Source organism: Enterovirga rhinocerotis (assembly GCF_004363955.1).
Lineage (GTDB): Bacteria > Pseudomonadota > Alphaproteobacteria > Rhizobiales > Beijerinckiaceae > Enterovirga > Enterovirga rhinocerotis.
Genome location: NZ_SNZR01000015.1, coordinates 54,107 through 167,769, shown reverse-complemented (window position 1 = coordinate 167,769; position 113,663 = coordinate 54,107). Strand labels below are relative to the sequence as shown.

At 68.9% G+C, this 113,663-nt stretch carries 104 protein-coding genes, 1 tRNA gene and 2 pseudogenes (2 of these 107 running past the window's edge); 58 read left to right on the top strand and 49 right to left on the bottom strand.

Features of this window, described 5'->3' with window-relative positions; genetic code table 11:
- On the top strand, window positions 1-868 hold the 3' portion of the coding sequence (locus EV668_RS19735) for an S-methyl-5'-thioadenosine phosphorylase (RefSeq protein WP_133773338.1). Its footprint begins 14 nt before the window's first position; 868 of the gene's 882 nt are visible here — the last part of the coding sequence; its start codon lies off the left edge, out of view; the stop codon is at window positions 866-868.
- Between the two features lie 172 nt (window positions 869-1,040).
- Here the strand turns inward: EV668_RS19735 and EV668_RS19730 are convergent, their stop codons facing one another.
- The 6 genes from EV668_RS19730 to EV668_RS19705 all read right to left on the bottom strand — a co-directional run bounded on the left by EV668_RS19730 (window position 1,041) and on the right by EV668_RS19705 (window position 6,444).
- On the bottom strand, window positions 1,041-2,480 hold the full coding sequence (locus EV668_RS19730; RefSeq protein WP_245513332.1) for a DegQ family serine endoprotease: 1,440 nt from the start codon (window positions 2,478-2,480) through the stop codon (window positions 1,041-1,043).
- A 144-nt stretch (window positions 2,481-2,624) separates the two neighbouring features.
- Complete coding sequence (locus tag EV668_RS19725; RefSeq protein ID WP_133773334.1) at window positions 2,625-2,819, bottom strand: DUF2065 domain-containing protein; 195 nt, start codon at window positions 2,817-2,819, stop codon at window positions 2,625-2,627.
- Between the two features lie 5 nt (window positions 2,820-2,824).
- On the bottom strand, window positions 2,825-3,757 hold the full coding sequence (hflC, locus tag EV668_RS19720) for a protease modulator HflC (protein ID WP_133773332.1): 933 nt from the start codon (window positions 3,755-3,757) through the stop codon (window positions 2,825-2,827).
- The gene (gene hflK, locus EV668_RS19715) at window positions 3,754-4,965 is read right to left on the bottom strand and encodes an FtsH protease activity modulator HflK (RefSeq protein ID WP_133773330.1); all 1,212 of its coding nucleotides are present in this window, start codon (window positions 4,963-4,965) and stop codon (window positions 3,754-3,756) included. Before hflK ends, hflC begins: the two co-directional genes overlap by 4 nt.
- A gap of 118 nt (window positions 4,966-5,083) precedes the next feature.
- A complete protein-coding gene (locus EV668_RS19710) occupies window positions 5,084-5,650 on the bottom strand; it encodes a dihydrofolate reductase (RefSeq protein WP_133773327.1) in 567 nt (188 codons plus the stop codon).
- Entirely contained in the window at window positions 5,650-6,444 is a 795-nt protein-coding gene (locus EV668_RS19705) for a thymidylate synthase (RefSeq protein ID WP_133773325.1), read from the bottom strand. Before EV668_RS19705 ends, EV668_RS19710 begins: the two co-directional genes overlap by 1 nt.
- 174 nt (window positions 6,445-6,618) lie before the next feature.
- On the opposite strand from EV668_RS19705, the gene EV668_RS19700 reads away from it, so the two are divergent.
- Window positions 6,619-7,173 (top strand): SspB family protein, encoded by a 555-nt coding sequence (locus EV668_RS19700; RefSeq protein ID WP_133773323.1) that lies wholly within the window; start codon window positions 6,619-6,621, stop codon window positions 7,171-7,173.
- A 10-nt stretch (window positions 7,174-7,183) separates the two neighbouring features.
- Here EV668_RS19700 and EV668_RS19695 read toward each other — a convergent pair whose 3' ends face one another.
- Together EV668_RS19695 and EV668_RS19690 are read right to left on the bottom strand one after the other, a co-directional pair.
- Window positions 7,184-8,566 (bottom strand): cytochrome P450, encoded by a 1,383-nt coding sequence (locus EV668_RS19695; protein WP_133773321.1) that lies wholly within the window; start codon window positions 8,564-8,566, stop codon window positions 7,184-7,186.
- A 69-nt stretch (window positions 8,567-8,635) separates the two neighbouring features.
- Window positions 8,636-9,436: a hypothetical protein gene (locus EV668_RS19690; RefSeq protein ID WP_133773319.1), complete on the bottom strand. Its 801-nt coding sequence runs from the start codon at window positions 9,434-9,436 to the stop codon at window positions 8,636-8,638.
- A 155-nt stretch (window positions 9,437-9,591) separates the two neighbouring features.
- On the opposite strand from EV668_RS19690, the gene fumC reads away from it, so the two are divergent.
- The 5 genes from fumC to EV668_RS19665 are packed head-to-tail and all read left to right on the top strand — an operon-like array spanning window position 9,592 to window position 12,034.
- Window positions 9,592-10,983 (top strand): class II fumarate hydratase, encoded by a 1,392-nt coding sequence (fumC, locus tag EV668_RS19685; protein WP_133773316.1) that lies wholly within the window; start codon window positions 9,592-9,594, stop codon window positions 10,981-10,983.
- Between the two features lie 52 nt (window positions 10,984-11,035).
- Entirely contained in the window at window positions 11,036-11,278 is a 243-nt protein-coding gene (locus tag EV668_RS19680) for a type II toxin-antitoxin system CcdA family antitoxin (protein WP_133773314.1), read from the top strand.
- Entirely contained in the window at window positions 11,254-11,586 is a 333-nt protein-coding gene (locus EV668_RS19675; protein WP_166652560.1) for a CcdB family protein, read from the top strand. The genes EV668_RS19680 and EV668_RS19675 overlap by 25 nt, the downstream gene beginning before the upstream one ends.
- A gap of 2 nt (window positions 11,587-11,588) precedes the next feature.
- Window positions 11,589-11,783, top strand: coding sequence for a DUF4169 family protein (locus EV668_RS19670; RefSeq protein WP_133773310.1), 195 nt, complete (start codon window positions 11,589-11,591; stop codon window positions 11,781-11,783).
- On the top strand, window positions 11,783-12,034 hold the full coding sequence (locus EV668_RS19665; RefSeq protein WP_133773308.1) for a ribbon-helix-helix domain-containing protein: 252 nt from the start codon (window positions 11,783-11,785) through the stop codon (window positions 12,032-12,034). The genes EV668_RS19670 and EV668_RS19665 overlap by 1 nt, the downstream gene beginning before the upstream one ends.
- On the opposite strand, the gene EV668_RS19660 is transcribed toward EV668_RS19665, so the two are convergent.
- Complete coding sequence (locus tag EV668_RS19660) at window positions 12,031-15,555, bottom strand: AsmA family protein (RefSeq protein ID WP_133773305.1); 3,525 nt, start codon at window positions 15,553-15,555, stop codon at window positions 12,031-12,033. The genes EV668_RS19665 and EV668_RS19660 overlap by 4 nt on opposite strands.
- 33 nt (window positions 15,556-15,588) lie before the next feature.
- Entirely contained in the window at window positions 15,589-16,995 is a 1,407-nt protein-coding gene (locus tag EV668_RS19655) for an FAD-linked oxidase C-terminal domain-containing protein (RefSeq protein ID WP_133773303.1), read from the bottom strand.
- 371 nt (window positions 16,996-17,366) lie between these two features.
- On the opposite strand from EV668_RS19655, the gene EV668_RS19650 reads away from it, so the two are divergent.
- Both EV668_RS19650 and EV668_RS19645 read left to right on the top strand, forming a co-directional pair.
- Complete coding sequence (locus EV668_RS19650) at window positions 17,367-17,852, top strand: thioesterase family protein (protein WP_133773634.1); 486 nt, start codon at window positions 17,367-17,369, stop codon at window positions 17,850-17,852.
- 50 nt (window positions 17,853-17,902) lie between these two features.
- Window positions 17,903-19,795: a S9 family peptidase gene (locus tag EV668_RS19645; RefSeq protein ID WP_133773301.1), complete on the top strand. Its 1,893-nt coding sequence runs from the start codon at window positions 17,903-17,905 to the stop codon at window positions 19,793-19,795.
- A gap of 20 nt (window positions 19,796-19,815) precedes the next feature.
- On the opposite strand, the gene EV668_RS19640 is transcribed toward EV668_RS19645, so the two are convergent.
- A complete protein-coding gene (locus EV668_RS19640; RefSeq protein WP_133773299.1) occupies window positions 19,816-20,073 on the bottom strand; it encodes a hypothetical protein in 258 nt (85 codons plus the stop codon).
- 245 nt (window positions 20,074-20,318) lie between these two features.
- On the opposite strand from EV668_RS19640, the gene EV668_RS19635 reads away from it, so the two are divergent.
- The 4 genes from EV668_RS19635 (at window position 20,319) to EV668_RS24905 (ending at window position 24,811) form a co-directional block, all read left to right on the top strand.
- Window positions 20,319-21,848, top strand: coding sequence for a hypothetical protein (locus EV668_RS19635; protein WP_133773297.1), 1,530 nt, complete (start codon window positions 20,319-20,321; stop codon window positions 21,846-21,848).
- A gap of 85 nt (window positions 21,849-21,933) precedes the next feature.
- Complete coding sequence (locus tag EV668_RS19630) at window positions 21,934-24,384, top strand: ATP-dependent helicase (RefSeq protein ID WP_133773295.1); 2,451 nt, start codon at window positions 21,934-21,936, stop codon at window positions 24,382-24,384.
- 86 nt (window positions 24,385-24,470) lie between these two features.
- Window positions 24,471-24,647, top strand: coding sequence for a hypothetical protein (locus EV668_RS24910; protein ID WP_166652559.1), 177 nt, complete (start codon window positions 24,471-24,473; stop codon window positions 24,645-24,647).
- 17 nt (window positions 24,648-24,664) lie between these two features.
- Window positions 24,665-24,811, top strand: coding sequence for a hypothetical protein (locus EV668_RS24905; protein WP_166652558.1), 147 nt, complete (start codon window positions 24,665-24,667; stop codon window positions 24,809-24,811).
- A 126-nt stretch (window positions 24,812-24,937) separates the two neighbouring features.
- Here EV668_RS24905 and EV668_RS19625 read toward each other — a convergent pair whose 3' ends face one another.
- The 3 genes from EV668_RS19625 to EV668_RS19615 are packed head-to-tail and all read right to left on the bottom strand — an operon-like array spanning window position 24,938 to window position 28,880.
- A complete protein-coding gene (locus EV668_RS19625; protein ID WP_166652557.1) occupies window positions 24,938-25,894 on the bottom strand; it encodes a beta/alpha barrel domain-containing protein in 957 nt (318 codons plus the stop codon).
- A gap of 34 nt (window positions 25,895-25,928) precedes the next feature.
- Window positions 25,929-27,164: a CaiB/BaiF CoA transferase family protein gene (locus EV668_RS19620; protein ID WP_133773290.1), complete on the bottom strand. Its 1,236-nt coding sequence runs from the start codon at window positions 27,162-27,164 to the stop codon at window positions 25,929-25,931.
- Window positions 27,165-27,215: 51 nt separating this feature from the next.
- Window positions 27,216-28,880: an ABC transporter permease gene (locus EV668_RS19615; RefSeq protein ID WP_245513324.1), complete on the bottom strand. Its 1,665-nt coding sequence runs from the start codon at window positions 28,878-28,880 to the stop codon at window positions 27,216-27,218.
- A 275-nt stretch (window positions 28,881-29,155) separates the two neighbouring features.
- On the opposite strand from EV668_RS19615, the gene EV668_RS19610 reads away from it, so the two are divergent.
- The 3 genes from EV668_RS19610 to EV668_RS19600 are packed head-to-tail and all read left to right on the top strand — an operon-like array spanning window position 29,156 to window position 32,050.
- Window positions 29,156-30,160, top strand: coding sequence for an ABC transporter substrate-binding protein (locus EV668_RS19610; protein WP_133773288.1), 1,005 nt, complete (start codon window positions 29,156-29,158; stop codon window positions 30,158-30,160).
- A gap of 4 nt (window positions 30,161-30,164) precedes the next feature.
- Window positions 30,165-31,298 carry an ABC transporter ATP-binding protein gene (locus EV668_RS19605; RefSeq protein WP_133773286.1) on the top strand — a complete coding sequence of 378 codons (1,134 nt, stop codon included), beginning with the start codon at window positions 30,165-30,167 and terminating at the stop codon, window positions 31,296-31,298.
- A 14-nt stretch (window positions 31,299-31,312) separates the two neighbouring features.
- Window positions 31,313-32,050, top strand: coding sequence for a GntR family transcriptional regulator (locus EV668_RS19600; protein ID WP_133773284.1), 738 nt, complete (start codon window positions 31,313-31,315; stop codon window positions 32,048-32,050).
- Between the two features lie 28 nt (window positions 32,051-32,078).
- On the opposite strand, the gene EV668_RS19595 is transcribed toward EV668_RS19600, so the two are convergent.
- On the bottom strand, window positions 32,079-33,551 hold the full coding sequence (locus tag EV668_RS19595) for an outer membrane beta-barrel protein (protein ID WP_166652556.1): 1,473 nt from the start codon (window positions 33,549-33,551) through the stop codon (window positions 32,079-32,081).
- Window positions 33,552-33,791: 240 nt separating this feature from the next.
- On the opposite strand from EV668_RS19595, the gene EV668_RS19590 reads away from it, so the two are divergent.
- Window positions 33,792-34,796, top strand: coding sequence for a KpsF/GutQ family sugar-phosphate isomerase (locus EV668_RS19590; protein ID WP_133773280.1), 1,005 nt, complete (start codon window positions 33,792-33,794; stop codon window positions 34,794-34,796).
- 71 nt (window positions 34,797-34,867) lie between these two features.
- Complete coding sequence (locus tag EV668_RS19585; RefSeq protein ID WP_133773278.1) at window positions 34,868-35,884, top strand: DUF3616 domain-containing protein; 1,017 nt, start codon at window positions 34,868-34,870, stop codon at window positions 35,882-35,884.
- 67 nt (window positions 35,885-35,951) lie between these two features.
- Here EV668_RS19585 and EV668_RS19580 read toward each other — a convergent pair whose 3' ends face one another.
- Window positions 35,952-36,386, bottom strand: coding sequence for a GNAT family N-acetyltransferase (locus tag EV668_RS19580; protein WP_133773630.1), 435 nt, complete (start codon window positions 36,384-36,386; stop codon window positions 35,952-35,954).
- Window positions 36,387-36,595: 209 nt separating this feature from the next.
- Between EV668_RS19580 and EV668_RS25065 the strand changes: the two are divergent.
- Window positions 36,596-36,718, top strand: a pseudogene (locus EV668_RS25065) (IS5/IS1182 family transposase); the annotation flags it as partial.
- A gap of 16 nt (window positions 36,719-36,734) precedes the next feature.
- Here EV668_RS25065 and rsmD read toward each other — a convergent pair.
- Window positions 36,735-37,292 carry a 16S rRNA (guanine(966)-N(2))-methyltransferase RsmD gene (gene rsmD / locus EV668_RS19570; RefSeq protein ID WP_133773276.1) on the bottom strand — a complete coding sequence of 186 codons (558 nt, stop codon included), beginning with the start codon at window positions 37,290-37,292 and terminating at the stop codon, window positions 36,735-36,737.
- 9 nt (window positions 37,293-37,301) lie between these two features.
- Window positions 37,302-38,690: a pseudouridine synthase gene (locus EV668_RS19565; RefSeq protein WP_425359640.1), complete on the bottom strand. Its 1,389-nt coding sequence runs from the start codon at window positions 38,688-38,690 to the stop codon at window positions 37,302-37,304.
- 352 nt (window positions 38,691-39,042) lie between these two features.
- Between EV668_RS19565 and EV668_RS19560 the strand changes: the two genes are divergently transcribed.
- Together EV668_RS19560 and EV668_RS19555 are read left to right on the top strand one after the other, a co-directional pair.
- Complete coding sequence (locus tag EV668_RS19560; RefSeq protein WP_342636842.1) at window positions 39,043-39,471, top strand: nucleoside deaminase; 429 nt, start codon at window positions 39,043-39,045, stop codon at window positions 39,469-39,471.
- Window positions 39,472-39,474: 3 nt separating this feature from the next.
- Window positions 39,475-39,948 (top strand): GNAT family N-acetyltransferase, encoded by a 474-nt coding sequence (locus tag EV668_RS19555; protein ID WP_133773270.1) that lies wholly within the window; start codon window positions 39,475-39,477, stop codon window positions 39,946-39,948.
- Between the two features lie 37 nt (window positions 39,949-39,985).
- Here EV668_RS19555 and recF read toward each other — a convergent pair whose 3' ends face one another.
- Window positions 39,986-41,182 (bottom strand): DNA replication/repair protein RecF, encoded by a 1,197-nt coding sequence (gene recF / locus EV668_RS19550; RefSeq protein WP_133773268.1) that lies wholly within the window; start codon window positions 41,180-41,182, stop codon window positions 39,986-39,988.
- A gap of 32 nt (window positions 41,183-41,214) precedes the next feature.
- On the opposite strand from recF, the gene EV668_RS19545 reads away from it, so the two are divergent.
- Window positions 41,215-42,075, top strand: a complete 861-nt coding sequence (locus EV668_RS19545) for a 23S rRNA (adenine(2030)-N(6))-methyltransferase RlmJ (protein ID WP_133773266.1) — start codon at window positions 41,215-41,217, stop codon at window positions 42,073-42,075.
- Between the two features lie 105 nt (window positions 42,076-42,180).
- Here the strand turns inward: EV668_RS19545 and EV668_RS19540 are convergent, their stop codons facing one another.
- The 5 genes and pseudogenes from EV668_RS19540 to EV668_RS19525 all read right to left on the bottom strand — a co-directional run bounded on the left by EV668_RS19540 (window position 42,181) and on the right by EV668_RS19525 (window position 44,727).
- Window positions 42,181-42,651 (bottom strand): Ros/MucR family transcriptional regulator, encoded by a 471-nt coding sequence (locus EV668_RS19540; protein WP_133773264.1) that lies wholly within the window; start codon window positions 42,649-42,651, stop codon window positions 42,181-42,183.
- 432 nt (window positions 42,652-43,083) lie between these two features.
- Window positions 43,084-43,398: a hypothetical protein gene (locus tag EV668_RS25675; RefSeq protein WP_342636845.1), complete on the bottom strand. Its 315-nt coding sequence runs from the start codon at window positions 43,396-43,398 to the stop codon at window positions 43,084-43,086.
- Window positions 43,399-43,411: 13 nt separating this feature from the next.
- A pseudogene (locus EV668_RS25670) lies at window positions 43,412-43,828 on the bottom strand (urease accessory protein UreE); the annotation flags it as partial.
- A 514-nt stretch (window positions 43,829-44,342) separates the two neighbouring features.
- Entirely contained in the window at window positions 44,343-44,555 is a 213-nt protein-coding gene (locus tag EV668_RS19530) for a DUF4287 domain-containing protein (RefSeq protein WP_133773261.1), read from the bottom strand.
- A gap of 85 nt (window positions 44,556-44,640) precedes the next feature.
- Window positions 44,641-44,727: transfer RNA gene (locus tag EV668_RS19525), tRNA-Leu, on the bottom strand.
- Between the two features lie 173 nt (window positions 44,728-44,900).
- Between EV668_RS19525 and EV668_RS19520 the strand changes: the two genes are divergently transcribed.
- Window positions 44,901-45,905: a Bug family tripartite tricarboxylate transporter substrate binding protein gene (locus EV668_RS19520; RefSeq protein ID WP_166652555.1), complete on the top strand. Its 1,005-nt coding sequence runs from the start codon at window positions 44,901-44,903 to the stop codon at window positions 45,903-45,905.
- A 25-nt stretch (window positions 45,906-45,930) separates the two neighbouring features.
- Here EV668_RS19520 and EV668_RS19515 read toward each other — a convergent pair whose 3' ends face one another.
- From EV668_RS19515 to EV668_RS19495, 5 genes are all read right to left on the bottom strand, one after another.
- On the bottom strand, window positions 45,931-46,680 hold the full coding sequence (locus tag EV668_RS19515; RefSeq protein WP_166652554.1) for a GntR family transcriptional regulator: 750 nt from the start codon (window positions 46,678-46,680) through the stop codon (window positions 45,931-45,933).
- A 67-nt stretch (window positions 46,681-46,747) separates the two neighbouring features.
- On the bottom strand, window positions 46,748-47,545 hold the full coding sequence (locus tag EV668_RS19510) for an enoyl-CoA hydratase/isomerase family protein (protein ID WP_245513323.1): 798 nt from the start codon (window positions 47,543-47,545) through the stop codon (window positions 46,748-46,750).
- The gene (locus EV668_RS25405; protein ID WP_245513322.1) at window positions 47,542-48,966 is read right to left on the bottom strand and encodes an MmgE/PrpD family protein; all 1,425 of its coding nucleotides are present in this window, start codon (window positions 48,964-48,966) and stop codon (window positions 47,542-47,544) included. Before EV668_RS25405 ends, EV668_RS19510 begins: the two co-directional genes overlap by 4 nt.
- Before the next feature lie 22 nt (window positions 48,967-48,988).
- Window positions 48,989-50,182, bottom strand: coding sequence for a CaiB/BaiF CoA transferase family protein (locus tag EV668_RS19500; RefSeq protein ID WP_133773251.1), 1,194 nt, complete (start codon window positions 50,180-50,182; stop codon window positions 48,989-48,991).
- A gap of 15 nt (window positions 50,183-50,197) precedes the next feature.
- Window positions 50,198-51,403: an ABC transporter substrate-binding protein gene (locus EV668_RS19495; RefSeq protein WP_133773249.1), complete on the bottom strand. Its 1,206-nt coding sequence runs from the start codon at window positions 51,401-51,403 to the stop codon at window positions 50,198-50,200.
- 162 nt (window positions 51,404-51,565) lie between these two features.
- Between EV668_RS19495 and EV668_RS19490 the strand changes: the two genes are divergently transcribed.
- Window positions 51,566-52,615, top strand: coding sequence for a zinc-dependent alcohol dehydrogenase family protein (locus EV668_RS19490; protein ID WP_133773247.1), 1,050 nt, complete (start codon window positions 51,566-51,568; stop codon window positions 52,613-52,615).
- Window positions 52,616-52,632: 17 nt separating this feature from the next.
- On the opposite strand, the gene EV668_RS19485 is transcribed toward EV668_RS19490, so the two are convergent.
- Complete coding sequence (locus EV668_RS19485; protein WP_245513321.1) at window positions 52,633-53,796, bottom strand: MFS transporter; 1,164 nt, start codon at window positions 53,794-53,796, stop codon at window positions 52,633-52,635.
- 100 nt (window positions 53,797-53,896) lie between these two features.
- Here EV668_RS19485 and EV668_RS19480 point away from each other — a divergent pair, with 100 nt between their 5' ends.
- The 5 genes from EV668_RS19480 (at window position 53,897) to dnaA (ending at window position 61,255) form a co-directional block, all read left to right on the top strand.
- Window positions 53,897-54,793: a LysR family transcriptional regulator gene (locus EV668_RS19480; RefSeq protein ID WP_133773243.1), complete on the top strand. Its 897-nt coding sequence runs from the start codon at window positions 53,897-53,899 to the stop codon at window positions 54,791-54,793.
- Between the two features lie 107 nt (window positions 54,794-54,900).
- Window positions 54,901-55,872, top strand: a complete 972-nt coding sequence (locus EV668_RS19475; protein WP_133773241.1) for an NAD(P)H-dependent flavin oxidoreductase — start codon at window positions 54,901-54,903, stop codon at window positions 55,870-55,872.
- Between the two features lie 217 nt (window positions 55,873-56,089).
- On the top strand, window positions 56,090-58,573 hold the full coding sequence (locus tag EV668_RS19470) for a calcium-binding protein (RefSeq protein WP_133773239.1): 2,484 nt from the start codon (window positions 56,090-56,092) through the stop codon (window positions 58,571-58,573).
- A gap of 169 nt (window positions 58,574-58,742) precedes the next feature.
- Complete coding sequence (gene rpsT, locus EV668_RS19465; protein WP_133773237.1) at window positions 58,743-59,012, top strand: 30S ribosomal protein S20; 270 nt, start codon at window positions 58,743-58,745, stop codon at window positions 59,010-59,012.
- A gap of 809 nt (window positions 59,013-59,821) precedes the next feature.
- Window positions 59,822-61,255: a chromosomal replication initiator protein DnaA gene (gene dnaA, locus EV668_RS19460; RefSeq protein WP_133773628.1), complete on the top strand. Its 1,434-nt coding sequence runs from the start codon at window positions 59,822-59,824 to the stop codon at window positions 61,253-61,255.
- A 152-nt stretch (window positions 61,256-61,407) separates the two neighbouring features.
- Here the strand turns inward: dnaA and EV668_RS19455 are convergent, their stop codons facing one another.
- Window positions 61,408-62,754, bottom strand: a complete 1,347-nt coding sequence (locus EV668_RS19455; RefSeq protein ID WP_133773235.1) for a dicarboxylate/amino acid:cation symporter — start codon at window positions 62,752-62,754, stop codon at window positions 61,408-61,410.
- 235 nt (window positions 62,755-62,989) lie between these two features.
- On the opposite strand from EV668_RS19455, the gene EV668_RS19450 reads away from it, so the two are divergent.
- From EV668_RS19450 to EV668_RS19440, 3 genes are all read left to right on the top strand, one after another.
- The gene (locus tag EV668_RS19450) at window positions 62,990-63,775 is read left to right on the top strand and encodes a 3-hydroxybutyrate dehydrogenase (protein ID WP_133773233.1); all 786 of its coding nucleotides are present in this window, start codon (window positions 62,990-62,992) and stop codon (window positions 63,773-63,775) included.
- The gene (locus EV668_RS19445; protein WP_133773231.1) at window positions 63,772-64,845 is read left to right on the top strand and encodes a patatin-like phospholipase family protein; all 1,074 of its coding nucleotides are present in this window, start codon (window positions 63,772-63,774) and stop codon (window positions 64,843-64,845) included. Before EV668_RS19450 ends, EV668_RS19445 begins: the two co-directional genes overlap by 4 nt.
- Window positions 64,846-65,084: 239 nt before the next feature.
- Entirely contained in the window at window positions 65,085-65,435 is a 351-nt protein-coding gene (locus tag EV668_RS19440) for a response regulator (protein WP_166652553.1), read from the top strand.
- Window positions 65,436-65,473: 38 nt separating this feature from the next.
- On the opposite strand, the gene EV668_RS19435 is transcribed toward EV668_RS19440, so the two are convergent.
- Entirely contained in the window at window positions 65,474-66,262 is a 789-nt protein-coding gene (locus tag EV668_RS19435) for an IclR family transcriptional regulator (RefSeq protein ID WP_166652552.1), read from the bottom strand.
- 175 nt (window positions 66,263-66,437) lie between these two features.
- Between EV668_RS19435 and EV668_RS19430 the strand changes: the two genes are divergently transcribed.
- The 10 genes from EV668_RS19430 (at window position 66,438) to EV668_RS19385 (ending at window position 78,383) form a co-directional block, all read left to right on the top strand.
- On the top strand, window positions 66,438-67,583 hold the full coding sequence (locus EV668_RS19430) for an ABC transporter substrate-binding protein (protein WP_133773224.1): 1,146 nt from the start codon (window positions 66,438-66,440) through the stop codon (window positions 67,581-67,583).
- Window positions 67,584-67,634: 51 nt separating this feature from the next.
- On the top strand, window positions 67,635-68,510 hold the full coding sequence (locus tag EV668_RS19425) for a branched-chain amino acid ABC transporter permease (RefSeq protein ID WP_133773222.1): 876 nt from the start codon (window positions 67,635-67,637) through the stop codon (window positions 68,508-68,510).
- Complete coding sequence (locus EV668_RS19420) at window positions 68,510-69,487, top strand: branched-chain amino acid ABC transporter permease (RefSeq protein ID WP_133773220.1); 978 nt, start codon at window positions 68,510-68,512, stop codon at window positions 69,485-69,487. The genes EV668_RS19425 and EV668_RS19420 overlap by 1 nt, the downstream gene beginning before the upstream one ends.
- Window positions 69,484-70,221 carry an ABC transporter ATP-binding protein gene (locus EV668_RS19415; RefSeq protein ID WP_133773218.1) on the top strand — a complete coding sequence of 246 codons (738 nt, stop codon included), beginning with the start codon at window positions 69,484-69,486 and terminating at the stop codon, window positions 70,219-70,221. Before EV668_RS19420 ends, EV668_RS19415 begins: the two co-directional genes overlap by 4 nt.
- Window positions 70,208-70,915, top strand: a complete 708-nt coding sequence (locus EV668_RS19410; protein WP_133773216.1) for an ABC transporter ATP-binding protein — start codon at window positions 70,208-70,210, stop codon at window positions 70,913-70,915. Before EV668_RS19415 ends, EV668_RS19410 begins: the two co-directional genes overlap by 14 nt.
- A 15-nt stretch (window positions 70,916-70,930) precedes the next feature.
- A complete protein-coding gene (locus EV668_RS19405) occupies window positions 70,931-72,247 on the top strand; it encodes an aspartate aminotransferase family protein (protein WP_208111587.1) in 1,317 nt (438 codons plus the stop codon).
- 73 nt (window positions 72,248-72,320) lie between these two features.
- A complete protein-coding gene (locus EV668_RS19400) occupies window positions 72,321-73,976 on the top strand; it encodes a hydantoinase B/oxoprolinase family protein (RefSeq protein ID WP_133773212.1) in 1,656 nt (551 codons plus the stop codon).
- Window position 73,977: 1 nt separating this feature from the next.
- Complete coding sequence (locus EV668_RS19395) at window positions 73,978-76,050, top strand: hydantoinase/oxoprolinase family protein (RefSeq protein WP_133773209.1); 2,073 nt, start codon at window positions 73,978-73,980, stop codon at window positions 76,048-76,050.
- 19 nt (window positions 76,051-76,069) lie between these two features.
- On the top strand, window positions 76,070-77,416 hold the full coding sequence (locus EV668_RS19390) for an aspartate aminotransferase family protein (protein ID WP_133773207.1): 1,347 nt from the start codon (window positions 76,070-76,072) through the stop codon (window positions 77,414-77,416).
- Between the two features lie 226 nt (window positions 77,417-77,642).
- Window positions 77,643-78,383 carry a GntR family transcriptional regulator gene (locus EV668_RS19385; protein WP_133773204.1) on the top strand — a complete coding sequence of 247 codons (741 nt, stop codon included), beginning with the start codon at window positions 77,643-77,645 and terminating at the stop codon, window positions 78,381-78,383.
- A gap of 69 nt (window positions 78,384-78,452) precedes the next feature.
- Here the strand turns inward: EV668_RS19385 and EV668_RS19380 are convergent, their stop codons facing one another.
- The 4 genes from EV668_RS19380 to EV668_RS19365 form a co-directional block, all read right to left on the bottom strand.
- Entirely contained in the window at window positions 78,453-79,883 is a 1,431-nt protein-coding gene (locus EV668_RS19380) for an amidohydrolase family protein (protein WP_133773202.1), read from the bottom strand.
- Between the two features lie 199 nt (window positions 79,884-80,082).
- Window positions 80,083-81,105, bottom strand: a complete 1,023-nt coding sequence (locus tag EV668_RS19375) for an ABC transporter substrate-binding protein (RefSeq protein WP_133773200.1) — start codon at window positions 81,103-81,105, stop codon at window positions 80,083-80,085.
- Between the two features lie 163 nt (window positions 81,106-81,268).
- Entirely contained in the window at window positions 81,269-82,039 is a 771-nt protein-coding gene (locus EV668_RS19370; RefSeq protein WP_133773198.1) for an ABC transporter permease, read from the bottom strand.
- Window position 82,040: 1 nt separating this feature from the next.
- Complete coding sequence (locus tag EV668_RS19365; protein WP_245513320.1) at window positions 82,041-82,853, bottom strand: ABC transporter ATP-binding protein; 813 nt, start codon at window positions 82,851-82,853, stop codon at window positions 82,041-82,043.
- Window positions 82,854-83,164: 311 nt separating this feature from the next.
- On the opposite strand from EV668_RS19365, the gene EV668_RS19360 reads away from it, so the two are divergent.
- Together EV668_RS19360 and EV668_RS19355 are read left to right on the top strand one after the other, a co-directional pair.
- A complete protein-coding gene (locus tag EV668_RS19360) occupies window positions 83,165-83,587 on the top strand; it encodes a nuclear transport factor 2 family protein (RefSeq protein WP_133773194.1) in 423 nt (140 codons plus the stop codon).
- Window positions 83,584-84,810, top strand: a complete 1,227-nt coding sequence (locus tag EV668_RS19355; protein WP_133773626.1) for an amidohydrolase family protein — start codon at window positions 83,584-83,586, stop codon at window positions 84,808-84,810. Before EV668_RS19360 ends, EV668_RS19355 begins: the two co-directional genes overlap by 4 nt.
- Window positions 84,811-84,850: 40 nt before the next feature.
- Here EV668_RS19355 and EV668_RS19350 read toward each other — a convergent pair whose 3' ends face one another.
- The 7 genes from EV668_RS19350 to EV668_RS19320 all read right to left on the bottom strand — a co-directional run bounded on the left by EV668_RS19350 (window position 84,851) and on the right by EV668_RS19320 (window position 89,769).
- Window positions 84,851-86,086, bottom strand: coding sequence for an MFS transporter (locus EV668_RS19350; RefSeq protein ID WP_133773192.1), 1,236 nt, complete (start codon window positions 86,084-86,086; stop codon window positions 84,851-84,853).
- A 152-nt stretch (window positions 86,087-86,238) separates the two neighbouring features.
- Entirely contained in the window at window positions 86,239-87,132 is an 894-nt protein-coding gene (locus tag EV668_RS19345) for a DMT family transporter (protein ID WP_133773190.1), read from the bottom strand.
- 49 nt (window positions 87,133-87,181) lie between these two features.
- The gene (locus EV668_RS19340) at window positions 87,182-88,078 is read right to left on the bottom strand and encodes an ROK family protein (protein WP_133773188.1); all 897 of its coding nucleotides are present in this window, start codon (window positions 88,076-88,078) and stop codon (window positions 87,182-87,184) included.
- Window positions 88,078-88,665, bottom strand: a complete 588-nt coding sequence (locus tag EV668_RS19335; protein WP_133773186.1) for a tyrosine phosphatase family protein — start codon at window positions 88,663-88,665, stop codon at window positions 88,078-88,080. The genes EV668_RS19340 and EV668_RS19335 overlap by 1 nt, the downstream gene beginning before the upstream one ends.
- Window positions 88,666-88,675: 10 nt before the next feature.
- Window positions 88,676-88,981: a hypothetical protein gene (locus EV668_RS19330; protein WP_133773184.1), complete on the bottom strand. Its 306-nt coding sequence runs from the start codon at window positions 88,979-88,981 to the stop codon at window positions 88,676-88,678.
- Window positions 88,982-89,000: 19 nt separating this feature from the next.
- Entirely contained in the window at window positions 89,001-89,258 is a 258-nt protein-coding gene (locus EV668_RS19325; protein ID WP_133773183.1) for a hypothetical protein, read from the bottom strand.
- Window positions 89,259-89,334: 76 nt separating this feature from the next.
- Window positions 89,335-89,769 carry a DUF1489 family protein gene (locus EV668_RS19320; protein WP_133773180.1) on the bottom strand — a complete coding sequence of 145 codons (435 nt, stop codon included), beginning with the start codon at window positions 89,767-89,769 and terminating at the stop codon, window positions 89,335-89,337.
- A 186-nt stretch (window positions 89,770-89,955) separates the two neighbouring features.
- Between EV668_RS19320 and EV668_RS19315 the strand changes: the two genes are divergently transcribed.
- Window positions 89,956-91,671 carry a dihydroxy-acid dehydratase gene (locus EV668_RS19315; protein WP_133773178.1) on the top strand — a complete coding sequence of 572 codons (1,716 nt, stop codon included), beginning with the start codon at window positions 89,956-89,958 and terminating at the stop codon, window positions 91,669-91,671.
- A gap of 94 nt (window positions 91,672-91,765) precedes the next feature.
- Window positions 91,766-92,863: an isocitrate/isopropylmalate dehydrogenase family protein gene (locus tag EV668_RS19310; RefSeq protein WP_133773176.1), complete on the top strand. Its 1,098-nt coding sequence runs from the start codon at window positions 91,766-91,768 to the stop codon at window positions 92,861-92,863.
- Between the two features lie 21 nt (window positions 92,864-92,884).
- On the opposite strand, the gene EV668_RS19305 is transcribed toward EV668_RS19310, so the two are convergent.
- Complete coding sequence (locus tag EV668_RS19305) at window positions 92,885-93,691, bottom strand: crotonase/enoyl-CoA hydratase family protein (protein ID WP_133773173.1); 807 nt, start codon at window positions 93,689-93,691, stop codon at window positions 92,885-92,887.
- Window positions 93,692-93,871: 180 nt separating this feature from the next.
- Here EV668_RS19305 and EV668_RS19300 point away from each other — a divergent pair, with 180 nt between their 5' ends.
- From EV668_RS19300 to EV668_RS19285, 4 genes are all read left to right on the top strand, one after another.
- Window positions 93,872-94,600, top strand: coding sequence for an SDR family NAD(P)-dependent oxidoreductase (locus EV668_RS19300; RefSeq protein ID WP_166652551.1), 729 nt, complete (start codon window positions 93,872-93,874; stop codon window positions 94,598-94,600).
- On the top strand, window positions 94,593-95,087 hold the full coding sequence (locus EV668_RS19295; RefSeq protein WP_166652550.1) for a VOC family protein: 495 nt from the start codon (window positions 94,593-94,595) through the stop codon (window positions 95,085-95,087). The genes EV668_RS19300 and EV668_RS19295 overlap by 8 nt, the downstream gene beginning before the upstream one ends.
- Window positions 95,088-95,376: 289 nt before the next feature.
- A complete protein-coding gene (locus EV668_RS19290) occupies window positions 95,377-96,144 on the top strand; it encodes an SDR family NAD(P)-dependent oxidoreductase (protein ID WP_133773167.1) in 768 nt (255 codons plus the stop codon).
- Window positions 96,145-96,408: 264 nt separating this feature from the next.
- Window positions 96,409-97,257 (top strand): transglutaminase-like domain-containing protein, encoded by an 849-nt coding sequence (locus EV668_RS19285; protein WP_133773165.1) that lies wholly within the window; start codon window positions 96,409-96,411, stop codon window positions 97,255-97,257.
- Between the two features lie 16 nt (window positions 97,258-97,273).
- Here EV668_RS19285 and EV668_RS19280 read toward each other — a convergent pair whose 3' ends face one another.
- From EV668_RS19280 to aptA, 5 genes are all read right to left on the bottom strand, one after another.
- Window positions 97,274-97,939: an SCO family protein gene (locus EV668_RS19280; RefSeq protein WP_133773163.1), complete on the bottom strand. Its 666-nt coding sequence runs from the start codon at window positions 97,937-97,939 to the stop codon at window positions 97,274-97,276.
- Between the two features lie 112 nt (window positions 97,940-98,051).
- On the bottom strand, window positions 98,052-99,629 hold the full coding sequence (gene hisS, locus EV668_RS19275; protein ID WP_133773161.1) for a histidine--tRNA ligase: 1,578 nt from the start codon (window positions 99,627-99,629) through the stop codon (window positions 98,052-98,054).
- Window positions 99,630-99,775: 146 nt separating this feature from the next.
- Window positions 99,776-101,446 (bottom strand): formate--tetrahydrofolate ligase, encoded by a 1,671-nt coding sequence (locus EV668_RS19270; protein ID WP_133773159.1) that lies wholly within the window; start codon window positions 101,444-101,446, stop codon window positions 99,776-99,778.
- A 62-nt stretch (window positions 101,447-101,508) separates the two neighbouring features.
- Entirely contained in the window at window positions 101,509-102,609 is a 1,101-nt protein-coding gene (locus tag EV668_RS19265) for a S1C family serine protease (protein WP_133773158.1), read from the bottom strand.
- A gap of 36 nt (window positions 102,610-102,645) precedes the next feature.
- A complete protein-coding gene (gene aptA, locus EV668_RS19260) occupies window positions 102,646-103,998 on the bottom strand; it encodes an omega-aminotransferase AptA (protein WP_133773155.1) in 1,353 nt (450 codons plus the stop codon).
- Between the two features lie 151 nt (window positions 103,999-104,149).
- Between aptA and EV668_RS19255 the strand changes: the two genes are divergently transcribed.
- The 8 genes from EV668_RS19255 to EV668_RS19220 form a co-directional block, all read left to right on the top strand.
- Window positions 104,150-105,694: an EAL domain-containing protein gene (locus EV668_RS19255; RefSeq protein WP_166652549.1), complete on the top strand. Its 1,545-nt coding sequence runs from the start codon at window positions 104,150-104,152 to the stop codon at window positions 105,692-105,694.
- Between the two features lie 32 nt (window positions 105,695-105,726).
- Window positions 105,727-106,641, top strand: a complete 915-nt coding sequence (locus EV668_RS19250) for a TIGR01459 family HAD-type hydrolase (RefSeq protein ID WP_133773150.1) — start codon at window positions 105,727-105,729, stop codon at window positions 106,639-106,641.
- 5 nt (window positions 106,642-106,646) lie between these two features.
- Entirely contained in the window at window positions 106,647-107,612 is a 966-nt protein-coding gene (locus tag EV668_RS19245) for a bifunctional riboflavin kinase/FAD synthetase (RefSeq protein ID WP_245513319.1), read from the top strand.
- Window positions 107,613-107,795: 183 nt separating this feature from the next.
- Window positions 107,796-110,882 carry an isoleucine--tRNA ligase gene (gene ileS, locus EV668_RS19240; protein ID WP_133773148.1) on the top strand — a complete coding sequence of 1,029 codons (3,087 nt, stop codon included), beginning with the start codon at window positions 107,796-107,798 and terminating at the stop codon, window positions 110,880-110,882.
- Window positions 110,879-111,364 (top strand): signal peptidase II, encoded by a 486-nt coding sequence (lspA, locus tag EV668_RS19235; RefSeq protein WP_133773146.1) that lies wholly within the window; start codon window positions 110,879-110,881, stop codon window positions 111,362-111,364. Before ileS ends, lspA begins: the two co-directional genes overlap by 4 nt.
- A 73-nt stretch (window positions 111,365-111,437) precedes the next feature.
- Window positions 111,438-112,130 carry a hypothetical protein gene (locus tag EV668_RS19230; protein WP_133773144.1) on the top strand — a complete coding sequence of 231 codons (693 nt, stop codon included), beginning with the start codon at window positions 111,438-111,440 and terminating at the stop codon, window positions 112,128-112,130.
- A gap of 62 nt (window positions 112,131-112,192) precedes the next feature.
- Window positions 112,193-113,503: a M16 family metallopeptidase gene (locus EV668_RS19225; protein WP_245513318.1), complete on the top strand. Its 1,311-nt coding sequence runs from the start codon at window positions 112,193-112,195 to the stop codon at window positions 113,501-113,503.
- Window positions 113,504-113,517: 14 nt separating this feature from the next.
- A protein-coding gene (locus EV668_RS19220) for a M16 family metallopeptidase (protein ID WP_133773140.1) crosses the window boundary here: on the top strand, window positions 113,518-113,663 show its start. Its footprint extends 1,129 nt past the window's final position; the window shows 146 of its 1,275 coding nt (coding positions 1-146); its start codon is at window positions 113,518-113,520; the stop codon falls past the right edge of the window.

The window sequence follows — 113,663 nt, the reverse complement described above, 5'->3', positions numbered from 1 at the left end:
GGGCATCATCGGCGGATCGGGCGTCTACGACCTTCCCGGGCTCGAGGACCTGCGCGAGGAGCGGATCACATCTCCCTGGGGAGAGCCGTCGGATGCACTCCGATTCGGCCGGATCGGCCCGACCGAGGTCGTCTTCCTGCCCCGCCACGGCCGTGGCCACCGCCTGGCGCCGGGCGATATCGACTACCGGGCCAATATCGATGCGCTCAAACGCGCCGGCGTCACCGACCTCGTCTCGATCTCCGCCTGTGGCTCCTATCGGGAATCGCTCCCGCCCGGTCGCTTCGTCCTCGTCGACCAGTTCGTCGACCGCACGACGCGGCGCGAGAGCTCCTTCTTCGGCGCCGGCTGCGTCGCCCATGTCTCGATGGCCCATCCGGTGGGCCCGCGGCTTCAGGAGCGCATCGCGGCCGCCGCCCACGCCGAGGGGATCGAGGTCCATCGCGGCGGCACCTATGTCTGCATGGAGGGGCCGCAATTCTCCTCGCGGGCCGAGTCGCTCTCCTATCGGGCCGCCGGCTACGACGTCATCGGCATGACCAACATGCCGGAGGCCAAACTCGCCCGCGAGGCCGAGATCACCTACGCGACGATCGCGATGGTGACGGATTACGATTGCTGGCATCCGGACCACGAAGCGGTCGAGGTCTCGGACGTGATCGCCGTGGTGAAGGCCAATGCCGGCAAGGCCGCCCGCCTTGTGGCGCGGCTCGCACGGGATTTCCCGGCCGAGCACGAGCCCTGCCCCGTGAAATCGGACCGGGCGCTCGAGCACGCGATCATGACCTCGCCGGACGCCCGCGACCCCGCGATTCTCGCCAAGCTCGATGCGGTGGCGGGGCGAGTGCTCTCTCGGCACCGAGCGTAACGTCGAGAAGGCGCTGCCGGCAGGCAGGCCGCCCTCCATACCGGCTCACGCCTCAACGCGAGGGGCCGCCCCCACGGGGACGTGACGCTGCCAGGTTTCGCCCTGCCCGATCCTTGAACCGGCAGCGCCCGACCTCTCCCGCGAGGGGAGAGGTCACGCAGGTCTCGTCGACCTACTCGATCGTGACAGCGACGAAGCGGACCTCGCCCTGCGCGTTGGCGACGAGGAGAAGCGCGGATTTGCGCCCTTCCTTCTTCAGGGTCTCGACGCGCTTGGCCACATCCGCCGGCGAGGACACGGCCTCCTGGCCCACCTCGACGATCAGCTCGCCGGGCTGGATGCGCTTGTCGGCCGCGGACGAGTTCGGATCGACGCGGGTGATCACGACGCCCTTCTGGCCGTCCTTGATCCCGTAGCGGCGCCGCAGGTCCTCGGAGACGGCCGAGAGCTCGAGCCCGAGCGCACGCTGGGAGGCCGCTGGGGCATCGCCCGTGCGCGGTCCGGAGGGCGAGGCCGCAGCCGCCTTCTCGCCGTCCTCGAGCCGTCCGAGCGTGACCGACTTCGTCAGTTCCTCCTTCTTGCGGACGATCACGACGTCCACGGTCTTGCCGACGGGCGTCGTCGCCACGATGCGCGGCAGGTCGCGGGACTGCTTCACCTCCTGGCCGTCGAACTTGACGATGACGTCGCCGAGTTCGAGGCCCGCGGGCTTGGCCGGCCCCTTCTCGTCGATCCCCGCGATCAGGGCGCCGCGCGCGGTGCCGAGGCCGAGCGCCTCGGCCGTCGCGTCGTCGACATTCTGGATGCGGACGCCGAGCCAGCCGCGCCGGGTCTCGCCGAATTCCCGGAGCTGCTCGATGACCGGCTTCGCATTGGCGGACGGGACGGCGAAGCCGATGCCGACGGAGCCCCCTGTCGGCGAGAGGATGGCGGTGTTGATGCCGATCACCTCGCCGTTCATGTTGAAGAGCGGCCCGCCGGAATTGCCCTTGTTGATGGCGGCGTCGGTCTGGATGTAGTTGTCGTAGGGTCCGGACTCGATGTTCCGGCCGCGCGCCGAAACGATGCCGGCCGAGACCGAGCCGCCGAGGCCGAACGGGTTGCCGATCGCCATCACCCAGTCGCCGGGCCGCATGGTCTCCGAATCGCCGAAGGGCACGGCCTTCAGCGGCTTTTCAGGCTTCACGCGCAGGACCGCGATGTCGGTCTTGGCGTCGCGTCCGACGATCTCGGCCTTGAGCTTGGTGCCGTCCGAGAAGATGACCTGGATGTCGTTGGCCTCGCCGATGACGTGGTTGTTGGTGACGACGATGCCCGAGGCGTCGATCACGAAACCCGAACCCAGCGAGTTCGAACGGCGCGGCCGGGGCGCCTCGCCACGGCCGGGAGCCTGACCGCGTCGGCGGAAGAATTCCTCGAACAGATCCTCGAACGGCGTTCCGGGCTGCGGGCCGGTGCGCGGCCGGGCCGCCTCGTCCGAGCGCGTCGAGGCCGAGATGTTGACCACCGCCGGGGTCACGGAGGCGGCGAGATCGGCAAGGGATTCCGGCCCCTTCGCCGAGGCGACACCGGACCAGACCGTCCCGGCGGCCAGAACCGCGGCGGCCAGCATGCCGATGACCCCGCGGCGCCGCGTGGCGGCCGCGAGGCCCTGCCTCTCACCCATGTCGATATCCATCGCTCGTCCCCGTCGATCGCGCCCGGACCGCCGCCGGACGACGCAAACACTGCTCTTATGCTTCGCCCCGGAGGCGTATCAGGCCCACAGCCGGCGGACGGCCCAGATGATCCCGACGCCGACGAGTGCGCTGACGAGCCCGACGGTTCTCATCGATTCCCGTGGCGACTCGGCGGCCTCCAGGAGGGCTCGCTTCATCGCATCGGGGAAAGATGCAAACAGAAGACCTTCGATGGCAAGGGCGAGGCCGAGGGCTGCGACAAGGTCCCTCATCCGGCTCAGGGCCGGGACGAGGGTTCTGTCGGAGCAGCAGCGGCAGCGGGGGCTCGCGCCGCCGGAGCGACGCTCTGCGCGGTCGGGCCCTTGAAGTAACGCAGGACTTCCGAGGTCGGCGACAGGATCATCCGGGTATCGCCGGACTTCAGGGCGCTCTCGTAGGTCTGCATCCAGCGATAGAAGGAGAAGAAGTCCGGGTCGCGGCCGAAGGCCTCGGCCAGGATGCGGTTCTTCTCGGCCTCGCCGGTACCGCGCAGCTCGTCGGACTTCTGGTTCGCCTCGGCCACGATCACCGTGACGTCGCGATCGGCCCTCGCCCGGATCGACTGCCCGATCTGCGTGCCCTGGGCGCGAAGATCGGTCGCCTCGCGCTGACGCTCGGTCTGCATGCGCTGGAAGATCGCCTGGCTGTTCTGCTCGGGCAGATCCACGCGGCGCAGGCGGACGTCGACGATCTCGACGCCGAGGCCACGCGCGGCCTGGTTCACGCGGTCGCGGATGGTCCGCATCAGCGCTTCACGATCGGTCCTGACCACGTCGGTGAACGTCGCGTCGCCCAGGACGCCACGAACCGTCGAGGAGACGATCGCGCCGAGCCGGTTGTTGGCGCCCGCGATGGTGTTGACGGTCTGATAGAAGCGAAGCGGGTCGAGGATGCGGTAGCGTGCGAAGGAATCCACGACGAGCCGCTTCTGGTCCGACGCGATCACCTCCTGCGCCGGCAGGTTGAGGTCGAGAATACGCCGGTCGAGATAGACGACGTTCTCGAACAGGGGCAGCTTGAAATAGAGCCCCGGCTGGGTCGCGACGGTCCGGATGGCGCCGAAGCGGAGGACGAGCGCCTGCTGACGCTGGTCGACGATGAAGGTCGCCGAGAACAGCAGGAGGAAGACCGCGGCGAGCAGGACCAGAAGAGCGGTACGAAGAGCGGTCATCGGCCGGCTCCCTGAGCGGTCGCGGGCGGTGCGGGCGGTGTCCGGCGACCCAGCTCGCTCAAGGGCAGATAGGGCACGACCCCGCTCTGTCCCGGCTGCTGGTCGAGGATCAGCTTTTCGCTGCCGGTCAGGACCTTCTCCATCGTGTCGATGAACATGCGCTCGCGGATCACGGCCGGCGCCTTGGCATATTCGGCATAGACCTGGTCGAAGCGGGACGCGGCACCCTTCGCCTCGGCGATCGAACGCTCGCGATAGGCCTCGGCGCCCTGGATGATCTTCGCCGCCTCACCGCGCGCTTCGGGGACGACCCGGCTCGCATAGGTCTCGGCTTCGTTGCGGACGCGATCCTGGTCGGCACGGGCCGCCTGGACGTCACGGAACGCATCGATGACCTGCTGGGGCGGGTCGACGCGCTGCAGGTTGACGCGCAGAACCTCGATGCCGGCACCGTAATGGTTCAGCGTGTCCTGGGTCAGCTTGTGCACCTCGGCCTCGATCGCGGAGCGGTCGACGGTGAGGATCGTCTGGATGTTGCGGCGGCCGATCACCTCGCGCATCGCGCTCTCGGCGACGACGCGAACGGTGTCCTCGGGGTTCTGGAGGTTGAAGACGAAATCGGTGACCTTGTTGGGGTCGACCTGCCATTGCAGCGTGAAGTCGATGTCGACGATGTTCTCGTCGCCCGTGAGCATCAGGCTCTCGGAATCGACCGGACGCTGAGGCCGGCGCGTATCGACGTTGCGGACGCCGATCTCGATCGTGCGGTTCTGCGTCACGAGCGGCTTCTCGACCTGCCCGATCGGATAGGGCCAGTTCCAGCGCAGGCCGTTGGCCGCGCTCGAGGAGTACTTGCCGAAGATGAGGTTCAAGCCGACCTCGTTCGGCCGGACGGTGTACCATCCCGTCATCAGCCAGACGAAGATGCCGCCGAGCAGCAGCAGCGCGATCGCGCGGCCGCTCAGCTGGCCACCGCCTCCCGAGCCGCCGGGGAAGATGTCGCGCAGCCGGTCCTGGCCGCGCCGGAGCATATCCTCGAGATCGGGCGGCCTGTTGCCGCCACCACCACCGCCGCCGCCGCTACCGCCGCCGGAGCCACCGCCCCAGGGGCCGCCGCCACCGCCGCCGCCGCCAGACGACCCGCCGCCGCGCTGTCCCCAAGGACCGCCGCCGCCGTTGCCGCCACCGCTCTGATTACTCCAGGGCATCGTCCTCGCCAGTTTCCCTCAGCGGCCTCGTGGTCGCCCGCGGGAGCAGGCAAGGGCGCTTGTTGTCGTCCGCCGGAATGGTGTCAAGCTCGGGACATGGGCGGGGACAGGCGCCGCGTCAACCGGCCAAGCTGTCGCGATGCCCCGTTTCGCCCTCTCGCACCGGCCGGACGAGATCGATGAACGTGAAGGCGTGGTCGTCCTGCGGCCCTGCCGGATGCTCCTCCCGGAACACCTCCCGGAAGCCGCGTTCATCATAGGCGGGAAAATGCACGTCTCCCTCCGGCCGGGCATGAACACGGGTGAGCCGCAGGGCGTCGATCTCGGGCATGGCCAGACGATAGATCTCCGCCCCGCCGCCGACGATCGCCTCCGCGGCGCCAGTGCGGGCGGCAATCTCGGCCGCGCGCCGGCGCGCCTCGCCCCAGCCATGCACGACATCGACGCCCTCCGCCGCGAAGTCGCGCCGCTTGGTCATCACGATGATGTCGCGACCCGGCAGCGGCCGGCCGATCGAATCCCAGTTGCGGCGCCCGATGATCAGGGGCTTGCCCATCGTGATCGCCCGGAACCGGCGCAGATCGGTCCGCAATCGCCAGGGCAGATCGTTCTCGCGCCCGATGACGCCGTTCTCGGCGACCGCGACGACCGCGACGAGCGGAAGACCAGCCGCGCCTCCCGGCATCACACCGCCACCGGTGCCTTGATCCCCGGCGCCGGGTCGTAGCCCTCCACCAGGATGTCCTCGTAGCGGAAATCGAACACCGAGCGGACGTCCGGATTGAGGACCAGCGCCGGCAGAGGCCTCGGCTCGCGGGTCAGCTGGAGGCGGGCCTGGTCCAGATGGTTCGAATAGAGGTGGAGGTCGCCGAAGCTGTGCACGAAGTCGCCCGGCTCGAGGCCCGTCGCCTGGGCCATCATGACGGTCAGAAGAGCGTAGGACGCGATGTTGAAAGGCACGCCGAGGAAGGCATCGGCGGAGCGCTGATAGAGCTGGCAGGAGAGCCGGCCATCCGCGACGTAGAACTGGAACAGGCAATGGCAGGGCGCGAGCGCCATCCGGTCGAGATCGGCCGGGTTCCAGGCCGAGACGATGAGGCGGCGCGAATCGGGATTGCGCCGGATCTCGTCCTGCACCCACGCGATCTGGTCGATCACCCGTCCGTCACGCCCTTCCCAGGAGCGCCATTGCCGGCCGTAGACCGGGCCGAGATCGCCGCGCTCGTCGGCCCATTCGTCCCAGATCGTGACGCCATGGTCCTTCAGATAGGCGATGTTGGTGTCGCCCTTCAGGAACCAGAGGAGTTCGTGCACGACCGATTTCAGATGCACTCGCTTCGTCGTGACCAGCGGAAAGCCGCGGGAGAGATCGAACCGCATCTGGTGGCCGAAGACCGAGATCGTCCCCGTGCCGGTCCGATCCGATTTGGGCGTCCCCTCCTCGAGAATCCGACGCAGGAGGTCATGGTAGGCGCGCATGCCGCTCTCCGGCTCGTCTGCCGAGCGTAGGCCGTTCTCTACACGAGCAGCGCTCGCGACCGAAGCGGGGGACGGGGGTTTGTCCCCGCTTCCCTCGCCGCCCGGCTCTCCCTATAACTGGGCCGGACGGGCCTGTCGCTCTCGGCCTTCGTCTCACCGCGTTCCCGGAACCTCATGTCGACGGCCCATATCCGATACGATCTCCTCGTCCAGGACGCCCTCAAGGGCGTCGTGCGGCGCGTCCTGACCGATACCGTGCGGGACGGGCTTCCGGGCGACCATCATTTCTACATCTCGTTCCGGACGGACAAATCCGGCGTCCGCCTCTCCCAGCGCCTGCGCGAGCGCTATCCGCAGGACATGACGATCGTCCTGCAGCACCAGTTCACGGGGCTGAACGTCACCGACCAGGCCTTCGAGGTCGGGCTGTCCTTCTCCGGCATCCCCGAGCGGCTGCGCATCCCCTTCGACGCCCTCACCGGCTTCTTCGATCCGTCCGTCCAGTTCGGCCTGAAATTCGAGACCCAGGACGTCGCGCAGGACGGCGATGCGGACGAGCCGTCGCCGATCCCGACTCTCCCCGGTCCGGTGCCGAAGCTCGGCTCCCGCAAGACCTCCAAGTCCGAGGGCAAGGACGAAGCCGCCGCCGATGCGGACGAAGCGGCGCCTGCCGCCGAAGAGAGCGGCGCCGAAGTCGTGAGCCTCGACGCGTTCCGGAAGAAGAGCTGACCCTTCGGGATCAGCGCAGCCGCACGCGCATCGGCAGCCCATCGGACGGACGCAGCGTCACCCGGTGCACGGGCATGACGCGCGTGCCGGGTTCGAGATCGAGCCGCGCCGCGGCCGCGATCCGGGCGAGCACGATCACCTGCTCCTGAAGCGAGAAGGCCGCGCCGATGCAGACGCGGGGTCCCGCACCGAAGGGCAGATAGGCGAATCGGTCGATCCGGGTCCGCCGCTCCGGCATGAAGCGCTCGGGATCGAAGGCGTCGGGCTCGTCCCAGAGCGTGCGGTGCCGATGCAGCACCCAGGGCGCGATCATCACCAGCGAGCCCTTCGGGATGCGATAGCCCAGGACTCGATCCTCGGCGATGGCGGAACGGCTCATGAAGGGCACGGGCGGATAGAGCCGCATCGCCTCCTCCAGCACCGCCCGCGTGAAGGGCAGATCGTCCGGCGCGCAGGTCGGCCCGGCCGCGTCGATTTCGGCCTCCAGCCGATCCCGGACGAGCGGCGCCTGCGACAGCAGATAGAGCGCCCAGGACAACGCATTCGCGGTCGTCTCGTGCCCCGCCCCGATGAACGTCACGACATTCGCGGAGACCTCGAGATCCGAGAGCCGCTCGCCGGTCTCGGGATCCTCTGCCTCCAGGAGGAGCGTGAGGAGGTCGCGCGGCGCCGCCTCCCCGGCCGCGAGCAGGCGCTTGCGGGCATCGGTCAGTTCGCCGACGACCTCCTCGAAGAAGCGGAGGGCCGGCCGCGCCCGGATCCGGCCGATCCGGGGCACCCAGCCCGGGAGGCCGAAGACATCGAGCGGGTCGATCGGCCCGATCGCCTCGAAATAGCGTGTGATGGCACGCGACAGGGCGTCCGGATCGCGGGCGAGCCCATGGGTGAAGATCGTCCGTTCCAGCACGTCGAGCGTCACGCGCGTCATCTCGAGCACCGCGTCGACCGGGCGCCCGTCGCGCCGCGTCAGACGCCGCACGAGGCGGTCGGCGGCCTCGACCATCGGCGCCCGGAAGCTCGCCACCGTCTTCGGCGTGAAGAGCGGCGCCAAGGCCCGCCGCTGTCGCCGCCAGACGGGGCCCTCGGCCGTGAGCAGCCCCTCGCCGAGGCCGGGGGCGAGCACCCGGCGCTGGAGGTCGTCCTTCCGATAATTCGCGGAGTTGTCGACGAGGACGTGCCGGATGGCCTGCGGATCGCTCAGCACCGTCACGCGCCCGAGCACGCCCTCGCTCGCGATGACCGGCTCCTCGAAATGCGCCTGCGTCCACGTCGTCAGCGGATTGTCGCGAGCGCCCTTCAGGAAGGCGAAGATGTCCGGCGGGCGCCGGAGAGGCGTCGGCGCCGGAGGGCGAAAGCGATCCGGGCGAAAGCGGTCCTTCGGCTCTGCAAGCATGGTGATCTCCGCCACCCCGTAAGGTGGCGAAGAACCCTGCCGCCCGGAAGGGCCCGCGGCTCCGCCGCGCTATTGGGTCGCGGTGAGCCGCTCGCGGTTGATCACCTCGTCGGTCAGAAAGCCGACCACCGCCTCGTCGGCCTTCCCGTTTTTGGTCACGAGGGCATCCCGGCACCCGAGCCGACCCATCCGCATCTTCTGCGTCTGGATGGCGGTCCAGCCATCGCTGAGCGAAGTGGAGGGACCGACCAAGGCGTAGGAGGCCGGGAGCCAGCGGGCATATTCCGGATCGGCCAGCATAGTCTGCAACGTCGCCTCGGCCTGATCGATCGCGGCCCCCTTCTCCGCGAAGAACTGGCGGATCCGATCGGCGTGCAGCACGGCGAAGGGGCGATCGTCTTCGAAGAGCAGCGGAAGCCGGGACACGTTCTTATCCGCCATCTCGGTCAGGAGAGCCCTCAAAGTCGTTGCCTTGAGCGTGGCCTCGCTGCCCCTTTTGACCGTGGCCTTGGCAAGCGGAATCATGCTGGATTCGGCGCTTTTCAGGCTCAGGGGATCGACCGGCTCCTTCCTCAGAAGAGCCTGTGCCGATTGCGTCGCAACGATGAAGTTGTCGCGCGCGAAGTAAAAGGCGACGACCGTCCCGACCCAGGCCCCCACGAGAGGGAAAAATGACGATATGACCTTGTCGGCGATGCCGATGACCTTGTCTATGCGCGTATCGGCCGCCGTCAGCGAGAGCGTGACCGTGACGGTGAAAACGAATGCGCTCGCCAGCAGCAGCATGATCGCCACGATGCTGTAGCTGACCAAGATTTTCGAGAGATTGTTGCGCTCGGCGGCGAGCGCCGCTCTCTCCTCGATGCTCACTTCGGCCATCATGCCCCTCCGCATCATCCCCGGCACAATCAATAACACTCTTAGGTTGTGATAACAGTCATCACAACTCTAGACTTTGGACGCATATCGAGGTTGACGCCGTCGCTCCGTTCGGACACCTCCCCGGGCGGAAAACGGAGCCAGCGATGACAGCCACCCGCACCGAGAGCGATACCTTCGGGCCGATCGAGGTCCCCGCCGACCGGTTCTGGGGAGCGCAGACGCAGCGCTCGCTGCAGAACTTCAAGATCGGCGGCGAGCGGATGCCCGCCCCGCTCGTCCATGCGCTCGGCATGGTGAAACAGGCGGCAGCTTTGGTGAACAAGGACCTCGGCGAGGTCGACGGGACCGTCGCCGATGCCGTCGCGGCGGCCGCGGCGGGCGTCGTTGCCGGCAAGTACGACGACGAGTTCCCGCTGGTCGTCTGGCAGACGGGCTCGGGCACCCAGTCGAACATGAACGCCAACGAGGTCATCGCCAGCCTCGCGAACGAATCCCTCGGCGGCAAGCGCGGCGGCAAGTCTCCCGTCCACCCGAACGACCACGTCAATCGCGGGCAGTCGTCGAACGACGTCTTCCCGACCGCGATGCACATCGCGACGGCGCGCGAGATCAACGACCGGCTGCTGCCGGCCCTGCGCCACCTGCACAAGGCGCTCGACGCCAAGGCCAAGGAATTCGCCGACGTCATCAAGATCGGCCGCACGCACACGCAGGACGCGACGCCGGTCACGCTCGGGCAGGAATTCTCGGGCTACGCCATGCAGGTCCAGCTCGGCATCGGCCGGATCGAGGCGACGCTTCCCGGGATCTACGCCCTCGCCCAGGGCGGCACGGCGGTCGGCACGGGCCTCAACGCCCATCCCCGCTTCGCCGACGCCTTCGCGGCCAAGGTCGCCGAACTGACGAAGCTGCCCTTCGTGTCCGCCGAGAACAAGTTCGAGGCTCTCGCCTCGCACGACGCCATGGTCTTCACGCAAGGTGCGCTGACGACGATCGCGGCGAGCCTCTTCAAGATCGCCAACGACATCCGCTTCCTCGGATCCGGCCCGCGCTCGGGTCTCGGCGAGCTGTCGCTGCCGGAGAACGAGCCGGGCTCCTCGATCATGCCGGGCAAGGTGAACCCCACCCAGTGCGAGGCGCTCACCATGGTCTGCTGCCAGGTGACGGGCAACGGCACGACGGTCGCGATGGCCGGCAGCCAGGGCCATTTCGAGCTGAACGTCTTCAAGCCGGTGATCGGCTACGCCGTGCTGCAATCGATCCGGCTCATCGCCGACGCCTCCATCAGCTTCACCGACAATTGCGTCGTCGGCATCAAGGCGAATCGCGACAAGATCACCGAGCTTCTCGGCCGCTCGCTGATGCTCGTGACCGCCCTCGCTCCCTCGATCGGCTACGACAAGGCCGCCGCGATCGCGAAGGCCGCGCACAAGAACGGCACGACGCTGAAGGAAGAGGCCCTGAAATCGGGCCACGTCACGGCCGAGGAATTCGACCGCGTCGTCCGGGCCGAGGACATGCTGGCGCCGAGCTGAGATCGCTTCAAGCCACATTGCCGGTCGTGGGAGGCGGGGCTAATCTCCGCCCATGAACCTCCGGCGCCAGCCCGTCCAGCGCGAGGCCGTCGAGCTTCAGCTCGACGGCGCCCTGATGGCCGACGCGAAAGCGCTCGGCCTCGACGCGGCGGGCGTCATGGAGGACGCGCTCCGCGAGAGCGTCGCCGCCGAGAAGGCGCGGCGCTGGCGCGAGGAGAATGCCGAGGCGATCCGCCGCTCGAATGAACGCGTCGAGCGTGACGGGCTCTGGTGCGACGAGTACCGGCGTTTCTGATGCGCCAGTTTTCGGTGTGTCGGCTCAAGGGCCGCTCCGGAACACTCTCCGGCCGGCTTGTCGTCGTGCTGCAGCACGACCTCCTGTCCGATCTTCGAACGCGGATCGTGGCGCCGCTGCTTTCGCTGACCGAGGCAGACGCGATCGGGCGGATCGCTCCCGAAGTCGCGTTCGGTGGCCGACGCTACCGGCTATGCCTCTACGAGCTGATGACGATCGACATCTCGTCTTTGAGCGAACCCTCTGGAACCGTCGACGTGCACGACGCTGTCATGCGTGGCATCGATCAAATCTTCGCGGGTGTCTGAGCATGGCCGAAATCATCAATCTGCGCCGTGCCCGCAAGGCGAAAGCCCGCTCGGATGCCGCGGCCGAGGCCGATGCGAACCGGCACAAGTTCGGACGATCCAAGGCCGAGCGCGACCGGTCCGAGGCGGCCGCCGAACTCGCGGCGAAGCGGCTCGACGGCCATCGGCTGGGCGAGCCCGGCTCCGACGACACCTGATGGGCGCCGTCTCGGGGAACGGGCCGGCCGGAGGGATCGCCAAGCGCTCCGTCACCATCGCGGGGCACCGGACCAGCGTCTCGCTGGAGGCGGAGTTCTGGGACGCGCTCGGGGAGATCGCGCGGGAGCGCGGCCTCTCCCTCGGCGCGCTCGTAGCCGAGATCGATGCGGGGCGCGGCACCGGCAACCTGTCGTCGGCTCTGCGGCTGCACGTCCTCGCGGCCCTGCGCGCAGGAGCGCAGCGGCCCTAGCCCGGATTCGGCGCCATCTCCGGCGTCGATGGACGGGCGGGTGGCGGCGGCAGCGATGGAGCCTCGCGGGCCCGCCGTGCCTCCTCGGCGCGCCGCGCCTCGTCCGCCTTCCTGGCCTCCTCCGCTCGGCGAGCCTCCTCGCGTGCGCGGCGGGCCTCTTCCAGGCGCCGCGCCTCGTCGGCACGTCGCTGGCGGTCCATCTCGGCGCGCGAATTGCGGCGCTGGCGCTCCACGGCATCCTGCTCGAACGTGTCGACCCGATCGAGTTCGCGCGTCAGGATGTTGGTCGCGAGGCCGTTCACCAGGGGGCCGGGCTCGATGCTGCGGGCGGGCTTCGCCAGAGGTCCGGACCAGGCGAGGCCGAGCATCGGCGGCGGCCCGCTCCAGTTGCGCGGTCCCTCCTTCGACTGAAGGACGCCTCGTGCATCGAGCGAAAGCCCGCGCAGATCAAGCGTCACGGAGCCCTGCCAGCTTCCGCCTTCGGCATCGATCCGCACCGGACTGAGCCGCAGGCTGCCGCCCGTGAGGGCTCCGCCGGCAGCGACGGCACCGCCCGCGACGAGCGGGGCGCGGCCGAGCTCCTCCGCGAGGATCGGCTGCCAGCGCTGCGCCGTCAGCGGATCGTCCGTGCGCAGCACGCGCGCTGCGACCCGGCCGGGCGCGGCGGGATCGGCACCCTCGACGCGAAGCCCGTCCACGGAGACCTCGCCCGCGCCGGCGAGATTGGCGACGAGACCCGCGAGGCTCTCGCCCGAGCTCCCGAAGCGCAGCTTGGCGGTCAGACGTCCGGACCCGAAGGCCGCGCCCAGCATCCCGGACAGGGGCAGGCCTTCGACGACGCCCTCCCCCGTCACCGAGGCGAGCCCGCCCTGGCGGTCGATGGCGAGATCGCCGCGCAACCGCGCCTCGCCGATCCGCGTATCGAGGCGGGAGATCCGCAGGCCGTCGCCGCCCGCATTCAGGCCGAAGCCCACGTCACGACCGACGAAGCCGGATCCGAGATCGAGTTCCGTCGCCCGGACGTTCAACGACAGCGGCCGGGACAAGCTGGCCGGAGCGCCGAACCGGGCGGAGGGCCAGACCGAGCCTGCGGCCGCCGGGCTGCTCGGGCCGAGCGCGAGCGCTGACGCAAGCCACGGGAGCGACAGGCGCTCGACGCTCGCACTGCCTCGGATTTCGCCCGCCGCCAGGCCGGACAATTCGCCGGAGACGCGCCTCTCAGCGATGCGCCCCGAGAAGGTCAGCAGGGCACCGTCCTTGCGGGCCAGGGTCCCCGTCATGGCGACCGGCACCTTGTCGCCGGTGGGGGGCAGCCCGAGGCGCGCCAGGAGAGGCGTCGCGTCCGGGCCGCTGATGGCCAGCACGCCCTCGTCGACGCTGTCGTCGGCCGAGCCGAGCCGGAGCGGCTTCTCCGTCGTCACGGCAAGGCCCGCCGCCTCGCCTGCCAGGGTCACGGCGAGCCGACCGTCGGGGTCGCGGCGGCCGGAGAGGGTGATGCGGTCCCCGCCGGCGCCGGTCGGCGCGCCGAGCCAGTTCTCGCCCTCCGCCCGAATGGCGAGTTCGGCGAGCGAGCCGCCGGTGACCCGCGTCATCGCCTCGAACGGTCCGCCGGCGAGGCTGCCCTCGAGCCGTGTCCGGATCGAGGGCGCAGAGCCCGGGCCGAGCCGAGCCTGTTCCAGGTCGAGGCGAAGGTCGACGGCATCGTCCCGGATCTGCCGAGGCACCAGCCCGGCCAATCCTCCGAGCCAGGCCTGACCGAAGAGATCGAGAAGCGGCGCTGCGCGCGGCGCCGTGAGGCGCCCTTCGATGCGGCCGGCTCCGTCGGGCGCTATCCGGCCGGACAGAGAGGCCTCGGCGCCCGCGAGGCCTCTCACCTCCAGCGAATCGAGCGCGATCTCGGAGCCCCGCGTGAGCAACCGGCCCGAGATATGCCCGCCTGGGCGGCCGTCATGGACGACGTTGCGCGCATCGATCGCGAGCCCGAGATCATGGCCCCGCGCCAGCGCGAAGAGCGGCGCGCCGGCCGGGAGGGCCGCGACGTCGAGGCCCTCGACGGCGAGCTGGGCATCCAGCCGGGGCCGCGCCCCGGCTTCCGCTTCCGTGTAACGCACGGTGCCGGACAACCGGCGGCTCCCTTGCACCAGGCGCAGATTGCGCAGGGATACGACCGGATCGGCGATGGCGAGATCGGCCGCCCCCTCGACGGGACTCGGCTCGAGCAGCCCGGCGGCTCCCCGAAGACCGACACCCTCGAGGGCCCGCGCGAAGCGCTCGCCGTCGCCCGCGCCGAAGGCGAGGCTCGCGGTGAGGCCGGGCGCGAGGCCGAGCCAGAAATTCCCCTCCGCGCGCAGCGTCGACCGCCCCGGACCGGAGGCCTCGAACGATCGGATCGCTCCTCGCTCGCCATCGATCGAGAGGGACAGCGACAGACCCGTCAGATCCTCGTCCGCACCGACCGCGAGGCTGTCCAGCCGGAGCGACAGGTCGAGCGGCAGCCGCGCCCCGCTCCGCCACGGCAGCGATGCGAGGCCGGCTCCGTTCGCCTGCCTGAAGGCTGCAAGGTCGAGCCGGCGCGCCGCGAGCGTGAGGCTGAGATTGGGATCGTCCAGCCGGTAGCGCCCCTCTCCCGTCAGCCGCACCGCTCCGGCGCCGTCCCCGGCTTCGACGGCCACGTTGGCGAGTTCGGCCACGCGGCCGCTCGCGCGGATATCGGCCTGCGCGCGCAGCGGCAGGGGATCCGCTGCTGCGGTCTCGGCAGGCCCGCCGGCGGGTTTGGCCGGGGCCTTGGTCGTCTGGTATCGGCCGGTCCCGACGAGGAGGGGCCGGAAGCTTCCGCCAGGGCGCGACTCGAGCGTGATCTGGCCGTCGATGTCGAGACGCGGCGCGCCGCCCCCGCCGCGGCCGAACTTGATGGCCGCCGTCCGCTCGGCCGTGATCTCTCCCAGCGCGATCTCGAAGGGACGGCCGCCCGCCGTGCCGTCGAAGCGCCAGGGTCCGGCGAGCGACTGGGCCTGGATATGGACGCGCTCGCCATAGACCTGATCGGTGCGGCCGGTCGCGGGATCGGCCGTCGTCACGAGCAACTGATGGACGAACAGGTCCTCGAACACCCAGGACCGGCGACGCGACGCCTCTTCGAGGAAGCGCTCCGGGACGCGCCAATCGCCGCCGGCGCCGGTCGGCAGCTTGATCTCGGCCCGACCTATCCGGGTATCGAGGAAGCGCACCTCCCCAGTCAGAAGCGGGGTCAACGCGATTTCGGCCCTGAGATACCAGGCGTCGAGGGAGGGCGATTCGGGCTCGAACGAGCCGAGTTGCAGGCGCCGGATGCGGATGCGCGGCGTCGGCAGGAGCCGGATGTCGAGCGGCCCTTCCGTCCGCGCCTCCTGGCCCGTCGCACGCGCGATTCCGCGATCGACCCAGGATCGGTAGGCCGTCCAGTCGAGCAGAGGCGGCACCGCGAGCGCGGCGACGAGCACCGCGATCACCAGCCCCGCGAGGATGGTCAGGACATCACGCACCGAATGCCGCCTCCGGCGTGGTTCCGCCTCTGGTCAAACGGCGACGATCTTGCCGGGATTCATGATGTCGTCGGGATCGATCGAGCGTTTGAGCAGCTTCATCATCTCGATCGCCGGGACGCCATGTTCGGCCTTCAGATACTTCATCTTGCCCGATCCGACACCGTGCTCGCCGGTGCAGGTGCCCTCCATCCGCATCGCCCGCTCGACGAGCCGGTGCATGAAGGCCTCCGTCCGCTCGACCTCCGCCGGATCCTCCATCATCACGAGCGGCATGACGTGGAAATTGCCGTCGCCGACATGACCGGCGATCGGCGCGATCATGCCGGAACGCTCGATATCCTCCTTCGTCTCCGCAAGGCACTCGGCGAGGCGCGAGATCGGCACGCAGACGTCGCTCGCGACGCCCTTCGCGCCGGGCCGCAGGCCGAGCGAGGCCCAATAGACGTCGTGCCGGGCCTGCCAGAGCTTCGAGCGCTCCTCGGGATCGGTCGAGAAGCGAAAGCCCGTGCCCCCGCATTCGGCGGCGATCTCGCCGAAGCGCTCGGCCTGCTCCTTCACCCCGGCCTCGGTGCCATGGAATTCGAAGAGCAGGAGCGGCGTCTCGGGCAGCGAGAGCTTCGAATAGGCGTTGACGCCCCTGACCTGCACCTCGTCCAGCAATTCGATGCGGGCGATGGGCAGCCCGCATTGGATGGTGAGGATGACGGCGTCGCAGGCGGCCTTGACGCTCGGGAACGAGCAGGTGCCGCCGGAGATCGCCTCGGGGATGCCGGCGAGGCGGAGCGTGATCTCGGTGATGACCCCGAGCGTTCCCTCGGAGCCGACGAAGAGGCGCGTGAGGTCGTAGCCGGCGGAGCTCTTTCGCGCCCGCGAGCCCGTCCGGATGACCTCGCCGGTCGGCCCTACGACCTTCAGCGCGAGGACGTTCTCCTTCATGGTGCCGTAGCGGACGGCATTGGTGCCGGAGGCGCGCGTCGCGGCCATCCCGCCGATGGTGGCGTCGGCGCCCGGGTCGATCGGGAAGAAGAGCCCCGTGTCGCGCAGGTATTCGTTCAGCTCCTTGCGCGTCACGCCGGGCTGGACGACCACGTCGAGATCCTCGGGATGGACCGCGACGATCGCCTTCATCTGGCTGGTATCGATCGAGACGCCTCCGAAGGGGGCGTTCAGATGGCCTTCGAGCGATGTGCCGACGCCGAAGGGGATCACGGGCATCGCCTCGGCCGCGCAGAGCCGGACGATCTCGGCCACCTCGTCGGTGCTCTGCGGGAAGACGACGACATCCGGCGCTTCTGCGGGAATCCAGGTCGTCGTATGCGCATGCTGCTGGCGCACCGCGAGGCTCGTCACGACCCTGTTGCCGAAACGCCGCTGGAGTTCGAGCGTCACCCGCGCGACCGTCGCCTCATCGGGCCGGGACCGCTGCGGCGAGCGCATGGCCTCGTCCTGGGCGTCAGCCGAGGGATGCATTGCCATCGGGTATGCCGACATGCCGATCTTCGCCGTTCCGGGCCCGCCCTCCCGAGGCCGGCCATCTCTCGCGGCAGCCTAGACGATTTTCGCGGGCGGTGGAGCCGCCTCGCGACGAAAATGCGCATGCCGGGACGGCGCGATCCCCTCATGGAGACGTGCGATTCACTTTAGGCGAACGAATCGAGGGCCTTGGTGCCGCTTCGCACTTTCATCCGGTCTCAACTTATTGTGAATGAAAGGAAGCGTCGCGCGGTGCGGCGGTCGAGAGGATCGGGCGGTTGAACGGGGAATCCAGGGCGCCGATTTTCGTCTTCGCGCCCTTCGTGTCCAGCACGATGCGGGTCGAGCCTGCCTGGATCGACTATAACGGCCATCTCAACATGGCCTATTACATCGTGCTGTTCGACCGGGCCGTCGACGAGGCATTCGCCCTGACCGGGCTCGGCCCCGACTATATCGCGACGCGCGGCTGCTCGTATTTCACCGCCGAAATCCATGCCGTCTACCGCCGGGAGCTTACCGTCGACCAGCCCGTCCGCGTGACCGTGCAGTTGGTCGACCACGACGAGAAGCGCATCCACGCCTATCTCGAGATCCGGCACGCGACCGAAGGTTGGATCTCGGCGACCTGCGAGAAGCTGTTCCTTCATGTCGACATGACCGAGCGGCGTGTCGTCCCCTTCCCCGAGGACATCCTCGCCAACCTCGCCGCCATGAAAGCGGAGCATGGCCGGCTGCCGCGTCCCGCCGGCCTCGGGCGATCGATCGGCCTCCGGTCGCGGGCCGTGGACAAGCAGCCGGACGAGACCGCGTCTCAGTGATGACGCATCCGGGCTCCAAGGACGGCGCGACACCGAAACCAAGAGGCCCCATGAAAGATCTCATCCCCCGCCGCCATCTCTTCGGCAATCCGGTCCGCGCCTCGTACCAGATCAGCCCCGACGGCAGCCGGCTCGCCTGGCTCGCACCGCTCGACGACGTGCTGAACGTCTGGGTCGCCCCGACGGACGACCTCGCGGCCGCGAAGCCCGTCACGCAGGACAAGGGCCGGGGGATCATCGCCTATTTCTGGACCTATGACGGCCGGCACCTCGTCTATGTCCAGGACCGCGAGGGCGATGAGAATTATCACGTCTATGCCGTCGACCCCGATCTCGGCGAGAGCCGCGACCTCACCCCGATCGACGGCGTCGCCGCCCATGTCGTCGGCGTCAGTCGCATCCGGCGCGGCGAGATCCTGGTCGCGCTCAACGACCGCGACCCGCGCTTCCACGACCTCCACATCGTCGATCTCGCCACGGGCGAACGCCGGCTGATCCAGGAGAATCCGGGCTTCCTGGGCTTCGTGACCGACGAGGACTATGCCGTCCATTTCGCCGTCCAGCCCCATCCGGACGGCTCGTCCGAGGTGCTGAAGCGGGACGGCGACGCCTGGACGAGCTGGCTCGTCTTCGACGCGGAAGACACCCGCGTGTCGGGACCCGACCACCTCGACGCCTCGGGCCGCGTCCTGTTCTGCCGCGACAGCCGGGGCCGCGACACGGCGGCCCTGACCCGCATCGACGTCGCGAGCGGCGAGGCCGCGGTGCTGGCCGCGCATGACGAAGCGGATGTCGGCGCCGTGATCCACGACGTCGAGACGTTCGAGCCCCTGGCCTATGCGGTGAACCACGAGCGCAGCCGCTGGCATGCCCTCGACGAGCGCATCGCCGGCGATCTCGCCTTTCTCGACGGGCAACCCATCGGCGACTGGCGCCTTGCCGGACGCACGGAGGACGACCGCCTTTGGGTCGTCGCCGCCGATTCGGATACGCGGCCCGGCCGGACCTGGCTCTACGATCGCGAGGCGCGCCGTCTCACCGATCTCGGCACCGGACGGCCAGAACTCGACGGCCTGCCGCTTGCGCCGATGCGCGCGCTCACGATCCGCGCGCGGGACGGGCTCGGCCTCGTCTCCTATCTCACCCGGCCGCTCGGTGCGTCATCGCCCGGCCCGCTCGTCCTCCTCGTCCATGGCGGGCCTTGGGGGCGCGACGCCTTCGGCTTCAACGTCTACCACCAGTGGCTCGCCGATCGCGGCTACGCCGTGCTGAGCGTGAATTTCCGCGCCTCGACGGGGTTCGGGAAGAGCTTCGTCAATGCGGGCGACCGCGAATGGGGCCGGCGCATGGACGACGACCTCCTGGACGCCGTCGATTGGGCGATCGCGGAGGGCGTCGCGGATCCGAAGCGGATCGCGATCATGGGCGGGAGCTACGGCGGCTACGCCGTCCTCGCCGCGATGACGCGCAACCCGGACCTCTATGCGTGCGGCGTCGATATCGTCGGCCCGGCCAACCTCGACACGCTGCTGAAGACCGTCCCGCCCTATTGGGAATCCTTCCGTGCGCAGCTCGTGCGGGCGATCGGCGACCCCGATACCGAGGAGGGGATGGCGCTGATCCGCGACCGCTCACCCGTCCATCACGCCGACCGCATCCGCGCGCCGCTGCTGATCGCGCAGGGCGCGAACGATCCGCGGGTGAAACAGGCCGAGTCCGACCAGATGGTGGAGGCCATGACGGCGAAGGGCGTCCCCGTCACCTATCTGCTGTTCCCGGACGAAGGCCACGGCTTCGTGCGCCCCCCGAACCGGCTGGCGTTCAACGAGCGCACGGAAGCCTTCCTCGCACGCCATCTCGGCGGCCGGGCAGAACCCGGACGGGCAGACGAGACGGTGGGGACGACGATGCAGATCATCCGGGACGACCCGCCGCGGGCCTGATCCCGCTCGGCGTGCCGCGCTCAGCGCCGCAGAGGCGCGGCCATCGGGCTCGGCACGAGCGGCGGCGGGGCCGGACGCGTGATCTGGTTGCGGATCGCGTTCGTCTCGAACTGGTTCTGCTGCTGAAGGGCCCGGCCGCGCTCCTGCGTCGTGATCGAGCGGTTGATCGATCCGACCTGGTTCTCGGCCCGGCTCGCCGCCGAATCGTATTGAGCGGAGGCGCCGAAGGAAAAGGCGAGTCCACCGGCCAATGCGGCCGCCGCAACGAAAAGACGCATGATGAAACGGCTCCTTGCGGTCGAAAGTGGTGCTGGCTGGACGCGCGGTCAACGCCACCTGCCGCGTCGGTTCGTCTCGCCCGTGACGGCCGCGCCCTGAACGCCGGCTGACCGACATCGGCTAATGGCGATTCGTTCAGCAATCCGGCCGATCATGCCTCACACCGCGCGGGAGGACGCCGCAGGGTTTCGATGAGGCGATGACTCGGTTCACCCCTTGCTCGGCGGCACCGACGCCTCCCTGGATGGATCGTCCGGCCCTTGGCCTCGCGCTCCTCGTCGTGATCGCTATCGCCCCGATGCTTGTCGCGGGACCGGTGCCGGCGCTGCTCGACTATCCCAACCACCTCGCGCGCATGTCGATCCTGATGCGGGACGGGACGCCGGACGCCAATCCCCATTACGAGGTCGTTTGGTCCTTCGTACCGAACCTCGCGATGGACGCGATCGTGCCGCCGCTTGGCCGCCTCGTCGGAATTGAAGCCGCGACCCTCCTGTTCCTGATCGTAAGCCAGGCGCTCGTCATCGGTGGCGCCGTGTCGCTCGACCTTGCCGTGAAGGGGCGCATCGCGTGGGCGGGCTACGCCGCGGTTCTTTTCCTCTACGCGCCCCCGTTTGCGTGGAGCTTTCTCAACTTCCAGTTTGGCCTCGGGCTTGCGCTTCTCGCCTTCGCCATGTGGATCCGGCAGACGAGGCGAACGCTTGGCGGAGCGTTGGCATGGCATGCGCTCGCGTGCCTGGTTCTGTTTGTGAGCCATCTCTTCGCTCTCGGCCTCTATGGCTGGGCCATCGGCCTCTACGAATTGTGGCGCTGGCGGCAGGAACGCATCCCTCTGTCGCAGCGATCATGGATCGTCCTCGCGCTCGTCCTGCCCCCGGCTGCCCTGTTCGCGATCACGCTCCTGTCGGGGGCGTCGGTCGGTGCCCAGACGACACTGTGGTCGCCGGCATCGAAGCTGTTGTTTGGAATCGCAGCCAATGGGTTCTCGCGTCCCGTCTCGCTCACGATCCTCGTCGCGATCGCAGGCGGAGGCTGGCTCCTGGCACGCCGGGGAGAGCTCCGATCGATCGGCGCCGGCCCCCTTCTCGCGGCAGGCTTCGTCGTCCTTTACCTCCTGATGCCGCACAGGCTTCTGGATTCGGCGCTGGTCGATATCCGCGTCCCCCTCGCTGCGGCCCTCATCCTGCCCGCCTTCGTCGAGATCCGCTTCCGAGACCGCGCCGCGCAAACGGGCACGCGGATCGCCTTGGGGCTTCTTCTCGCCCTCAATCTGTCGATCGTCACGTGGAACCAATCCGCCTATTCCTCGACCTATCGGGCTTTCCTCGCCTCCGCCGCCACCCTGCCGCGCGGCGCGAGAGTCCTGTCGGCCTATGACGAGGCCGACAGGCGCGGCCTGACCTCACGGCTGTGGGACCTGCCGATCCATCACCTCCCGACGCTCGCGATCCTCGAAGCCAATGCCTTCGTGCCGACGCTGTTCATGCATCCGGGAAAGCAGCCCATCCGTCCTGCCCCGGACGTAAGGCGCCTCTCGGTGCCCGACAGCGACCCGCCGTCGCTGAGCGTGTTGAAGGAGTTTCTGGTCCGTCCCGATGCGTCGATTCCGATCGCGGACCACCTGCGGCATTGGGTTCGGGATTTCGAGTACCTCTATCTCCTCTCTCCGCTGGGGCCCGTCGCCGCGAACCCGCTTCCGCATCTCCTGTCCCCCATCTCGTCGGATAGCCGCTTCACGCTCTACCGGATCGTCGGACCCGCCCGAACCCGCTGAGAGAACGCCGCCCGTACCGGTGGACGAGAGCGGACAGCGCGGCGCTCAGCCTCGACGGCGCCATGGTTTTGGATCAGGAAGGGGCATGAGTCGCGCCCACGCGTTGCCGACGCCGCCCGAAGCCGGAGAATCCGTCCGCCCCCTCACGATCAGCGAGCGGGCGCGCGCGGCCGCGGTGCCGGCGGACCATCGTCCGGCGACCGATTACCTCTCCGGCCTCAATGCCGAGCAGCGCCAGGCGGTCGAGACGACCGAGGGGCCCGTCCTCGTCCTCGCGGGCGCGGGCACCGGCAAGACGCGGGTCCTGACGACCCGCATCGCCCATCTCATCGCGACGGGCCTCGCCTGGCCGTCCGGCATCCTTGCCGTGACCTTCACCAACAAGGCCGCGCGCGAGATGAAGGAGCGCGTCGCCCATCTCGTCGGGCCGGCAGGCGAAGGCATGCCCTGGCTCGGCACCTTCCACGCCATCGGCACCAAGATCCTGCGGCGCCATGCCGAGCTCGTCGGCCTGCGTTCGGACTTCACCATCCTCGGGGTGGACGATCAGCTCCGGTTGCTGAAACAGGTCATCACGGCCGAGAACATCGACGAGAAGCGCTGGCCGGCGCGCCAGCTCGCTTCCTTCATCGACGGCTGGAAGAACCGGGGCCTGACGCCAAAGGACGTGCCGCCGGGCGAGGCCGCGGCCTTCGCGAACGGGCGCGGCACGGGGCTCTACCAAGCCTATCAGGACCGTCTGAAGACGCTGAACGCGGTCGATTTCGGCGATCTCCTGCTCGAATGCCTGCGCCTGTGGCGCGAGAATCCGGACGTGCTGGAGCAATATCAGCAGCGCTTCCGCTACATGCTGGTCGACGAGTACCAGGACACGAACGTCGCGCAGTATCTGTGGCTGCGCCTCCTCGCCCAGGCCCGCAAGAACGTCTGCTGCGTCGGCGACGACGACCAGTCGATCTATGGCTGGCGGGGCGCCGAGGTCGACAACATCCTGCGCTTCGATCACGATTTTCCGGGCGCGGTCGTGATCCGGCTCGAGCGCAACTACCGCTCGACCGCCCATATCCTCTCCGCCGCCTCGGGGCTCATCGCCAAGAACAAGGACCGGCTCGGCAAGACGCTGCGCACGGACGACGAGCCGGGCGAGCGCGTCAGCGTCACCGGGGCCTGGGATTCCGAGGAGGAGGCGCGACAGATCGGCGAGGAGATCGAGGCGCTCCATTCCCGCAAGGAGAACCTCTCCGAGGTCGCGGTGCTGGTGCGCATCTCCGCCCAGATGCGCGAGATCGAGGACCGCTTCGTCACGCTCGGCCTGCCGTACCGCGTCATCGGCGGCCCGCGCTTCTACGAGCGGGCCGAGATCCGCGACGCCCTCGCCTATCTGCGCGCGACGGCCCAGCCGGCCGACGACCTCGCCTTCGAGCGCATCGTCAACACCCCGAAGCGCGGCCTCGGCGATGCGGCCGTGGCCCTCCTCCACGCCCATGCCCGGCGCGCCCGGGTGCCGCTGATGCAGGCCGCGCGCTATCTCGTCGAATCCGACGAGATGAAGCCCGCGCCCCGGCGCTCCCTGCGGAGCCTGATGGCGCAGTTCGACCGCTGGCGGACGGCGATGGAGAAGACGCCCCATCACGAGCTCGCCCAGACGATCCTCGAGGAATCCGGCTACACCGACATGTGGGCCAAGGAGAAATCGGCCGACGCGCAGGGGCGGCTCGAGAACCTCAAGGAACTCGTGCGCTCCATGGAGGAGTTCCCGGACCTGCCGGCCTTCCTCGAACACATCTCGCTCGTCATGGATGCGAACGAGGACGGCGACCAGGAGCGCGTCTCGCTGATGACGCTGCACGCCGCCAAGGGCCTCGAATTCGAGACTGTCTTCCTGCCGGGCTGGGAGGAAGGCCTGTTCCCCTCGCAGCGCGCGCTCGACGAGAACGGCCGGGCCGGGCTGGAGGAGGAGCGCCGCCTCGCCCATGTCGGGCTCACCCGCGCCAAGCGCCGGGCCCATATCTACTTCGCCTCGAACCGGCGCATCCACGGCCTCTGGAACGCCACCATCCCCTCGCGATTCATCGACGAATTGCCGGAGGAGAACGTCGAGGTCCGGGAGGCACCGGCCGCCTATTCCGGCCGCACGGCCTCGCGCTTCGAGGGCATGACGCCCTTCGCCTCCTCCTACCAGACGCCCGGCTGGCAGCGCGCCCAGGCGCGGGCTGCCGAAGCGGCCCGCGACCCCGACAACGATTGGCGTGGCGGCGGCGGGTTCTCCGAAAACGGCTCCGGCTTCGCAGGTCCCTTCCAGGCGGGCCGCCGGGGGCCGGGCGGCCGGGGACGACCCTCGCCGCAGCTCATCGAAGGCGAGGTCCTGGCCAAATCGACCGGCTCCCCCTCCCCTTACGAGATCGGCGCACGCGTCCTGCACCTCAAGTTCGGACCGGGCACCGTCGCCGCCATCGACGGCAACAAGCTCACCGTCGATTTCGACAAGGCCGGCCGCAAGATGGTGCTGGACAGCTTCGTGGACGCGAACGGCTGAGCGATCGCCGCAGGCCTGCGGAGAATCTGCCAAGCTCGATGGAATTTGCTCGACTGTCCGGGTCCGGACTCTGCTAACCACGCGCCATGTCGGGCTCGCGTCTGATCGTCACGACCGTGCTGTGCTCCGCCCTCGGCTCGGTCGGCCTCATGGCGATCTATTCCCACCTCGTCGGGCTCTACATGCCCGCGACAGCCTGGGTCTTCACGGCCCTCGCGCCGATCGTCGTGTCGACGCCGATCTCGGTCTATCTCGTCCGCTAGGCCGAGCGCCCTGCTCGGTGAAGGCCCCGCTCGAAGACGATTTCAGACGGGCCGACGAGGCGCTCTACCGCGCCAAGGCGGATGGACGGGACCGAGTCCGGCTCCATGCCGAGGCGGAGCGCGCGCCGCCGAACGAGAACCGCGTCCTCGCCATGGTGTCTTAGAGAACGCTGCTGTTCCGCGGAAGCACCAGCGCGCTCTAAGCTATTGTTTAAGCATGCTGTTGTTGGAAAGCCGGGTTCCACTTTTCCGCAGCATGCTCTGAACGATCCCGCGGCGACGCCGGCCGGTCAGGCCGGATGCTGACGGGCGCTCGCCCTCGCATCCTCCATGATCATGGCCCGCGTTCCGGCGGCCGAGACGTAGCTCTGCGGCTTGATGTCGAGCAGGGCGGCGACGTCGAAGGCCGTATCGAGCACGGCCTTCGTATCGAGGCCGGTCTCGATCCCCATCTCGTTCAGGAACTGGACGACGTCCTCGGTCGCGAGGTTGCCGACCGCGCCCATCGTGGTCGGCGTCATGATGCCGCCGCCGATGCCGCAGATGGCGCCCTCGATGAAGGTCGCGCCCGCATCGAGCGCGGCGAGGATATTGGCGAGCCCGTTGCCGGCGAGGTTGTGGACGTGGAAGCCGATCTCGACGTCGGGATAGGTCTCGAGCGTCCGGCGGATCAGGGAGCCCACGGAGCGCGGGTCTTCGACGCCGAGCGAGCCGGCGTAATAATAGCGCCGGATGCCGCCGTTCCGGAGCCGCCCGACGATGTCGAGCACCCGCTCCTCCGGGATCGGGCCGTCATAGGCGCACCAATAGGCCATGCCGACCGCCATCACGAAGGGGATGCCGGCCCGGTCCGCGACGCGGAAGGTTTCGAGCGCGGCGCCGACGCCCTGCTCGATCGTCATGTTCTGGTTCTTGCGGTTGTAGCTCTCGCTCGCCGTGATGAGGCCGAGGATCTCCCCGGGCTTCGTCGCGACCGCCCGCTCCGCGCCCCGCGCATTCGGTGCCTGGGCCCGGTAGACGATGCCGGGCCGCCGGGTGATCCGCTCCATCACCTCCTCGGCGTCGCGCAGATGCGGGATGACGCGCGGATGGGCGAAGTTCGTGACCTCGACGACGGGAAAGCCGGTCGCCGAAAGCCGGTCGACCATCTGCACCTTCACATCCGTCTCGACCCAGCGGTGGAAGCTCTGCAGCCCGTCTCGGGCGGAGACGTCCACCACGGTCACGCTTTTCGGAAGCTGGAGCATCAAGGGTTCTCCTGGCGGCAATGCGCCGTCGGGCTCAAGCCGCGTCGCGGTCGTCCGGCTTCGCGCGGATACCGAGTTCGTCCTCGGTGAAGCCGAGCCGGTCGATGAGGATCGCCCGGTTGCTGGAGCCGAGCTTCGGTCCGGCATGGAGAACGCGGCCCGGCGTCGCCGAGAGCTTGCCGACGACGTTCTGGAACCGGACCGGGCCGCCGAGTTCCTCGTCGTCGACGGCGACGATGTTCTCGCGGGCCTGGAAATGCTCGTCCTCGAAGATCTGGGCGATGTTGTTCACCGGCGCGACGGCAGCCTCGGCCTGGATGAAGCGCTCCAGCAATTCATCGAGCGTGAAGCGCTCGACGGCCGCGGCGAGCGGCGGATCGAGGTCCTTGTTGTTGTCGATCCGGTCGCGGTTGCCCTTGAAGCGCGGATCCTTCGGGATGTCCGGGCATTCCAGCGCCTCGCACATCCGCTCGAAGGTCGATTGCGAGGCTCCCGCGATCGCGACGTATTTGCCGTCCTTGGTGCGGTAGCAGTTCCTCGGCGCCGTGAAGGAGTGGAAGCTGCCGTTGCGCTCCTGGATCAGGCCGAGCTGGTCGAAATTGACGGCCTGCGGCCCGAGCAGCGTGAAGAGCGGCTCGTAGAGCGCGAGGTCGATGAACTGCCCCTTGCCGCCGTTCACGTCGCGCCCCTTGAGCGCCACCATGCACAGGAAGGCGCCCATCAGGCCGGCCGTCGAATCGGCGAGGCCGAAGGCGGGCAGGACAGGCGGGCGGTCCGCGGGCCCGTTGATATAGGCGAAGCCGGCATAGGCCTCGGCCAGCGTGCCGAAGCCCGGCCGGGCGGAGTTCGGCCCGTACTGGCCGAAGCCGGTGATGCGCAGCATGATCAGCTTCGGATTGATCTCCGACAGGACGTCCCAGCCGAGGCCCCATTTCTCGAGCGTTCCCGGCCGGTAGTTCTCTACGAGGATGTCGGCGTCCTTGACGAGGCGCTTGACGATCTCGACGCCGAGGGGCGTGCGCATGTCCGCCTCGACCGATTTCTTGTTGCGGTTGAGCACCTTGTAATAGAGCCCGACCCCGTCCTTGGCGTTCCCCCAATAGCGAGACTCGTCGCCCGTGCCGGGACGCTCAACCTTCGTCACGTCCGCCCCGTAATCGGCCAGGAACATGGCGCCGATGGGCGCGGCGAGGAAGCCGGCGATGTCCACCACCTTCACGCCCTGCAGGGGCATCGGCGGCAGCGGAGAGTCGGAAGAAGGAGCGGTCATCGGGAAATCTCCGGATCGTTCCGTTACGTATACGTTATCGCATCCATTCGTTCAACGCCGTGCGACGGCGCGGCTGATGACGTTGGCAAACCCCAGCACGACCAGGAGGATGAGGGCCTGAAGCACACTGAACGCCGCCGTCGCGCCGGAATCGCCGCCTTCGTAGAAGTCGAGCAAGAGGACGGGCATGACGATGGTCGAGTTCGTGAAGAGGAACAGCGAGGAGCCGAGTTCTCGGATCGAGAGGATGAAGAGCAGGCTCATCGCCGAGATCAGGCCCGGCGCCGTCAGCGGCACGACGATGCGGCCGATCGTCCGCAGCACGCCGCTGCCACAGACGCGCGACGCTTCCTCGAGCTCCGGATGGATTTGGCCCATCGAACCGCTGAGCACCTTCAGCGTGTCGGGAAGGAAGCGCGCCACCAGCGCCAGGGCGAGGATCGCCGTCGTGCCCCAGAGCGCACCGGCGAAGGCGATCCAGGCCCACAGATAGGCGACGCCGATCACGAGGCCGGGCACGGCGACGGGAGACGTCGCCAGGATGTCGAGGGTCCGGCGGAAGGGCAGCCGGGTGCGGTTGATCGTATAGGCCAGCGCGAAGGCGAGCAGGCCTCCGACGAACGCGCTGAGGAAGCCGACCTCCAGCGTGTTGCGGAAGGAGCGCCAGACCAGCGGGCTCGCCCAGAGCTTCTCGAAATGGACGGTCGAGTAATGCCGTGCCTCGAACAGGCTGGGCAGGGTCGGGATGAACAGGAACTTGCGGAACGCAGCGACCAGCAGCCCGAAGCACGGCAGGACGACGGCGATCAGCGCATAGAGCGTCGCGATGGCGAAGGTGAACCAGCGCCAGCGCCCGAGATCGAGCTGGCGAGGCCGGAACGACTTGCCCGAGACGGTGACGAAGCTCTTTCCGGCCAGCGCCCAATGTTGAAGCGCGACGCAGATCCCGGTGACGAAGACGAGCAGCAGCGCGACCGCCGCAGCCGTGTTGAAGAGCGGCGGCGTCCACGAGGTCAGCTTGAAGAGATAGGTCGTCAGGAAGTCGAGCCGGGCGGGCGTGCCGAGCGCCGCCGGGATGCCGTAGATCCCGAACATGACGATGAAGGCGAGCAGGCTTCCCGACAGGATCGCCGGCGCGACGAGCGGGAAGGTCACGGTCAGCATGGTGCGGACCGGGCCGGCCCCGGACATCTGGGCGGCCTCTTCCAGCGTCGGATCCATGTTCTTCAGCGCCGCCACGACGAACATGTAGACGTAGGGCGCGTAGTACATCGCGAAGACCGCGATGATTCCGGCCTGCGAATAGAGATTGAGGCGAATACTCCAGCCCCAATGCTTGAACACGACGTTCACGATGCCGGTCGTCGGGGAACCGACATAGGACCAAGCGACCGCCGCGACGAGGGGCGGCAGGAAGAGCGGCATGATGGCCGCCATCTCGACCCAGCCGCGTCCCGGCGTGTTGGTGCGGGCCACGATCCAGGCCAGCGACACGCCGAGAATGACAGCGAAGAACGTCCCGAGACCGCAGGCGACGATCGAGTTCAGCGCCGCCGCGCGCACGATCGAGCTTCCGAACACCTCCGAGAAGTTCTGCAGGGTCAGCGCGGAGGAGAAGCCTTCCAGGGCCGGATTGACGCTCGTCAGCGAGCCGAGGACCAGCATCACCATGGGATAGGCGACGAGCGCCACCAGGATCAGCGCGAGAAGCGCCACCCAGGCCCGCCCATACCAGGGACCGCTCGCGCGCCAGCGCCGAGATCCAGCGGCGGTCGCTGCACCCGCGACCGCGCTCAAACCGCGACCTCCAACCGTCGCCGCATAGCGCCCTCCGTTTCCTCTGTTTTGTTGGGGACTGTGTATACGCTACCGCGTCCGATTGAAAGAAAGACTTCGCATTTTCCTTTGTATGCGGGCTAGTCGGACGATCCCACCTCCCCTATTGTTGCCGCCGTAAAAGGGCGGAAACTGCCCGGCGGGAGGAGAACGGAATGAGAGGCTTGGCGCTCGCAGGGCTCATCGCGATGGCGGCCGGAAGCGCGGCGGCACAGGATTGCTGCCCCAAGGAACTCGTCGAGGCGGCCAAGAAGGAAGGCCGCGTCGTGCTCTACAGCAGCGTCGTGCTGGACAACGAGCAGGTCGTGGCGGCCGAGTTCCAGAAGAAGTTCCCCGGCATCACCGTCGACATCGTCCGCGCCCCCGGAGCGCGGCTCTTCACCCGGATCGAGACGGAAGCGGCCGCCGGCAAGCTCACCGCCGACGTGGTCGACCTGACCGAGCGGGTGCTCGCGACGCGGATCGACCACCTCTTCGCCGATTACAAGCCGCCCAACGCCGCCGATTGGGATCGTTCGGCGATGGGCTCGCCCAAGCTGTGGCCGCGCACCCAGTTCGTCTACGGGCTCGCCTACAATCCGGCGATCGTCTCGCCGCCGCCGGAGGCGACCTGGAAGGAGCTGATGAACCCCCGCTTCGGCGGCAAGGTCGGCCTCATCCTGGCAAGCTCGGGGGGCAGCGGCTGGACGGCCGCCATGCAGCAGCGCAAGGAATTCGGCGAGGACCGTTGGCGCGAGATCGCCAAGCTGAAGCCGCGCCTATTCGAATCGAACGGTCCGGCCTCCTCGGCCGTCGTCCGCGGCGAGGTCCAGGTCGCGCAGCTCCTGCTCGCCACGGCCAATTCGCTGAAGGCCCAGGGCGCGCCGATCGAGGTGATCTATCCGACCGAAGGCCTGCCGGCGGCCCCCGGCGCGGCCGCCATCTTCAAGGACGCTCCCCATCCCAACGCAGCCAAGCTCTTCCTCGACTGGAGCCTTTCGCGCGAAGGCCAGAACGTCATGGTCGAGAAGCTCGGCGGCATGTCGCTCCTCAAGGGAACGAAGCTTCCGGAAGGGGCACCGAAGGACGTCAAGGTCTGGACCCCGAGCAACGAGGAATTCGCCGCGCTCCGCGATCCCTGGATCAAGGAATGGGACGAGATCTTCGGCTACCGGAACTGACATCATGGCGGCAGCCCTCGCGGTCAACCACCTCTGGAAATCCTTCGGGTCCGGCCTGAGGCCGGCGGTCCGGGACGTCAGTTTCGCCGCCGCGCCGGGGGAGATCATCGTCCTCCTCGGCCCGTCGGGCTGCGGCAAGACGACGACCCTGCGCATGGTCGCCGGTCTCGAACAGCCGACCGACGGCACGATCCTGATCGGCACCGAGGCGGCCTACGATTCGAAGCAGCGCATCAACGTCGCGCCGCAGCACCGGCAGATCGGCATGGTGTTCCAGTCCTACGCCGTCTGGCCGCACATGTCGGTGGCGAAGAACGTCGCCTATCCGCTCGCCCGGCGCGGTCTCGGACGGGCGGAGATCGCCCGGAAGGTCGAGGAGGCACTCGCTCTCGTCGGCCTCGAGGATTACCTCGACCGCTCCGTCTCCTCGCTCTCCGGCGGGCAGATGCAGCGCGTCGCGCTCGCCCGCGCGCTCGTCTACGAGCCGCGCATCATCCTCCTGGACGAGCCGCTGTCGAACCTCGACGCCAAGCTCCGGCTGCGGCTCCGGGACGACCTGCGAACGATCATCAAGAAGCTCGGACTGACCGCGCTCTACGTCACCCACGACCAGGAGGAGGCCGTCGTCATCGGCGACCGCATCGGCGTGATGAAGGACGGCGAGTTGCTGCAGATGAGCGCGGCGGCCGATCTCTACAATCGGCCCGCCGACGCGTTCGTGGCGCATTTCACCGGCGTCACCAACATGCTGCAGGGCAGGGTCCGGTCGCGATCGGGCGGAACCGCTTCGATCGAGCTGTCGGGCGGGGCGGGGCCGATCCTGGCGACGCTCGGCAAGGACGTGGCGGATGGCGAGGCCGTCAGCGTCGGGATCCGGCCGGAGAACATCCGCCTCCTCGATACGCCGCCCTCCAGCCTCGAGCCTGATCAGCATCGGGCCCGTGTGGTCGAACGCCGGTTTCACGGCGGGCAGAGCGTCTACCGCGTCGCGGTCCTCGGCACGGAACTCGACGTCGTCGAACTCGGCACCATGCCACGCTTCGACCAGGGCCATGAGGTCACGTTGACCCTGCCGGCCGATCTGTGCTGGTCGTTTCCGGCCGAGGCTTCGACGGATCGCCGCATCGAGGCCGTCTGAAGGAGCCGGATTTGATGGCGGACGACGCCCGCGCCACGTCAGACGATGCGAGGCCGGACCGTCCTCCGGCCTCGACCGAGGCGGGGCTGCGCAGGACGTCGACGGACCGCGTCTACGGCGAATTGCGCCGGAAGGTGATCGACAGCGACCTGGCGCCGGGCTCGCAGATCCTGGAACAGGACCTCGCCACCATGCTCGGCGTCAGCCGGACACCGGTGCGGGAGGCGCTGATCCGCCTCGAGAACGAGGGCCTCGTCGAGATCATCCCGCGCCACGGCGTGCGGATCGTGCCCGTCTCCCTCACCGACATGCGGGAGATCTACGAGGTCTGCGTCTCGCTGGAGAGCACCGCGGCCGGGCTCGCCGCCGCCGCCGCGCTTCCTCCGGACGCGATCGACGAACTGACCGCGATCTGCGAGCTGATGACGACCAGCCTCGACGGCGGCGACATCGAGCGATGGGCCCTCGAGGACGAGGCATTCCACCTCAAGGTCGTCGAGTTCTCCGGCAACCGGCGGCTCCGGGAGATCGTCTCGAATTGCTGGGACCAGGTGCATCGCGCGCGCCTGTTCACGCTCCGCCTGCAACCCCATCCGCAGCCGGCCAAGTCGATCCAGGAGCACCACGACATCATCGCCGCCATTCGAGAGGGCGCTTCCGAGCGGGCTTCGGAACTGATGCGCGAGCATCGCCGGCGGGGGGGCGCCGTCCAGATGGACATCATCCGGAACTACAAGTTCAACAACCTCTGAGCCGGCTCCGAGCACCGGTCGCGCCGCCTCACGGCGTCAGCCGGACCCCCAGCAGGAAGACGTTCGAGACGTAGCTCGCCCCGGGGGAGCTGCTGCGGAGGTTGTCGTACGCGTAGCTCGCGCGCAGCGCGACCTGGCGGTTGAGCCGCCAATCGGCGCGCAGATAGGCGCCCCAGAGCTGCTCGTCGATATTCGCGCCCTGATAGGCCGCGTCCGAGGCGCGCAGCCCTGCCGTGAGCGTGACGTTCCGGCGCAGATCATGCGCGACTTCGAGCGAGCCCCGCGTCACCCGGATGCCGTTTGCGCCCGGCACCGCCGTCTCGTCGACGAGCGAGGCGACGTTGGCGCGGATCGTCGTGAGCGGCGTCATCGAATAGATCAGCGAGGCATCGACGATGGGGCTGGTCAGGGTGCCGAGCCGCTGATCCTCGTAGCTCCGCGTCGAGACGCCGGCCGAGACCTCGGCGGTCAGCTTGCGCGTGATCTCGAAGCTCGTGCCGGCGCGGATGCCGGTCCCGTCGGAGGAGCGGGCATAGCCGGAATTGTCGATCTTCCTGTCGTAGCGCCGCGTGTCGACGAACGCCTCGACGAAGGGAATGAGGCCCGGATGGATCTCGTAGCCTAGCCGGCCGCGCAGACCATAGGCCGTCATGGCGCGGTCGCTCTGGTCGAGCGTCGTGCCGTTCGTCAGCTTGGCGTTCTCGTAATCGTAGCGGTCGATCGTGCCGCGCAGGGACGCGACCAGCCGGTTGAAGCGATGCGTCACTCCGACCGTGCCGCCCTCCGAATAGACCACGGGCCGGCGGACGACGGAGGCGTTGAGGTCGGGCGATCCGGGCCGCTGCGTATCGATGAGATAGCGCCCCTCGATCTCGATCTGGGTGTCGCGCGTCGCATCGAGGCGGAGCCGCAATTCGCCGGAGCCTTCGGGGCGGTTGGCCTCCTTGTTCGAGAAGAACTCGTTATAGGCCCCGCGCAGGTTGCCGGAGAGTTCGTGCCGCGACCAGTCGCTCCGCACGCCGAGTTCGAGCTCCGTGCGCGAGACCGCCGACGCGTTCTGGTTCACCTGGGTGCGGTTGGGATTCGAATCGTAGCCGAAGGACTGCCCGAGGATCGGCGTCAGCGTCACGCTGCCGACCCGCAGCCCGAGCGGCGCGTAGGGGTCGTCGATGGCGGCCGGGCGACGGCGCGGCGGCGGCGTCACGGAGGGGTCCGGAACGCCGGTCTGGAGCGGCTGGACGTCGGGCGCGACCTCCGGCGGCGCGATCGTCGCGCGGAAGGGACCCCGGACCGGAGACGAGACGGGCGACCCGCTGCGCCTCGTCCGCGGCGGCCTCAGCGCCTGCCGCGCTGCCGAACCGGTGGTCGTCGAGACAGGCGGAGCCGCCGTACCCTCATCGGCCGGCCCGGACAGGCCGGGGCGCAGAAGGCCTGCGGCGACCGGGTCGGTCCCGGCGGCACCCGCGCCGCCCGGAAGCTGTCCCGGGGTTGCTCCGCGCACCGGCAGGTCCTGCGCCGATGACGGCACGGCCGCGAGGCTGCCGCCGAGCAAGGCGACCGCTGCGGCAAGAGCCGAAGATCGGATATGGCGCCGTGAAGCCGACAGGACACACCTCTCGCTCGGCCGCGACGCCAAGCATGGTTAACGGACCTACAACGGCCTTGGTTAATCCCCGGTAAGCGCCGGAGGGCTGCGCTCCGGTGCCTCGCGGAGCGCGGGGGAAGCTGGTAAAGGCGGCAAATGACCAGCATCGTGAGACCCCGGCCCGTCGCCCAAGGCGGCCGCTCCGCCGTGGAATCGGCCGCCCGCACCATCGAAACGGAGCGCAACGGCCTCGACGTGCTGCGCGAGGCCATGGACGGAGAGCTCGGCCGCAGCCTGACCGCAGCCGTCGAAAGCATCGCCGCCGCGAAGGGGCGCGTCGTCGTCACGGGCATGGGGAAGTCCGGCCATATCGGCCGCAAGATCGCCGCCACCCTGGCCTCGACCGGAACGCCCGCCTATTACGTCCATCCGGGCGAAGCGAGCCACGGCGATCTCGGCATGATCCAGCCGGACGACGTCATCCTCGCGCTTTCTTGGTCCGGAGAGACCCGGGAGCTCGCCGACATCCTCTCCTACGCGAAGCGCCGCCGCGTGCCGCTGATCGCCCTCACCTCGAATGCCGATTCGACGCTCGGCCGCGAGGCCGACATCTGCCTCGCGCTTCCGCGAGCGCGAGAAGCCTGCCCCAACAACCAGGCGCCCACGACCTCGACCACCATGACCCTGACCATGGGCGACGCGCTGGCCGTGGCCCTCCTGGAGGAGCGCGGCTTCTCCGCCCTCGACTTCCACGCCTACCATCCGGGCGGAAAGCTCGGGGCCGAGCTGAAACAGGTCTCGAGCGTGATGCACAGGGGCGAGCGGCTGCCCGTCGTCCCGGCCGGCACGCCGATGACCGAGGCGCTCGTCATCCAGTCGGAGAAGGGCTTCGGCTGCGTCATCGTCACGGGTCCGGACGGAAGCCTCGCGGGGATCGTGACCGACGGGGACCTTCGCCGCCACATGGGCGCGACGCTGTTCACCATGAGCGTCGACGAGGTGATGACGCGCGGTCCGACCACCATCGAGCCGGACACGCTGCTCGGCGAGGCGCTGGAGATCGTCGAATCCCGCTCGATCTCGGCGCTCGTCGTGGTCGAGGCGGGACGGCCCGTCGGGCTCATCCACGTTCTGGATCTTCTGCGCGCGGGCGTTGCCTGACCGCCCTGCGGGCAGAGCATCGGCCATGCGTGACTGATCCGGCAGCCTGATGGTTCTGGGAGGGTGATCCGATGAGGTCGAGCTGCGCTGGAGCCCTTCTCCTCGCGTCGCTGGCGCTCGGGACGCAAGCCCAGGCGGAGGTCACGCGCATCGGAGACTGGGCCGTCGCCCCGTCCTTCGCAAAGAGCGAGAAGGCCCGCACCTCGCTGAGCGGTGCCGCGTGTGCGACGCCGACGAATTGCCTCGTCGTCAACGACGAGACCCAATACGCTCAGTTCTTCACGCTGAAAGGCCGGACACTCGTTCCCGGGCGAGTGATCCGGCTCCTTCCGGCCGAGGTCGACGGCCAGGAGATGAAGGACATCGACGCCGAAGGCGTCGCCGTGGTGCGGGGCCGGGACGGCGCATCGTCGCATTACTACGTCGCGGGTTCGCACGGCGCCTCGCGCCGCGGCAAGGTCCGTGCGTCCACCTTCTTCCTCTTCCGCATCCCGGTGGATGGTCGGACGGGCGAGCCGCGCTTCTCCTTCGACGACAGGGTCGTGGCCGCCGAGATCACACGGAGCGCGGCGCTTCGCGCGGCGATCCGCGCGCATCCCGACCTCGCCGCCCATGCGGAAAAGAGCCCCGAAGCGGGCGGCGTCACGGTCGAGGGCGTCGCCGTGGACGGCGAGAATCTCCTCCTCGGGCTGCGCTCGCCCGCCCCCGGCGGCGACGCGTTCGTCGTGAGCCTCCCCGTCACGAGCGCGTTCGACGACAACGCCCCCGCGATCGCCGTCCGGCGCGTCGGCCTCGAGAAGGGCGCCGGGATCCGCGACCTCGCCGCGGTCGAGGGCGGGGTTCTCGTCCTGTCGGGCCAGATCGCGAGCCGGCCTGCCGCGGACGAACCACCGGTCACGCCGGCCATCTGGTTCTGGGACGGGCGCTCCGAGCGCGCGCGAAAGCTCGGCACGCTGCCGGGCATCGGCCCGGCCGACAAGGCGGAAGCGTTGATCGTGCTGGAGGATTCCGGCACCACCCTCCGGACGCTCGTCCTGTTCGACAGCGTCGAGAACGGCGGCCCCGTCGAGTTCCGCGTCGAGCGATAGGCAGGCTCGCACAGCTCATCCCGCATTGCTGGGATGTCGACTGCCGGTTCGTGGGGGCAGCGGCGATTTAGGCTCGCTTATACGCGTCGGGTTTAAGGACTTCCATGAAACGCCACGCATTGCCGATTTCGTTGAAGCCGAATTGCTTATAAAACGAATGGGCGTCTGATGTCAGCAGCAACAGCCGGCGAAGATCCCGAAGATCCGGATGCTGCATTACTTCGTGCATGAGCCATTTCGACAGCCCCTTTCCACGATGAGGCTGCAGGACAAATACATCTGCGACCAAGGCGAACGTCGCCCGGTCCGTGATGACGCGTGCGAAGCCAGTCTGCGCCCCGTTATGGTACACGCCAAAGCAGAGCGAATGATCAATCGAGGTCTCCACCACCGAGCGGGGAATGCCGGGACACCAGTATGATTCCTCGGATAGGAACCGATAGATGACGTCGCGATCGAGTCGACTCGGATCCCTCGATATTTCGTATCCAGGAACATGCATCATAGCTCGGGCCGATCGTCGCTTTCGGGTGGTGATTCCCACGAGGAGATTGAGCAGCCGGGTCGCTCGTGATCCCAAAAGGTCGTTCAGGCCATCTTGGAGCGAGCGATAAGGACCCCCGTCACTCGCCGGCAATATAGTCGCGCGGGACTTCGATATGCGAGAGCGTCAACGCGATCTTCCACGTCATGCGCGGAGGAATAGCCTGCTTCGCCCGGATCAATCGAAACAGACGGCTCTCGGCGGACGCCGAAGCCACCATCGCCTCTGCGACGGCCTTCCTCTACGCAGCCGCCATCGTCCTCACCCGCCGCATCGCGCGAGCGTCATGAGTTTCGGGACGGACCCTCAGGCCAGACGGCCGAACACGATCTCGCTCTCGCCCTGTCGCCTGCGGTCGATCTCCGCGAAGCCCTCGGGCAGCGTGAAGCCGGAGGCCGCCGCCTCCTCGACCACCACCAGAGCCCCGGGCGCCAACCAGCCGCCGTCGCGGCAGGAGAGCAGCGCGGCTCCGGCGAGATCGCGCCCATAGGGCGGATCGCAGAAGACGAGCGACACGGGCGGGTTCGGCGCCGCCGCGCCCATCCGGGTCGCGTCACGCCGGAAGAGGCGGCTCATGCCGCCGGCTCCCAGCGTCTCGACATTCTGCCGGATCAGGCCCCGCGCCGCCGCTCCCTCGTCGACGAAGATCGCGAAATCCGCCCCCCGCGACAGCGCCTCGAGGCCGAGCGCGCCCGTCCCCGCGAAGAGGTCGAGCACCCGCGCGCCGCGCACGGCATCGTCGTGGCCGTGGATCAGGACGTTGAACAGCGTCTCGCGCAGCCGGTCCGAGGTCGGCCGGATCGGCGCCTTGGCATCGGGGACGGCAAGCCCCCTGCCCCGCCAGCGCCCGCCGACGATCCTCATCGGTGCGGCCTAGGAACGAGGCGGACGCGGACCGGGCCGGCCGCCCGGACGGGGGCGATCGCCGGGCGAGGGCCGCTTGCCGCCTCCGGCGGGGCGCCCGGGGCCCGGCCGTCCGCCGAAGCCGCCGCGCGGAGCCGCCGGTGCGCCGCGGCCCTTGCCGCCGCCACGGAAACCGCCTTCGCTGCGGTCGCTCGCCTCGTCCTTCCAGCGCCGGCGATCGACGTTCTCGGCTCGGGGACGCCGCTCCTCGCGGGGCGGCGCGACGATGCGCTCCACGAGGACCCTGCGCCCCTCGCCTCCCTCGATCGGCTTCGCGCGGCTGCGCGGCTTCGAGGCCGAGGCGGCGCGCTCCGCCTTCGGGTCCTCGCGGCGATCGCGGCGGGGCGGGCGCGACGGACGGGCGTCGTCATCGGCACGCCAGACGAGATCTCGCGGACGTTCCTCGCGCTGCTCCTTGGGCCGGGCGCTCCGGCGATCGCCGCGCTCGAACGGCGCGGCCCGAGGGGGACGGTCGAAATCGGGGCGCGGCGGACGCTCGGGACGGCCTTGCTCGCCGCGCAGGGCCGCGTTCCGCGAGCGCGGCGGCCGCGCCTGGAGTTGGGCGGGCTTGCCGAACGGCGCGATCGGGGTTCGGACCGGGCTTTCGAAATCCGCCCCGGCCTCGGCCGCGAGGCTTTCGCCGAGCTGTTCCTTGAGGACCTTGGTCCGAATCTCCTCGACCAGACCCGACTCGAGCTCTCCGAGCTGGAACGGGCCGAAGGAGAGCCGGATCAGCCGGTTCACCTGGAGGCCGAGATGCTCGAGGATGCGCTTGACCTCGCGGTTCTTACCCTCGCGGAGCGAAATCGAAATCCAGCTGTTGTCGCCCTGGACGCGGTCGAGCACCGCTTCGACCGGTCCGTATTCCATCCCGTCGATGGTGATGCCCTTGCGCAGCCGGTCGAGATCGGCCTGCGTGACCTCGCCTCGGGCACGCGCACGATAGCGGCGCGTCCAGCCGGTCTCCGGATGCGCGACCACCTTGGCGAGGCCGCCGTCATTGGTGAGGAGCAGCAGCCCCTCGGTGTTGATGTCGAGGCGGCCGATCGCGACCACGCGCGGCATCTCCTCCGGCAGCGAATCGAAAACCGTGGGCCGCCCTTCGGGGTCGCGGAACGTCGTCACGAGGCCGCGCGGCTTGTGGAACAGCCAGAGCCGCGTCCGCTCGCGCGAGGGAAGCGCCTCGCCGTCGACCGTGATCACGTCGTTCGGGCCGACATTGATCGCGGGCGAGGTCAGCGGCGCGCCGTTCAGCGTCACGCGCCCGGCCTCGATCATCGCCTCGGCATCGCGGCGCGAGGCGACGCCGGCCCGCGCGATCACCTTCGCGATGCGCTCCTCGCTCGGAACGGCCTCCACGACCGGCTGCGCGTCCGATGCCGCCGGCCGGGCCACCCGGCGGCCCGGATCGCGCGGCGCCCCATCCGGGCCCGATCGGGCCGGGCCGGTTCCGAAACGGGGCTTGCCGGGCCCCTTGCCGCCCGGTTTTCCGGGAAATCGGCCGGGAGCCTTCCCCGGGGGCTTCCCGGAGGCTTTGTCGAAGGGACGCCCGCCCTTGGCCGGGCGTCGGTCGTCCCTCGCGCGGGCGCCTCGCGGCGGTCGCGGATGGTCGTCATTGGTGTCGGTCATCGGGTGCTGATAGCAGAGCGGATTCACGAGCGCGAGGCGTTCCGGAGCGATGTCGAACGAGAGTGGGCCGAGACCCGGCCCCATGACGGAGGCGCTGGCCCAGGCGCGCCTCGCGGAAGCGGCGGGCGAGGTACCCATCGGCGCCGTCGTCGTCCGCGACGGACGCATCGTCTCCGCCGCGGGCAACCGCACGCGCACCGACAACGACCCGACCGCCCATGCCGAGATGGTCGCGATCCGCGCCGCCGCCCGCGCCCTCGGCGAGGAAAGGCTCACGGGCTGCGATCTCTACGTGACGCTCGAGCCCTGCGCGATGTGCGCAGGCGCGATCGCCCATGCCCGCATCCGGCGCCTGTACTTCGCGGCATCCGACCCGAAGGGCGGCGGGGTCGAGCACGGCCCGCGCGTCTTCTCCCACCCGACCTGCCATCATGTGCCGGAGGTCTATGGCGGCATCCGCGAGAGCGAGGCCGCGGCGCTGCTGCGGGCGTTCTTCGCGGGGCGGCGCTAAGCGATGCCGAAGACCCTGGACCCACCCCTCCGGATCGCGCCTCTCGACGACCGGCCGCAGTTCCGCAAGACGGTGGCAGACCGCATCTGGCGGGCCTGGTGGCAGGACCAGGGCGTCCCGCTCGCCGAGATCGACGGGCGGGTCGGGGAGAGCCTCGGGCGGGAGACGATCCCCACCACGCTCGTCGCCACGATCGGCGAGCGGTTCGCCGGAACGGTCTCGCTGATCGACAGCGACATGGACGAGCGGCCGGATTACCGCCCCTGGATCGCGGCGTTGTGGGTCGATCCCGCGCATCGCGGCTCGGGAACCGGGACCCTCCTGCTCGCGGCCGCGGCGGCGAAAGCGTTCGAGGCGGGCTTCGACAGGGTCTATCTCTGCGCCAAGTCTTCCAAAGCGGCCTTCTACGTCTCGCGGCGCTGGCTGCCGATCGAGGAGGACGTCGCCGGCCTGACCATCTTCGCGCTCGCGCGCTGACACGACGCCAAAGCCGTCGGCCATCGGCCTCGGCGGCTCACGCGAGTTCCGCCGCTCCGGGCACGACGCGGATGATGTCGGCGCGCGCGCCGAGTTCGGCGAAGAGGGCCGGATCGGCCCCCGTCATCCAGACCTGGGCTCCGAAGGCGTCGAGGTCCTCGTAGAGCGCGGCCCGCCGGGCGGGATCGAGATGCGCGGCGACCTCGTCCAGCAAGACCAGCGGCGCGAGGCCGCTCATCCGCTCGACGAGCCGGGCATGGGCGAGGACGAGCCGCAGGAGGAGCGCCTTCTGCTCGCCGGTCGAGCACAGCTCGGCCGGCAGATCCTTCGGACCGTGTCGCACGAGAAGGTCCGTCGCCTGCGGCCCGACCAGGGTCCGCCCGGCCGCGGCGTCCCGCGCGCGGCTCGCACGGAGCTTCGCCCGATAGGCATCCTCGACGTCGAGCGCCGCGCCGCCTGCGGCGAGGTCCTCGAACTCGCCCGCGAGGCCGAGCCGGCCGAACGGAAAGGGCGAGGGCCTGTCCGCCGAGGCGAGCAGTTCGGCATCGAGCCGGCCGGCCGTCTCCCGCCGGGCCGCGGCGACGGCGACGGCGAGTTCGGCGAGTTCGCGCTCGGCCGCATCGAGCCAGGCGCCGGCCGCCGCTTCCTCCAACAGGCGGTTGCGGGCGCGCAATGCCCGTTCGAGCGCATTGACGCGGGTGCCGTGGCGCGAATCGACGGCGAGAACGAGCCGATCGAGGAAACGACGCCGGTCGCCGGGCGTGCCCCTGAACAGGCCGTCGAGATCCGGCGTCAGCCAGACGAGGCGCAGATGCTCCGCGAAGGCCGACGCCGACGAGACGGTCGCGCCGTCGATCCGGCACAACCTCTCGCTCCGCCCTTCGCCGCCGCGCGCGAAGCTCGTTCCGAGCCGGTGGCCCGCCTCCTCGGCCTCCTCGGCGCGTCCGAGGGCGATCGACGCCGCGAAACGCTCCTGCCCGAGCCGGGCCATGTCGGCGAAATCCGCCCGCCGCAGGCCGCGTCCCTGCGCGAACAGCGACAGGGCTTCGAGAATATTGGTCTTGCCGGCACCGTTCTCGCCGCACAGGGCCACGAGCCGGCGCGAGAGCCGGAGATCGAGCGAGGCGTAACTGCGGAAATCCTGGAGGATCAGCCGATGAATGCGGGGCTGCTCGTGCACGCTCGAACCTGAAGGGATGACGATGGCCGGAGGCGGAAGCGGACGGACGGCCATGACAATCATAGCCGCGCCCGCTAGATCGCGCCATGAACTACCGGCACGCCTTCCACGCAGGCAATTTCGCGGATGTGATGAAGCACGTGCTGCTCGTGCGCATGCTCGTCCATCTGCAGAAGAAGCCGGCGGCCTTCCGCACCATCGACACGCATGCCGGGATCGGCCTCTACGACCTCGACGGAGACGAGGCCGCCCGGACCGGGGAATGGATCGAGGGCGTCGGCCGGATGGAGGAGCCCTTCGCGCCCGATGTCGAAGCCCTGCTCGCCCCCTGGCGGTCGCTCCTCCAGGCTGTGCGGGCGCGCCACGGCACCTCCGCCTATGCCGGCTCCCCCGCCATCGTCCGCGAGTTGCTGCGGCCGCAAGATCAGGCGGTGCTGGTCGAGAAGCATCCGGCGGACGCGGACAGTCTTCGCGCGCGCTACAACGACGTGCGCAACATCAAGGTCCTGCATCTCGACGGCTGGACGGCGCTCGGCAGTCTCATTCCGCCCAAGGAACGGCGCGGGCTCGTCCTGATCGATCCCCCGTTCGAGGAGCCGGGAGAACTCGCCCGCGCCGCCGAACGGCTGGCGAAGGCCTCGCGCCGGTGGCCGACCGGCCTCTTCGCACTCTGGTATCCGATCAAGGTCGAGCGGGATGTCGACGCCGTCGCCCGCACTCTTTCGCAGATCCTGACGAGGCCGGCCGTGCGGCTCGAACTTCTCGTCGACCGCGCGGACGGCACGCGGCTCGCCGGCAGCGGCCTCGTCGTCGTCAACCCGCCCTGGACGCTCCCTGCGGAAGCCTCGCTGATCCTGCCGGCTCTCGCCGCGAGACTGGGACGGAGCGCAGACGCCAAGACGCGGGTCGACGTCCTCGTCGAAGAAGAGGGAAAGCTCACGCCATGAAAAAAGCCCCGCTCGAACCCGAGCGAGGCTTTTCGGTCCAGCACGACAGCCGATCGACTGCGCCCGCGCAGCACGTGCGCCGACGCACGTCGTGCGGCAGGCGACTTACGCGGCGCTGGCGCTACGGCTGCGGCGGGGCTTCGCGGGAGCCGGTGCGGGCTCAGGCTCGCGCTTGCGCTGACGGCCGAGACCCATCGACTTCGCCAGTTCGGAGCGCTGCTTGGCATAGTTCGGCGCGACCATCGGGTAGTCGGGCGACAGGCCCCACTTCTCGCGATAGCGCTCCGGCGTGAGACCCCGGCCGCTCAGGTGGCGCTTCAGAGACTTGTAGCGGCGTCCATCCTCGAGGCTGATCAGGTAGTCCGGAGAGATCGACTTCTTGATCGGAACCGCCGGAACGGGCTTCTCCGCCTCGGGCGCCTTGGGGTTCGCCAGCAACGACAGCGAGCTGTGCACCGAGGCGATCAGCTCCGGCAGGTCGCCCTTTTGAATGGAATTATGCATCACGAACGCGGCGACGACTTCAGCGGTCAGCTCGATGAAGTTCGGCTGGTCCGCAATCTCCTTGCTGTCCATAATTGAGAATGCTTCCTTGATTGGTATAGCAGGCGCCTCCGCCATGCCTTCCCCAAGGCTTCGTTGTCAAGGCTGGTATTGGAGGGTGCAAATTTGGTGTGCTGAAAGTCCAATGTTTCGACATCGGATTTTCGTTTCGAGCGATGCGTTGACCGCAAGTCGGGGTGCGCCCGATGTTGCTAAAGGTCGCTCCGCCGAGTGTTCCCGCTTTGGATTATTACACCTTAAGAGAGCGTTACTGGAGGCCTCGCATAGCCTCGACCGAAGAAAACGATGCCGAGAACTCAAGCAGTCTGAGACCAACAGCGCCCCGGACCGCCCGCCGGCCGTGCATCACTGAGAGTTGCAGATCGGACGGCCTCAAATATCTCCGGCGTCGCTCAAGTCGGTTTCATGCCCCTGGCCACGCCTGTGCCCAAGGGTCGCGCCCGATCATCTTGGTATCAAACAGACAATCAGCTCTTGCAGTCCTTTCGGCGAACCGAAGACGGAGCTCTCACGCCCGACGCGGACCGTGCCCCTCATGGGAATGGTCGTGATGGTGATGCCCGTGATCATGCCCGTGATCGTGACCATGGGAGTGATCGTGCGAGTGAGCGTGAGCGTGAGCGTGAGCATGACCACCGCCATGCGCATGCCCGTGATCGTGCCCATGATGATGGTCGTGATGATGATCATGGCCGCAGCCACAGCCGGGACCGTGATCGTGATCGTGATCGTGATGCCCGTGATCGTGGTGATGCGCATGGCCGCCGGCCTCGCGCTCGGGCCGGAACGGGCGCTCGACCTCCTGCGCCTTGGCGCCGAGACCTCGCACCAGCTCCAGCAGGCCCCCATCATGGCCGACATAGAGAGCGTCGTCGGTGATCTCGGTGGGAACGTGCCGATTGCCGATATGCCAGGCCACCTTCATCAGGCGCGCCGGGTTGTCCGTCCGGATCTCGATCAGCCGCTCCGAAGCGGCCTTGATCCGGACGAGCCGCCCGTCCTCCAGTTTCACCGCATCGCCATCGTCGAGGACGGTCGTGCGGTCGAGATCGAGCATGACCTCGAGCCCGCCATCCGACGTCAACGCCCCTCCCTGAAGGCGGCGGCCTTCGTGATCGAGCGTCAGCGTATCGAAGACCCGCTCCGCCTTGACGGCGGCGCGGCGGAGGACGGCGGTGGCGCGGAGCATGGTCTCACCCGGTTCTGTCGGCAGGGCTTCTAGCAGCCCGCGGAGGACGTGTCTTGGTTGGGCGCAAGGCGGCCAGCGACGCCCAGGCAGGCGGCACCGCTCGGGCCGTAACATGGTGCGGGCGGCCGGGCTCGAACCGGCACAGGCCTTCCGGCCCCACGGATTTTCATACCACTTCGGCTTTCGCCGCCGCCGGATCCGGCGTTCGTGGTCTGGACTATCCCTTCACCCTGGCGCTGGGCTTTAGGTGCTGCCCGTCTAGTCTCTACACCTTCCCCGGAGAGGGGCTTGGCTCGGGATTGCCAGCGAAGGTTTCCCCGAATTTGGGCAGTTCTGCATCAAGGGTTTCCCCTTGAGCACTCAATGACTTCAAGTCCGATGCGTCTACCAATTTCGCCACGCCCGCATGACGGTATCGTATAGCCGGCACGATTCGTTCGTCCAAGGACAATCGACTGGCTCGCGGCGATCTCCACCGAGCCGTTCGAGACCCGGACGCCAAGTCCGACCTTGCTCAGGCCTTATCCTCGGCGAGGGTGTGAGCGACGATGGCATTCGCGTGCCCGTGGCCCAGGCCGTGCCGGTCCTTGAGGTAGCTTACGAGTTCCGAATGCCTGGCCGGATATTGCCCGCGGACCAGAGCCTTCCACTCCGCGATCGGCTTGCCGTATCTCTTCTCGATCGAGGGAAAGTAGGACGCCGGTCCCTTGGCGGATGCCTCTGGCATGTCGTCTCCCGCAAATCCTCCCTCGCCCGGCAGGCTCAGGCGGAAACCCTTCCCGCCTTCGATCCGGACCGGGGCGAGGCGTGGATGGTGCGGGCGGTCGGACTCGAACCGACATATCCGTGAGGACGGCGGATTTTGAGTCCGCTGCGTCTACCAATTCCGCCACGCCCGCGCTGCCGACCTGATCTCGGCACGGATCGGTCGGCTGCGCTCCCATAGAGCGTCGGTATCGGATTGCAAGCCAAGTCTCCTCCGCCTTCCGTACGAAGGATGACGCTTGCGTCGCTCCGTTTTGTTCGACATTAAAGCCGACGACAACGAACGCCGAAATGTGCGGAGATGGGGATGAGACGCCGGGACTGCCTTTTCACGCTCGGATCGGCGAGCCTCGCCGCCGGATTCCTCCCACGCCAGGCCTCGGCCCAGACGTTCCCGGAACGCCCCGTGAGCCTCGTCAACGGATATCCGGCCGGCGGTTCGACGGAGGTCTCCGCGCGCCTCGTCTCCGATGGCATGATGCGGCGCCTCGGCGGCTCGCGCGTCATCGTCGAGAACCGGCCCGGCGCGAGCGGGACGGTCGCGGCCGAATGGGTGCGGCGCCAGCCGGCCGACGGCTACACGCTCCTGCTGTCGGAATCGTCGTCCTTCGCCATCTGGCCGAGCATGCATCAGAACGGGACGAAATACGCCCCGCTGACGGATTTCGACTGGATCGGGACCGTCTGCACGGCGCCCATGGTCCTGATCGTCAGCCCTGACTTTCCGGCCAAGACCGTCGCCGAGGCCGTCGAGGTGCTGCGATCGCCGCGCTCCGAGAAGCTCGACTACGGCACCTCCGGCGCCGGCTCGATCCCCCACATTGCCTGCGAGATGCTGCGCCACGCGATCGGCAGCGGCAACGCCTCGCGCCACGTCCCCTATCGCGGCGGCGCGGCGTCGGTCCTGGCGGTCTCGAAGGGCGAGGTCGGCTGGGCCGTCGCGTCGCTGGGCTCGGCGGCGGGCCTCATCCAGGGTGGGCTCGTGCGCCCGCTCGCAGTCACGAGTCCGAAGCGCTTCCCGACCATTCCGGACGTGCCGACCTTCGTCGAAGCGGGATTGCCGACGATGGAGCTGGATATCTACTACCTCGTCCAGGCTCCCGCGGGTCTGCCGCCGGCCATCCTCAAGATGCTGAACGAGGCCTGCGCCGCCACCCTCGCCGACCAGACGGCGCGCGAGCGCTTCGTGACCGCCGGAATGGCCGCCTGGGAAGGCCCCAACACGCCCGACTCGACCCGTGCCATCGTCGAACGCGAATTGAAGCGCTTCAAGGAGATCGGCGAGCGGACGGGCATCCAGATCATGGGCTGACGGGCAGCCCGGATCGCTTCTCCCCTCAGGCGCGCTTGCGCAGGATGCTGCGGACCGAATAGCGGTCGGCGGGATAGGTGTTCAGCGAAACCTCGAACGTCTCGCCCGTCGGCGTCACGTAGCGGCGCCGGACGAGGAGGCCTGCCCTGACGTCGCCGGCCTCCAGCGACGCCGCGAGGGTCGCCGGCAGCGGCACTGCCGAGATGTCCTGCTCGACATGGCCGAGCTTGATCCCGTGCCGCTCGAGCGTGATCTCGTAGATGGCGCGGTCTCCCGCCTCGACGGCGGCCCGATCCGGCGCGAAGCGGGCCGCGACCATGACCTCGGACCAGCAGAGCGGCTCGCTCTGGCCCTTGCGGTACCGGATGCCCGCGACGCGGAACCAGCGCCCGTCACCCTCCTCCTGCAAGTCGGCCGGCAGGATGCGGGGATGGGAGACGAACCCCGTATGGAGGACGCGCAGGTCGGTCGTATGCGCGAAGTCGAACAGCCCGTCGAAATCGCGCAGGGTGTGGACGTAGGTGGATGGCGGCCGCATCGCCAGCACGACCGTGCCCGTCTTCCGGCGGCGACCGAGCAGGCCCTGCTCGGTCATGATCTTCAACGCCTCGCGGACCGTATGCCGGCCGACGCCGAACCGGCGCTGGAGCTCCTGCTCGGTCGGATAGCGCGCACCCACGGCGTAGCGGGCGCTGGCGAGTTCGTCGATCAACTCGCCCGCGAGTTCGCGATGCCGGACGGGAGACGACGTCTGATGAGGCGAGTTCGAGGACACCGGCGACCCTAGCGCGCCCCGCCCGTAGCGCCAACCGGAGACCGAGGCAAAGCCGGTGGACCGGCTCTCACCTGCCACGGAAGCTGGGCGGCCGCTTCTCGTTGAAGGCGAGGACGCCCTCGTGCCGGTCCTCGGTCGGGACCATGCGGTTATAGGCTTCGATCTCGAAGGTGAGTCCGTCGCGCAGCGACATCTGCAAGCCGCGATGGATGGCCTGCTTGGCCTGGCGGATCGAGATCGGCGCGTTGGCGGCGATGCGCAGGGCGGTCTCGGTCGCCGCCGGGAGCAATGCATCCGCCGGATAGACCGCGTTGACGAAGCCCCACGCCTCGGCCTGGGCTGCGGTGAAGGGACGGCCCGTCAGGATGAGTTCCTTCGCGCGGCGCTCGCCCATGGCCCGCGGCAGGTTCTGCGTGCCGCCCGCCCCCGGCATGATGCCGAGCGTGACCTCCGTCAGCGCGAAGCGTGCCCCTTCGGCGGCGTAGACGAAATCGCAGCAGGCGGCGATCTCGCAGCCGCCGCCATAGGCGGCACCGTTCACCGCGGCGATGACGGGGACGGGGCAGTCGAGCACCGCCCGCGACATGCGCTCGAAGATGACGTGCTGGCGCGTCCAGGCCTCGTCGGTCATCCCGCGCCGCTCCTTGAGGTCGCCGCCGGCGCAAAAGGCCTTCTCGCCCGCGCCGGTGAGGATCAGGCAGCGGAGCGTGCCGGGATCCAGCGCGACATCCTCGAAGAAGCGGACGAGGTCGCGCCCCATCTGGGTGTTCAACGCATTCGACGCCGACGGCCTGTTCATCCGCACGACGAGAACGTGCTCGCCGGCGGGCTCGATGGCGAGAGTGTCGAAACGCAGATCGGTCACGCGCGGCCTTCCTCGACGGTCCGGATGACCGCGCCCAGCCAATCGCCGATCCGGGCGGCGGCGGGAAGCCCCCTGCCCTCGTCGAACAGCGCGTCGATCCCCGCCTGATCGGCGCGGGGCGCCGCACGCTTCAGGCAATCGGCCCATTTGGCGCGGAGCTGATCGGGAGTGATCGGGTCCTTGTCCGAGCCCGGCAGCAGCACGACCGTGCGCGAGACGCTGGCGCCCGAAACGGGGGTCAGCGTCACGGTGACGGGGGCAAGCCCGACATCGCTGCCGTGCCGGCTCGCCGCGTCTGCCTCGACGACGGTCACGTCGCGCAGGCGGGCCTGGAGCGCCGGGCGCATCACCGCCTCGTCGGTGAAGCTCGCGAGGTCGATACGGCCATCCGCAAGGCTCGCCGCGATGGCATAGGGCGCGCTGAAGAGCGCATTGAGGCCGCTCTTCGGATAGGGATGGATCAGGGGCTTGGTGCCGCCCTGCGGAACGTCGACGCGCATCGCCGCGACGGAATCGAGATCGAGCCCCGTCTCCCGCCTCAGGCCGAGCGCCGCCTCGATCATCTTGTGGAGCAGATAGCAGCACGGATAGCGCTTCTGCTCGAAGCCGGGCTCGGCGAGCGCGAAAGGTCGTCCGAGTTCGAGGCTCGCCGGCCAGTGGCGCGTCTCGCCGCCGGAGAAGGCGTTCAGATAGCCTTCGCCGTCCAGGGCCTCGGCCGCACCCTCGAGCCCCGCCTCGGCGAGCCGGACCGCCCGGACGCCGTTCGCGGCGGCCATGCCGACATGGAGCGATTTCACCAGCGAGCCGAAATTCACCCTGAGGCCCGAGGCGTAGCTCGCGGCAATGGCGAGGGCATGGGCCGTCGTCGCCTCGTCGAGCCGCCGGAGGCGCGCGACCGCGGCCGTCGCACCGAGCGTGCCGAGCGTCGCCGTCGCATGGAAGCCGAGGGCATAGTGGCGAAAGCCCATCGCCTGGCCGGTTCGGATCAGGACCTCCGTCCCGACGACGAAGGCATCCAGGAGATCGCGGCCGCTCGTCGCCTCGCGATCGGCCGCCGCCAGCAGCGCCGACAGGATCGGCGCGCTCGGATGGCAGACGGCCTGCATGGAAACGTCGTCGTAATCGAGGATGTGGCTGGCCATCCCGATCAGGAGGGCCGCGTCGTCCGCGCGGTAGCGCGCGCCCGACCAGAAGGACGGCACGCCGCCCGGATGCGGTTCGAGCGAGGCGGCGAGGCGGGCATGGCCGGGTTCGGCACCGCCCGCGAGCGTGACCGCGAGCGTGTCGAGGACGATCGGCACCGCCTTGGCGAGTACCGGGCCCGCGACCTCGCCCCGGACGACGAACCGCGCGAGCCGCGCCATCGCCGGGAGATCGGGCACCGCCAGCGCGGGCTCGCGTTCTGCGATCGAAGCCGACATCATCATCCTCCCCTTGCGGCCCTCAGCCGAGGATCCCGCGCGCCTTCATCTGTCCGATCGTGGCCTCGTCGAAGCCGAGCGAGACCGCGATCGCATCCGTATCGGCGCCGAGCCCCGACGCCGCGACGAAGCGATTCGGCCGCTTGCCGTCGCCCTTCACCGGAAGCGCGACCACGCGGTGGTCCGGCGCGTCCGGCAGCGGAAGCTCGGCGATCATGCCGCTCGCCGCGACCTGCTCATGCGCCATCATCTGCCCGAGATCGTGCAACTCGCTGCAGGGCGCCCCGGCGCGCCGCAGGGCAGCGACGGCGTCCTTCGCATCCATGGCGGAGGTGACGGCCTCGATCGCATCGTGCAGCGCCGCGCGGTTGGCGATGCGTCCCTGGTTGGTCCGGAAGCGCTCGTCCTCCGTCCATTCCGGATGGCCGAAGGCCTCGGCGACGGCGCGGAAGAGGCGGTCGTTGCCGGCCGCGATGAAGACGTGGCCGTCGCGCGACCGAAAGGTCTCGTAGGGCGCGGTCATGGCCATGGCCGAGCCGATCTTCCGCGGCAGCTTCTGCGTCGCGACATAGCCCGCGACGAAGACCGTCATCCAGGCGATCCCGGTCTCCATCAGGCTCGCCTCGACGAGCATCCCCTGTCCCGTCTTCTGGCGCTGCATGGCCGCCGCGAGGATGCCGAGCGCGGCCCACATCCCGGTGCCCATATCGATCAGCGAGACGCCGACCCGGACGGGATCGTCGCCCTCGTGGCCGGTCGTGCTCATGATGCCGGTGAAGGCCTGCATCAGGGGATCGTAGCCCGGCAGCCGGCTCAGGGGGCCGACGCTGCCGAAGGCGCTGATGGCGCAATAGATCAGCCCCGGATGGGCCGCGCGCAGCACCTCGGCACCGAGCCCGCGCGCCTCCGCGCTGCCCGGCTTCATCGAATGGATGAAGATGTCGGCGCTGCCGATCAGCGCCTTCAGGACCTCGATCCCCTCGGGACTGCCGACATCGATGGCGATGCTGCGCTTGTTCCGATTGAGCGAGAGGAAGGTCGCCGATTGCCCGCCGATCTCGGGCGGGCGCCAGTCGCGGGTATCGTCCCCCCGGCCGGGCCGCTCGACCTTGATCACCTCGGCGCCGAGATCGCCGAGGATCTGCGTGCAATAGGGGCCGGCGACGTTCTGGGTGAGATCGACGACTTTCAGGCCGGCGAGGACGTCAGACAACATGACCGCAACTGTTCCTTATCGCGCCGCCTTCGCGGCCGGGCATTCGGTTTCGCTCGCCGGCCTGAAGGCCTTGTCCGCAGGCAGGTGCCCGATCTGCTTCAGAAGATCCCACTCGCCCTTCGATTCGGCCGGGGTCTTCACCTGCATGACGTAGGTATCGTAGACCACACGCCCATCGGGCCTGAGCGCGCCGCGCTTGTCGCCGAACAGTTCGATCGGCAACTCGCGCATCTTGGCCATCACCTTGTCGGCATCGACCGTGCCCGCGGCAGCGACGCCCTTCAGGTAGTGCCGCACCGACGCATAGATGTTGAACTGATAGTCGGTCGGCATCTTCTTGGTGCGCTCGAAGAAGGCACGGCCGAAGACGCGGCTCCCCTCGTCCAGGTCCCAATAGTAATTCGTGCCGATGACCATGCCCCCGGTCTGATCGAGGCCGACGGCCTTGATGTCGGAATCGTGGAACAGCAGCGGGGCGACCTTGATCCCGCCGGCGGTGAGGCCGAATTCGTTCGCCCCTTTGATCGACTTGATCGCGTCCTGCCCGGCATTGGCCAGCCCGACGACCTGCGCGCCGAGCGATTGGGCGTTGAGGAGATAGGACGACATGTCGGCCGATCCGAGCGGATGGCGCGCGCGCCCGACGACCTCGCCGCCGACCGCCTTCACCGCCGCGACGCCCTGCTCCTCGAAGAGATGGCCGCCGCTGAGATCGACCGTGAGGAAGAACCACTTCTTCTTGTCTGCGAGCGCGCGCGTGGGACCGATCGCGAGAGCGAAGGGATCCATCGCCCAATGGATGCCGGTCGGCGAGCAGGCCTTCCCGTAGAGATCGGGCGTGACCGAGCTCGTCGCGATGGTGATGCGCTTCGTCTGGTTGCCGAGATGCTGGACCGCCAGGGAGATCGCCGAGTTCTGAAGGTCGGCGATCAGGTGCACGCCGTCCTGGTCGATCCATTTGCGCGCGATCGAGGTGGCGACGTCGGGCTTGTTCAGATGATCCGCCGAGAGGAGCTCGACCCTGGCGCCCGGATTCGCCTTCACGAACTCGTCGATCGCCATTTGCGCCGCGACGACGCTGCCGAGGCCGCTATGGTCCGAATAGACCCCGGTCTGATCGTTGAGGATGCCGATCTTGACGGCGGGAGGCTGGGCGCGCGCATCGGGTGCCGTCGCGGCGAGGCCCATCGCCAGCGCTGCCGCAAGCATCGTCCTGATCATACGCCCCTCCCAGGATTCCGGCCCGTGCCCGGACGTCGTGCCGGGTTCTCCAGATCGGGAGATCGGCTTTTGTCCGGATTTTTTCGGGGCGTCAATCCGGCGATTGTATTCGTGCGCCCTCTGTGCTGCATACCGCCGAACCAAATCAGGAGGAGCGACAAGATGCGGGCGGTCTCATTCGCGGGCGATCGGACGATCGAGATGATCACCCTGCCCGATCCCACGCCGGGGCCGAAGGACGTCGTGCTGGAGATGAAGGCCTCCGGGATCTGCGGCTCCGATCTGAAATTCTACCGGGCGCCCCGGGGCGGCGGGCTCGCCGCGCTCGGGTTCAAGAGCGACGGCAGCCTGATCGTGGCGGGCCACGAGCCCTGCGGCATCGTCGTGGCCGCCGGCAGCGAGGTCGACAGCAAGCTCTGGCCGATCGGCAGCCGGGTGATGGTCCACCACTACCATGGCTGCGAATGCTGCCGGCACTGCCGGACGGGCTGGTCGCAGATGTGCGAGGAGATCCCGGTCATCTACGGCGTCACCGGCCATGGCGGCCACGCGCCCTACATGAAGGTGCCGGCCTCGACGCTGGTGCGCCTTCCCGAGGAGCTCACCTTCTCGACCGGCGCCGCGATCTCCTGCGGGACCGGCACGGCCTATGGCGCGCTCGTCCGCCTCGACCTTTCGGCCCGGGACACGCTCGTGATCATCGGACAGGGACCTGTCGGCCTGTCGGGCACCCAGCTCGCCGCCGCCATGGGCGCGCGCGTCATCGCCGTGGACGTCAGCGCGGAGCGGGCCGAGCGGGCCAAGGCCTTCGGCGCGACCGACGCCGTGGATGCGAGCACGGTCGATCCGGTCGAGGCCATCATGGAGATCACCGGCGGCCTCGGCGCCAGCAAGACCCTGGACACGTCGGGCACCGCGACCGGCCGCTCCGCCGCCATCCGGAGCGCCGCGAAGTGGGGCTCCGTCTGCTTCGTCGGTGAAGGCGGGGACGTGACCATCGAGGTGAGCCCGCAGATGATCCGCAAGCAGCTCGAGATCGTCGCGTCCTGGACCTTCTCGACCGTCGGCCAGGCCGATTGCGCCCGCTTCGTCGCCGAGCACGAGGTGGCGGTCGACGACCTCTTCACCGACCGCTGGACCCTCGATCGGGCCGTCGAGGCCTACCAGCACTTCGACAAGGGCAGCAGCGGCAAGGCCGTCTTCGAGATGTGAGGCCCGGCGAGCGGGCCTCAGCCCGCCGCCGCGCAGGCCTCCGCCTCGCCGCGGCGGCGGCTCGCCAGCGCGAGCAGGAGACCCGCCGCCGCCATCACCGCCCCCGCGATCGAGACGGCCGGATGGCCGAGCTCGAGCGCGATCACGCCGCCGCCGAGCGCGGCCCCGATCGCGTTGCCGAGGTTGAACGCGCCGATATTCATGGCCGAGGCGAGGTTCGGCGCATCGGAGGCCGCCTCCATCACCCGCATCTGCAAGGGGGGAACGATGGCGAAGCTCGCGATCCCCCACGCGAAGATCGTCAGCGCCGCCGGCACGTGCCAGGCCATCGTGACCGCGAAGAGGACGAGAAGGCCGGTCAGCGCCGAGAGCGTGACGATCAGCGTTCCGTCGATCGACCGGTCGGCGTAGCGGCCGCCGAGCCAGTTCCCGACGGTCAGGCCGATGCCGTAGAGCACCAGCATCGCGGTGACGAACCCCGTCGAGGCCTGCGTCTCGTCCTTCAGGATGGGCACGATATAGGTGAGGACGGCGAACATCGCGCTGGAGCTGAGCACCGTCAGCCCGAGCGCGACGAGGACGTCCGGCCGCTTCAGGACACGCAATTCGCCCGCCGGATCGGCGTCTTCGACCCGTGCCGTCTCGGGCAGCGCCCGCCACAGGGCCGCCATGGCCAGGACGCCGAGGCCGGCGATGCCCCAGAACACGATCCGCCAGCCGGCATGCTCGCCGATCCAGGTCGCCAGCGGCACGCCGCCGACATTGGCGATCGTCAGCCCCATGAACATCGCGGCGACCGCGCCGGCGCGCTTGTCGGGAGCGACCACGCTCGCCGCCACGATCGAGCCGACGCCGAAGAAGGCGCCATGGTTGAGCGACGTGACGACCCGCGCGGCGAGGAGCGTCCAGTACTCGGGGGCGATCGCCGAGAGGAGGTTGCCGATGGTGAAGATGCCCATCAGGCCGATGAGGAGCGTCCTGCGCGACATCCGCGCGGTCGTCAGCGTCATCAGGGGAGCGCCGAGGACGACGCCCAGCGCATAGGCGCTCACGAGCAGCCCCGCCGTCGGGATGGAGACGCCGAGATCGGTCGCGATGACCGGGAGCAGCCCCATGGGCGAGAATTCCGTGACGCCGATGCCGAAGGCGCCGATGGCGAGAGCAAGAAGTGGAGGATTCACGTCGGGACCTGTGCGTCTGGATAGAGGATGCACAGGTGCGCAATCGGGCTGCCGGCGGTAGACCTGTCCCGCGACAAGCATCTGTGAGCCGGACGCAACGATGGCGCGGGACTGGGTGGATCGATCGGGCGAGATGGAGGTCTTCGCCGCGATCGTCGAGCGCGGCAGCTTCTCGGCCGCCGGGCGGCTGATGGGGCTCAGCCCCTCGGCGGTCAGCCGGATCGTCGGCCGGCTCGAAACGCGGCTCGGCGTGCGCCTCGTCCACCGCACGACGCGTGCGCTGGCGCTCACGCCGGAAGGAGAGGCCTATCACCGCGCCGCTCGGCGCATCCTGTCGGACCTGACCGAAGCCGAGCGCGCGATCGCGGACCAGGCGACGCCGCGCGGCCGCATCCGGGTGAACGCGACGCTCACGCATGGACGGCTGGTCATCGTGCCCCTGCTCGGGGAGTTCCTCGAGCGCTATCCGGGCATCACGGTCGATATCAGCCTCACGGACACCAAGGTCGATCTCGTCGAAGAGAGGACCGACGTCGCGATCCGGGTCGGCCCGCTCGACGACAGCAGCCTCGTCGCGCGGCGCCTCGGCGACAGCGGCCGTACCGTCATCGCCTCCCCCGCCTATCTCGCCCGGCGCGGCACGCCGCAGGTGCCGGAGGACCTGCTTCGGCACAATTGCATCGGCTTCAACTTCCGCCGAGCCGAGCCGCTCTGGCCCTTCCGCCTGGACGGCCGCGAGATCGCGCTGACCGTGACGGGGAATGTCGAGGCCAATAACGGGGAGACCGTCGCCCAACTCGCGCGCGAGGGGGTCGGGATCGGGCGCGTCGGCAGCTTTCACGTCGCGCAGGACATCGCGGCCGGACACCTCGTTCCGCTGCTCGAGGCGTATAATCCGGGCGACCGCGAGCCGATCCACGCTCTCTTCGCGGGCGGCCCCACCACGCCGGCTCGGGTGCGCGCGTTCGTCGACTATCTCGCCGAGAAGCTCGCCTGATCTCGCCGACGAGCCGTGAGCCTGTTGCCGGCCGCCGCCCGTCGAGGGCAATGTGCGGCGCGAGCGGCCAACGGCCCTCGACGACGCTGCTGAAGAAGGGGACACGCATGGCGATCGAGACCGCGCTCACGCGCCGCCTGGGACTGTCGGTGCCGGTGATCCTGGCTCCCATGGCCCTGGTCAGTGGCGGGGCGCTCGCGGCGGCTGTCAGCCGCGGCGGCGGGCTCGGCCTGATCGGGGGCGGCTATGCCGAGGGCGACTGGCTCTCCGAGCAGATCGCCCACGCTGGGAACGCCGAGATCGGCATCGGTTTCATCACCTGGGCGCTCGCCCGCAATCCGGACCTCCTCGCCGTCGCGCTCGACCGCCGGCCGCGCGCGATCTTCCTGTCCTTCGGGGACCTTCGGCCCTTCGCCCCGGCGATCGCCCGCGCCGGCATCCCGCTGATCTGCCAGGTGCAGACGCTGCACGACGCCGAGATCGCGCTCGGCGAGGGCGCCTCGGTCCTCGTCGCGCAGGGAACGGAGGCCGGCGGCCATGGCGGCGGGCGCTCGACGATGGCGCTCGTGCCCGAGATCGCGGACATGGCGGGAGACGTGCCCGTCGCGGCGGCGGGCGGAATCGTCGACGGGCGCGGCCTTGCGGCCTCGCTCATGCTGGGAGCGGGAGGAGCCGTCTGCGGCACCGCCTTCTTCGCGAGCCGGGAATCGCTCTCCCACGCCAAGGCCAAGGAACGCGCCGTCGCCGCGAGCGGCGACGAGACCGTCCGCGACGCGCTCTTCGACCTCGTCCGCGGGCGAGACTGGCCCACGCGCTGGACGAACCGGACGCTCCGCAACGACTATCACCGCGGCTGGTCGACCCGCCTCCATACGCTGCGCGAACAGATGACCGAGCAGCGCCCCCGCTACTTTGCCGCGCAGGAGGCCGGCGACATGGACGTCGCGGCGACGATCGTCGGCGAGGGTGTCGGGCTCGTGCGGGATATCGAGCCCGCCGGCACCATCCTCGATCGCATGGTCGCGGAAGCGGAGGCGCGTCTGCGGAACGGCGGCGGCGATTTCATCGGCAACGGCTGAACGCTGGCGCCCCGTCGACGCGACCGCTTCAGGCCTGACGCGTCGCATCGCCTCTCGCGAGTCGACATTTAAGCAGAAAGTCTGACGCCCAAAAGTCACGTGGTCGCCCGAAGACGCGCCACCACACAAAGTTGTCTTGCCTGCCGACCTCATCGGACCGAAGCCCTGTCGGCTCACGGTGCTTCCGCCGCACGAGCATCGGCACGGAGCTGCGCATATGCTGGTCGTCGGCAACGAGAGCAACAACACGCTCTCCGGAGGGACGGGCGACGACACGCTCGAAGGCTTCGGCGGCAACGACACGCTCGACGGCAAGGGAGGCATCGACACCGCGATCTACCGGCTGCCGGCCGAGATGGGCGGCAAGCTCGTCCAGGAGACGGTCGGATCCTATGTCTATGTCCGGTACGTCGACGGGGATACGACGGCCGACGTCCTGCGCATCTGGCGCTCGGGCTCGCTCGTCAAGGTCGAGGATCTGAGGCCGGGCTCGCCGCTGGGCACCGATACCCTCCGGAACATCGAGAAGATCCAACTCATCGGAGCCGGAAGCGGGACCGGGCTGTCGGCGCCGGCCACGCCGTTCGTTTGGCTTATGACGCTCGATTTGGCTACGTCGGTGGGCTCTTTCGGTATTCGGGGCTCGATCTTGAACGATACGATCGACGTCGCGAAGCTCTTCCCCAATACGGGCTGGCTGACCGTTCATGGGGGGTCGGGAAACGACACCATCATCGGGAGCAACCTGTCGGGAACCCTTCTCGGCGACGACGGCGACGACCGCATGACGGGCGGCTCGGGGCTCGACTGGTTCTATGGCGGCGCCGGCAACGACACGATCGACGGCAAAGCCGGCATCGACCGCGCCTCCTATGTCATGCCCGAACTCGCGCCGGACACGCAGTTCCGGGTCGAGGTGACGGGACAGACGGCGGTCATCAGCCGGGTCGGCCCCGACGGCGCCCTCGACGGGCTCCTCGAACTCGTCAGGGATGCGGACCCGCGCCGCGTCACGGTGACGGACCTGCGAGACGGCTCACCGCTGGGCACCGACAAGCTGACCAATATCGAGCTCCTTCACCTCGAGACGGGCGGCTTCCCGGCGCGCGGCGTCGTGTTCCAGACGGCAGTGGTGTGGCAGGGCAGCCGTGCGGTGGGATCGGACTTCGCGGACGTCATCGCCCTGGGAGCGGCAACGTCCGGTTCCGGCGGTCGAGGTGACGACAGGCTCGTCGGGGGCGCGGGCTTGAACTTCCTTTACGGCGAGGACGGCAACGACACGCTGGAAGGCCGTGGCGGTGACGACCGGCTTCACGGCGGACGCGGCGACGACATCCTCGATGGCGGCGTCGGCTTCGACCTCGCCGATTACTCGCAGGAGAACGGTCGTGTCGCCGTCAAGCTGGCGGCGGGGACCGTGACGGGGAACGATCCCGACACCGGCACCGACACCCTGCGCAGCATCGAGCGGGTTCGCGGCACGGATTTCAACGACGTCTTCGATGCCCGCGGTTTCTCCGGCACGAGCGCGAATCGCGGCAGCGCGGGGGCCGTGAACGAATTCCAGGGCATGGGCGGGACCGACCGCATCATCGGCAATGGCGAGACTCGGATCAGCTACGAGCAGGCGAACGGGGGCGTCCTGGTCGATTTCGCCGCCGGAACCGCCGTGGGCCGCGAGGCGCGGGATGTGGCCGGGATCGGCCGCGACGCCTTCAACGGGGTCAATGCCGTGCGCGGCTCCGATTTCGCCGATCTCCTCTCCGGCTCCGACAACGCGGCCGGCACGGTCGAGACCTTCAGCGGCATGGAAGGCGACGACCTGATCGACGGACGCGGCGGGATCGACCGCGTGCGCTACGACGATCCGGGGCAGTTCACGGAGGACGATCGCTTCGAGGGGCCGCTCGGCGTCTCGATCAACCTCGCGACCGGCATCGTCCAGGGGCGGGACGCCGCGTCCCGCGCGGAGTTCGGCACCGATACGCTGCGCGGCATCGAACAGGTCATCGGCAGCAACGGCGCGGACGTCTATCGAGCGGCCGGCTTCGGCGGCCCGGACGCGGCCAATATCGGCGACGGAGCGGCCAATCTGTTCGAGGGCATGGGCGGGGACGATTCCATCGCCGGCAACGGCAGCACCACGATCTCCTATGCCAGCGCGACGGCCGGCGTGACGGTCGATCTCTTCGCCCGCTTCGCCGAGGGCGATGCCTCGGTCGGGCGCGATTCCATCGGCTCGGGTGTCGTCGGCATCCTCGGATCGGCCCATGCCGACATCCTCACCGGCAACAATGCCGCGAACGTGATCGAGGGCGGCCTAGGAGCGGACGTCATCCAGGGCGGCCGCGGCGCCGACCGGATGTCGGGCGGAGCCGGCAACGACACCTTCCTGTTCACCGCGAGGACCGATTCTCTCGTCTCGGCCCGCGACGTGATCCTCGACTTCCAGGCCGGAGGCACGACGGGCGGAGACGTTCTCCACTTCGCCATCGCCGAATACGAGGGGCCGATCGGCTATCTCGGCACGGCGGCCTTCACGAAGACAGGCGCCTTCGAGGCACGCCTCGCCGTGTCGGGGACTTCGAAGATCGTCCAGATCGACGGCAACGGCGACGGCCGGGTCGATATGGAGATCGACGTCACCGGCATGACGGGCACCTTGAAGGCCGCGAACTTCGTATCCGACTTCGTGATCTGAGCCGGCGACCGTGTGGATGCGATCCACACTTCCCGCTTGAACTTCGGCGCGCGATCGGTATAAGCCACCAGACGAGCCCGTGAGCATCCGCCGCGGGCTCGCGCCATTCCGACTATATCGATCGGCCCAGGCGGGAACGCCGGTGCCGACATACGACACGAGGATAGCCGTGGCCAACACCACGTCGGCCAAGAAGATGGCCCGCAAGATCGCCCGCCGCACCGAGGTGAACCGTTCCCGCCGATCGCGGGTCCGCACCTACGTCAGGAAGGTCGAAGAGGCCATCGCAGGCGGCGATCATTCGACCGCTCTCGCCGCCCTTCGGGCCGCCGAGCCCGAGATGATGCGCGCCGCCCAGCACGGCATCGTCCATCGCAACAACGCCTCGCGGAAGGTGTCCCGCCTGGCCGCACGGGTGAGCGCTCTTCGCAGCGCCTGACCGGGAAGCGCAGGCCGCTTCATCCGAAGCCCGGCCCCGGCCGGGCTTTTTTCGTTTTGGCCCTCCCCGTCGTCGCGGCCTGCAACGGCCGACGGCGAGCTGGCCTATGCGCCACGTCGCCCCGCATTCGGGCCGGTTCGTCGAATGTTCTCGATTGACGACGGCGTGGTGAAACGGGGTGGCCGAGCCCCGGCGGACCTCCTGCCGCCGCTCAAAGATTAATTCTTGTTTTCAGCGTCTTAGGGTGAAAGCGTGGGTAGTCCTGCCGCAGGGGTCTCGTTTGCGTCATCGAGTCGTCGTGGAAGCGTCAGAATTTTTGCGCCCGAGGGCGCCGAGGCCCGCCGGATTGAATCCGAGATTCGACAGCATCTTAAGCTGACCGAGGTCGCGGGAACCGGTCCGGCGGGACGGGAGCCGGGCCCCTCCCCATCCGAATCGGGATTGCATCGGCCCCGTCCGGGCGATAGGGTCTTTTTGTCCTGAAGCGCTAAGCCAAAGGACAATTCAGGTAAAAGTTGCGTATGATCCCTCCGTGGAGAGTTGAGTGATGCTATTTCGGTGTCTGAATTCGAAAGGTTCTCAGACAACCGAAGGCACCACATCGGATCTGGCTCGCTAGTTACGTCAGCGAGGGAGCGCTACAGGCCGCATGGCCTACGAGTAGGGCTCGGTTTACCGAAATCAGTTATGGTATTGCGACGCGCAAAGGCGGTGACTTTGCGCGTTTCGCGGCATCGTGGGCGGGGGAGTAGCAGGTGGCCAAGCGGGATGAGGCGACGGCGGCACGAGCCTATTGGAGCCAGGGAGACGTGGCTGACCGGGAGGCGATCGGGGAGGCTTGGGTCCGCGTGAAGCGGCGGCTTCGCGCCGAGGTCGGCGAGGACGTGTTCACGAGCTGGCTCGCGCGCCTCGAACTGTCGGGTCTCGAGAACGGCCAGGCCTCGCTCAGCGTGCCGACGCGCTTCCTCAAGAGCTGGATCGAAGCCCACTACCTCGACCGCATCGTCACGACCTTCCGGAGCGAATTCGCCGGCGTTTCCGGCATCGCCATCACCGTCCGCAGCGCCCTGCGTGAGCCCGGCCAGCCGGCGCGCCGGCCCGCGCCCCGCCTCGTCGTCGAGGGAGGAGGCGCGACCGGTCCCCTGGGCGGCCCCCAGCCCGTCGCCGCGACGTCTCCCCTCCCCGGCTCGGACCGGGACGAGTTCGCCGGAGCCCCGCTCGACGGGCGCCTGACCTTCGACAGCTTCGTCCTCGGACGCTCGAACGCACTCGCCCAGGCCGCGGCCGAGCGGATCGCCCAGAACGACCGCGGGACGGCTCTGTACAACCCGCTCTACATCCATGCCGGCGTCGGCCTCGGCAAAACGCATCTCCTCCATGCGGCCGGGAACGCGGCCCGCATCGACGGGCGCCGGGCGATCTATCTGACGGCCGATCGCTTCATGTACGGCTTCGTCGCCTCACTGAAGGCGCAGACCTCGCATGCCTTCAAGGAGCGGCTGCGCGGCATCGACCTCCTCATCATCGACGACGTCCAGTTCATCCAGGGCAAGACGATCCAGCAGGAATTCGGCCATACGCTCAACGCGCTGATCGATGCGGGCCGTCAGGTCGTGGTCGCCGCGGACCGTCCGCCGAGCGAACTCGAGAGCATGGACGAGCGCGTCCGCTCTCGCCTCGCGGGCGGACTCGTCGTCGAGATCGCCCCTCTCGACGAAGATCTGCGGATCGGCATCCTGTCTCAGCGGCTGACCGCCGTCGCCGCGGCGCATCCCGGCTTCGAGGTCAGTCCCGCGGTCGTCTCCTATGTGGCGAACGCCATCTCGACGAACGGGCGCGACCTCGAAGGAGCGGTGAACCGCCTCCTCGCCCATGCGACGCTGACCGGAACGGCGGTGACGATCGAGACCGCCGAGACCGCGATCCGCGATCTCGTGCGCAACCGCGAGCCGAAGCGCATCCGCATCGAGGACATCCAGAAGCTCGTCGCCTCGCGCTACAACGTCTCGCGCTCCGACATTCTGTCCGAGCGCCGCACGGCCGCGGTGGTGAAGCCGCGCCAGATCGCGATGTATCTGTCGAAGGTCCTGACCCTGCGCTCGCTGCCCGAGATCGGGCGCCGCTTCGGGGGCCGCGACCACACCACCGTGCTCCACGCCGTCCGCAAGATCGAGAAGGCGCTCGACGGCGACACGACGCTGTCCGAGGAGGTGGAGCTCCTGAAGCGGATGCTTCAGGAGTAAGGACGGCGCGAGACCTGCGTGCCGGCCGACCGATCCGACAGCCGGCCCGGATCCGTCTCGAACATCCCGAGCCATCCCACGCGCCTCATGCGACGGCGCGCGGACGCGATCGGCCCTGACGAGGCCGGCAGGCGGCGAAACGGCGCCGCGCGTCAGGCGGCCTGATCGGTCGGCTCGTCCTCGATCTCCTCGCCGGCCGCGACCGGCCGCGCCATCACGGCTGCGAGCTTCGCCTCGTCGAGTTCGCCCTCCCATTTCGCGACGACCAGGGTCGCGACGCCGTTGCCGACGAGGTTCGTCAGCGCGCGCACCTCGCTCATGAACTTGTCGATGCCGAGGACGAGCGTCATGGCCGCGACGGGCACGGGATTGTCGGGGATGGCCGCGAGCGTCGCGGCGAGCGTCACGAAGCCCGCTCCGGTGACGCCCGAGGCGCCCTTCGAGGTCAGCATCGCGACGGCGATGATCGTCGCATATTGCCAGATCGACAGGTCCGCCCCGACCGCCTGGGCGAGGAACAGCGTCGTCAGCGTCATGTAGATGTTGGTGCCGTCGAGATTGAACGAGTAGCCGGTCGGGATGACGAGCCCGACCACGGGCTTCGACGCGCCCGCCTGCTCCATCTTCATCATCATGTGGGGCAGCACCGTCTCCGACGAGGAGGTGCCGAGCACGATCAGGAGCTCGTCCTTGATGTAGGCGATGAAGCGCAGGATCGAGAAGCCGCACAGGCGCGCGATCGTGCCGAGGACCACGAGCACGAACAGCAGGCTCGTGAGGTAGAAGGTCGCGACGAGGCCGATCAGGTTTCCGAGCTTGCCGATGCCGTATTCGCCGATCGTGAAGGCCATGGCGCCGAAGGCTCCGACGGGCGCCAGCTTCACGACGAGGCCGATGATGCGGAAGAAGATCTGCCCCATCGTTTCGATGACGCGGTTGACCGGCTCGGCCCGCTCGCCGAGCTGGGTGATGACGATCCCGGTCAGGACCGAGATCAGCAGCACCTGCAGCAGGTCGCCCCCGGCGAAGGCGTCGAAGTAGCTCTTCGGGATCAGGGCCAGGATGTGCCCGACCGTCGATTGATGGGCAGCCGCTTCGGCGTATCCCTTCACCGCGCTCGGATCGAGGGTCTTCGGATCGGCGCCGAACCCCGCACCAGGCTGGACGATTTCGCCGACGATGACGCCGATGACGAGGGCGAGCGACGACACGACCTCGAAATAGATCAGCGCCTTGAGCCCGACTCGCCCGACCTTCTTGAGATCGCCCATCGAGGCGATGCCGTGCACGATGGTGCAGAAGATGACGGGAGCGATCATCATCTTGATGAGGCTGATGAAGGCGTCGCCGAGCCATTTCAGCGACTTCGCCGTCTCGGGGGCGAGATAGCCGAGGGCCACCCCGAGGATGATGGCGACGATGACCTGGATGTAGAGGACCCGATACCAGGGCGTCCGGTGGTGAGGGTGGACGGGGCCGCTTGTCGTCGCGACGTCCATGGGGGCATCTCCGAGGCGCCGCGAGGTCGCTCACGGCATCGATTTCGGCCGGAGCAAGGACCTTTTCGCGAGGCCGCACAACCGGCATTTCCGCATGGTCGGGCTGACGAAGACGCGGCCGCGGCGGCGCTGTCGAACGACAGTCATACGACCGGCGCACAGACTCGTCTTGCGTTGCAACACGTGACAGCGTTCGGCCGCGACGGTAGAGGCGCTGAGGGACAGGAGATTTCGCATGACGCTCAAGGGAAAGAACGCGGTCGTCACGGGTTCGACGAGCGGCATCGGCCTCGCCTATGCGAAGGCGCTGGCGGCCGAGGGGGTGAACGTCCTCATCAACGGCTTCGGCGACAAGGACGCGATCGAGGCCGAGCGCTCCGGGCTCGAGACGACGTTCGGCGTCAAGGCCGTCTATTCGCCCGCCGACATGACCAAGCCGGCCGAGATCGCGGGGATGATCGAGACGGGCACGAGCGCGTTCGGCTCGGTCGACATCCTGATCAACAATGCCGGGATCCAGTACGTCTCGCCGGTCGAGGAGTTCCCGGACGACAAGTGGAACCAGATCATCGCCATCAACCTGTCCTCGGCCTTCCACGCCATCAAGGCGGCGGTGCCGGGCATGAAGAAGAGCGGCTGGGGCCGCATCATCTCGACCGCCTCGGCGCATTCGCTCGTCGCCTCGCCCTTCAAGTCGGCCTATGTCACCGCCAAGCACGGGCTCCTCGGCCTCACCAAGACCGTGGCGCTTGAAGTGGCGACCGACAAGATCACGGCGAACTGCATCTCGCCCGGCTATGTCTGGACCCCGCTTGTCGAGAAGCAGATCCCCGATACGATGAAGGCCCGCAACCTCACCCGCGAGCAGGTGATGCACGACGTCCTTCTCGAGGCGCAGCCGACCAAGGAATTCGTCACCTCCGAAGAGGTGGCCGCGATCGCGGTGTTCCTCTGCTCGGACGCGGCGGCTCAGATCACGGGCGCCAACATCTCCGTCGATGGCGGCTGGACCGCCGCATGAGCGGACGCGGCAGCCGTCGCCGCAAGCCCGGCGAACTGGCGCCACCCGGCGGCCTCAGGGGGCCGAAGGCCGAAAAATGCGTCTCCCTCGCCCTTCAGGGCGGCGGAGCGCACGGCGCCTTCACCTGGGGTGTGCTGGACGCGCTGATCGAGGACGGCCGGCTCGCCTTCGAGGCGATCTCCGGCGCCTCGGCCGGCGCGATGAACGCCGTGGTGATGACGGATGGCTGGGAGGAAGGCGGTCCCGACGGGGCCAGGGCCAAGCTCGAAGCGTTCTGGCGCCAGGTCAGCTATGACGGCAGCCTGTCGAGCCCCCAGCGGCGCATCATGGACGTCTTCCTCGACGTCTGGTCGCCCTTCACCTCGAGCGCGCTGTTCGACTTCTGGCGCGGCACGCTCTCGCCGACCGACGCCAATCCGCTCGACGTCAATCCGCTGCGGGACGTGCTGGCGAGCATCATCGATTTCGACCGGGTCCGAGCCGCGCCGGTGAAGCTCTTCATTTCCGCGACGCGCGTCTGGAGCGGGAAGATCAAGCTGTTTCGGACGCCCGAATTGACGGCCGATCACGTGATGGCCTCGGCCTGCCTGCCGACCATCTTTCGCGCGGTCGAGATCGAGGGCGAGCCCTATTGGGACGGCGGCTACATGGGCAACCCGGCGCTCTATCCCCTCTATTACGGGGTCGAGGCCGACGACGTCCTGCTCGTGCAGATCAATCCGATCGAGCGCCGCGAGACGCCCAAGGGCATGAAGGAAATCCAGAACCGGCTGACCGAGGTCACCTTCAATTCCGGCCTGCTGCAGGAGTTGCGCGTTCTCGATTTCGTGACCCGGCTCGTTGACCAGGGAAAGCTGTCCGAAGACGAGTACAAGCGCGTCAAGATGCACCGGATCGACGGGGGCGACGATATCGCCCGCTATCTCGCCTCGTCACGCATGAATGCGAGCTGGGATTTCTTCGTTGAACTGCGCGATCTCGGACGACGCAGCGCCATGATCTGGATCGATGCGCACTATCCCGCGATCGGCCATCGCTCGACGCTGGACCTTCGCCACGCCTACGCTTAGACTTTTGGCGACCGGGAACCGAACTCGCGTTGCGGTTGATGCTTGCGAGCATGCGTCGCCGCAATCCGGTTCCTGCCGACGGCCATCGCAGCGGCCGCCGTCTAAACATCTGCTAAGGCGCAGCACGTGATTGTACGATAGATCACCATCGAGTCGGACAGGAGGGCGTCCATCATTCTCTGGTCCGCCATGGGGGTCTCGCAATGAAGAGCGCCGGCTCTCCTCCGGGAGTTCTCGTCGTGGACGACGAGGCGATCATCCGGATGGAACTCGCCATGGACCTCGGCGAACTCGGGTTCGACGTCCATGAGGCCCATGACGTCACCGGCGCCCTGGCGGCCATCGAGGCGCATCCCGGGATCGTCGGCGGCGTCTTCGACGTCCACCTGAACGGAGATCTGACCGGCTACGATCTCGTCCGGATCGTGCGGGAGAAGCAGCCGTTCTTCGCCGTGATCATGATCACGGGAAGCGGCTTCCTGCCGCCTCCCGGTTTCGACGAGCAGGTGCTGCTCTCGCCGAAGCCCGTCGATTCCCGCAGGATCGCGCTCACCATGAGCGCCAAGCTCGGCCTGCCGGATGTGGCCTGAGGGCGCATCGGCCGCTCGGCCGTAGGGCGGACCCCGCCTTACGTGCGCGCCGCGATGGCGGAACCCGCCGCGAGCGTCGTCGCCAATGCCCCCGCGACCTCTTTCATCGCCGAGACGCGCTCCTCCCAGCGCTGGTCCATGATGCGCTGGACGGGGCCGGTCACACCGAGGCTGTAGAGGACCCGGCCACCCGGCTCCCGCACGGGAACGCCGAGAGCGCCGAGCCCCTCGTCGATCTCGGACACGCAGGTCGCAAATCCGTCCTCGCGGGCCTTGGCGTAGATGTCCCGGATGCGCGCGGGATCGGTCACGGTATGGGCGGTGAGGCGAGGCAGCGGTTCGGCCAGCGCCTCCGAGACGAGGGCCTCGTCCTGGAAGGCGAGAATCGCCTTGGCGGTCGCGGCAGCGTGGGGCGCCATCTCGACGCGCGGCTGGACGAAGGTGCGCCATTGCGCGGCGGGGGCCTCGCTCGTCACGACCTGGACCCGATGGCCGACGACACGGCAAAGGTAGCTCGTCTCCCCGATCCGGGCACTCAACGCCTCGAGATGCGGACGGGCGAGCGCCGAAATCCAGCCATCCGCTGCTGAATTGTGCAGCAGCCGAACAAGCCTGTCCCCCAGTTGGTACGCCCCACGCCGGCCTCCTCCCTCGACGAGGCCAGCCCGGGCCAGCCCGGTCAGCAGGCGATGCGCCGTCGTCTTGGGAAGCCCCGAAAGCGTGCTGACATCCGTCAGAATGAGCGCGCCCGGAAAGGCCGCCACGAGTTCGAGCAGGCTGATGTAGCGATCCAGCGGCCCACTCGCCGGGCCATGCTCGCCGGCCATCGGCCGGCCATCGGCACGCATTGCCTGGGTGTTAGGCACGATGCCTGCCGCCGGGTGGTTGACAGGGGCTTTTGGCAAAATCTAACCTCGGGTCGCGATAAACGGAAACTAGTTCCGAAAAACGGAATAAGTCAATTTCTGTTCTGCGGGCAGGGGCCCACGCGGAGAGGCGAGCATGACGATCAACAGACGCACCATCCTGTCGCTCGCGGCCGGCACGGCCCTTGGGGCCGCGATCCGCCCCGCCTTCGCGGCCGGCGAGCCCATTTCCATCGGCGCCGTCATCCCGACGACGGGTCCGATGTCGCTGTCCGGCAAGCAGTATTTCAACACGCTGACGATGGCCGAAGAGGACATCAACAAGGCCGGCGGCATCAACGGGCGGCCGGTCAAGTTCGTGATCCAGGACGCCGGCTCGTCGAACAGCACGGCCGTCAGCGCCTTCATGAAGCTGATCCAGGAGACGAAGCCTCCCTTCGCCTTCCTGACGAGCTATTCGACCCAGAACCTCGCCACGGCTCCCGAGGTCGTGAAGGCGAAGATCCCGGTGATGTATGCCGGCGGTGCCGACGCCGTCGCCGAGAGCAGCAACGGCTGGATGTTCCGCATCCGGCCGACGGATTCGCTCGCGGCCCGCGGCATGGCCCAGTTCGTCAAGACGCTGAAGGCCACCAAGCCCGGCATCTTGTATATCCAGAACGATTTCGGCCAGGGCGGCGCCCAGGCGGCCGCGAAGCTGCTGGAGGCGAACGGCACGGCGCCGGTCGGCATGGAGGCCTACGGCCAGAACGACAAGGACTTCTCGGCCCAGATCCTGCGCCTTCGCCAGAAGGGCGCGGACGTCATCCTGACCTTCGTCTACCCGGCCGACGGCGCGCTGCTGCTGCGCCAGATCAAGGCGCTCGGCCTCAAGACGCCGATCGTCGCCTCCTCGGCCTCGTTCCTCCCGGCCGCCCTCCAGCTCCTCTCGCCGGCCGATCTCGAGAATGTCTGGGGCGTCATCGACACCTTCGTGGATGCGAGCGTCGGCGGGCGGATGACGGATTTCACCACGCGCTACAAGGCGAAGTTCGGCCAGGACGGAGACGCCTATGGCCTCGCCTATTACGACGGCGCGCTGCTCCTGGCCGAGGGCCTCAAGAAGGTCGGCACGGATCCCGAGAAGCTGCGCGACTTCATCGCCTCCCAGAAGTCCTGGGAGGGGATCGGGCAGACCTTCTCCTTCGACGACAAGGGCAACGGCGTCCCCGGCGTCGTGGTCGTGAAGGCGAAGCCCGGCACGAAGACCATCGAACTCGTCGAGCGCATCCGGCCGTCCTGATCGGCCGGCATCCGTGCAGCGTCCCTGGCCGGTTGGCCGACAGAGTGATCCATGGCTGACCTCATCCAGCTCCTGACGAACGGGCTCGCGCTCGGCAGCGTCTATGCGCTCGCCGCGATCGGGTTCGTGATCGTCTATTCGGCGACCGGCGTCGTGAACTTCGCCGCCGGTCAGTTCGTGATGCTCGGCACCTTCGCCGGGGTCGCGATGCTGCTGAACGCCGGCTTGCCGATGCCCGTCGGCTACGCGGCGGCGCTGATCGCCATGGCGCTGTTCGGGGCGCTCTTCTATCTCGTGGTCTATCTGCCGCTGCGCACGAGCCCGGTCGTCACCGTCATCATCGGCACGGTCGCGATCGGGATCACGCTGCAGAACGCGGCGCTGCTCACCTTCGGGTCCTGGCCGTTCCGCCTGCCCTCGCCGTTCGAGGGGATGATGATCGAGGTCGCGGGCGCGGTCGTCTCCGTCCACGCCCTCGCCGTCGTCGCGACGACGGCGGTGATGATCTTCCTGCTCTGGCTGCTTCTGCACCGCACCGCGATCGGGATCGCGATGCGCGCGGTCGCGCAGGACGTGAAGGCCGCGCGCCTGATGGGGCTGCGGGTCCAGTGGCTTCTCGCCTTCTCCTGGATCCTCGGCGCCGTCCTCGCCGGCGTCGCCGGGCTGATGCTCGGACCGATGTGGTTCGCGGATGTGAACATGGGCGATCCCATCGCGCTCAAGGCCTTCGCGGCGACCGTGATCGGCGGTTTCGGGAGCCTGCCGGGCGCCATCGCGGGCGGTTTGTTCGTCGGCCTCGCCGAGGTGCTCGGCGCCTCCTACATCTCCTCCGCCTACAAGGACCTGATCGCCTTCGGCATCATGATCCTCTTCCTGCTCGTCCGGCCCCAGGGCATCTTCGGCGAGCCGATCCAGGATCGCGGCTGATGGCTCTGCGCGTCCTCGCCCTCGCGGCCTATCTGGCCATCGGTCTCGCGCTCTCGGTGAGCGTGTCCGAATACACGCTCCGCCTCCTCAACCTCGCGACCATCTCGGCCGTGGCGGTGATCGGGCTGAACTTCGCCTTCGGCTATGCCGGCCTGATCTCGCTCGGCCACGCGGCCTTCATGGGCCTCGGCGCCTACATCCTGGCGATCCTGACGACCCAGGCGGGCTGGTCGCCCTGGCTGGCGACGCTGCCCGCGATCCTCGGCACCGGCCTCGCCGCCGTGGTGATCGGCGTGCCGCTCCTGCGCCTGAAGGGGCATTATCTCGCCTTGGCGACGCTCGGCCTCAACGTCAGCTTCGGCATCGTCGCCGCGAACTGGATCGAACTCACCGGCGGCACCAACGGCATCGCCAAGATCCCGGGCCTCTCGCTGTTCGGCCATGCGATCGAGGGCGAGCGCCCCTTCCTATGGCTGTCGCTCGCCGTGGTGGCGGTGCTCGCCGTCCTGGCGTCCTTCATCCAGCGCTCGCGCTACGGGCGGGCGATGATGGCCGTCCGCGACGACGAGACGGCGGCGTCCATGACCGGCATCAACGTGACGGCCACCAAGGTCTCGGCCTTCGCGCTGTCGGCGATCTATGCGGCCATCGCGGGCTGTCTCTTCGCCACCCACGTCCACTTCATCTCGCCCGACGACTTCAACTTCGCCCACTCGATCACCTTCCTCTCGATGCTGATCGTCGGAGGAGAAGGCACGATCGCGGGCGCGATCATCGGCGCGGCGCTGCTGACCTTCCTGCCCGAATGGCTGCGTGTTCTGGGTGAAAGCTACCTCGCCTTCTTCGGCCTGATGATGCTCGCGATCCTGATCTTCATGCCGACCGGCATCGTCGGCCTCCTCTCGCGCTTCCGGCGCTCGGCCAAGCGCGAGGCGCCGCCGGCTCCCGCCTCCTCCGGGGAAGGAGCGCGGACATGACGATCCTGCGCGCCCAGGGCGTCACCAAGCGCTACGGAGGCCTTCTCGCGCTCTCCGAGGTCGACGTCGCGATCGAGGAGAACGAGTTCGTCGCCCTGATCGGGCCGAACGGCGCCGGCAAGTCGACGCTGCTCAACGTCCTGACGGGCCTCACCCCGCCGACCGCCGGCACGATCGAACTCGGCGGCCGCTCCATCACCAAGGCCTCGACCCATGCCCGCATCCGGGCCGGGCTCGGGCGCACCTTCCAGCACGGACGCCTGTTCGACCGTCTGAGCGTGCTCGAGAACGTCATGGTCGGCGCCGCGAACCGGCCGGGCCGGTCGGAGGCGCAGCTGGAGAGCGCCGCCCGGACGAGCCTCGAACGGATGGGCCTCGGCCATCTCGCGCCCTCGCGCATCTCCTCGCTCTCCTACGGCAACCGCAGGATGGTCGAGCTGACCCGCGCGCTCGCGGGCGAGCCCCGCATCCTGCTGCTGGACGAGCCGGCCGCGGGGCTCAATTCCGGCGAGGTCGAGGACCTGATGACCCGCCTTCGCGCGATCCGGTCCGAACACCGCCTCGCCGTGGTCCTGATCGAGCACAATATGGGCATGGTGATGCGCCTCGCCGAACGCATCGTGGTGCTGAACTTCGGACGCAAGATCGCCGAGGGCACGCCCGCCGCCGTCCAGGCCGACCCGGCCGTTCTCGAAGCCTATCTCGGTGCGGGGTCCTCCTATGCTGCGGATTGAGGACCTCACCGTCGCCTATGGCGACATCGTCGCGCTGCACGGCGTGTCGCTCGAGGTCGCGGCGGGCGAGACGGTCGCGCTGATCGGCGCCAACGGTGCCGGCAAGACGACGCTGCTGCAGACGGTCTCGGGCCTGAACAAGCTCCGCAGCGGGCGGATGGAGTTCGGCGGCGCCTCGCTCGCGCCGCTCTCGAGCGCGGACCGCGTGCGCGCCGGCATCGCCCAGGCGCCCGAGGGACGGCGCATCTTCCCGGGCCTCTCCGTCGAGGAAAACCTCGTCGTCGCGACCTCGTCCTGGCGGCGGCTCGGCAAGAGCTACGCGGACGACCTCGCGCAGGTCTTCGATCTCTTCCCGCGCCTGAAGGAGCGCCGGCGCCAGCTCGGCTGGTCGCTGTCCGGCGGCGAGCAGCAGATGCTCGCGATCGGCCGGGCGCTGATGTCACGCCCGAAGCTCCTCCTTCTCGACGAGCCCTCGCTCGGCCTCGCGCCGCGGCTCGCCGAAGAGGTCTACGACCGCGTTGGCCGCATCCGCGAGACGGGATTGACGATCCTCGTCGTGGAACAGAACACGGTGCTTGCGCTCGCGGTCGCGAACCGCGGGTATGTGCTCGAAACGGGCCGTGTCGTGCTCGCGGGCTCGGCCGACGAACTGCGCCGCAGCGAGCGCGTGCGCGAAGCCTATCTCGGCCGCTGAAGGCAGGAGAGGATCATGACCTATCCCGATTTCGCGTCCCGCTCCAACGCCATCTACGAGCGCGCCAAGGGCAGCCTGCCGGGCGGCAATACACGCACCACCGTCTATATGAAGCCCTATCCCATCTATGCGGCCCGCGGTGCGGGCTGCCGGGTCTGGGACGTGGACGAGGTGGCGCGGATCGACTGCATCAACAACTTCACCTCGCTCATCCACGGGCACGCCCATCCGGTGCTGGTCGAGGCCGCGACGAAGCAGCTCGCCCTCGGCACGGCTTTCGGGATGCCGACCGAATCCGAGGTCGATCTCGCCGAGATCCTCTGCGACCGCGTCGCCTCGGTGGAGGAGATCCGCTTCTCGAATTCGGGCACCGAGGCCGTCATGCTGGCGCTGAAGGCCGCGCGCGCCTTCACGGGCCGCGCGAAGATCGCGAAATGCGAAGGCGCCTATCACGGCACCTACGACTACGCCGAGGTCAGCCTCGAGACGACGCCCGAGCACTGGACCCAGGGCGCGCCCCAGTCGATCGCCTATGCCAAGGGCACGCCGAAGGGCGTCACCGACGACGTCGTGACGATCCCCTTCAACGACATCGACGGCGCCGTGAGCGTGATCCGGGCCCACGCTCAGGACCTCGCCTGCGTTCTCATCGATCCGATGCCGAACCGCGCCGGGCTCGTGCCGGCCGACAAGGCCTTCGTGCAGGCGCTCCGCGAGGTGACGCGGGAGATCGGCGCGCTGCTCGTCTTCGACGAGGTCATCGCGTTCCGCCTCGGCCGCGCCGGTGCCCAGGGCATCTGGGGAATCGACGCGGACCTCACGACCTTCGCCAAGATCATCGGCGGCGGCTTTCCCGTCGGCGCGACGGGCGGGCGGCGCGAGGTGATGGCGGTGTTCGACCCGACCCGAGGCAAGCCCGCTCTGCCGGCGGGCGGCACGTTCTCGGCCAACCCGGTCTCGATGCGGGCCGGGATCGCCGGAATGGAGCTTCTCGACGACGACGCCTTCGCGCATCTCGACGCGATCGGCGAGGCCGTCCGGCAGGGCATCGACGAGGCTTTCCGCAGCGAAGGCGCGGAGGGCCGCACCACCGGCCTCGGCTCGCTGCTCAAGGTCCACATGACCGGAAGGCCCGTGCGCGACTATCGCTCCGCCCATCTCGACGCCGCCGGCTCGAAGCGCCTCGCAACCTTCGTCGCGACGATGCTGGACGAGGGCGTCCTGATGGCGCCGAACGGCCTCATGGCGCTCTCGACCGTGATGCAGACGCCCGATGTCGAGGCGATCGTCTCGGCCGCCCGCGCGGCCGTTAGGGCCTCGGCGCAAGCCTGATCCGCTGGCCTTCACCTCGCCTCTTCAGCACCATCCGCGAGCCGCCGCTCCCGCCCATAGGACCCATCCCGACATGTCACGCGCAGTCGACCCGATCACCCGCTCCGTCGTCGAGCACCGCCTCACCTCGATCACCCGAGAGATGAGCGAGGCGATGCTGCGGACCTCGTTTTCGCAGATCCTCAATTCCAGCCGCGACTTCTCGATCGGCATCACCGACACCACCGGCCGTCTCGTCGCGCAGGCCGACAACATCCCGGTCCATGTCGGCGCTCTGCCTTGGGCCACGCGCGCGATCGAAGAGCGCTTCAAGGATATCGTGCCGGGAGACGTCTTCCTGTCGAACGATCCCGCCTATGGCGGCTCGCACCTGCCCGACCTCACGGCCTTCGTGCCGGTCTTCGCCGGTGAGCGGAGGCTGTTCTGGACCGTCGTGCGCGCCCACCAGAGCGATATCGGCGGCTCGACGCACGGCGCCTACAATCCGGGCGCGCGGGACATCTGGACCGAAGGCCTGCGGGTGCCCCCGATCCGGCTCTATGAGGCCGGCCGGCACCGCGACGACCTGCTCGATCTTCTCGCCCTCAACACCCGCAACGGCCGCGACTTCCGGGGCGATCTCGCGGCGATGGTCGGCTCGGCTCATCTCGGCGAGCGCCGCATCGAGAAGCTGCTGGAGGATTTCGGTGCCGACATCGTCCTCGGCGCGATCGAGGACTTCTTCGACGCGGCCGAACGGCGGACGCGGGCCATCGTCGCGGATTGGAAGGACGGCGTGTTCGAGGGCGAGGCGTTCCTCGACGACGACGGCCATGGCCGCGAGAACATCCGCATCCACGCCAAGGTGACGAAGCGCGGCAGCGACGTCGAGGTCGACCTGACGGGCTCCGATCCGCAATCGACCGCCTTCGTGAACTCCTCGCACGCGAACGCCCAATCGGCCTGCACGATGGCCTTCGCCTTCCTGATCGATCCGGACGTGCCGAAGAACGACGGCGCCACCCGTCCGCTGAGCGTCAAGCTCAAGGAAGGCACGATCGTCTGGGCCGAGCAGGATCGGCCGGTGACGATGTGCACGAGCCATCCCTCCACCGAGATCGTCGAGGCCGTCGTGAAGGCGCTCTCCCAATCCTGCCCCGACCGCGCCATGGGCGGCTGGGGACGCCGCTTCCGCATCGCCATCAAGGGCCAGGACCCGCGGAACGGCCGCGACTTCATCTGGCACATGTTCCATGCCCGCCCCGGCGGCGGCGCTTCGATCGCCGGCGACGGCTGGTCGTCGATCGGCGACGCCGAATCGGTCGGCGGCCTCAAGTTCGGCAGCGTCGAATTCGCCGAGGTGCGGTTCCCGCTCCATTTCCGCCGGCACGAATACCGGCCGGATTCGGGCGGGAAGGGCCGCTATCGCGGCGGCCTGGGCGTCGCGCTCGATCTCGAGGTTCAGACGGCGAAGCCTGCGCTCGCCAATACGGCGGGGGACGGTGTCCGCCACGGCTCCTTCGGCATCCTGGGGGGCGAGGACGGCCAGCCGCACGTCTACAAGCTCCTGTCCGAGGGGCATGAGCCCCGCGTCCTGCGCACCAAGGAGGTCGGCATCGTCGTCCAGCCCGGAGACGTCTTCGAGGTCCGTTCGGGCGGCGGAGGCGGCTGGGGGCCGCCCGAGGAGCGCTCGCCGGCGGCGCATGCCGAAGACGAGGTTCTGGGTTTCGTGACCAAGGGAGCGAAGTGAGATGTCGGCTTTGAGAATCGGCATCGATGTCGGGGGCACCTTCACGGACCTCGTCGCGATCGACCAGGACGGGCGGACCATCTTCGCCAAATCGCCCTCGACCCCGCACGACCAGTCAGTCGGCGTCGTCGCGGGCCTCGAGGAACTGGCCCGGCGCCATGGGCTGACGCTCGCCGAGCTGCTGGCGCAGACCAGCACCATCGTCCACGGCACGACGGTCGCGACCAACGCCCTCCTCGAGCGCAAAGGCGCCAAGGTGGCCCTCCTCACCACCGAGGGGCACCGCGACGTTCTCGAGATGCGCGAGGGCCTGAAGCCGGAGCGCTACGAGCTCCGCTCGAGCCCGCCGGAGCCGCTCGTGCCGCGCCATCTGCGCTTCGGCATCCGCGAGCGTGTCGGGCCGGACGGCACGGTCCTCACCACGCTCGACGAGGCCTCGCTGGACCAGGCGATCGAGGGCATCCGCGCCTCCGGCGCGACCTCCGTCGCGATCTGCTACCTGCACGCCTACAAGAACCCCGCCCATGAACTCGCGACCGAGGAACGCGTGCGGGCCGCGCTGCCGGACGTCTATGTTTCGCGCTCCAGCGACGTGCTGCCCCAGATCAAGGAGTTCGAGCGCGTCTCGACGACGGTCGTGAACTCCTATGTCGGGCCGGCCGTCCGCCGATACCTGACCAATCTCGAACAGCGCCTGCGCGAGGCGAGCTTCGCGGGGAGCCTCTTCATCGTCCTCTCGCATGGCGGCATGGCGCCGGTGGAAGAGGCCGGCCGGCTCGCCGCCGCCACCGTCCTCTCCGGGCCGGCGGGCGGCGTCGCGGGCTCGCGCCGCTGCGCGCGGCTTCTCGGCATCGACGACCTCATCCCCTTCGACGTCGGCGGCACCTCGACCGACATCTCGCTGATCTCGGGCGGCGAAGCGGCCCTCTCGGCCGAGCGCGGCCTCGCAGGCGAGCGGATCGCCCTGCGCTCCCTCGACATCGCCTCGATCGCGGCCGGCGGCGGCTCTCTCGCGCGGATCGATGCGGGCGGCACCTTCAAGGTCGGGCCGGAGAGCGCGGGCGCCGTCCCGGGGCCGGCCTGCTACGGCGAGGGCGGCACGGCTCCGGCCGTGACCGACGCGAACCTCCTCCTCGGCTATCTCGACGCCGACAACTTCCTCGGCGGCAAGAAGGTGCTCGACCTCAAGGCGGCCGAAGCGGTGGTCGCCGAGAAGGCGGCGCAGCTCGGCCTGTCCCCAGACGAGACGGCCGCCGGGATCTTCCGTCTCATCAACCTGAACATGGCCGAAGGCATCCGCCTGATGACGCTGCGCCGCGGGGTTGATCCGCGCCGCTTCGCGCTCCTGTCGTTCGGCGGCGGAGCGGGGCTCCACGCCGTCGAGGTGGCGCGCGAGCTCGAAATCCCGCGCGTCATCGTCCCGACGGTGGCCTCCGTCCTCTCGGCCTGGGGCATGCTGACGAGCGATCTGCGCTACGAGGTCAGCCGCACGCATGTCGGCGACGGAGCCGGCCTGACGGACGCGGCCCTGCGCGAGGTCTATGCCGGCCTCGAGCGTCAGGCGACCGACCGGCTGCGGAGCTGGTTCGACGGCGAGGTCCGGATCGAGCGCTCCGCCGAGATGCGCTACGGCGAACAGGTTTTCGAGGTCGACGTCCCCCTCGACGGCCTCGGCTGGGACGAGGACGGTCTCGCCGGGCGGGTCGAGGAGCGCTTCCACCAGCGCCACGAGGAACTCTACACCTACGCCTCGCGCGATCAGGAGGTGGTGTTCGTCAATGCCCGCGTCTCCGCGATCGGCGTCGTCCCCGAGCCGGCCCAGGAGGCGCCGAGCCTCGCCGAAGCCGAAGCTCCCGCGCCCGGCAAGCGCCGCGCCTGGTTCGGCGGCTGGCGGGAGGTGCCGGTCCACCAGATCGCGTCGCTGCCGCCGGGAACGCGGATCGAGGGTCCGGCCATCCTCGAGGCGGAGACCACCACGGTCGTCGCCGGCGAGGGTGACGTCGTCACCGTCGACCGGCTCGGCTGGCTCGACATCGCGTTGCGCAAGCCGGAACGGGCGGACCAGACCGCCTGACCGGCCGGAGGAGATCCCGATGACCCGCCTTCTGCTCCGCAACTTCCGCGAGGTGCCGGACGTCGCGCTCTCCGCCTCCGGCATCCGCATCCGATCGGCGGATGGCCGCGAGGTCATCGACGGCTCGGGCGGAGCGGCGGTCGCCTGTCTCGGCCACGCCCATCCGGCCGTGCTGGAGGCGATCCGAAGGCAGATCGAAAAGGTCTGCTACGTCCATACCGGCTTCTATGTCGGCGAACCGGTCGAGGCGCTCGCCGAGCACCTCGTCGGGCACGAGCCGGGCGGGCTGACCCACGCCTACTTCGTCAGTTCAGGCTCGGAAGGCGTCGAGACCGCGATCAAGCTCGCGCGCCAATACGCGCTGGAGACGGGGCAGCCGCAGCGCGAGCACGTCATCGGCCGCCGGCAGAGCTATCACGGCAACACGCTCGGCGCGCTCGGGGCCGGCGGCAACCTCGTGCGTCGTCCGCCCTACGCGCCGATCCTGCCGCAGGCGTCGAGCCATGTCTCGCCCTGCTATCCCTATCGCGAGCAGCGGGCGGGCGAGGACGACGCGGCCTATGTGAAGCGGCTCGCCGACGAACTCGAGGCCGAGTTCCAGCGCATCGGCCCCAACCGCGTGATGGCCTTCATCGCCGAGCCCGTGGTCGGCGCGACGCTCGGCTGCCAGGCCGCGCTGCCGGGCTATTTCAAGGCGGTCCGAGAGATCTGCGACCGCCACGGCGCCCTTCTGATCCTCGACGAGGTCATGTGCGGCCTCGGCCGGACCGGAACCCTGCATGCCTGGGAGCAGGAGGGCGTCGCGCCCGACATCCAGGTGATCGCGAAGGGGCTCGGAGGCGGCTACCAGCCGATCGGCGGCATCCTCGCCGCCGGGCGCGTCGTCGAGGCGATCCGGGCGGGCTCCGGCATCCACCGGCACGGCCATACCTATGCCGCCCATCCCGTCGCCTGCGCGGCCGCGCTCGCCGTCCAGCAGGTGATCCACGAGGAGAACCTCGTCGAGCAGGTGGCGATCCGCGGCCGGCAGCTCGAAACGGCGCTGAAGAGGCGCCTCGGGCAGCATCCGAATGTCGGCGACATCCGGGGCCGGGGCCTGTTCTGGGCGATGGAGCTCGTCGAGGACCGCGAGACCAAGACGCCCTTCGCCCCCGAACTCGGCATGAACGGCCGGGTGAAGCTCGCCACCTATGCGCGCGGCCTCGCCTGCTACCCCGTCGGCGGCACCATCGACGGCGTGCGCGGCGACCACGTGCTCCTAGCTCCGCCCTACATCACCACAGAGGACGAGATCGAGACGATCGCCGACCTGATGGCGGCAGGGATCGACGACGCGGTGAAGGGGTTGCCCCGCTCCGCGACGTGAACCACGCGCAATCAACCCGAAGGGGCACGCCGGCGACATGCGCGATCCCCTTTCGCATGCGATCGATGAGGGATATCCCGGGGTCGATGGCGGCGTGACAGCACGACGACGTCGCGGCCGAGGCGTTTCCTGACGACGTCCGCCCAAGGGCGGCGTCGGCCGATCCGTCCCCGGTCCGCGTTTCGCTTGCCGGCCATTCGGTTCGGCGGCGCATGGCAAGGCAGAGATGGCTAAGGCTCGTTCCCAGGCGTCCGCGGAGATCGTCCCGCTGCCCAGCCGGGCCCCGAAATCCCCGCGCCGGGCGAACGCGACGGCCATCTACGAAGCGATCCGGCGCGCGATCGTCGAGCAGGCCCTGAAGCCCGGCGCGAAACTGCCGGAGGACACGATCGGTGCCGGCTTCGGCGTCAGCCGGACCATCGCGCGGGAGGCCCTGCGCAGGCTCGCCGAATCCGGCCTCGTCGAGATCAAGCGCAACCGCGGCGCCAGCGTCGCCCAGCCGAGCTGGGAGGAGGCGCGCGACATCTTCGACATCCGCATGGCGCTCGAGCGCATCGTGGTCGAACGGCTCGCCGGCCGGCTGACGGCGGCCCAGATCCGGCGGCTCGAGGACCATGCCGCCGAGGAGGAGCGCGCGGCCGGCGACCGGGAGCCGCGCTCCGTCCGTCTCGCGACCGAATTCCACGTCCTTCTGGCCGAGATGACCGGAAGCGAGACCCTCGCCCGCTACGTGGCGGAGGTGTCCTGGCGTTGCGGGTTGACGCTGACACTCTACAGCCGGCCGCATTCCGCCGAATGCGGCGTCAACGAGCACCGCGAGATCATCGCGGCCCTCGCGGCAGGGGATGCCGCGATGGCGGTCGCGGTCATGGACCGGCATCTCCACGGCGTCGTCTCGCGAGCCCTGATCGACCCGCCCGCCAAGGCCTCCGACCTCGCCGAGATCCTCCGCCGCTACAGCGACTAGCGCATGCTCCGGAAAAGCGGACACCGGCTTTCCGATAACAGCATGCTTCCACAATAACTTAGACTACCCTCAGCAGCAGCCGGCGCGCTCGGTGTACCAGCGCAGCGCCGCGCGGTCGAAGCTCGGCCAGGCGGCGAGGAGTGGCTCGCCCGCAAGGGCCTGCCGGTAGCGGTCCCGCAACTCGTCCTCGGCCGCGTCGAGGTCGAGACCGAGGACGACGCCGTCCCGCACGATCGTCCGCCCCGCCACCACGACGTCGCGCACGTGACGCTGTGTGCCACGGGCGAAGAGAAGGTCGAGCGGGTCGACCGGAAGGATCGCATCCCGGTCGAGCGCGTCGAGATCGAGCAGCACGATATCGGCGGGCGCGCCCGGAACCAGCGCGCCATCGCCCGGCGCGCCCAGAGACGCACGCCCGTCCGCGATGACGGCGGCGAGGAAGCGCCTGCGGTCGCCGGGATCGTCGAAGCCCCAGGGTCCGTGCGCCGATTGTACCAGCCGCATCTCGCGCAGGATGTCGTCGTCCTCGTCGAAGGCGAGGCCGTCCATCCCGACGCAGACCCGGCAGCCCTGCCGCCGCGCCTCCCGGATCGGCCCGATGCCGGAGCGCAGTCCGAGATTGGACGAGAAGTTGGTCACGATCGTCGCGCCGGCCTCCGCGATCATCTCGCGCTCGGCTTCGGTCGAATGCACCGCGTGGGCGAGCGTCAGCCTGGGCGACAGAAGGCCGATCTCCTTGAGATACGTGACGATTCCCCGGGGGAAGGTCCGGTCGGCCCAGTCGCGCTGATAGCGCGTCTCGAGAAGATGCATGTGGACACGCCGGCCCGTCGCCGCGGACCGCTCGGCGATGGCCTCCAGAAGCGGCTCGCTGCACCATTGGACACCGGCGGGACCGAACTGGACCGACACGGTCGGCCCCTCGATCGCGGCCGCGATCTCCTCGACGAGCGCGACGTAGTCGGCCGGCGCGGGAGCCGGCCGCTCGAACATCCTGGCCATCGTCTCGCGATGCTCGGGAGGAAGCTCGGCGAGGACGGGCTCGGACGCCCCGTAGACGAGCGGGTTGCGGTCCCGGATGGCGGGCGCGAACGCCATCCGCACGCCGACGTCGCGCGCGGCCCGGGCGACCTCGCGTGCCTCGTCGACGGGAGAGAGGCGCCCGGACGGGCGGGTGTAATGCACCATCACGGCCGCGCAGCCGCTGCGCGCGGCCCGCGCGAGAGGCGCCGCGGCGGCGAGATACGCATCCGGCGGGGTCGCGAGAGCGGAGCGCGGCAGCCAGGTCTCGAGCGGCAGGAAGGCCGCGCCGAACGAGGTCAGCGACAGCGGCCTGGCATGGTCGTGGGCATTCGCGAAGGCCGGCAGGGCGAGAAGACGAGGTCCCGAGACCTCTTCCGGCGCGATGGCGGCGATGCTTCCGCCGTCGAGCCGGATGGCGACGCCCTGCCGGTGGTCGAGGCCGGAGCCGAGCAGGGCGTCGGTGACGGTGAGGGTCATGCTTGTTCGTCCCGGATTCCGGATCGCTTCCGCGTGGTCGCGGCCCGATCCCTCCCCGGAGGGGAGGGTCGAGTCGAACCATAGGTTCGAACCGGGGTGGGGACATCCCGGGCGTCGCAGCACCCCACCCCGGTCGGCTGACGCCGACTCGCCCTCCCCTGAAGGGGAGGGATCAATGTGGGACCAAGCCCTGGACGCCCTACTTCTTCGTATAGACGAGCGCGCGCTCGGCCTTGGGAGGCAGGAAGGAGCGGTCGAAGACTTCGGACGGCTCGGGCAGGCGGGTGAGGCCGTAGCCCTCGGCGACGAGGCCGATCGACTTCTTCAGGCGATCGTCCTTGAGGTCGCCGACGCCGATCTCGTTCATCTCGGGCGAGACGATGAGCTTCTCGAAGGAGAATTGCAGGCGGCGCTTCTCGACCGGCTCGTTGACGAGGTTGTCGAAGTTCACCACCGCCTTCATGCCGACATCCTGGTCCTTGGCGACGTCGATCATCGCCTTGTTGATGGCCCTCACGAGGCCCGAGACCGCCTTCGGGTTCTCCTTGAGCAGCTTCTGCGAGACCATGATGCCGTTGGAATAGAGGTCGAGCCCATAATCGCCGAAGGACAGCCAGTTGTAGTCCTTCTCGGGATCCTGGCGGTTCAGGATCAGGTTGAAGTAGCTCGTGATGTTGAAGACGACGGCGGCGTCGATCTCACCCTTGATCAGCAAGGGCTCCTGGAGGTTCGGGGCCATGTTGATGAGGTTGAGCTTGGCCATGTCGAGCTTGTTCGCCTTGGCGAAGACCGGCAGCATCCGCACGGTCGGCGTGCCCTGCGAACCGCCCAGCTTCTTGCCCTCGAGGTCCTTCGGCGAGGTGATGCCGGTCGTCTTCTTCGACGAGAAGGCGAAGGGTGGCTGGTTCCAGATCTGATAGACCATCACCGGCGCCTCACCCTTCCTGGTCGAGGCGTTCTGGATGATCGCGTTCATGTCTCCGAAGCCGGCATCGTAGGCGCCGGACATGATGCGCGTGACCGTCGCGCCGGAGCCTTCGCCCTGGTCGATGACGACGTTCAGCCCTTCTTCCTTGAAGTAGCCCTTGTCGCGCGCGACGAAGAGGAAGGCGTCCGAGCCCTGCGTCTTCCAGCCGAGCGTGAACTTGATCGTGGTCTGCTGTGCGAAGGCGGGCACCGCCGCGAGGCAGAGCGCGAGAGAGAGAACGGATCGTCTGAGCATGCGATGACTCCTTCTGGTTTGGTCGAAACTCAGCGTTCCTCATCCCGAGGTGCACCCGGGCTCGACCCGGGGGTCTCGAAGGACGCACGGCACTGGTGCGTGCTTCGAGGCCGGCCTGCCGGCCGGCACCTCAGCATGAGGACGCGTATGGAACGGGACCTCGTCACACCGCGATCTCCCGCTTGCGCGTCGCCCAGCCCGTGACCTGGCGCTCGATGAGGGAGAAGATCGCGTAGAGGGCGATGCCGAGGCCGGCGAGGATGAAGAGGCCGGCGAAGGCGAGAGGCACGTTGAAGTTCGAGGAGGCCGAGATCATCACGTTGCCGATGCCCCGGTTCGAGGCGACGGTCTCCGACAGCACCGTGCCGACGAAGGCGTAGGTGATCGCGACCTTCAGCGAGGCGAAGAAGAACGGCATCGTGCGCGGCAGCCCGACATTCCACAGGATGTCGAATTTCGAGGCGCCGAGCGCCTTCAGCACGTCCTCGAGCTCCGGCTCGGTCGTCGCGAGTCCCGTCGCGATGTTCACGACGATCGGGAAGAAGCAGATCACGAGCGAGGTGAGGACCGCGGGGACCGTGCCCGAACCGAACCAGAGAACGAAGATCGGCACCACCGCGACCTTCGGGATCGAGGAGAATCCGATCAGGAGCGGATAGGCGGTGTCGTAGGCGAGGCGCGACGAGCCGACGATCGCGCCGAGGACGACGCCCGTCGCGACCCCCAGCACGAAGCCGAGCAGGGTCGTGCCGAGCGTCTGCAGCATGTGGGGCCAGAGCTGCGGCGCACGCTGCCAGAGGACGGTGAAGATCTCGCTCGGCCGCGGCAGGACGAGGTCCGAGACGTTCAGCGCGATGCAGAGGACCTCCCACACGCCGAAGAAGGCGAGGATGAGCCCGATCGAAAGACTGCGGCGTCGGAGCGTCGCGCTCATCTCAATGCACCTCCGCCACGTGGCGCTGCGCGCCGACGATCAGGTCGCGCAGCCGCTGGGTGCGGGCCGCGAAATCGGGTTCGTAGGTCGAGGCGAGGGTGCGCGGACGCGCGCTGTCCACCGGGCTGTCGTCGAGGATGCGCCCCGGCCTCGCGCTCATCACGCAGATGCGGCTGGCGAGATATCCCGCCTCCCGCAGATCGTGCGTGACGAGAAGGACGGTCGGCCGGTGCGCCATCCAGAGGGACTGGAGCGCAGCCCAGAGCTCCTCGCGCGTGAACTGGTCGAGCGCTCCGAAGGGCTCGTCGAGCAGCAGGATGCGGGGCTCGTGCACGAGCGCGCGGCAGAGATTGGCCCGCTGCAGCATCCCGCCCGAGAGCTGCCACGGATAGGCATTCGCGAAATCGCGCAGGCCGACCTCGCCGAGCAGCGCGTGGACCTTGTCCCGGAACTCGCCTTTGCGCTTGGCGCGGAATTCGGCCCGGTAGGGCTGCACGATCTTCAGCGGCAGCATGACGTTCTTCTCGACCGTCAGCCACGGCAGCATCGTCGGGTTCTGGAACGCCATCCCGATCCGCTGCGCCTTGGCGGACGCCTCGCGTCCGCCGACGACGACCACGCCGGTCGTCGGCGCGACCAGGCCGGCGACGAGCTTGAGGATCGTCGACTTGCCGCAACCGGACGGCCCGACCAAGGCCACGAACTCGCCCTCTCCGATATCCATCGTGGTGGGCGAGAGGGCCGGAACCGCATCGGCCCCGCTTCCGAAGGTGACGCCCACGGATTCGAGTTCGATGGCCTTGCGGCCGGACATCGCGGCGGTGGCCGCATCGGGCGGAGGGGCTGGAGCGAACGCATTCATCGCCCGAAGCGCAGCAGATTCCGTGCCAGTGTATACGATTGGAGGGACGAGGCGGCCGAGCCGCCGTCATAGGAAGGGTCTCGCCCGGTCGGAGCCTCCCCTCTCGTGCAGACTACCGCCGAGCGCCTGAGAGCTAGCGAATGGGCGCATACGGAAGACGCGAATGGCCAGCGCCTAAAAGGCGGGCAAATGCTGCCCACAAAATAGTATACAATATTGCGGCACCTCGTCGTAGAGGAAGCGTTCGGAAATCAGGGGTCCCCATGTCTCTCACCGCCGCCAGCCATCCCTCGGCTCCGTCGCACGCCGAGGCCGAGCGGATCGTGGACGCCTTTCTCGAAGCGTCGATGCGGCCCGACCCCGAACTCGCAGCGACGTTCATGGCGCCGGATGTGCGCATCGTCTTCACCGGCGGACGGGTCTTCTCGCATCCGCGGGAGGCGACCTCCTTCAATGCGGGGCGCTATCGCTGGGTGAAGAAGAAGATCGACAGGAACGATGTCGTCGTCGGCCCCGACGAAGCGATCGTGTACAATCTCGGCACGCTCTACGGCGAATGGCCGGACGGAACGCCATTCGAGGGCAACCGCTACGTCGACCGCTTCGTCATCCGGGGCGGCGTCATCGTCACGCAGGAGGTGTGGAACGACAGCGCCGAGCGCATCCTCACACGGCAGGGCGCCTGATGTTCGACCACCTGTTCCGGAATGCCCGGCTTCCCGGCCGTGGCGAGGCCGTGGATCTCGGCATCCGGCACGGGCGGTTCGTTGCGGTCGAGCCCGCGATCGAGGCGGCCATGCCGGGCGAGGATCTCGGCGGACGGCTGGTCGTGCCGGGCCTCGTCGAGACGCATCTCCATCTCGACAAGGCCTGCCTGTTCGGGCGCTGCGCCTGCGGCTCCAACGTCCAGGAGGCGATCGCGGCCGTCGCGGGCGCAAAGCGCGGCTTCACCGAGGACGACGTCTACGAGCGGGCATCGCGCGCCCTCGAGCGGGCCATCCTCCAGGGGACGACGCGGATCCGCACCCATGTGGAGGTGGACCCACGCATCGGGCTGACGAGCTTCCGCGCCCTGAAGCGCCTCAAGGCCGATTACGCCTGGGCGGTCGATCTCGAGCTCTGCGCCTTTCCGCAGGAGGGGCTTCTCGACGATCCGGGCTGCGAGGAGGTGCTGGAGGCGGCGCTGCTGGAAGGCGCCGATCTCGTCGGCGGCGTGCCCTATGTCGACAAGGATCGAAACGGGCAGATCGCCCGCATCTTCGCGCTCGCGCGCCGGTTCGACGTCGATATCGATTTCCATCTCGATTTCGACCTCGACCCGGCCGACGCCTCGCTCTTCGAGGTCTGCCGGATGGCCGAGGCGACGGGCTGGCAGGGCCGTGTGGCGATCGGCCATGTGACCAAGCTCTCGGCCATGGCCCCGGAGGCGTTCGCATCCGCCGCGAAGCGACTTCGCGAGGCGGGCGTCGCCGTGACGGTGCTCCCGGCGACGGATCTGTTCCTGACCGGCCGGGACCATGACCGCGACGTGCCGCGCGGCGTCGCCCATGCGCACCGATTGGCGGCGATGGGCGTCACCTGCTCGATCTCCACGAACAACGTCCTCAACCCGTTCACGCCCTACGGCGACTGCTCCTTGATCCGCATGGCCAATCTCTATGCGAATGTGGCGCAGGTCTCGGACGAGACGGATCTCGCGACCTGCCTCGATCTGGTCACGGGGTCCTCGGCGCGGCTCATGCGGCTCGACGGATACGGCATCGCCCCGGGCCATGCGGCCGACATGGTCGTGCTCGACGCGAGTTCACCCGCCGAGGCCGTGGCGACCCTCGCGCCGCCCCTGTTCGGCCTGAAGGCTGGGCGGCGCACCTTCGAGCGTCCGGCCCCGCGCCTCCTGCGCGAGGCCTGACGCAGCCCCGAGACCGGAGCCACCCGAGACCGACATCCGGTCAGGCCGGGGCAAGCTCCGGCCGCGTCACCGGCTGCTCGCGGATCGGCAGGTTGATCAGCGCCGACAGGAAGCTGAGCGCGACCGACAGCCACCAGACGACATCGTAGCTGCCCCGCATCTCGTAGAGCAGGCCCGCCAGCCAGACGCCGAGGAAGCCGCCGACCTGATGCGACAGGAAGACGAAGCCGTACAGCATCGCCATGTATTTCGTGCCGAACATCAGCATCACGAGCGCTGAGGTCGGCGGCACGGTCGAGAGCCACAGCAGGCCCATGAACAGGCCGAAGAGGATGCAGGTCAGCGGCGTCGGCGGGACCATGATGAAGGCGGCGATCACGATGCCGCGCGAGAAATAGATCCCCGCGAGAAGCTGCCGCTTGGGTATCCGGGTCGATAGCCAGCCCGCACTGAGCGAGCCGACGGCATTGGCGAGGCCGATCACCGCGAGCGTCCAGCCGCCGATCGAGGCCGGAAGGCCCGCATCCTTGAGATAGGCCGGAAGGTGGACGGTGACGAAGGCGAGCTGGAAGCCGCAGGTGAAGAAGCCGAGCGTCAGGAAGATGAAGCTCGGATGGCGGAAGGCTTCGCGCAGGGCCTGAGCGATCGTCTGGTCCGGCGCGGGGGTCGGTCCGGCCATCGCCGTCTTGTTCGGGCCGGGCCGCGTGCCGAGCATGACCGCGAGGGGCATGATGAGAAGGACGCTGGCGCCGAAGACCAGCAGGGCGTCCTGCCAGCCGAAATTGTCGATCAGGATGTTGCCGATCGGCGGGTAGAAGAACTGGCCGAAGGAGCCCGCCGCCGTGCCGGCGCCGAAAGCCATCGGACGCCAGCTGTCCGGCAGAAGCTTGCCGAAGGCGCCGAGAACGAGGTTGAAGGAGGCGGCCGACAGACCGAAGCCGATCAGGACGCCGGCGCCGAGATGGAGCATCCCGGGCGTCGTCGCATAGGCCATCACCGCGAGGCCGGCAGCATAGAGCACCGCTCCGACCCAGAGGACGCGGGTCACGCCATACCGGTCGGCCATCGCGCCGGCGAAGGGCGAGCCGATCCCCCACAGCAGGTTCTGGATCGCGATCGCCAGGCCGAAGGTGTCGCGCCCCCAGCCATAGGTCTGGATCATCGGGAGCTGGAACAGGCCCGACGAGGCACGGGGGCCGAAGCCGATCAGCGCGATGGCACAGCCGGCGAAGACGATCCACTCCGGACCGATACGCCTCGTCGCACGCGTTTCCATTCCGGCCTCCGGAGAGAAATCTGTTCTATTCCGCAAGAGCTGTAACCGCCGCCGGGGACGCTGCCAAACGCAGTTCCGTCATCCCACCCATCAGTTTCCGGAATGGATAGGTGCACCAGCACCTGTTCGTCCGGCCGCTTGATGTCGGGGCGTCAGGCCGGCTTCCCGGCGGCGGGCGGAACGACGGGCCGGGCGAGAAGCACCGAAGCCGCCGCGGCCACGATCAGGAGGAGCCCCAGCCAATCCCACATCGTCGGCCTCTCGCCGAGGATCAGCGTCGCCCCGATGACCCCAACTCCGGGGACCAGGAGCGAGCCGATGGTGGCGATGCCGGCCGGCATGCGGCCGAGGATCACGAACCACAGGGTCGATGCCAACGCCTGGCCGATCAGCACGTTGTAGGCGAGCCCCGCCCAGGTCGATGGGAGTTGCGGCAGCGCCGTCGGCACCCCTTCGAAGATCAGCATCCCGATGCCGGTCAGGATCGCAGCGAGACCGAGTTGCCAGGTAGTGATCACCGGCGCCGAAGCATCGACGGGCCAGCGTTTCAGGACGACGCTCCCCATCGCCCAGAAGACGCCCGACAGGATGGCGAAGAGGAGCCCGATGGAGAGTTCCCCCGATCGCAGCAGCGGAAGGCCGAGGGCGATCAAGCCCGCCCCTCCGAGGGCGAGGCCGATCTGCCGGCGCCGGTCGAACGGCTCGCCGAGCACGATCCGGGCGAAGATCACGGCCCAGATCGGCATCATGTAGGACAGCACGGCCGCCCGGCTCGTGGTGGCGGTCAACTGCGCGAAGGCGCTGAAGATGTTGTAGGCGGCAATGGACAGCACGCCGACGATCGCGAGCCGGAACCAGTGCCGGCGCGGCACGCGCGGCGAGGTGCCCGTCGCGAAAAGCACGCCGAACATGATCGCGGTCGCGAGCGAGAAGCCGACGGCTCGCAGCGTCCAGGGCGGGATTTCGGCGAGGGCGAGCTTCACCGCGACCCAGTTGAAGCCCCAGCAGAGCCCCAGTGACGCGACGAGAAGCAGATTGCGAATCATCAAGGCGTGCCCCGCGGAGAGGTTCCGTAGGGCGGTCTCGCCGGCGGCGCTACTCCTTCCAGAGCCAAGCCGCCCCGCGCACGCCGGAGGAATCGCCGTGCCTGTTCTTGAGGACCGGCGTCACGAAGGCATCCGAGAAGGTGTAGTCGTCGATCTTCGCCGGCAGGTCGGCATAGAGTTCGTCGACGTTCGACATCCCTCCCCCGAGGACGATCACGTCCGGATCGAGGATGTTCACGACATGGGCGAGGCTGCGGGCGAGGCGGTCGAGATAGAGATCGTAGGTTCGCTTCGCCTCATCGTCCCCCGCCCGCATCGCCTCCGCGATGGCCGGCGCGGCGAGAGCCGTCCCCGTCCGCTCGCGGTGGTCCCGCTCGATCCCCGTTCCGGAGACGAAGGTCTCGATGCAGCCGAGCTTGCCGCAGAAGCACGGGGCGCCGGGCCGCTCGTCGTCGCGGGGCCAGGGGAGCGGATTGTGCCCCCATTCGCCCGCGATGCGGTTGCGCCCCCCGACCGCCCTGCCCCGGATCGCGATGCCGGAGCCCGCGCCCGTTCCGAGGATCACGCCCCAGACGATCTCGGACCCCGCGCCCGCACCATCGGTGGCTTCCGAGACGGCGAAGCAATTGGCGTCGTTCTCGACCCTGACCTCGCGGCCGAGCGCGGCCTCGATATCCTTGTCGAGCGGGCGTCCGATGTTCCAGGTCGAGTTCGCGTTCATGACGAGGCCGGTCACGGGCGAGAGCGCGCCCGGGATGCCGATGCCGACGGTGCCCCTGCGCCCCGTCTCGGTCTCGAGCGCCGCGACCAGGCCGACGATGGCCCGCACGCAGCCCTCGTAGTCGCCCTTCGGCGTCGGCACGCGGTGCCGGCCGAGCATCGCGCCGTCCTCGCCGAGGGCCTGGGCCTCGATCTTTGTCCCGCCCCAGTCGATGCCGATGCGCATCATGCGACCCCGAGCGCGCGATCGACCTCGGCCGCGCGGCCGAGCCGGCGGAAGGTGTCGGCGAGGCGCGGATTGGCATTGATCTGGCGCAGGTGGAGCTTGCGCACCGCCTCGCTGAGGCGGCCGCCGCGGCCCATGATCTCGTCCGCGAAGCCTATCATGCGGGCATTGGGCCAGGCCTGAGGCCTGATCCGTGCGAGATGTTCGACGAGGACCTCATCGTCCTCGTCGGGCCGGGCCGAGACCAGCATCGTCGTCATCGCGGCGGTCGAGCGCGAGATGCCCATGTGGCAATGGATCAGAAGGTGGCCGTCGCGGCCCTCCTCGAGGTCGTCGACCAGTTCCTCGCCGAACGCCACGATCTGCTCGACATGCTCCCGCTCGGGCAGGATGAAGCCCGGCTGGGGCTCGATGATGTCGTGGAAGCGCAGCGTCGTGCGGTGGTGGCGGTCGTAGCGATTGAAGGAATCCGGATCCGGGATGCCGGGATCGAGGATCGAAAGGACATGGGTGATCCCGCTTTCGCGGTGGCCATCGAGTTCCTCGAGGCCGCAGACGGAGAGGATCGACAAGGATGCGCGTTTCATGGGCACGATCCTAGTCGTCTCCGTCAGCGTCGTCATCGTCCTCGTCGTCGAATTCGCGGCAGGCGGGCTTCGCCTCCGAACCCGGCCCCTGGCACGCCGCCTCGATGGCCTCGCGCATCGCGGCGCAGGGCGTCTCGGGCCGGCACAGGGCGGGCATGGCCGGCCCTGCTTCGCGGCAGGCACGGACGAGGTCCGCCGCGCGCACCGCGCCGATCTCGGCCCGGCAGGCCTTGGGCGCCCTGGGACGCGCGTCGGCAGGCGGCGCGGCGAGGAGGGCCGCCAGCACGGCGGCGATCAGGTTCCGCGCCCGAATCATCGCGCGGCTCGCGGGCGGCTCAGCGCGTCCGGTCGTAGTCGAACCGGACCCGTCCGCCGACCCTGACCTCGGTCCCGCCACCGACATCGACGAACCCGCCACGTCCGCGCGACGCACGCGCGCCGTCGGGATCATAGGGCTCGAATTTTTTCGGGACCGGCGGACAATCGGCACGCGAGGCCTTCGCGCGGCTGCCGGGCGCCGGGCAAGGGGCGGCCAGAGCGGGCAGCGCCATGACGAGGACCGCAAAGGCGAGCGGCGATGCAATGCGGCGCATGACGACCTCCGGCATGAGGCGGGGAGAGTTTGCGTGCCGTTCTTAGCCCAGCCGAGGGCGCGCGGCGAGGTCGCGCCTACAGCAATCCGAGCGCCACCAGCTCCCGCCGCATCTCCTCGGGGAGCGCGCCCACCGCTTCCGCCTCGGAGCCGAGATCGGCCGGTGCATCCTCGTCCTCGAGATAGCGCCAGCCCTGGAAGGGCCGACAGGGTCGGGGCGAGACCAGGACCAGCTCGGGTTCGAGCAGGAGGCGGCAGCGGCCGATCCCCTGCCCGTCGGTGAAGGATTCCAGCCCGAGAAGCCTCTGGCGGCAGCTCAGCTGGCCCTTGATGACCCAGTAGAGGGAGCCGCCCTCGAGCAGGGCCTCGGCCCGCTTCGGCATCATGCGGGTGACGTGCGTGTGGCGCGGATCGGCCCCGCGGCCCGCGCGTCGGCGCTTCTCGACGATCCAGTCCTCGAGTTCGCCGATCGTGTCGACGCCGACGCAGAGCTTGATCATGTGAAGCGGCATGGTCGGCTCATAGCGCGTCAGGCCGGCCTTGGCCGCAGCTCCGTTCGTCGCATCCCCAGGCGATCGCGCAGCCGAGCGCGCAGGCGGGCCTGGAACATCTCCAAACAGGGCTTGCCGATCCCCTCCGCGAGGGAGAATGTGCCGCGCACAGGGACAAGCCTCCCCGTGAAGAGGACGTTCGAAAACATGGCCGATGACCAAGCTCCCGTCGGGCTCTCCCGCGGGCTGACCAATTACGGCGACCGCGACTTCGCGCGCTACCTGCGACTCGCCAATGCGCGCTCCATGGGCTTCGGCTCGGGCCTCCTGAAGAAGCCGGTCATCGGCATCGCCTCGACCTATAGCGAGTTCAACAACTGCCATCGCGGCGTGCCGGATCTCGTCGATGCGGTGAAGCGCGGCGTCCTCGCCTCCGGCGGCCTGCCGCTCGAATTCCCGACCATCTCGCTCGGCGAGCCCTATCTCAATCCGACCGCCCTCTTCTTCCGCAACCTCATGTCGATGGACACGGAGGAGATGATCCGCGGCCAGCCGATGGACGGCGTCGTCCTCATCGGCGGCTGCGACAAGACGGTGCCCGCTCAGCTCATGGGCGCTCTCTCGGCCGGCCTGCCGACCATCCAGGTCGTGACCGGGCCGCAATCGACGAACCAGTATCGCGGCGAGCGCCTCGGGGCCTGCACCGATTGCCGGCGCTACTGGGCCAAGTACCGGGCGGGCGAGATCGACGATGCCCGCATCGAGGATGTCGAGGGCAACCTCGTCGTCACCGCCGGCACCTGCGCGGTGATGGGCACGGCCTCGACCATGGCCTCGCTGTCGGAGGCCCTCGGCATGCTCCTGCCGGGTACCGCTGCGATCCCCGCCGTCCACGCGGATCGCCTGAGGGCGGCCGAGGCCTCTGGCGCCGCGATCCTCGACCTCGTCAAGGCCGGCATCACCGTCTCCGACATCATCACGGAGGAATCGATCGAGAACGCGCTGCGCGTCCTCCTCGCCATCTCGGGCTCGACCAACGCCATCATCCACCTGACCGCCATCGCCGGACGGGCGGGAATCAAGGTCGATCTCAACCGCCTGAACGAGCTGTCGGACACGACGCCCGTCCTCGTCGATCTCAAGCCTACCGGCGCCTTCTACATGGAGGACCTGCATGCGGCGGGCGGCATCGGCGCGGTGATGCGGGAGTTGAAGCCCCTGCTCCACCTCGACTGCATGACCTCGTCCGGGCAGACCCTGCGTGAGCGCCTCGAGACCCAGGACGACTTCGTCGACCGCAAGGTGGTGCGCTCCTTCGACGAGCCGCTCCAGCCGCAGGGAGGCCTCGTCGCGCTGTTCGGCTCGCTCGCCCCGCGCGGCGCGATCCTCAAGCGCGCGGCCGCCGATCCGACCCTGTTCGAGAAGGAGGGCCGCGCGGTCGTCTTCTCCTCGCTCGAGGATCTCGCCGACCGCGTCGACGATCCCGATCTCGACGTGACCGAAGACGATTTCATGGTGCTTCAGAACGCCGGCCCGCTCTCGCCCTCCGGCATGCCCGAAGCCGGCTACCTGCCGATCCCCAAGAAGCTCGCCGCCAAGGGCCTCAAGGACATGGTCCGCATCTCGGATGCGCGCATGTCCGGCACCGCCTACGGCACGATCGTGCTGCACGTCTCGCCGGACGCGGCCTCCGGCGGCCCGCTCGCCTTCGTCAAGAACGGGGATCGGATCAGGATCTCGGTCAAGGAGCGCCGGATCGAGCTGCTGGTCGACGAGGCGGAGATGGCCGAGCGTCGCAAGACGATGCCCGTGACGCCGTTCGAGGCGAAGCGCGGCTACGCCCGGCTGTACCGCAACGAGGTGCTGCTGGCCGACGAGGGCTGCGATTTCGACTCGCTGCGGGCCGAACCAGGCAGGACGTGACCTCGGGGAGCGGAGGGAGCACACGGGTCGTCGTGCGCTCTCCTCCGCCCCCCTCAAAGACCCGCGCTTGCGGCAAAGAACCATAGGAAACGCCATGTCGGCCAACGACGCCTTCCGGATCACGGTGCTGCCGGGCGACGGCATCGGCCATGAGGTCATGGCGCCCTGCATCGCGGTGCTCGAAGCGGCGGCCAGGCGGATCGGCGGGTTCTCCCTTCGTTTCGACGAGCATCAGGCCGGCGCCCTCGCCTACCGCGACACCGGCGTCGCGCTGCCCAAGAGCGCGCTCGACGCCGCCCGCCGCGCGGACGCGATCCTGCTCGGCGCGATGGGGTGGCCCGAGGTGCGCTATCCCGACGGCACCGAGATCGGCCCGCAGCTCGACCTGCGCTTCGAGCTCGGCCTCTATGCGGGCGTGCGTCCCGTGCGGACGCTGCCCAACATGCCGGCCGTCCTCGCCGATCCGCGGGCGCGCCAGCTCGATTTCGTCGTCATCCGCGAATCGACCGAGGGCCTGTTCGCCTCGCGCGGCAAGGGCGTCGTCGAGGAGGACCGCGAAGCGCGCGACACGATGGTGATCACCCGCAAGGTGTGCGAGCCGCTCTTCGACTTCGCCTTCGCGCTCGCCCGCTCGCGCAAGGCTCGCGGCGCACCCGGCGCCGTCACCTGCGTCGACAAGGCCAACGTGTTCGCGAGCCTCGCCTTCTTTCGCAAGATCTTCGACGAGCGCGCGGCCCTGAACACCGACATCCGGGCCGAGCACGCCTATGTCGACGCGACGGCGCTCTACATGGTCCGCCGCCCCTGGGAGTTCGACGTGCTCGTCACGGAGAACATGTTCGGCGACATCCTCTCCGATCTCGGCGCCGGGCTCATGGGCGGGATGGGCTTCGCGCCCTCCGCGGATATCGGCGACGAGAATGCCGTCTTCCAGCCCTGCCACGGGTCGGCGCCGGACATCTTCGGCCAGGGCAAGGCCAACCCGACCGCGATGATCCTGTCCGGCGCGATGATGCTCGAATGGCTCGGCGAGCGTCATGGCCGCGAGGAGGCCGTGCGGGCCGGCGGCATCGTCCGGGAGGCGGTCGATGCCGCCTATGGCGCCGGCCTCAAGCCCTACGAGATCGGAGGCGGGGACGGCACCGGCGCGGTGACGGATGCGGTGATGCAGGCGCTCGCCCGCATCGGCTGACGAACGCGACCGCCGTGCCGATTACCGGCCCTTGAAGCTCGGCTTGCGCTTCTCCAGCATCGCGCTCAGCGCCTCGTCATGGTCCTCGGTCGCATGGGCCAGAGCCTGAAGCGCGGCCGACAGGTCGAGGATGCCGGGAAGGTCCATCACGCGGCTCTGGCGGAGTAGGCGCCGCGTCATGCGCACCGCATGGCCGGGATTGGCTGCGATACGCTCGGCCATCGCCCGCGCCTCGTCCAGCAGGGATGCCGGCGGCACGATCTTCGAGACGAGACCGCAGGCGAGCGCCTCCTTGGCGTCGATCATGTCGCCCGTGAGCGCCATCTCGCAGGCCTTCGAGAACCCGACGACCTGCGGCAGGAGCCACGCGCCGCCATCGCCCGGAACGATGCCGACCTTCACGAAACTCTCCGCGAACCGCGCGGTCTCGGAGGCGATGCGGATGTCGCACATGCAGGCGAGATCGCAGCCGGCCCCGATGGCGGGCCCATTCACGGCCGCGATCACCGGCACCTCCATGGCCTCGATCGCGAGCGGGATGCGCTGGATGCCGGTACGGTAGTTCATCCGGGTTCGCGCGGGCAACGAGGCCCGCAGGCCGCCCGGCACGTCCGGCCGCATGGCGTTGAGGTTTCCGCCGGAGGAGAAAGCGGAGCCGGCTCCCGTCAGGATGATCGCCCGGATGTCCGGATCGGCATCGAGGCGCGCCAGGGTCGAGAGCAGCGCCTCCATCATGTCCGGGTCGGAGATCGGATTGCGCGTCTCCGGACGGTTCAGCGTCAACACGGCGATCCGGCCGTCACTCTCCACCAGAACGGGTTCCGACATGCGTGTCCTCCGTGTTGTTGTCGTGGTCCTTCTTGGCGCCGCCTCGCCGCGCTGTCGAGGGCTGCGCGGCGAACGGGTTGACAAGCCGCGCCCCGGCCAAATCATCGACGGCTCGGGCGAACCGCCCGCCCTCGGCCGCCCCGGCGTCCGGAGGGAGCCGACAACAGCATGGGAGGCAGCATGAGCGAGTTCGAGGGAAAGACCATCGTCGTGACGGGAGCGGCCGGCGCGATCGGAGCGGAGGTCGCACGCATGGCCGCCGCACGCGGCGCCCGGCTTCTGCTGGTCGACCCGAACGAAGTCGGTCTCGAAGAGCTGGCCGCCGCCCTGCCGGGCTCCGGCCACGTCGTCGCGCCCTCCCTCCTGCACACGCCGGAAGCCTGCGCCGACGCGCTCTCGCGGATCGAGGGGCCGCTCTACGGCCTCGTCCACATGGCGGGGATCTACGTCCCTCACGACCTCGAACCCGGCGCCCGCTCCGTCTACGACCGCACGCTGGCGGCCAACACTACGAACGCGTTCGACCTCGCCTGCGCGATGCTGCCCCGCCTCGTCGAGGACGAGCCCGCGCGTCTCGTCTTCGCATCGTCGCAGGCCTTCCGAAAAGGCTCGCTCGGGCACGTCGCGTATTCGGTCGCGAAGGGCGGCGTGGTCGGTCTCGTCCGCGCCTTGTCGCGCAATCTCAAGGCCCGAGCGCTCGTCAACGGCGTCGCGCCGGGCGTGATCGACACGCCGATGCCGGCCCATGTCATCGAGGCCCGCGGCGAGGACCTGCTCCGCGACATCCCGCTCGGCCGCCTGGGTCGGGCCGACGAGGTCGCCGGCGTCTGCATCTTCCTGCTCGGCCCGCTCTCGACCTACGTCACCGGCCAGATCATCAACATCGATGGGGGCGTCCACAATGCCTGACGCGGGGTCCCCATCGACCCCGCTGCTCGCAGGACTCATCGTTCGCGCGCATCACGTCGCGCTCGGCGTCGCCGATTTCGACGGCGCCGTCGGCTTCCTGCGCGACGTCATCGGAATGCGTCTTCTCGGCGAGATCGACCACCGCCGCGAGGAGGCCCTCGACCGGATGGTGGGCCTGCCGGAGATCGATGTTCATTGGGCGATGCTCGAACTCTCGGGGTTCCACGTCGAGCTGTTTCACTACTACCACCCGGCAGGCCGGCCGGTGCCTATCCGCCAATGCGACCACGGACTGACCCATCTCTGTTTCGAGGTCTACGATCTCGCGCTCGTCCATGAGCGCCTGGAGGCCGCCGGCTACCACGCCAATGCCGAGCCTCTCGAGGTTCGCGGCGGCCGGGCCAAGGGCATCTACGTGACGGGACCCGAGGGCATCGTCGTCGAATTCGCCGAGTTGTCACCGTGGCGATCCGATGCCGTGGCCTGACGCCCGGGAGGGCCCGGGCACGAGGATGACGGCTCTTCGGACCCGCAGGGGCGCCGAACGCGGATCCGGAGCGCCGGCACCGTCGTGGGACGCCTGATCGATTTGTCGCTGCGCAAGACGGAGAAATTGCGTAGTTGGCAAAGCGTCCGGTGGTCGGCCAGCCGGCTTGGACGATAGCCCGCGTTTTGCGTCCGACGGCATGAATGCCCATGCCGGAGCGACCGATCCGCAGGCGAGCCAATCCTTGTTCCGACGGGCGTTCCGCGCCCGTCACACCTGTGAGCGCACGATGTTTCGACTTGCCCGCCTCTTCGACCTGTCCGAACGCACCGCGCTCGTCACAGGGGGCAATTCGGGTATCGGACACGAGATCGCTCGCGCCCTCGGCCTTGCGGGGGCGAGCCTCGTCCTCGTCGCGCGCCGCGAGCCCGAACTCGTGGCGGCCGTCGACAAGCTCCATACCGACGGCATCAACGCGGATTTCGTGGCGGGCGATCTGTCGACGACGGAAGGCTTGAGCGCCATCATCGCCGGCCTCAAGGGTCAGCGCCGCATCGACATCCTCGTCAACGCGGCCGGGATGAACTTCTCCCAGCCCTTCGAGGAGGTGACGGCCGAAGCCTTCGACCTCCATCTGGCCGTGCATTTGCGGGCGCCCTTCCTCCTGACCCAGGCGCTCGCCCCCGCCATGGCCGAGCGGGGCTGGGGACGGGTCCTCAATGTCGCCGCCCTGCAATCGTTTCGCGCCTTTCCGGATTCCACGGCCTACAGCGTCGCCAAGGGTGGCATCGTCCAACTGACCCGCGCGATCGCCGAAGCGTGGTCCGGACGAGGCATCACCTGCAACGCGATCGCGCCGGGCTTCTTTCCCACGCCGCTGACGCAGGCCATTTTCGACGATGAGGAGCGCGTCGCCCGCAAGGCCGTCCAGACGGCGATCGGGCGGACCGGCCGGCTGGAGGACCTGCACGGCGCGGCCGTGTTCCTGGCATCGGAGGCATCGGCTTACGTCACCGGCCAAACGATCGCCGTCGATGGAGGCTTCACGGCCAAGTGAAGCCGCAAGGCGGCGGCGCGGTCGGATGAGGCTCGCCGAAGCCGGCGCCTCCCACGAATAGCGAGGCGCCCGAGGCGGCGCTTGCCCGATCTGCCGATGTATCGGGCAAGAAGCCGTATTTCTATGCAAAGCTTCGGTTTGAACACACACGCTGCCCGGCACGAAAGGGCCTCTGGCGGACCGAATGGAACCGGGCCTATTCTCGGGTGTTGAGGCTCGAATTCTCGCCCGCCGGCTCGGCCGCGGCACCTTTCGGAGCCCTCCATGAAGATCCGTGCCGGCTACGACATCGCCTTCGAGACCGCTGGCCCGACGGCGATGACGTTGCTTCTGAATGTCCGGCCCGAGCGCCAGCATGATCTCGTCACGCCCGAAAGGATTGTCTTCGATCCTCCCGTTCCCTCGCGCAGCCATCTCGATGCCTTCGGCAATGTGGCGACGCGGATCGTCGCCCCCGGCGGCCCGATCCGGATGTCGGCGGATTTCGTCATCCGCGATACCGGCCGGCACGACGACTGCGCCCTCGGCGCGGAGCAGCATGCGGTGGCCGACCTTCCCGACGACGTGCTCCCGTTCCTCCTCGGCTCGCGCTATTGCGACACCGACAAGCTGTCGGACATCGCCTGGTCGCTGTTCGGCAGCGGACCGGAGGGGGGCGAGCGGGTCCAGTCCATCGTCGACTACGCGCATAACCGGCTCCGCTTCGACTATCAGTTGGCGGACAGCACCCGCAGCGCCTTCGAGGCGCATACGCAGCAGGTCGGCGTGTGCCGGGATTTCGCCCATCTCGCGATCACGCTCTGCCGCTGCATGAACATCCCCGCCCGCTACGCCACCGGCTATCTCGGGGATATCGGCGTGCCGAAGGACCCGGCGCCCATGGATTTCTCCGCCTGGTTCGAAGCCTATCTCGGAGGCCGCTGGTACACGTTCGACGCCCGCCACAACCGCCCCAGAATCGGGCGGATCGTGATGGCGCGGGGGCGCGACGCGACCGATTGCGCGCTGACGACGAGCTTCGGCTCCGCCCTCCTCACCCGGTTCGAGGTCCATACGGACGAGGTCGAGGGAGACGAGGCTGCCGAGCCCGTTCCGCTCGCCATCGCCGCCTGACGGCGGCGCCCTCGGGTCAGCTGCAGATCCGGGGTCCGGTCATCTTGACGATCGAGGCCTCCCACAAGCTCGCAGGCGCGCCCGGGATGCAGGCCTTCGGGTTCGCGAGCTGCTTGAGCTTGCCCAGGAACTGCTCGTGGCTCTCGTCGTGGTCGATGCCGCCGACGATGCGACCGGTCGCATCGAAGAGGAAGACGCTCGTCGAATGGTCCATGGCGTAATCGCCATCCGGCCGCTCGACGCGGCGCGCCACGACGTGGAATTTCGCGGCCATGTCGGCGATCTCCTCCTTCGACCCAACGAGGCCGCGGATGCGCGGATCGAAGGATTGCAGGTAGAGCTTCATCAGCTCGGCCGTGTCGCGTTCGGGATCGACGGTGACGAAGACGACGTTCAGGCGGTCGGCTCCGGCGCCGAGTTCGCGCATCGCCTCGGTCAGCGAGAACAAGGCCGTCGGGCAGGCATCCGGGCAGTGGGTGAAGCCGAAATAGAGCGCCGTCGGCTTGCCGTGGAGGTCGGCCTCGGTCACGCGTCGCCCGTCGGTATCGGTGAGCGAGAAGCTGCCGCCGGGGCGGACCGTCGGCCAGGGCGTCGCGCGCTGCGCCATGATCGCGGCCGTCCCCGCCAGCATCCCGCCGAGAGCGATGGCGCCGAGAAGGAGAAGGAACGGTCTTGCGATCATCGACGGGTCATCATGGCCACGTCCCCGAGATGTAGGGGATCGGCGCGCCACCGTGAGATGACCAGGGGTCGCACATGACGCCGAGGCGCCATGCGCGGAAACGGGGTCGTGCTCAGCCCGCCTTCAATCCATGCCGCGCGAAGATGCCGGCGACGGTTTCGACCAGCGCCTCCTCGGACACCGAAACCTGAGCGAGGCGCGCCGCCCGATATTCCGCATTGGAGGCTGCCGCCTTGTCGGCCTCGGCCGCCTTGGCCCCCTCGAACAGGTCCTTGATCTGGACCTCACCGCGCTCCTTCTCCTGGCTGCCCTGGATGATCACGCAGGGGGCGCGGCGGCGGTCGGCATATTTCATCTGCGCCTTCATGCCCGCCGAGCCGAGATAGAACTCGGCCGGGATGCCGGCACGGCGGAGCTTCGCCACCATCGCCTGGTAATCGGCGACGCGGTCGCGATCCATCACGAGCACCACCGCCGGCCCGGCACTCGCGCCGGCCGCGACGATCGGGCTCTTCACGTGCTGGAGCGCGGCGAGGAGGCGCGAGACGCCGATCGAGAAGCCGGTCGCCGGCACGGGCTCGGCCCGGAAGCGCCCGACGAGCCCGTCATACCGCCCTCCCCCGGCCACCGAGCCGAAGCGCACCGTCTGGCCTTCGTCGTTGGTGATCGAGAAGGTCAGCTCGGCCTCGAAGACGGGACCGGTATAGTATTCGAGGCCGCGGACGACGGAGGGATCGATCTGAATGCGCTGTGAGCCATAGCCAGCAGCTTCGCAGAGCTGAGCGATCTTCATAAGTTCGTCTGCGCCCTTAAGACCTACATCGGTTCGTGCCCGCGCCCCCAACATCTGAGCAATAGCGACATTATCGATAAATTTCATCGAAGTCGTGTCGACGACCATGTCACTGAGATCGCGACCGCCAGCACTTGCGACGTCGGACACTCTTTCAAAGACGATCGTCGAATTTAGGATGTCTGTTTGCTCTTCGTTGCTTAACCCAGCACCCTTCGTGAAATCACCGCTCTCGTCCAGACGCCCCTCACCGAGCAGCTTTCGAATTTCGGCGATAGGAAATTTATCCGCCTTGTCCAGCGCCCGCAGCACCGTGAGCCGCCGACCGGCATTCTCGTCGCCGCCGAGGCCGATGGCCTCCATCACGCCGTCGAGGACCTTCCGGTTGTTGACCTTGACGACATACTGGCCGCGCGGGATGCCGACCGCCTCCAGCGTGTCCGCCATCATCATGCAGATCTCGGCATCCGCCGCGGGCGAGCCGGAGCCGACGGTGTCGGCGTCGAACTGCATGAACTGGCGGAAGCGGCCGGGGCCGGGCTTCTCGTTCCGGAACACCCAGCCGGCCCGATAGGAGCGGTAGGGCAGCGTCAGGCTCTGCGCGTCGAGCCGCTCGGCGACATGACGGGCGAGCGGCGCCGTCAGGTCGTAGCGGAGCGAGAGCCATTGCTCGTCGTCGTCCTGGAAGGAGAAGACGCCCTCGTTCGGCCGGTCCTGGTCGGGCAGGAACTTGCCGAGCGCCTCGGTATATTCGACGAAGGGCGTCTCCAGGGCCTCGAAGCCGTAGAGTTCGTAGGTCCGGCGGATCGCGTCGATCATCCGGTTGGTGGCGGCGAGATCGGCGGCCGGCCGATCGACGAAGCCGCGCGGCAGCCGCGCCTTCAGGGTGGTGGACATCTCATCTCTCTCGGAACGGCGCCCTTCTGATGCCTCGGGGCGTTCTTGTCGAGGGAGGGCCGTCGACGCCGCGGCCGGGCAAACCCCTCACCCGGCCGACGCCTCCGGCGTCGCTCGACCTCTCCCGCAAGGGGAGAGCGCCCCCCTTACGACAGGCCCTGGATCAGCCCGTCCTCGTCGAGATGGATGCCCTCCGCCGCCGGCACGCGGGGGAGGCCCGGCATGGTCATGATCTGCCCGCAGATCGCGACCACGAAGCCGGCGCCGGCTGCGAGCCGAACCTCGCGGACGGGTATCTCGTGGCCGGAGGGCGCGCCCATGGCCTGCGGGTCGGTCGAGAAGGAATATTGCGTCTTCGCCATGCAGACCGGCAGGCGGCCGTAGCCGGCGGCCTCGATCTCCTTGAGGCGGCTCGCGGCGCTCCCCTCGATCACGACGGTCTCCGCGCCATAGATCCGCGTCGCGATCCTGCGCATCTTGTCGGCGAGCGGCATGTCGTCCGGATAGAGCGTCCTGAACTCAGACGGCTTCTCGGTCAGCGCCACGACGCGTTCGGCGAGGTCCACCGCGCCCGCGCCGCCCTCGGCCCAGTGGCGGCACGGCACCGCCTCGACCCCGAGCCGGTCGCGGCACAGTTCGGCAAGGCGCCGGTGCTCGGCCTCGGTGTCGGTGACGAAGTGGTTCACGGCGACGACGACCGGCAGCCCGTAGCTGCGCATGTTGGCGACGTGGCGTTCGAGATTGACGAAGCCGCGCTCGAGCGCGTCGGCATCGCCGCGCGAAAGATCGGCGCGCGCCGTGCCGCCATGCATCTTGAGCGCACGCACCGTCGCGACCACGACGCAGGCGGAGGGCGTAAGGCCCGCCTGCCGGCACTTGATGTCGAGGAACTTCTCCGCCCCGAGATCGGCCCCGAACCCGGCTTCCGTCACCACGTAATCGGCGAGCCGGAGCCCGGCCTGCGTCGCGACCACCGAATTGCAGCCATGGGCGATGTTGGCGAAGGGGCCGCCATGGACGAGGGCAGGCGAGCCCTCGATCGTCTGGACGAGATTCGGCTGGATCGCGTCTTTGAGGAGCACGCTCATGGCGCCCGAGGCCTTGAGGTCGTCCGCCGTCACGGGGCGCTTGTCGCGCGTCTGGGCGACGACGATGCGGCCGAGCCGCGCCTCCATGTCGGCGAGATCGCGGGCGAGGCAGAACACGGCCATCACCTCGGAGGCGACGGTGATGTCGAAGCCGTCCTCGCGCGGAAAGCCGTTCGCCGGGCCGCCGAGACCGGCGACGGTCGAGCGCAGGGCGCGGTCGTTCATGTCGAGCACGCGCCGGATCGCGACGCGGCGCGGATCGACGTCGAGCCGGTTGCCCCAATAGACGTGGTTGTCGAGCATCGCGGCGAGGAGGTTGTTCGCCGCGCCGATGGCGTGGAAATCGCCGGTGAAATGCAGGTTGATCTGCTCCATCGGCAGGACCTGCGCGTGTCCGCCGCCGGTCGCGCCGCCCTTCTGCCCGAAACAGGGGCCGAGCGAGGGCTCGCGCAGGCAGATCATCGTCTTCCGGCCGATGCGGTTCAGCGCGTCGCCGAGCCCGACGGTCGTCGTCGTCTTGCCCTCGCCCGCCGGGGTCGGGCTGATCGCGGTGACGAGGATCAGCTTGCCGCGCGGCCGGTCCTCGAGGCTCCGCAGCCAAGATCCGTCGACCTTGGCGATGTGCTTGCCATAAGGGTGCAGGGCCTCGTCCGGGATGCCCGCCCTCTCGGCGATCTCGCCGATGGGCCGGAGGGTCGCGGCGCGGGCAATGGCGAGATCTGGGTTCATGTCGTCCTGTCGGTGCCGGTGCCCGGCCGTCTTATAGAACCCGGGAAGCCGGGCAAGATCGCTCAGCGCCGGCCGATATCGGCGATGGTCAAGGTCACGCGGCGGCCGCGATTGGCCCGGTTGACCTCGAGGGTCACGCTCTTGCCGACGCCGACGCGCTCGAGTTCGCGCGTCAGGTCGGAGAGCCTGCGCACGGCTTGCCCGTTCACGCCGACGATCACATCGCCGAGGGCGCGCAGGCCGGGATCGACGCCCTGCAGGCCGGCCTGCTCGGCCGGGGAGCCGGGCGCGACCCGCACCACGATCACGCCCTCGACGCCGAGCCGCGTCGCCATCGCCTCGTCGGCCGCGACGATGCCGATGCCCGGCGTCGGCACGCGCCCCGTCGCGATGAGGGACGTGACGACCCGGTTCGCGATGTCGATCGGGATGGCGAAGCCGATGCCCGCATTCGTGCCGGAGGGCGAATAGATCGCCGTGTTCACGCCGATCACGCGGCCGGCGGAATCGAGCAGAGGACCGCCGGAATTGCCGGGATTGATGGCGGCGTCCGTCTGGATGACGTCCTGGATCTCGCGCCCGCCGGAGGTCGGCAGGCGCCGCTTCAGGGCGCTGATCACGCCGGTCGTCAGGCTCTGGTCGAGGCCGAACGGGTTGCCGATGGCGAAGGCCGATTGGCCGACCTGAAGGTCGTCGGAGCGCCCGACGAGCACGGGAGCCGGAAGGTCGGCCCCGGCCCTGACCCGCAGGACCGCGAGATCGTAGTTCGGCGCGAGCCCGGCGATCTCGGCCCGCACCACCGCCCCGGAGGCGAAACGGATCGCGACCGAGGAGGCGTTCTGAACGACGTGGGCGTTCGTGACGATATGGCCGCTCCGGTCCCAGATGAACCCGGTCCCCGATTGCTGCCCCCCGCCTCCGCCGCCCTCGCCGGGCTGCATGTCGAAGGGCGAGCGCGCGCCCTCGTCCGGGAGCGCGACCACCTGCACGACGCTCGGCGAGACGCGCTTGAACAGCTCGATCGTCGCGCGCTCGTATTCCGCGAGATCCCCCCGCGCCGCGACGGGCCGCGGATCGGGGGACGCGAAGAGGCGTTCGATGTAGGGCCGGCCGGCGAGCACGGCGAGAAGCCCGACGATCACCAGCAGGATCGGCCGCGACACCCTTGTCCTCCGCTGCTGCGCTGCCGCTCCCGCCCGTCAGGCGACGGCCCGGATCGTCGTTGCGATCTTGTCGACGATCTCGCCGATCTGGTCCTCGGTGACGATCAGCGGTGGCGAGACGGCGATCGTGTCGCCGGTCGTGCGGACCATGATCCCGTGTTCGTGGAAGCCGCGCTCCATGGCCTCGAAGCCGCGCTTGCCGACCGCGTCCGGACGCGAGGAGAGCTCGACCGCGCCGACGAGGCCGAGGGTGCGGATGTCGATGACGTTCGGCAGGCCCTTCAGCGTGAAGAAGGCGTCCGCCCATTTGTCCTCGAGCTGCCGCGTCCGCTCGAACAGGTTCTCGTCGCGATAGACGTCGAGGGTCGCGAGCGCCGCGGCGCAGGCCAGCGGATGGCCCGAATACGTATAGCCGTGGAACAGTTCGATGATGTGCTCGGGGCCGGTCATGAAGGCGTCGTGGATGTGCTTGCGCACGATGACGCCGCCCATCGGCACGGTGCCGGAGGTCACGCCCTTGGCGAAGGTGATGATGTCGGGCACGACGCCGTAGCGCTCGGCCGCGAAGGCGAAGCCGGTGCGGCCGAAGCCGGTGATGACCTCGTCGAAGATGAGGAGGATGCCGAACTTGTCGCAGATCTGGCGCAGGCGCTTCAGGTAGCCCTTCGGCGGAGGCAGGACGCCGGTCGAGCCCGCCATCGGCTCGACGATGACGGCGGCGATGGTCGAGGCGTCGTGCAGGGCGACGATCCGCTCGAGATCGTCGGCGAGATGCGCGCCCCATTCCGGCTCGCCGCGCGAGAAGGCCTGCTCGGCGCGGTTATAGGTGTGGGGCAGATGGTCGACGCCGGAGAGGAGCGTGCCGAAGACCTTGCGGTTGGCCGAGATGCCGCCGACCGAGATGCCGCCGAACCCGACGCCGTGATAGCCGCGCTCGCGGCCGATCACGCGGGTGCGCTGGCCCTGGCCCTGCGTGTGCCAATAGGCCATCGCGATCTTGATGGCGGTATCGGCGGCCTCGGAACCGGAATTGCAGAAGAAGACGTGGTCGAGATCGCCCGGAGCGAGCTCCGCGATGCGGCTCGCGACCGTGAAGCCGATCCCGTGGGCAAACTGGAAGGCCGGCGCGAAGTCGAGCTCGGCCGCCTGGGCCTGGATCGCGGACACGATCGAATCGCGGTTGTGGCCCGCATTCACGCACCAGAGCCCGGCCGAACCGTCGATGATCGGCTTACCCTCGGGGGTGTAGTAATGCATGTCCTTGGCACGGGTGATGATCCGCGGCCGTGCCTTGAAGGCGCGGTTCGCCGTGAACGGCAGCCACCAGGCACTGAGATCGTTGGGAGCCGAAACATCGTTCGCGGCCGTGAGGCCTCGCGCACCAGACATGATCATGCCTCCGTCGAAAGCCGGAGCCTACAGGTCATCGCGGGCGGGAGGCAACGCCAGGCGGGGACGCCGAAGGCCGTGCTTGTCCGAATCGACGTTCCGCGCTGATGCTTCCCTCACGGTCGAATTCCGACCGGGAGACCGCCTCGTCATGGCGACCAACCCTCGGATGCGCGTGACGTGGACGGGCATCGCGCTCGCCGCGGCATTCGGTGCGGCCGCCATCTGTGCGTCACTCGCCCTTCTGGTGAGGAGCGGGCTCGAATTCGCGCTGGCCATTCTGGCGGCGGCTGCGATCCTGCTCGCAGCCTATGCCTGCCGGCGCGCCACGGGCAGCGCGGACGAAGCCCATGCCAAGCTGTCCGAGGACGTGACCGCGATCTCCCGGCGCCTGCTCCGGCTCGAGAACCGCGCGCCGGACGGTTCCGTGCCAGTATCGTCCCTCCCGGCCGCGCCCCTCGCCGCGATCGCCGCCGATCTCGACACCGTCACCCGGGTCGTCACCTCGCTCGCGGACGCGGTCGGCGCGCATGATCGGCGCCTCGAAACGCTCGAGGAGACGAGCGCCCGTACCATCGACGAGACCTCTCCCGCGGGAGATACATCGTCCCAAGCGCGGCATGCCGAGGTGCCGGCGGAAGGCCAGCCCCGGAGCACGCCCCCGGATCCGGAAGCCGAGGGCGCGCATGAGCGTCGTCCGCCCGCCGACGTCCCTGTTCTCGGGCCCCCTCGGGATGAGGATGCGGGGACCTTGCGGCATCCGGGCGTTCAGGCGGCGGAACTCTCCTCGCGCGAGGATTTCGCGAAGGCCGCCTCGGTCATCCTCGACCGACTGCGACGGGGCTCACCGCAACCGTCCGAAAGCCCGGACGACGAGGCCGTGATCGCGGCCATCGACGCCGGCGGCGTCGAGCTGCACCTTCAGCCCGTCGTCACGCTGCCGCAGAGGCGCACCGCCTTCTACGACGTGTTTCCGCATCTGCGCCTCGCCGATGGCAGGATGATGGATGCGAGCGAGGTCGCCGATCTCGTCCTGCGTCGCGGGCTGCGTTCCCGCCTCGACGCGTTCACGCTCGCCAAGGCTCGCCTGATCGCGCGCCATCTCGCGGGGCGGCGCAGCACGAGCCGCATGGCGGTGCGCCTGTCGCGGGCGTCGCTCGGCGATGTCGCCTTCGTCCAGGGTGCGGCGCGGCTGCTGCAGGACGGGACCGCCGAGCGGATCATCCTCGTGATCGATCACGCCGAGATCGATCAGCTGTCCGGTTACGAGACGGCGGCGCTCGACGCCTTGAGCAGCCTCGGCACGACGCCCGCGCTCGACGCCGTCCGCGACCTCGATCAGGACTGGAGCGCCCTCGCCCGGCGCGGCTTCGGCATCGCGATGCTCGATGCCCGCACGATCCTCGGCAGCCGCCCGCACGGGATCACCCTCGCCTTCGCGGAGGAGGCCGCGCGAGCCGGCGTCAAGCTCGTCGCGACCGGCATCGATGACGACGCCCTTGTCCCCGACCTGCTCGATTTCGACCTGCCGCTTGCGGTCGGGTCCGGTCTCGCGCCGCCCCGTCCTGTTCGCAGCGAGGTCCTCGCGCCACCCTCTGCCGCCGAGGCTCCGGAGGCGAAGCGGGAGGCCGCATCGCCCGTGGCTGCGGCCGAAGGACCCGTCTCGTTCCGGGACTTCCTGCGCCGCGCAGGTTGACAGCGGCCCGGCCTCACCCTAGCCGCCCGGCCATGTCCATCCCCCATTCCGGCTCGCCGCGCGCCGACGCCGTCTCCTTCGTCCAGTCCTTCGAGGAGATCGCGGAGCGTTACGACCTCCTGCTCTGCGACGTCTGGGGCGTGCTCCATGACGGCCTGAAGGCCTTCCCCGCCGCGGGCGAGGCGCTGACGCGTTTCCGGGAGGCGGGCGGGCGCGTCGTGCTGGTCTCGAACGCGCCGCGGCCCGGCGATGTGGTGACGCGCCAGCTCGATCAGTTCGGCGTGCCGCGCACGGCCTATGACGACGTCCGGACGTCGGGCGATCTCACCCGCGCGATCGTCGCCGGGCACGGCGAGAAGACCTTCCATCATATCGGGCCCGAGCGCGATCTCGGCCTGTTCCGCGGCCTTTCGGGCCGCCCGACCTCTCTCGCCGAAGCCGAGTACGTCGTCTGCACGGGCCTCTTCGACGACGAGACCGAAACCGCCGAACACTATGCCGAGACGCTCGCCGCGATGCGCGAGCGCGATCTGCCCATGATCTGCGCCAATCCCGATCTCGTCGTCGAGAGGGGCCACCAGCTGATCGTCTGCGCGGGGGCGATCGCGGCCGCCTACGAGGATCTCGGCGGACGCACCGTCACGCCCGGCAAGCCGCACCGTCCGATCTACGAGGCCGCGCTCGCCCTGGGCAGCGAGTTGCTCGGCCGGCCGGTCGAGCGCAGCCGCGTCCTCGGGGTCGGCGACGCCATCCGCACGGACGTCGCCGGCGGGCACGGCGCGGGCGTCCATACGATGCTCGTCGCGCGCGGCATCCACGCGAGCGAACTCGGCGCGGCCCATGACCGCATCGATCCGGATTTCGCGGTCCGCTGGGCGGCGGGGCAGGACGTCAGCCCCACCTATGTCATCCACGATCTGACCTGGCGGCGGACCCAAGCGAGCTGAGCACCGTGCCGGACGGATCGACCCTGCAAGTCTGCCGCGACGGGGAGGCTCCGCGCCGCCCGGGCGCGGTCGCCGCGATCGGCAATTTCGACGGCGTGCATCGCGGGCATCGATCCCTGCTCGACATCACCCGGGCGGAGGCGGCGCGCCGCGGCGTCCCGGCGGCGGTCCTGACCTTCGAGCCGCATCCGCGAGATTTCTTCCGGCCGCAGGATCCCGGCTTCCGCCTCACGAGCGAGACGGCGAAGCTGAAGATCCTCGCCCGGTTCGGGATCGACATCGTCTTCGTGCGCCGCTTCGACGCCGCCCTCGCGGCGACGAGCGCGGCTGAGTTCGTCTCGCGCATCCTGAAGGACGAATTGCAGCTTTCGGCCGTCGTGATCGGGCACGACTTCCATTTCGGCCGCGGCCGCGAGGGAACGCCGGCGCTGCTGACGGAGCTCGGCGCCGCGGCCGGGATCGACATCCTCGTCCAGGATGCCGTCGCGGGTGGCGGGGCTCCGGTCTCCTCCACCCGCATCAGGGCGGCGCTCGCGGCCGGCGACATCGCGGCCGCCGAGGAGCTTCTCGGCTATCGCTGGTTCGTCGAGGGAACGGTGCGGCATGGCGAGAAGCTCGGCCGGACGCTCGGCTTCCCGACGGCGAACATCGCCCTCCCCGCCGGCTGCCGCCTGCGCCACGGCATCTATGCGGTCCGCGTCGCGACCGCCCCCGGCACGATCCATGACGGCGTCGCCAGTTTCGGCCGCCGCCCGACCTTCGATAACGGCGCGCCGCTGCTCGAGACGTTCCTGTTCGACTTCGCCGGCGACCTGTACGGGCAGTCGATCGAGGTCGAGTTCCTCGATTGGATCAGGCCGGAGGAGAAATTCGCCTCGGCCGAGGACCTGGTCGTCGCCATGAACCGCGACGCCGCCCGGGCGCGCGCGATCGCGGCGGCTCCGCGCTCCGCGCCCTCCCTGATCGGCTGAGCGCGACGCCCTTCCGCAGCGCTGCGGCGGCTGCTAAGGACACGGCATGCGAGCGTCATCCACCGGCCTGCGAATTACGGGCCCGGCTCGCGCCTGAGGGCGCGCGTCCGGGACATGCCGTCTCGCGCCCGGCTCACGCTGCCCGGCCGCGCCTTGCGATCCTTTCCACGGTTGACGACCACGATGAACGACATGACCACGAAGCCCGGCGCCGGCCGCGAGACGGGCGCCGGCCGCGATTATTCGGAAACGCTGTTCCTGCCGAAGACCGACTTCCCGATGCGGGCCGGTCTGCCGCAGCGCGAGCCGCTGCTGCTCGAGCGCTGGTACCGGATCGGGCTCTACGACAAGCTCCGCGAGACGGCGAAGGGCCGCGCCCGCTTCGTGCTGCATGACGGCCCGCCCTATGCGAACGGCAACATCCATATCGGCCACGCGCTCAACAAGATCCTGAAGGATCTCGTCACGCGCTCGCAGCAGATGCTCGGCTTCGATTCCAACTACGTGCCGGGCTGGGACTGCCATGGCCTGCCGATCGAGTGGAAGATCGAGGAGCAGTACCGCGCCAAGGGCAAGAACAAGGACGACGTGCCCGTCGTCGAGTTCCGGCGCGAATGCCGTGCCTTCGCGACGCATTGGCTGGACGTCCAGCGCGAGGAGTTCAAGCGCCTCGGCGTCATCGGCGACTGGTCCCACCCCTATTCGACCATGGACTTCGCCTCCGAGGCGCATATCGCCAACGAACTGATGAAGTTCGCGATGACCGACCAGCTCTATCGCGGCTCGAAGCCCGTGATGTGGAGCGTCGTCGAGAAGACCGCCCTCGCCGAGGCCGAGGTCGAGTACGAGGAGCATACGAGCGACACGATCTGGGCGGCGTTCCCGGTCTCGAATGCCGGCGCCTACAAGGGCGAGGCCTCGACCGAGGAGATGATCGCCGGCGCCTCGATCGTCATCTGGACGACGACGCCCTGGACGATCCCCGGCAACCGCGCCATCGCCTACAATCCGAAGATCGCCTACGGCCTCTATCGCGTCACCGCGGCGCCCGAGAACAACTGGGCGAAGGTCGGCGCGACCTACCTCCTCGCCGATGCACTGGCCGAGAGCGTGCTCAAGGCCGCCAAGGTCGAGGCGTTCGAGCGCCTCTCCAACGTCTCCGCGCAGACGCTGGCGGAGATCGAATGCGCCCATCCCCTGCGCGGCCAGGGCTACGACTTCGTCGTCCCGCTCCTCGCCGGCGACTACGTGACCGACGATGCCGGCACCGGCTTCGTCCACACCGCGCCCGGCCATGGTCGCGACGACTTCGAGATCTGGATGTCGAACGGCCGCCAGCTCCAGGCGCGCGGCATCGAGACCCGCATCCCCTACACGGTCGATGCGGACGGCTTCTACACCAAGGACGCCCCCGGCTTCGGCCCCGACCGCGAGGGCGGGCCGGCCCGCGTCATCACGGACGAAGGCAAGAAGGGCGACGCCAACGACGCGCTCATCAAGGCGCTCGCGGCCTCCGGCAACCTGATCGCGCGCGGGCGGCTGAAGCACCAGTATCCGCATAGCTGGCGCTCGAAGAAGCCGGTCATCTTCCGCAACACGCCGCAATGGTTCATCGCGATGGACAAACCCATCACGTCCGCGCAGCTTGAGCCGCTGGGCCCGTCTCGGGTCGACAAGGTCGAATTCGTTTCAGACGAACCTTTGCTCGACACGCTGCGCAATCGGTCGCTCAAGGCGATTCAAGCGACCAAATGGGTTCCTGGCACGGGCGAAAATCGCATCACGGGCATGATCGAGGCGAAGCCCGATTGGGTGGTCTCGCGCCAGCGCGCCTGGGGCGTGCCGATCTCCGTCTTCGTCCACCGCGAGAGCGGCGAGATCCTGAAGGACGCGGCGGTGAACGCGCGCATCCGCGCCGCCTTCGATGCGGAAGGCGCCGATGCCTGGTTCGCCGACGCGACCGGCGCGCGCTTCCTCGCGCCCGATTACGATCCGACGGATTGGGAGAAGGTCGACGACGTCCTCGACGTCTGGTTCGATTCCGGCTCGACCCATGCCTTCACGCTCGAGGACGCGAAGGCCTTTCCGGCTTTCGGCGACCTCCGGCGCAAGGTTGACGGGGGCAGCGACACGGTCATGTATCTGGAAGGGTCGGACCAGCATCGCGGCTGGTTCCACTCCTCCCTCATCGAGAGCTGCGGCACGCGCGGGCGGGCGCCCTTCGACATCGTGCTGACGCACGGCTTCTGCCTCGACGAGAACGGGGAGAAGATGTCGAAGTCGCGCGGCAACGTCACCGCGCCGCAGGAGGTGATCGCCGGATCGGGCGCCGACATCCTGCGCCTCTGGGTCGCCGCCTCGAACTATTCGGACGACCTGCGGATCGGCAAGGACATCCTGAAGAACTTCTCGGAGATGTACCGGAAGCTGCGCAACACCATCCGCTGGATGCTGGGCTCGCTCGCCCATTACGACGGCAGCGCCCTGCCGCCTCTCGCGGAGCTACCGGAGCTGGAGCGGGTCGTCCTGCATCGGCTCGCCGAACTCGATGGCGAGATCCGCCGGGCCTATGCGGAATTCGATTACGCCCGCGTCGTCTCCCTGCTCTCGACCTTCATGACGGGCGACCTCTCGGCCTTCTACTTCGACATCCGCAAGGACGTCCTCTACTGCGACCCGATCTCGAGCCCGACGCGCCGCGCGGCCCTGGCGGTGATCGAGGAGACCTTCCGCCGCGTCGTCGTCTGGATCGCGCCGATCCTCTCCTTCACGGCCGAGGAGGCCTGGCTCGACCGCTATCCCTCCGAGGATGGCTCGGTGCACCTGGAAGTGTTTCCCGCCATCCCGGCAGAATGGCCCGACGCGGCTCTCGCGAAGCGCTGGGCCGCCATCCGCAACGTCCGCCGCGTCGTCACCGGCGCGCTCGAGGTCGAGCGGGCCGCCAAGCGGATCGGCGCGAGCCTCGAAGCGGCGCCCGTCGTCCATGTGGCGGATGCCGACACGCTCGCGCTGCTGCGCAGCGTCGACATGGCCGAGATCTGCATCACCTCGGGCCTGACGCTGGCCGCCGGAGACGGCCCGGCCGACGCCTTCCGCCTCGACGAGGTCGCGGGGATCGCGGTCGTGCCGGCCAGGGCCGAGGGCCGCAAATGCGCCCGCTCCTGGAAGGTCACGCCCGATGTCGGGCAGGATCCCGACTATCCGGACGTGACGCCGCGCGACGCGGCGGCCCTTCGCGAATGGGACGCGGCCAGGGCGAGCGCGGCATGAGCCCGGCCGCGCTCGGCCTCCTGACGGCCGCCCTGACGCTCGTCGCCGACCAGGCCTCGAAGCTCTATCTCCTCTTCGTCTACGACCTGCCCCTGCACGATCCTCTGCTGCTCGGGCCCTTCGTGACGCTGACGGTGGTCTGGAACCGTGGCATCTCCTACGGCCTGTTCCAGCAGGGCACGGAACTCGGACGCTGGCTGCTGACGGCGATCGCCGCGGTCTCGGCCATTGCCCTCGGTGTGTGGATGATGCGGGCATCGAGCCGGCTGCTGACGGTCTCGCTGGGTCTCATCATCGGCGGCGCGCTCGGCAACGGGATCGACCGGATGGCCTACGGCGCGGTGTTCGACTTCGTGCACCTGCATGCCGGCACGTTCTCGTGGTACGTGTTCAACGTCGCCGATGCCGCGATCGTCTTCGGCGTGGTCGGACTGCTCTGGGATGCGTTCGTGACAGAACGGCAACAGTCGCGCACCGCATGATGCCATTATCCTGTCCGGCCACAGGATTGCCCGATTGAGTCCCGATGGCAGATCCGGGGCAAAGGACAAGACCATGAAGAGGAGCGTGATGACCAGGACGGCATCTACCCGGCTCGGGCTCGTCTGCAGCCTTGCGGTTGCGTCGTTCGCCGTCGTCGGACCGGCGGCCGCGCAGGAGGGCGTCGCCTTCAAGAACCTGCTCGGCTCCATCGGCGTGATCCCGAAGGAGAAGCCCGCCATCGCCTATCGCGAGCGGGCTCCCCTCGTCGTACCGCCGAAGACGGCGTTGCCGTCGCCCGGCGCCGCGCGCCGCTCCGCCGGCGCGGGCTGGCCGAACGATCCCGACGTCGCCGCGAGGCGCGCCGAGGAGGACGAGGCTCGCAGCCCCGTCACCTGGAGCGACAGGCGTCGCAACAATTCCGATCGCTGGGTGAACATGACGCCCGAGGAGCTGGCGGCAGGCCGGTCCTCGCGCGGCTCGGCCTCCGCCCCCATCCCAGGCTCGCATCGTGGCGACAGCGCCCGCGACGTCCTCTACATGAGCCAGCAGGAGCTGAGCGCCCGCAGCTCGTCCGACAGCGACGTGCCGGCGGGCACCGAGCCCAGGCGCCGCGCGCTCACCGATCCCCCGTCCGGCCTGCGCAGGACGACGGCGGCGACGATGAATCGGGGCGAGTTCGAGCCGCGGGTCGACCAGCAGGCTCTAGACGCGAACCCGATGACGTGGCTTACGCGTAAGTTCAGAGGCGGTGACGACGAGGACTAGACCCGGTCTCAGGCTGGATTGGTCCGCGTCGGCTCCGCGAAGGGAACCCGAGAAAGAACAACGTGGACCTGAGGATTGACGCCGCTCCGATCGGCCGCCTCGAAGGTGGCGGGCCGGAGCTCTCGACGCACAGGCTGGATAACGGACTCGACATCGTCGTCATCCCCGACCGCCGGGTGCCGGTCGTGACGCACATGGTCTGGTACCGGAACGGTTCGGCCGACGATCCGCTCGGCCGCTCCGGCATCGCCCATTTTCTCGAACACCTGATGTTCAAGGGCACGGCCGCCCATCCGGCGGGCGAGTTCTCGAAGGTCGTCTCGGCCCTCGGCGGCCAGGAGAACGCCTTCACGTCCTACGATTACACGGCCTATTTCCAGCGCGTCGCGCCCGAGCATCTCGGCCGCATGATGGAATTCGAGGCCGATCGCATGAGCGGCCTCAACTTCGACGAGGCCGTCGTCGCCCCCGAGCGGGACGTCGTGCTCGAGGAGCGCCGCATGCGGGTCGAGACGGACCCGGCGGCGCAATTGTCCGAGGCGATGGCCGCGGCGCTCTTCGTCCATCACCCCTACGGCATCCCGATCATCGGCTGGATGCACGAGATCGAGCATCTCGATCGCGACGCCGCCTTCGACTATTACAGCCGCTTCTACTGCCCCGACAACGCGATCCTCGTGGTCTCGGGCGACGTCGCGGCTGACGACGTCGTGCGACAGGCGGAGGCGACCTACGGCCGCAACGCCCCCCGCGGCGCGCGCCCCGTCCGCATCCGCCCGCGCGAGCCCGAACCCCGCGCGTCCCGTCTCGTCTCGGTCGCCGATCCGAAGGTCGAACAGCCGACGCTGCAGCGCCTGTATCTCGCCCCCTCCGCGCTCACCGCGAGCGGCAACGACAGCCACGCGCTGGAGGTGCTGGCGGAGATCCTCGGCGGCGGCCCGACCTCCTTCCTCTACCGCCGGCTCGTGCTCGATACCGGCGCGGCGGTGAATGTCGGCGCCTGGTATATGGGCTCGGCCATCGACGACACGCGCTTCGCCCTCTACGCCGTGCCGACCGAAAGCCTCGATCTCGACGAGCTTGGCCGGCGGATCGACACCGTCCTCGGCGAGGCGCGCGATGCGTTCGACGAGGTGGCGATCGAACGGGCCAAGACGCGGCTCGTCGCCGAGACGATCTACTCGCTCGACAGCCAGTCCTCGCTCGCGCGCATCTATGGCTCCGCCCTCGCGATCGGCGAGACGCTGGAGGATGTCCGGTCGTGGCCGCAGCATATCCGCGCCGTGACGCGGGACGACCTCGTGCGCGTGATGGAAACCTATCTGGTCGGGCGCCGTCTCGTGACCGGGCATCTCGTCAAGGACCGGGCCTGAGGCCCGCGGATATCATGTCGCAATCCGTCCAAACGAAATCCGGCCCGGCCGAGATCATCCCTGTCGTCTCCCCGGGCGGCGTCGAAGCCTGGCAGGTCCGCTCCAGCTTCGTGCCTCTCGTCGCGGTCGGCTTCGCCTTCGAGGGCGGAGCTGCGCAGGA

Coding starts and splice junctions, on each gene's coding strand:
- EV668_RS19730 (WP_245513332.1), bottom strand. CDS start 2,480: ATGCTGGCCGCCGCGGTTCTGGCCGCCGGGACGGTCTGGTCCGGTGTC.
- EV668_RS19725 (WP_133773334.1), bottom strand. CDS start 2,819: ATGAGGGACCTTGTCGCAGCCCTCGGCCTCGCCCTTGCCATCGAAGGT.
- hflC (WP_133773332.1), bottom strand. CDS start 3,757: ATGACCGCTCTTCGTACCGCTCTTCTGGTCCTGCTCGCCGCGGTCTTC.
- hflK (WP_133773330.1), bottom strand. CDS start 4,965: ATGCCCTGGAGTAATCAGAGCGGTGGCGGCAACGGCGGCGGCGGTCCT.
- EV668_RS19710 (WP_133773327.1), bottom strand. CDS start 5,650: ATGCCGGGAGGCGCGGCTGGTCTTCCGCTCGTCGCGGTCGTCGCGGTC.
- EV668_RS19705 (WP_133773325.1), bottom strand. CDS start 6,444: ATGCGCGCCTACCATGACCTCCTGCGTCGGATTCTCGAGGAGGGGACG.
- EV668_RS19700 (WP_133773323.1), top strand. CDS start 6,619: ATGTCGACGGCCCATATCCGATACGATCTCCTCGTCCAGGACGCCCTC.
- EV668_RS19695 (WP_133773321.1), bottom strand. CDS start 8,566: ATGCTTGCAGAGCCGAAGGACCGCTTTCGCCCGGATCGCTTTCGCCCT.
- fumC (WP_133773316.1), top strand. CDS start 9,592: ATGACAGCCACCCGCACCGAGAGCGATACCTTCGGGCCGATCGAGGTC.
- EV668_RS19680 (WP_133773314.1), top strand. CDS start 11,036: ATGAACCTCCGGCGCCAGCCCGTCCAGCGCGAGGCCGTCGAGCTTCAG.
- EV668_RS19670 (WP_133773310.1), top strand. CDS start 11,589: ATGGCCGAAATCATCAATCTGCGCCGTGCCCGCAAGGCGAAAGCCCGC.
- EV668_RS19665 (WP_133773308.1), top strand. CDS start 11,783: ATGGGCGCCGTCTCGGGGAACGGGCCGGCCGGAGGGATCGCCAAGCGC.
- EV668_RS19655 (WP_133773303.1), bottom strand. CDS start 16,995: ATGCGCTCGCCGCAGCGGTCCCGGCCCGATGAGGCGACGGTCGCGCGG.
- EV668_RS19650 (WP_133773634.1), top strand. CDS start 17,367: ATGCGGGTCGAGCCTGCCTGGATCGACTATAACGGCCATCTCAACATG.
- EV668_RS19645 (WP_133773301.1), top strand. CDS start 17,903: ATGAAAGATCTCATCCCCCGCCGCCATCTCTTCGGCAATCCGGTCCGC.
- EV668_RS19640 (WP_133773299.1), bottom strand. CDS start 20,073: ATGCGTCTTTTCGTTGCGGCGGCCGCATTGGCCGGTGGACTCGCCTTT.
- EV668_RS19635 (WP_133773297.1), top strand. CDS start 20,319: ATGGATCGTCCGGCCCTTGGCCTCGCGCTCCTCGTCGTGATCGCTATC.
- EV668_RS19630 (WP_133773295.1), top strand. CDS start 21,934: ATGAGTCGCGCCCACGCGTTGCCGACGCCGCCCGAAGCCGGAGAATCC.
- EV668_RS24910 (WP_166652559.1), top strand. CDS start 24,471: ATGTCGGGCTCGCGTCTGATCGTCACGACCGTGCTGTGCTCCGCCCTC.
- EV668_RS19625 (WP_166652557.1), bottom strand. CDS start 25,894: ATGCTCCAGCTTCCGAAAAGCGTGACCGTGGTGGACGTCTCCGCCCGA.
- EV668_RS19620 (WP_133773290.1), bottom strand. CDS start 27,164: ATGACCGCTCCTTCTTCCGACTCTCCGCTGCCGCCGATGCCCCTGCAG.
- EV668_RS19610 (WP_133773288.1), top strand. CDS start 29,156: ATGAGAGGCTTGGCGCTCGCAGGGCTCATCGCGATGGCGGCCGGAAGC.
- EV668_RS19605 (WP_133773286.1), top strand. CDS start 30,165: ATGGCGGCAGCCCTCGCGGTCAACCACCTCTGGAAATCCTTCGGGTCC.
- EV668_RS19600 (WP_133773284.1), top strand. CDS start 31,313: ATGGCGGACGACGCCCGCGCCACGTCAGACGATGCGAGGCCGGACCGT.
- EV668_RS19590 (WP_133773280.1), top strand. CDS start 33,792: ATGACCAGCATCGTGAGACCCCGGCCCGTCGCCCAAGGCGGCCGCTCC.
- EV668_RS19585 (WP_133773278.1), top strand. CDS start 34,868: ATGAGGTCGAGCTGCGCTGGAGCCCTTCTCCTCGCGTCGCTGGCGCTC.
- EV668_RS19580 (WP_133773630.1), bottom strand. CDS start 36,386: ATGCATGTTCCTGGATACGAAATATCGAGGGATCCGAGTCGACTCGAT.
- rsmD (WP_133773276.1), bottom strand. CDS start 37,292: ATGAGGATCGTCGGCGGGCGCTGGCGGGGCAGGGGGCTTGCCGTCCCC.
- EV668_RS19560 (WP_342636842.1), top strand. CDS start 39,043: ATGACGGAGGCGCTGGCCCAGGCGCGCCTCGCGGAAGCGGCGGGCGAG.
- EV668_RS19555 (WP_133773270.1), top strand. CDS start 39,475: ATGCCGAAGACCCTGGACCCACCCCTCCGGATCGCGCCTCTCGACGAC.
- recF (WP_133773268.1), bottom strand. CDS start 41,182: ATGGCCGTCCGTCCGCTTCCGCCTCCGGCCATCGTCATCCCTTCAGGT.
- EV668_RS19545 (WP_133773266.1), top strand. CDS start 41,215: ATGAACTACCGGCACGCCTTCCACGCAGGCAATTTCGCGGATGTGATG.
- EV668_RS19540 (WP_133773264.1), bottom strand. CDS start 42,651: ATGGACAGCAAGGAGATTGCGGACCAGCCGAACTTCATCGAGCTGACC.
- EV668_RS25675 (WP_342636845.1), bottom strand. CDS start 43,398: ATGCGCATCACCACGATCACGGGCATCACGATCACGATCACGATCACG.
- EV668_RS19530 (WP_133773261.1), bottom strand. CDS start 44,555: ATGCCAGAGGCATCCGCCAAGGGACCGGCGTCCTACTTTCCCTCGATC.
- EV668_RS19520 (WP_166652555.1), top strand. CDS start 44,901: ATGAGACGCCGGGACTGCCTTTTCACGCTCGGATCGGCGAGCCTCGCC.
- EV668_RS25405 (WP_245513322.1), bottom strand. CDS start 48,966: ATGTCGGCTTCGATCGCAGAACGCGAGCCCGCGCTGGCGGTGCCCGAT.
- EV668_RS19500 (WP_133773251.1), bottom strand. CDS start 50,182: ATGTTGTCTGACGTCCTCGCCGGCCTGAAAGTCGTCGATCTCACCCAG.
- EV668_RS19495 (WP_133773249.1), bottom strand. CDS start 51,403: ATGATCAGGACGATGCTTGCGGCAGCGCTGGCGATGGGCCTCGCCGCG.
- EV668_RS19490 (WP_133773247.1), top strand. CDS start 51,566: ATGCGGGCGGTCTCATTCGCGGGCGATCGGACGATCGAGATGATCACC.
- EV668_RS19480 (WP_133773243.1), top strand. CDS start 53,897: ATGGCGCGGGACTGGGTGGATCGATCGGGCGAGATGGAGGTCTTCGCC.
- EV668_RS19475 (WP_133773241.1), top strand. CDS start 54,901: ATGGCGATCGAGACCGCGCTCACGCGCCGCCTGGGACTGTCGGTGCCG.
- EV668_RS19470 (WP_133773239.1), top strand. CDS start 56,090: ATGCTGGTCGTCGGCAACGAGAGCAACAACACGCTCTCCGGAGGGACG.
- EV668_RS19455 (WP_133773235.1), bottom strand. CDS start 62,754: ATGGACGTCGCGACGACAAGCGGCCCCGTCCACCCTCACCACCGGACG.
- EV668_RS19450 (WP_133773233.1), top strand. CDS start 62,990: ATGACGCTCAAGGGAAAGAACGCGGTCGTCACGGGTTCGACGAGCGGC.
- EV668_RS19445 (WP_133773231.1), top strand. CDS start 63,772: ATGAGCGGACGCGGCAGCCGTCGCCGCAAGCCCGGCGAACTGGCGCCA.
- EV668_RS19435 (WP_166652552.1), bottom strand. CDS start 66,262: ATGGCCGGCGAGCATGGCCCGGCGAGTGGGCCGCTGGATCGCTACATC.
- EV668_RS19430 (WP_133773224.1), top strand. CDS start 66,438: ATGACGATCAACAGACGCACCATCCTGTCGCTCGCGGCCGGCACGGCC.
- EV668_RS19425 (WP_133773222.1), top strand. CDS start 67,635: ATGGCTGACCTCATCCAGCTCCTGACGAACGGGCTCGCGCTCGGCAGC.
- EV668_RS19420 (WP_133773220.1), top strand. CDS start 68,510: ATGGCTCTGCGCGTCCTCGCCCTCGCGGCCTATCTGGCCATCGGTCTC.
- EV668_RS19415 (WP_133773218.1), top strand. CDS start 69,484: ATGACGATCCTGCGCGCCCAGGGCGTCACCAAGCGCTACGGAGGCCTT.
- EV668_RS19410 (WP_133773216.1), top strand. CDS start 70,208: ATGCTGCGGATTGAGGACCTCACCGTCGCCTATGGCGACATCGTCGCG.
- EV668_RS19405 (WP_208111587.1), top strand. CDS start 70,931: ATGACCTATCCCGATTTCGCGTCCCGCTCCAACGCCATCTACGAGCGC.
- EV668_RS19400 (WP_133773212.1), top strand. CDS start 72,321: ATGTCACGCGCAGTCGACCCGATCACCCGCTCCGTCGTCGAGCACCGC.
- EV668_RS19395 (WP_133773209.1), top strand. CDS start 73,978: ATGTCGGCTTTGAGAATCGGCATCGATGTCGGGGGCACCTTCACGGAC.
- EV668_RS19390 (WP_133773207.1), top strand. CDS start 76,070: ATGACCCGCCTTCTGCTCCGCAACTTCCGCGAGGTGCCGGACGTCGCG.
- EV668_RS19385 (WP_133773204.1), top strand. CDS start 77,643: ATGGCTAAGGCTCGTTCCCAGGCGTCCGCGGAGATCGTCCCGCTGCCC.
- EV668_RS19380 (WP_133773202.1), bottom strand. CDS start 79,883: ATGACCCTCACCGTCACCGACGCCCTGCTCGGCTCCGGCCTCGACCAC.
- EV668_RS19375 (WP_133773200.1), bottom strand. CDS start 81,105: ATGCTCAGACGATCCGTTCTCTCTCTCGCGCTCTGCCTCGCGGCGGTG.
- EV668_RS19370 (WP_133773198.1), bottom strand. CDS start 82,039: ATGAGCGCGACGCTCCGACGCCGCAGTCTTTCGATCGGGCTCATCCTC.
- EV668_RS19365 (WP_245513320.1), bottom strand. CDS start 82,853: ATGTCCGGCCGCAAGGCCATCGAACTCGAATCCGTGGGCGTCACCTTC.
- EV668_RS19360 (WP_133773194.1), top strand. CDS start 83,165: ATGTCTCTCACCGCCGCCAGCCATCCCTCGGCTCCGTCGCACGCCGAG.
- EV668_RS19350 (WP_133773192.1), bottom strand. CDS start 86,086: ATGGAAACGCGTGCGACGAGGCGTATCGGTCCGGAGTGGATCGTCTTC.
- EV668_RS19345 (WP_133773190.1), bottom strand. CDS start 87,132: ATGATTCGCAATCTGCTTCTCGTCGCGTCACTGGGGCTCTGCTGGGGC.
- EV668_RS19340 (WP_133773188.1), bottom strand. CDS start 88,078: ATGCGCATCGGCATCGACTGGGGCGGGACAAAGATCGAGGCCCAGGCC.
- EV668_RS19335 (WP_133773186.1), bottom strand. CDS start 88,665: ATGAAACGCGCATCCTTGTCGATCCTCTCCGTCTGCGGCCTCGAGGAA.
- EV668_RS19330 (WP_133773184.1), bottom strand. CDS start 88,981: ATGATTCGGGCGCGGAACCTGATCGCCGCCGTGCTGGCGGCCCTCCTC.
- EV668_RS19325 (WP_133773183.1), bottom strand. CDS start 89,258: ATGCGCCGCATTGCATCGCCGCTCGCCTTTGCGGTCCTCGTCATGGCG.
- EV668_RS19320 (WP_133773180.1), bottom strand. CDS start 89,769: ATGCCGCTTCACATGATCAAGCTCTGCGTCGGCGTCGACACGATCGGC.
- EV668_RS19315 (WP_133773178.1), top strand. CDS start 89,956: ATGGCCGATGACCAAGCTCCCGTCGGGCTCTCCCGCGGGCTGACCAAT.
- EV668_RS19310 (WP_133773176.1), top strand. CDS start 91,766: ATGTCGGCCAACGACGCCTTCCGGATCACGGTGCTGCCGGGCGACGGC.
- EV668_RS19305 (WP_133773173.1), bottom strand. CDS start 93,691: ATGTCGGAACCCGTTCTGGTGGAGAGTGACGGCCGGATCGCCGTGTTG.
- EV668_RS19300 (WP_166652551.1), top strand. CDS start 93,872: ATGAGCGAGTTCGAGGGAAAGACCATCGTCGTGACGGGAGCGGCCGGC.
- EV668_RS19295 (WP_166652550.1), top strand. CDS start 94,593: ATGCCTGACGCGGGGTCCCCATCGACCCCGCTGCTCGCAGGACTCATC.
- EV668_RS19290 (WP_133773167.1), top strand. CDS start 95,377: ATGTTTCGACTTGCCCGCCTCTTCGACCTGTCCGAACGCACCGCGCTC.
- EV668_RS19285 (WP_133773165.1), top strand. CDS start 96,409: ATGAAGATCCGTGCCGGCTACGACATCGCCTTCGAGACCGCTGGCCCG.
- EV668_RS19280 (WP_133773163.1), bottom strand. CDS start 97,939: ATGATCGCAAGACCGTTCCTTCTCCTTCTCGGCGCCATCGCTCTCGGC.
- hisS (WP_133773161.1), bottom strand. CDS start 99,629: ATGTCCACCACCCTGAAGGCGCGGCTGCCGCGCGGCTTCGTCGATCGG.
- EV668_RS19270 (WP_133773159.1), bottom strand. CDS start 101,446: ATGAACCCAGATCTCGCCATTGCCCGCGCCGCGACCCTCCGGCCCATC.
- aptA (WP_133773155.1), bottom strand. CDS start 103,998: ATGTCTGGTGCGCGAGGCCTCACGGCCGCGAACGATGTTTCGGCTCCC.
- EV668_RS19255 (WP_166652549.1), top strand. CDS start 104,150: ATGGCGACCAACCCTCGGATGCGCGTGACGTGGACGGGCATCGCGCTC.
- EV668_RS19250 (WP_133773150.1), top strand. CDS start 105,727: ATGTCCATCCCCCATTCCGGCTCGCCGCGCGCCGACGCCGTCTCCTTC.
- ileS (WP_133773148.1), top strand. CDS start 107,796: ATGAACGACATGACCACGAAGCCCGGCGCCGGCCGCGAGACGGGCGCC.
- lspA (WP_133773146.1), top strand. CDS start 110,879: ATGAGCCCGGCCGCGCTCGGCCTCCTGACGGCCGCCCTGACGCTCGTC.
- EV668_RS19230 (WP_133773144.1), top strand. CDS start 111,438: ATGAAGAGGAGCGTGATGACCAGGACGGCATCTACCCGGCTCGGGCTC.